General features: G+C 73.0%; 111 protein-coding genes, 1 tRNA gene, 1 other RNA gene and 1 pseudogene (1 of these 114 running past the window's edge). 54 read left to right on the forward strand and 60 right to left on the reverse strand.

Annotated features, from left to right (window positions below; all coding sequences use genetic code 11):
- From chvE to IE308_RS22255, 4 genes are all read right to left on the reverse strand, one after another.
- Positions 1 to 538 carry the beginning of a multiple monosaccharide ABC transporter substrate-binding protein gene (chvE, locus tag IE308_RS22240; protein ID WP_110627976.1) on the reverse strand. The gene continues 569 nt to the left of window position 1, outside the view, so the window shows 538 of its 1,107 coding nt (coding positions 1–538); its start codon is at positions 536 to 538; its stop codon lies beyond the left edge, outside the window.
- Between the two features lie 158 nt (positions 539 to 696).
- Positions 697 to 1,665, reverse strand: coding sequence for a glycosyltransferase family protein (locus tag IE308_RS22245; protein ID WP_190219275.1), 969 nt, complete (start codon positions 1,663 to 1,665; stop codon positions 697 to 699).
- Between the two features lie 135 nt (positions 1,666 to 1,800).
- Positions 1,801 to 2,805, reverse strand: coding sequence for a zinc-dependent alcohol dehydrogenase (locus tag IE308_RS22250; protein ID WP_190219276.1), 1,005 nt, complete (start codon positions 2,803 to 2,805; stop codon positions 1,801 to 1,803).
- Complete coding sequence (locus IE308_RS22255; protein WP_110627973.1) at positions 2,802 to 3,968, reverse strand: mandelate racemase/muconate lactonizing enzyme family protein; 1,167 nt, start codon at positions 3,966 to 3,968, stop codon at positions 2,802 to 2,804. Before IE308_RS22255 ends, IE308_RS22250 begins: the two co-directional genes overlap by 4 nt.
- Before the next feature lie 283 nt (positions 3,969 to 4,251).
- Here IE308_RS22255 and IE308_RS22260 point away from each other — a divergent pair, with 283 nt between their 5' ends.
- Entirely contained in the window at positions 4,252 to 5,226 is a 975-nt protein-coding gene (locus IE308_RS22260; protein ID WP_190219277.1) for an SCO2400 family protein, read from the forward strand.
- Positions 5,227 to 5,245: 19 nt separating this feature from the next.
- Here the strand turns inward: IE308_RS22260 and IE308_RS22265 are convergent, their stop codons facing one another.
- On the reverse strand, positions 5,246 to 5,656 hold the full coding sequence (locus IE308_RS22265) for a RidA family protein (protein WP_110627971.1): 411 nt from the start codon (positions 5,654 to 5,656) through the stop codon (positions 5,246 to 5,248).
- Between the two features lie 201 nt (positions 5,657 to 5,857).
- Here IE308_RS22265 and IE308_RS22270 point away from each other — a divergent pair, with 201 nt between their 5' ends.
- Complete coding sequence (locus IE308_RS22270; RefSeq protein WP_190219278.1) at positions 5,858 to 7,006, forward strand: serine hydrolase domain-containing protein; 1,149 nt, start codon at positions 5,858 to 5,860, stop codon at positions 7,004 to 7,006.
- Positions 7,007 to 7,036: 30 nt separating this feature from the next.
- On the opposite strand, the gene IE308_RS22275 is transcribed toward IE308_RS22270, so the two are convergent.
- Together IE308_RS22275 and IE308_RS22280 are read right to left on the reverse strand one after the other, a co-directional pair.
- Entirely contained in the window at positions 7,037 to 7,456 is a 420-nt protein-coding gene (locus tag IE308_RS22275) for an organic hydroperoxide resistance protein (protein ID WP_110627969.1), read from the reverse strand.
- 119 nt (positions 7,457 to 7,575) lie between these two features.
- Entirely contained in the window at positions 7,576 to 8,604 is a 1,029-nt protein-coding gene (locus IE308_RS22280) for an NADP-dependent oxidoreductase (protein ID WP_110627968.1), read from the reverse strand.
- Positions 8,605 to 8,693: 89 nt separating this feature from the next.
- Between IE308_RS22280 and IE308_RS22285 the strand changes: the two genes are divergently transcribed.
- Both IE308_RS22285 and IE308_RS22290 read left to right on the forward strand, forming a co-directional pair.
- Positions 8,694 to 9,173 carry a MarR family winged helix-turn-helix transcriptional regulator gene (locus tag IE308_RS22285; RefSeq protein ID WP_110627967.1) on the forward strand — a complete coding sequence of 160 codons (480 nt, stop codon included), beginning with the start codon at positions 8,694 to 8,696 and terminating at the stop codon, positions 9,171 to 9,173.
- A gap of 43 nt (positions 9,174 to 9,216) precedes the next feature.
- A complete protein-coding gene (locus IE308_RS22290; protein ID WP_190219279.1) occupies positions 9,217 to 10,083 on the forward strand; it encodes an EI24 domain-containing protein in 867 nt (288 codons plus the stop codon).
- Here the strand turns inward: IE308_RS22290 and IE308_RS22295 are convergent.
- Both IE308_RS22295 and IE308_RS22300 read right to left on the reverse strand, forming a co-directional pair.
- Complete coding sequence (locus tag IE308_RS22295; RefSeq protein ID WP_190219280.1) at positions 10,034 to 11,287, reverse strand: pyroglutamyl-peptidase I; 1,254 nt, start codon at positions 11,285 to 11,287, stop codon at positions 10,034 to 10,036. The genes IE308_RS22290 and IE308_RS22295 overlap by 50 nt on opposite strands.
- A 213-nt stretch (positions 11,288 to 11,500) precedes the next feature.
- Positions 11,501 to 12,400: a LysR family transcriptional regulator gene (locus IE308_RS22300; RefSeq protein ID WP_373314567.1), complete on the reverse strand. Its 900-nt coding sequence runs from the start codon at positions 12,398 to 12,400 to the stop codon at positions 11,501 to 11,503.
- A gap of 142 nt (positions 12,401 to 12,542) precedes the next feature.
- On the opposite strand from IE308_RS22300, the gene IE308_RS22305 reads away from it, so the two are divergent.
- From IE308_RS22305 to IE308_RS22320, 4 genes are all read left to right on the forward strand, one after another.
- Positions 12,543 to 13,376: an NAD(P)-dependent oxidoreductase gene (locus IE308_RS22305; protein WP_190219282.1), complete on the forward strand. Its 834-nt coding sequence runs from the start codon at positions 12,543 to 12,545 to the stop codon at positions 13,374 to 13,376.
- Positions 13,373 to 13,759, forward strand: coding sequence for a RidA family protein (locus IE308_RS22310; protein ID WP_110627962.1), 387 nt, complete (start codon positions 13,373 to 13,375; stop codon positions 13,757 to 13,759). The genes IE308_RS22305 and IE308_RS22310 overlap by 4 nt, the downstream gene beginning before the upstream one ends.
- A gap of 11 nt (positions 13,760 to 13,770) precedes the next feature.
- Positions 13,771 to 14,109 (forward strand): YrdB family protein, encoded by a 339-nt coding sequence (locus tag IE308_RS22315; RefSeq protein ID WP_190219283.1) that lies wholly within the window; start codon positions 13,771 to 13,773, stop codon positions 14,107 to 14,109.
- Between the two features lie 234 nt (positions 14,110 to 14,343).
- Positions 14,344 to 15,237, forward strand: coding sequence for a hypothetical protein (locus IE308_RS22320; RefSeq protein ID WP_190219284.1), 894 nt, complete (start codon positions 14,344 to 14,346; stop codon positions 15,235 to 15,237).
- A 19-nt stretch (positions 15,238 to 15,256) separates the two neighbouring features.
- Here the strand turns inward: IE308_RS22320 and IE308_RS22325 are convergent, their stop codons facing one another.
- Both IE308_RS22325 and IE308_RS22330 read right to left on the reverse strand, forming a co-directional pair.
- Positions 15,257 to 16,228 carry an aldose epimerase family protein gene (locus IE308_RS22325; protein ID WP_190219285.1) on the reverse strand — a complete coding sequence of 324 codons (972 nt, stop codon included), beginning with the start codon at positions 16,226 to 16,228 and terminating at the stop codon, positions 15,257 to 15,259.
- A 10-nt stretch (positions 16,229 to 16,238) separates the two neighbouring features.
- Positions 16,239 to 17,144, reverse strand: a complete 906-nt coding sequence (locus IE308_RS22330) for an SGNH/GDSL hydrolase family protein (RefSeq protein ID WP_110627959.1) — start codon at positions 17,142 to 17,144, stop codon at positions 16,239 to 16,241.
- Positions 17,145 to 17,400: 256 nt separating this feature from the next.
- Here IE308_RS22330 and IE308_RS22335 point away from each other — a divergent pair, with 256 nt between their 5' ends.
- Positions 17,401 to 17,895, forward strand: a complete 495-nt coding sequence (locus IE308_RS22335) for a DUF3145 domain-containing protein (RefSeq protein ID WP_110627958.1) — start codon at positions 17,401 to 17,403, stop codon at positions 17,893 to 17,895.
- A 73-nt stretch (positions 17,896 to 17,968) separates the two neighbouring features.
- Here the strand turns inward: IE308_RS22335 and fabF are convergent, their stop codons facing one another.
- The 5 genes from fabF to fasR form a co-directional block, all read right to left on the reverse strand.
- Positions 17,969 to 19,234, reverse strand: coding sequence for a beta-ketoacyl-ACP synthase II (gene fabF / locus IE308_RS22340; RefSeq protein WP_110627957.1), 1,266 nt, complete (start codon positions 19,232 to 19,234; stop codon positions 17,969 to 17,971).
- 80 nt (positions 19,235 to 19,314) lie between these two features.
- Positions 19,315 to 19,563 carry an acyl carrier protein gene (locus IE308_RS22345; RefSeq protein ID WP_004931691.1) on the reverse strand — a complete coding sequence of 83 codons (249 nt, stop codon included), beginning with the start codon at positions 19,561 to 19,563 and terminating at the stop codon, positions 19,315 to 19,317.
- A 79-nt stretch (positions 19,564 to 19,642) separates the two neighbouring features.
- Positions 19,643 to 20,644, reverse strand: coding sequence for a ketoacyl-ACP synthase III (locus IE308_RS22350; protein ID WP_190219286.1), 1,002 nt, complete (start codon positions 20,642 to 20,644; stop codon positions 19,643 to 19,645).
- A gap of 24 nt (positions 20,645 to 20,668) precedes the next feature.
- Positions 20,669 to 21,580, reverse strand: a complete 912-nt coding sequence (locus tag IE308_RS22355; RefSeq protein ID WP_110627955.1) for an ACP S-malonyltransferase — start codon at positions 21,578 to 21,580, stop codon at positions 20,669 to 20,671.
- Positions 21,581 to 21,668: 88 nt separating this feature from the next.
- Positions 21,669 to 22,874, reverse strand: a complete 1,206-nt coding sequence (fasR, locus tag IE308_RS22360; RefSeq protein ID WP_110627954.1) for a fatty acid biosynthesis transcriptional regulator FasR — start codon at positions 22,872 to 22,874, stop codon at positions 21,669 to 21,671.
- A 107-nt stretch (positions 22,875 to 22,981) separates the two neighbouring features.
- Between fasR and IE308_RS22365 the strand changes: the two genes are divergently transcribed.
- A complete protein-coding gene (locus IE308_RS22365) occupies positions 22,982 to 23,641 on the forward strand; it encodes a pirin family protein (protein WP_162655713.1) in 660 nt (219 codons plus the stop codon).
- On the opposite strand, the gene IE308_RS22370 is transcribed toward IE308_RS22365, so the two are convergent.
- Both IE308_RS22370 and IE308_RS22375 read right to left on the reverse strand, forming a co-directional pair.
- Positions 23,635 to 24,456: a serine hydrolase domain-containing protein gene (locus tag IE308_RS22370; protein ID WP_190219287.1), complete on the reverse strand. Its 822-nt coding sequence runs from the start codon at positions 24,454 to 24,456 to the stop codon at positions 23,635 to 23,637. The two genes, IE308_RS22365 and IE308_RS22370, sit on opposite strands and share 7 nt — an antisense overlap.
- Before the next feature lie 18 nt (positions 24,457 to 24,474).
- Positions 24,475 to 24,942: a GNAT family N-acetyltransferase gene (locus IE308_RS22375; protein ID WP_190219288.1), complete on the reverse strand. Its 468-nt coding sequence runs from the start codon at positions 24,940 to 24,942 to the stop codon at positions 24,475 to 24,477.
- A 96-nt stretch (positions 24,943 to 25,038) separates the two neighbouring features.
- On the opposite strand from IE308_RS22375, the gene IE308_RS22380 reads away from it, so the two are divergent.
- Together IE308_RS22380 and IE308_RS22385 are read left to right on the forward strand one after the other, a co-directional pair.
- Positions 25,039 to 25,533: a MerR family transcriptional regulator gene (locus tag IE308_RS22380; RefSeq protein WP_190219289.1), complete on the forward strand. Its 495-nt coding sequence runs from the start codon at positions 25,039 to 25,041 to the stop codon at positions 25,531 to 25,533.
- A complete protein-coding gene (locus IE308_RS22385) occupies positions 25,530 to 26,543 on the forward strand; it encodes an aldo/keto reductase (protein ID WP_190219290.1) in 1,014 nt (337 codons plus the stop codon). The genes IE308_RS22380 and IE308_RS22385 overlap by 4 nt, the downstream gene beginning before the upstream one ends.
- 35 nt (positions 26,544 to 26,578) lie before the next feature.
- Here IE308_RS22385 and IE308_RS22390 read toward each other — a convergent pair whose 3' ends face one another.
- The 3 genes from IE308_RS22390 to IE308_RS22400 form a co-directional block, all read right to left on the reverse strand.
- Positions 26,579 to 27,433, reverse strand: coding sequence for a DUF4429 domain-containing protein (locus tag IE308_RS22390; RefSeq protein WP_190219400.1), 855 nt, complete (start codon positions 27,431 to 27,433; stop codon positions 26,579 to 26,581).
- 58 nt (positions 27,434 to 27,491) lie between these two features.
- On the reverse strand, positions 27,492 to 28,709 hold the full coding sequence (locus tag IE308_RS22395) for an alpha/beta hydrolase (protein WP_190219291.1): 1,218 nt from the start codon (positions 28,707 to 28,709) through the stop codon (positions 27,492 to 27,494).
- A 116-nt stretch (positions 28,710 to 28,825) separates the two neighbouring features.
- Positions 28,826 to 29,452 (reverse strand): TetR family transcriptional regulator, encoded by a 627-nt coding sequence (locus IE308_RS22400; protein ID WP_190219292.1) that lies wholly within the window; start codon positions 29,450 to 29,452, stop codon positions 28,826 to 28,828.
- Between the two features lie 76 nt (positions 29,453 to 29,528).
- Here IE308_RS22400 and IE308_RS22405 point away from each other — a divergent pair, with 76 nt between their 5' ends.
- On the forward strand, positions 29,529 to 31,148 hold the full coding sequence (locus IE308_RS22405; RefSeq protein ID WP_190219293.1) for an MFS transporter: 1,620 nt from the start codon (positions 29,529 to 29,531) through the stop codon (positions 31,146 to 31,148).
- A gap of 252 nt (positions 31,149 to 31,400) precedes the next feature.
- Positions 31,401 to 31,706, forward strand: coding sequence for a small hydrophobic protein (locus tag IE308_RS22410; RefSeq protein WP_190219294.1), 306 nt, complete (start codon positions 31,401 to 31,403; stop codon positions 31,704 to 31,706).
- 124 nt (positions 31,707 to 31,830) lie between these two features.
- Here IE308_RS22410 and IE308_RS22415 read toward each other — a convergent pair whose 3' ends face one another.
- The gene (locus tag IE308_RS22415) at positions 31,831 to 32,604 is read right to left on the reverse strand and encodes a potassium channel family protein (protein ID WP_190219295.1); all 774 of its coding nucleotides are present in this window, start codon (positions 32,602 to 32,604) and stop codon (positions 31,831 to 31,833) included.
- Positions 32,605 to 32,691: 87 nt separating this feature from the next.
- Positions 32,692 to 35,439: a pyruvate dehydrogenase (acetyl-transferring), homodimeric type gene (gene aceE, locus IE308_RS22420; RefSeq protein ID WP_190219296.1), complete on the reverse strand. Its 2,748-nt coding sequence runs from the start codon at positions 35,437 to 35,439 to the stop codon at positions 32,692 to 32,694.
- A gap of 349 nt (positions 35,440 to 35,788) precedes the next feature.
- Here aceE and IE308_RS22425 point away from each other — a divergent pair, with 349 nt between their 5' ends.
- The 6 genes from IE308_RS22425 (at position 35,789) to IE308_RS22450 (ending at position 40,338) form a co-directional block, all read left to right on the forward strand.
- Entirely contained in the window at positions 35,789 to 36,226 is a 438-nt protein-coding gene (locus IE308_RS22425; protein ID WP_162655500.1) for a DUF3052 domain-containing protein, read from the forward strand.
- Positions 36,227 to 36,380: 154 nt separating this feature from the next.
- On the forward strand, positions 36,381 to 36,839 hold the full coding sequence (locus tag IE308_RS22430; protein ID WP_110627941.1) for a peroxiredoxin: 459 nt from the start codon (positions 36,381 to 36,383) through the stop codon (positions 36,837 to 36,839).
- Positions 36,840 to 36,951: 112 nt separating this feature from the next.
- On the forward strand, positions 36,952 to 37,527 hold the full coding sequence (locus IE308_RS22435) for a calcium homeostasis/redox stress adaptation protein (protein WP_110627940.1): 576 nt from the start codon (positions 36,952 to 36,954) through the stop codon (positions 37,525 to 37,527).
- 102 nt (positions 37,528 to 37,629) lie between these two features.
- The gene (locus IE308_RS22440; protein WP_110627939.1) at positions 37,630 to 38,208 is read left to right on the forward strand and encodes a TerD family protein; all 579 of its coding nucleotides are present in this window, start codon (positions 37,630 to 37,632) and stop codon (positions 38,206 to 38,208) included.
- 126 nt (positions 38,209 to 38,334) lie between these two features.
- Positions 38,335 to 39,477, forward strand: coding sequence for a DUF475 domain-containing protein (locus IE308_RS22445; protein ID WP_110627938.1), 1,143 nt, complete (start codon positions 38,335 to 38,337; stop codon positions 39,475 to 39,477).
- Positions 39,478 to 39,597: 120 nt separating this feature from the next.
- On the forward strand, positions 39,598 to 40,338 hold the full coding sequence (locus tag IE308_RS22450) for a TerD family protein (RefSeq protein ID WP_190219297.1): 741 nt from the start codon (positions 39,598 to 39,600) through the stop codon (positions 40,336 to 40,338).
- Positions 40,339 to 40,369: 31 nt separating this feature from the next.
- Here the strand turns inward: IE308_RS22450 and IE308_RS22455 are convergent, their stop codons facing one another.
- Entirely contained in the window at positions 40,370 to 41,296 is a 927-nt protein-coding gene (locus IE308_RS22455; RefSeq protein WP_190219298.1) for a TerD family protein, read from the reverse strand.
- A 199-nt stretch (positions 41,297 to 41,495) separates the two neighbouring features.
- Between IE308_RS22455 and IE308_RS22460 the strand changes: the two genes are divergently transcribed.
- Genes IE308_RS22460 through IE308_RS22470 form a run of 3 tightly spaced genes read left to right on the forward strand, consistent with a single transcriptional unit; the run spans position 41,496 to position 46,091 of the window.
- Complete coding sequence (locus IE308_RS22460; protein WP_110627935.1) at positions 41,496 to 42,662, forward strand: HpcH/HpaI aldolase/citrate lyase family protein; 1,167 nt, start codon at positions 41,496 to 41,498, stop codon at positions 42,660 to 42,662.
- Between the two features lie 25 nt (positions 42,663 to 42,687).
- Positions 42,688 to 45,279 (forward strand): phosphoribosyltransferase, encoded by a 2,592-nt coding sequence (locus tag IE308_RS22465; RefSeq protein WP_190219299.1) that lies wholly within the window; start codon positions 42,688 to 42,690, stop codon positions 45,277 to 45,279.
- Positions 45,279 to 46,091: an HAD family hydrolase gene (locus IE308_RS22470; RefSeq protein ID WP_190219300.1), complete on the forward strand. Its 813-nt coding sequence runs from the start codon at positions 45,279 to 45,281 to the stop codon at positions 46,089 to 46,091. The genes IE308_RS22465 and IE308_RS22470 overlap by 1 nt, the downstream gene beginning before the upstream one ends.
- Before the next feature lie 30 nt (positions 46,092 to 46,121).
- Here IE308_RS22470 and IE308_RS22475 read toward each other — a convergent pair whose 3' ends face one another.
- From IE308_RS22475 to IE308_RS22485, 3 genes are all read right to left on the reverse strand, one after another.
- Positions 46,122 to 46,340: an FmdB family zinc ribbon protein gene (locus IE308_RS22475; RefSeq protein ID WP_110627932.1), complete on the reverse strand. Its 219-nt coding sequence runs from the start codon at positions 46,338 to 46,340 to the stop codon at positions 46,122 to 46,124.
- Positions 46,341 to 46,369: 29 nt separating this feature from the next.
- Positions 46,370 to 47,749 carry a coiled-coil domain-containing protein gene (locus IE308_RS22480; protein WP_190219301.1) on the reverse strand — a complete coding sequence of 460 codons (1,380 nt, stop codon included), beginning with the start codon at positions 47,747 to 47,749 and terminating at the stop codon, positions 46,370 to 46,372.
- A gap of 74 nt (positions 47,750 to 47,823) precedes the next feature.
- Positions 47,824 to 48,591 carry a DUF4097 family beta strand repeat-containing protein gene (locus IE308_RS22485; RefSeq protein WP_190219302.1) on the reverse strand — a complete coding sequence of 256 codons (768 nt, stop codon included), beginning with the start codon at positions 48,589 to 48,591 and terminating at the stop codon, positions 47,824 to 47,826.
- Between the two features lie 213 nt (positions 48,592 to 48,804).
- Between IE308_RS22485 and IE308_RS22490 the strand changes: the two genes are divergently transcribed.
- Both IE308_RS22490 and IE308_RS22495 read left to right on the forward strand, forming a co-directional pair.
- Positions 48,805 to 50,349 carry a transposase gene (locus IE308_RS22490; RefSeq protein ID WP_229908994.1) on the forward strand — a complete coding sequence of 515 codons (1,545 nt, stop codon included), beginning with the start codon at positions 48,805 to 48,807 and terminating at the stop codon, positions 50,347 to 50,349.
- 167 nt (positions 50,350 to 50,516) lie between these two features.
- Positions 50,517 to 50,588 (forward strand) — tRNA-Val (locus IE308_RS22495).
- 58 nt (positions 50,589 to 50,646) lie between these two features.
- On the opposite strand, the gene IE308_RS22500 is transcribed toward IE308_RS22495, so the two are convergent.
- Both IE308_RS22500 and IE308_RS37020 read right to left on the reverse strand, forming a co-directional pair.
- On the reverse strand, positions 50,647 to 51,144 hold the full coding sequence (locus IE308_RS22500) for a hypothetical protein (RefSeq protein ID WP_229908995.1): 498 nt from the start codon (positions 51,142 to 51,144) through the stop codon (positions 50,647 to 50,649).
- 65 nt (positions 51,145 to 51,209) lie between these two features.
- Entirely contained in the window at positions 51,210 to 51,824 is a 615-nt protein-coding gene (locus IE308_RS37020; protein ID WP_229908996.1) for a hypothetical protein, read from the reverse strand.
- A 167-nt stretch (positions 51,825 to 51,991) separates the two neighbouring features.
- Between IE308_RS37020 and IE308_RS22510 the strand changes: the two genes are divergently transcribed.
- Positions 51,992 to 52,390 (forward strand): DUF6153 family protein, encoded by a 399-nt coding sequence (locus IE308_RS22510; protein WP_229908997.1) that lies wholly within the window; start codon positions 51,992 to 51,994, stop codon positions 52,388 to 52,390.
- An 87-nt stretch (positions 52,391 to 52,477) separates the two neighbouring features.
- Positions 52,478 to 53,122 carry a DUF305 domain-containing protein gene (locus tag IE308_RS22515; protein ID WP_190219303.1) on the forward strand — a complete coding sequence of 215 codons (645 nt, stop codon included), beginning with the start codon at positions 52,478 to 52,480 and terminating at the stop codon, positions 53,120 to 53,122.
- Between the two features lie 3 nt (positions 53,123 to 53,125).
- Here IE308_RS22515 and IE308_RS22520 read toward each other — a convergent pair whose 3' ends face one another.
- Together IE308_RS22520 and IE308_RS22525 are read right to left on the reverse strand one after the other, a co-directional pair.
- Complete coding sequence (locus IE308_RS22520; protein ID WP_110627928.1) at positions 53,126 to 53,473, reverse strand: DUF8825 domain-containing protein; 348 nt, start codon at positions 53,471 to 53,473, stop codon at positions 53,126 to 53,128.
- An 83-nt stretch (positions 53,474 to 53,556) separates the two neighbouring features.
- Positions 53,557 to 54,456, reverse strand: a complete 900-nt coding sequence (locus IE308_RS22525) for a ketopantoate reductase family protein (protein ID WP_190219304.1) — start codon at positions 54,454 to 54,456, stop codon at positions 53,557 to 53,559.
- 121 nt (positions 54,457 to 54,577) lie between these two features.
- On the opposite strand from IE308_RS22525, the gene IE308_RS22530 reads away from it, so the two are divergent.
- Positions 54,578 to 54,802, forward strand: a complete 225-nt coding sequence (locus tag IE308_RS22530) for a DUF2277 domain-containing protein (RefSeq protein ID WP_190219403.1) — start codon at positions 54,578 to 54,580, stop codon at positions 54,800 to 54,802.
- A 504-nt stretch (positions 54,803 to 55,306) separates the two neighbouring features.
- On the opposite strand, the gene IE308_RS22535 is transcribed toward IE308_RS22530, so the two are convergent.
- From IE308_RS22535 to IE308_RS22550, 4 genes are all read right to left on the reverse strand, one after another.
- Positions 55,307 to 55,933 (reverse strand): DedA family protein, encoded by a 627-nt coding sequence (locus IE308_RS22535; protein WP_190219305.1) that lies wholly within the window; start codon positions 55,931 to 55,933, stop codon positions 55,307 to 55,309.
- A 242-nt stretch (positions 55,934 to 56,175) separates the two neighbouring features.
- A complete protein-coding gene (locus IE308_RS22540) occupies positions 56,176 to 56,652 on the reverse strand; it encodes a DoxX family protein (protein WP_190219306.1) in 477 nt (158 codons plus the stop codon).
- 100 nt (positions 56,653 to 56,752) lie between these two features.
- A complete protein-coding gene (locus IE308_RS22545; protein WP_190219307.1) occupies positions 56,753 to 58,393 on the reverse strand; it encodes an alkaline phosphatase D family protein in 1,641 nt (546 codons plus the stop codon).
- Positions 58,394 to 58,457: 64 nt separating this feature from the next.
- Positions 58,458 to 59,102 carry an HNH endonuclease family protein gene (locus IE308_RS22550; RefSeq protein WP_110627923.1) on the reverse strand — a complete coding sequence of 215 codons (645 nt, stop codon included), beginning with the start codon at positions 59,100 to 59,102 and terminating at the stop codon, positions 58,458 to 58,460.
- 417 nt (positions 59,103 to 59,519) lie between these two features.
- Here IE308_RS22550 and IE308_RS22555 point away from each other — a divergent pair, with 417 nt between their 5' ends.
- The gene (locus IE308_RS22555) at positions 59,520 to 60,101 is read left to right on the forward strand and encodes a TMEM165/GDT1 family protein (protein WP_110627922.1); all 582 of its coding nucleotides are present in this window, start codon (positions 59,520 to 59,522) and stop codon (positions 60,099 to 60,101) included.
- 181 nt (positions 60,102 to 60,282) lie between these two features.
- Complete coding sequence (locus tag IE308_RS22560) at positions 60,283 to 60,957, forward strand: HAD family hydrolase (RefSeq protein ID WP_190219308.1); 675 nt, start codon at positions 60,283 to 60,285, stop codon at positions 60,955 to 60,957.
- 629 nt (positions 60,958 to 61,586) lie between these two features.
- Here IE308_RS22560 and IE308_RS22565 read toward each other — a convergent pair.
- Complete coding sequence (locus IE308_RS22565) at positions 61,587 to 62,711, reverse strand: peptidoglycan-binding domain-containing protein (protein WP_190219309.1); 1,125 nt, start codon at positions 62,709 to 62,711, stop codon at positions 61,587 to 61,589.
- A 178-nt stretch (positions 62,712 to 62,889) separates the two neighbouring features.
- Here IE308_RS22565 and IE308_RS22570 point away from each other — a divergent pair, with 178 nt between their 5' ends.
- Positions 62,890 to 64,935, forward strand: a complete 2,046-nt coding sequence (locus tag IE308_RS22570) for an MDR family MFS transporter (protein WP_110627921.1) — start codon at positions 62,890 to 62,892, stop codon at positions 64,933 to 64,935.
- A gap of 9 nt (positions 64,936 to 64,944) precedes the next feature.
- Here the strand turns inward: IE308_RS22570 and IE308_RS22575 are convergent, their stop codons facing one another.
- Positions 64,945 to 65,439: a GNAT family N-acetyltransferase gene (locus tag IE308_RS22575; protein ID WP_190219310.1), complete on the reverse strand. Its 495-nt coding sequence runs from the start codon at positions 65,437 to 65,439 to the stop codon at positions 64,945 to 64,947.
- 172 nt (positions 65,440 to 65,611) lie between these two features.
- On the opposite strand from IE308_RS22575, the gene IE308_RS22580 reads away from it, so the two are divergent.
- Together IE308_RS22580 and IE308_RS22585 are read left to right on the forward strand one after the other, a co-directional pair.
- Positions 65,612 to 66,298: a hypothetical protein gene (locus IE308_RS22580; protein ID WP_190219311.1), complete on the forward strand. Its 687-nt coding sequence runs from the start codon at positions 65,612 to 65,614 to the stop codon at positions 66,296 to 66,298.
- Between the two features lie 5 nt (positions 66,299 to 66,303).
- Positions 66,304 to 66,789 (forward strand): hypothetical protein, encoded by a 486-nt coding sequence (locus tag IE308_RS22585; RefSeq protein WP_190219312.1) that lies wholly within the window; start codon positions 66,304 to 66,306, stop codon positions 66,787 to 66,789.
- 15 nt (positions 66,790 to 66,804) lie between these two features.
- On the opposite strand, the gene IE308_RS22590 is transcribed toward IE308_RS22585, so the two are convergent.
- Entirely contained in the window at positions 66,805 to 67,209 is a 405-nt protein-coding gene (locus IE308_RS22590; RefSeq protein ID WP_110627917.1) for a DnaJ family domain-containing protein, read from the reverse strand.
- Positions 67,210 to 67,312: 103 nt separating this feature from the next.
- On the opposite strand from IE308_RS22590, the gene IE308_RS22595 reads away from it, so the two are divergent.
- The gene (locus IE308_RS22595; RefSeq protein WP_110627916.1) at positions 67,313 to 67,705 is read left to right on the forward strand and encodes an FHA domain-containing protein; all 393 of its coding nucleotides are present in this window, start codon (positions 67,313 to 67,315) and stop codon (positions 67,703 to 67,705) included.
- Here the strand turns inward: IE308_RS22595 and IE308_RS22600 are convergent, their stop codons facing one another.
- Positions 67,706 to 68,377 carry an O-methyltransferase gene (locus tag IE308_RS22600; protein WP_110636388.1) on the reverse strand — a complete coding sequence of 224 codons (672 nt, stop codon included), beginning with the start codon at positions 68,375 to 68,377 and terminating at the stop codon, positions 67,706 to 67,708. It abuts the gene before it with no gap.
- A 670-nt stretch (positions 68,378 to 69,047) separates the two neighbouring features.
- Entirely contained in the window at positions 69,048 to 70,436 is a 1,389-nt protein-coding gene (proP, locus tag IE308_RS22605; RefSeq protein ID WP_229908998.1) for a glycine betaine/L-proline transporter ProP, read from the reverse strand.
- Positions 70,437 to 70,781: 345 nt separating this feature from the next.
- Between proP and IE308_RS22610 the strand changes: the two genes are divergently transcribed.
- Entirely contained in the window at positions 70,782 to 72,899 is a 2,118-nt protein-coding gene (locus IE308_RS22610; protein ID WP_190219313.1) for a bifunctional glycosyltransferase 87/phosphatase PAP2 family protein, read from the forward strand.
- Here the strand turns inward: IE308_RS22610 and IE308_RS22615 are convergent.
- The 7 genes from IE308_RS22615 to IE308_RS22645 form a co-directional block, all read right to left on the reverse strand.
- Positions 72,853 to 74,502 (reverse strand): hypothetical protein, encoded by a 1,650-nt coding sequence (locus IE308_RS22615; protein WP_373314560.1) that lies wholly within the window; start codon positions 74,500 to 74,502, stop codon positions 72,853 to 72,855. The two genes, IE308_RS22610 and IE308_RS22615, sit on opposite strands and share 47 nt — an antisense overlap.
- A gap of 137 nt (positions 74,503 to 74,639) precedes the next feature.
- Positions 74,640 to 75,065 carry an aggregation-promoting factor C-terminal-like domain-containing protein gene (locus IE308_RS22620; RefSeq protein ID WP_110627914.1) on the reverse strand — a complete coding sequence of 142 codons (426 nt, stop codon included), beginning with the start codon at positions 75,063 to 75,065 and terminating at the stop codon, positions 74,640 to 74,642.
- A gap of 324 nt (positions 75,066 to 75,389) precedes the next feature.
- A complete protein-coding gene (locus IE308_RS22625) occupies positions 75,390 to 76,232 on the reverse strand; it encodes an ECF transporter S component (protein WP_190219314.1) in 843 nt (280 codons plus the stop codon).
- On the reverse strand, positions 76,229 to 77,935 hold the full coding sequence (locus IE308_RS22630) for an ABC transporter ATP-binding protein (protein WP_190219315.1): 1,707 nt from the start codon (positions 77,933 to 77,935) through the stop codon (positions 76,229 to 76,231). The genes IE308_RS22625 and IE308_RS22630 overlap by 4 nt, the downstream gene beginning before the upstream one ends.
- On the reverse strand, positions 77,932 to 79,245 hold the full coding sequence (locus IE308_RS22635; protein ID WP_190219316.1) for an energy-coupling factor transporter transmembrane component T: 1,314 nt from the start codon (positions 79,243 to 79,245) through the stop codon (positions 77,932 to 77,934). The genes IE308_RS22630 and IE308_RS22635 overlap by 4 nt, the downstream gene beginning before the upstream one ends.
- On the reverse strand, positions 79,238 to 79,876 hold the full coding sequence (locus IE308_RS22640) for an SCO2322 family protein (protein ID WP_190219317.1): 639 nt from the start codon (positions 79,874 to 79,876) through the stop codon (positions 79,238 to 79,240). The genes IE308_RS22635 and IE308_RS22640 overlap by 8 nt, the downstream gene beginning before the upstream one ends.
- Positions 79,873 to 81,090: an SCO2321 family membrane protein gene (locus IE308_RS22645; RefSeq protein WP_190219318.1), complete on the reverse strand. Its 1,218-nt coding sequence runs from the start codon at positions 81,088 to 81,090 to the stop codon at positions 79,873 to 79,875. The genes IE308_RS22640 and IE308_RS22645 overlap by 4 nt, the downstream gene beginning before the upstream one ends.
- 298 nt (positions 81,091 to 81,388) lie before the next feature.
- Between IE308_RS22645 and IE308_RS22650 the strand changes: the two genes are divergently transcribed.
- From IE308_RS22650 to IE308_RS22660, 3 genes are all read left to right on the forward strand, one after another.
- A complete protein-coding gene (locus tag IE308_RS22650) occupies positions 81,389 to 82,054 on the forward strand; it encodes a phosphotransferase (protein ID WP_110627908.1) in 666 nt (221 codons plus the stop codon).
- A gap of 108 nt (positions 82,055 to 82,162) precedes the next feature.
- Positions 82,163 to 82,681 carry a hypothetical protein gene (locus IE308_RS22655; RefSeq protein WP_190219319.1) on the forward strand — a complete coding sequence of 173 codons (519 nt, stop codon included), beginning with the start codon at positions 82,163 to 82,165 and terminating at the stop codon, positions 82,679 to 82,681.
- Positions 82,682 to 82,770: 89 nt separating this feature from the next.
- The gene (locus tag IE308_RS22660; protein ID WP_190219320.1) at positions 82,771 to 83,163 is read left to right on the forward strand and encodes a hypothetical protein; all 393 of its coding nucleotides are present in this window, start codon (positions 82,771 to 82,773) and stop codon (positions 83,161 to 83,163) included.
- Here the strand turns inward: IE308_RS22660 and IE308_RS22665 are convergent.
- Positions 83,160 to 83,807 (reverse strand): TetR family transcriptional regulator, encoded by a 648-nt coding sequence (locus IE308_RS22665; RefSeq protein WP_190219321.1) that lies wholly within the window; start codon positions 83,805 to 83,807, stop codon positions 83,160 to 83,162. The two genes, IE308_RS22660 and IE308_RS22665, sit on opposite strands and share 4 nt — an antisense overlap.
- A gap of 222 nt (positions 83,808 to 84,029) precedes the next feature.
- Here IE308_RS22665 and IE308_RS22670 point away from each other — a divergent pair, with 222 nt between their 5' ends.
- The 3 genes from IE308_RS22670 to IE308_RS22680 are packed head-to-tail and all read left to right on the forward strand — an operon-like array spanning position 84,030 to position 87,258.
- On the forward strand, positions 84,030 to 85,427 hold the full coding sequence (locus IE308_RS22670; RefSeq protein ID WP_190219322.1) for a glycosyltransferase family 4 protein: 1,398 nt from the start codon (positions 84,030 to 84,032) through the stop codon (positions 85,425 to 85,427).
- Positions 85,421 to 86,191 (forward strand): class I SAM-dependent methyltransferase, encoded by a 771-nt coding sequence (locus IE308_RS22675; protein WP_110627903.1) that lies wholly within the window; start codon positions 85,421 to 85,423, stop codon positions 86,189 to 86,191. The genes IE308_RS22670 and IE308_RS22675 overlap by 7 nt, the downstream gene beginning before the upstream one ends.
- Positions 86,188 to 87,258 (forward strand): prenyltransferase/squalene oxidase repeat-containing protein, encoded by a 1,071-nt coding sequence (locus tag IE308_RS22680; protein ID WP_190219323.1) that lies wholly within the window; start codon positions 86,188 to 86,190, stop codon positions 87,256 to 87,258. Before IE308_RS22675 ends, IE308_RS22680 begins: the two co-directional genes overlap by 4 nt.
- A gap of 16 nt (positions 87,259 to 87,274) precedes the next feature.
- Here IE308_RS22680 and IE308_RS22685 read toward each other — a convergent pair whose 3' ends face one another.
- The 3 genes from IE308_RS22685 to IE308_RS22695 all read right to left on the reverse strand — a co-directional run bounded on the left by IE308_RS22685 (position 87,275) and on the right by IE308_RS22695 (position 89,654).
- Positions 87,275 to 87,568, reverse strand: a complete 294-nt coding sequence (locus IE308_RS22685; protein ID WP_110627901.1) for a hypothetical protein — start codon at positions 87,566 to 87,568, stop codon at positions 87,275 to 87,277.
- 132 nt (positions 87,569 to 87,700) lie between these two features.
- Positions 87,701 to 88,510, reverse strand: coding sequence for a DUF5336 domain-containing protein (locus IE308_RS22690; protein ID WP_190219324.1), 810 nt, complete (start codon positions 88,508 to 88,510; stop codon positions 87,701 to 87,703).
- A 157-nt stretch (positions 88,511 to 88,667) separates the two neighbouring features.
- Positions 88,668 to 89,654, reverse strand: a complete 987-nt coding sequence (locus IE308_RS22695; protein ID WP_190219325.1) for an N-acetylmuramoyl-L-alanine amidase — start codon at positions 89,652 to 89,654, stop codon at positions 88,668 to 88,670.
- A gap of 179 nt (positions 89,655 to 89,833) precedes the next feature.
- Between IE308_RS22695 and IE308_RS22700 the strand changes: the two genes are divergently transcribed.
- On the forward strand, positions 89,834 to 90,121 hold the full coding sequence (locus IE308_RS22700; RefSeq protein ID WP_110627898.1) for a chaplin: 288 nt from the start codon (positions 89,834 to 89,836) through the stop codon (positions 90,119 to 90,121).
- Between the two features lie 19 nt (positions 90,122 to 90,140).
- On the opposite strand, the gene IE308_RS22705 is transcribed toward IE308_RS22700, so the two are convergent.
- Together IE308_RS22705 and IE308_RS22710 are read right to left on the reverse strand one after the other, a co-directional pair.
- Positions 90,141 to 90,791 carry a class I SAM-dependent methyltransferase gene (locus IE308_RS22705; protein WP_190219326.1) on the reverse strand — a complete coding sequence of 217 codons (651 nt, stop codon included), beginning with the start codon at positions 90,789 to 90,791 and terminating at the stop codon, positions 90,141 to 90,143.
- A 169-nt stretch (positions 90,792 to 90,960) separates the two neighbouring features.
- Positions 90,961 to 92,697, reverse strand: coding sequence for an MFS transporter (locus IE308_RS22710; protein ID WP_190219327.1), 1,737 nt, complete (start codon positions 92,695 to 92,697; stop codon positions 90,961 to 90,963).
- 189 nt (positions 92,698 to 92,886) lie between these two features.
- Between IE308_RS22710 and IE308_RS22715 the strand changes: the two genes are divergently transcribed.
- Genes IE308_RS22715 through IE308_RS22725 form a run of 3 tightly spaced genes read left to right on the forward strand, consistent with a single transcriptional unit; the run spans position 92,887 to position 95,780 of the window.
- A complete protein-coding gene (locus IE308_RS22715; protein WP_110627895.1) occupies positions 92,887 to 94,365 on the forward strand; it encodes an MFS transporter in 1,479 nt (492 codons plus the stop codon).
- 51 nt (positions 94,366 to 94,416) lie between these two features.
- Positions 94,417 to 94,956 (forward strand): SigE family RNA polymerase sigma factor, encoded by a 540-nt coding sequence (locus IE308_RS22720; RefSeq protein WP_110627894.1) that lies wholly within the window; start codon positions 94,417 to 94,419, stop codon positions 94,954 to 94,956.
- Positions 94,953 to 95,780, forward strand: a complete 828-nt coding sequence (locus IE308_RS22725) for a hypothetical protein (protein ID WP_229909000.1) — start codon at positions 94,953 to 94,955, stop codon at positions 95,778 to 95,780. Before IE308_RS22720 ends, IE308_RS22725 begins: the two co-directional genes overlap by 4 nt.
- Positions 95,781 to 95,852: 72 nt before the next feature.
- Here IE308_RS22725 and IE308_RS22730 read toward each other — a convergent pair whose 3' ends face one another.
- The 3 genes from IE308_RS22730 to IE308_RS22740 all read right to left on the reverse strand — a co-directional run bounded on the left by IE308_RS22730 (position 95,853) and on the right by IE308_RS22740 (position 98,274).
- Positions 95,853 to 96,485 (reverse strand): response regulator transcription factor, encoded by a 633-nt coding sequence (locus IE308_RS22730; protein WP_190219406.1) that lies wholly within the window; start codon positions 96,483 to 96,485, stop codon positions 95,853 to 95,855.
- Between the two features lie 71 nt (positions 96,486 to 96,556).
- On the reverse strand, positions 96,557 to 97,009 hold the full coding sequence (locus tag IE308_RS22735; RefSeq protein WP_190219328.1) for a pyridoxamine 5'-phosphate oxidase family protein: 453 nt from the start codon (positions 97,007 to 97,009) through the stop codon (positions 96,557 to 96,559).
- On the reverse strand, positions 97,006 to 98,274 hold the full coding sequence (locus IE308_RS22740) for a sensor histidine kinase (protein ID WP_190219329.1): 1,269 nt from the start codon (positions 98,272 to 98,274) through the stop codon (positions 97,006 to 97,008). Before IE308_RS22740 ends, IE308_RS22735 begins: the two co-directional genes overlap by 4 nt.
- 140 nt (positions 98,275 to 98,414) lie before the next feature.
- On the opposite strand from IE308_RS22740, the gene IE308_RS22745 reads away from it, so the two are divergent.
- Positions 98,415 to 99,278: a MaoC/PaaZ C-terminal domain-containing protein gene (locus tag IE308_RS22745; RefSeq protein ID WP_190219330.1), complete on the forward strand. Its 864-nt coding sequence runs from the start codon at positions 98,415 to 98,417 to the stop codon at positions 99,276 to 99,278.
- A 137-nt stretch (positions 99,279 to 99,415) separates the two neighbouring features.
- On the opposite strand, the gene IE308_RS22750 is transcribed toward IE308_RS22745, so the two are convergent.
- On the reverse strand, positions 99,416 to 99,574 hold the full coding sequence (locus IE308_RS22750; RefSeq protein WP_190219331.1) for a hypothetical protein: 159 nt from the start codon (positions 99,572 to 99,574) through the stop codon (positions 99,416 to 99,418).
- A gap of 96 nt (positions 99,575 to 99,670) precedes the next feature.
- Positions 99,671 to 100,897, reverse strand: a complete 1,227-nt coding sequence (locus IE308_RS22755; RefSeq protein WP_190219332.1) for a hypothetical protein — start codon at positions 100,895 to 100,897, stop codon at positions 99,671 to 99,673.
- A gap of 209 nt (positions 100,898 to 101,106) precedes the next feature.
- Here IE308_RS22755 and IE308_RS22760 point away from each other — a divergent pair, with 209 nt between their 5' ends.
- Genes IE308_RS22760 through IE308_RS22770 form a run of 3 tightly spaced genes read left to right on the forward strand, consistent with a single transcriptional unit; the run spans position 101,107 to position 104,126 of the window.
- Positions 101,107 to 101,946: a Nif3-like dinuclear metal center hexameric protein gene (locus IE308_RS22760; protein ID WP_190219333.1), complete on the forward strand. Its 840-nt coding sequence runs from the start codon at positions 101,107 to 101,109 to the stop codon at positions 101,944 to 101,946.
- On the forward strand, positions 101,943 to 102,686 hold the full coding sequence (locus IE308_RS22765) for a zinc ribbon domain-containing protein (RefSeq protein WP_190219407.1): 744 nt from the start codon (positions 101,943 to 101,945) through the stop codon (positions 102,684 to 102,686). Before IE308_RS22760 ends, IE308_RS22765 begins: the two co-directional genes overlap by 4 nt.
- A 12-nt stretch (positions 102,687 to 102,698) precedes the next feature.
- Entirely contained in the window at positions 102,699 to 104,126 is a 1,428-nt protein-coding gene (locus IE308_RS22770) for a bifunctional RNase H/acid phosphatase (protein ID WP_190219334.1), read from the forward strand.
- 50 nt (positions 104,127 to 104,176) lie between these two features.
- Here IE308_RS22770 and eda read toward each other — a convergent pair whose 3' ends face one another.
- Together eda and yaaA are read right to left on the reverse strand one after the other, a co-directional pair.
- Positions 104,177 to 104,818 carry a bifunctional 4-hydroxy-2-oxoglutarate aldolase/2-dehydro-3-deoxy-phosphogluconate aldolase gene (eda, locus tag IE308_RS22775; RefSeq protein ID WP_190219335.1) on the reverse strand — a complete coding sequence of 214 codons (642 nt, stop codon included), beginning with the start codon at positions 104,816 to 104,818 and terminating at the stop codon, positions 104,177 to 104,179.
- Between the two features lie 73 nt (positions 104,819 to 104,891).
- Positions 104,892 to 105,674 carry a peroxide stress protein YaaA gene (gene yaaA / locus IE308_RS22780; protein WP_190219336.1) on the reverse strand — a complete coding sequence of 261 codons (783 nt, stop codon included), beginning with the start codon at positions 105,672 to 105,674 and terminating at the stop codon, positions 104,892 to 104,894.
- 77 nt (positions 105,675 to 105,751) lie between these two features.
- On the opposite strand from yaaA, the gene IE308_RS22785 reads away from it, so the two are divergent.
- The 5 genes and pseudogenes from IE308_RS22785 (at position 105,752) to rnpB (ending at position 110,146) form a co-directional block, all read left to right on the forward strand.
- Positions 105,752 to 107,182 carry an RNB domain-containing ribonuclease gene (locus tag IE308_RS22785; protein WP_110627883.1) on the forward strand — a complete coding sequence of 477 codons (1,431 nt, stop codon included), beginning with the start codon at positions 105,752 to 105,754 and terminating at the stop codon, positions 107,180 to 107,182.
- 118 nt (positions 107,183 to 107,300) lie between these two features.
- Positions 107,301 to 107,879, forward strand: a complete 579-nt coding sequence (locus IE308_RS22790) for a Uma2 family endonuclease (RefSeq protein ID WP_190219337.1) — start codon at positions 107,301 to 107,303, stop codon at positions 107,877 to 107,879.
- A gap of 95 nt (positions 107,880 to 107,974) precedes the next feature.
- Positions 107,975 to 108,814: an AraC family transcriptional regulator gene (locus IE308_RS22795; RefSeq protein WP_190219338.1), complete on the forward strand. Its 840-nt coding sequence runs from the start codon at positions 107,975 to 107,977 to the stop codon at positions 108,812 to 108,814.
- Between the two features lie 85 nt (positions 108,815 to 108,899).
- Positions 108,900 to 109,616, forward strand: a pseudogene (locus IE308_RS37490) (DMT family transporter); the annotation flags it as partial.
- Between the two features lie 115 nt (positions 109,617 to 109,731).
- Positions 109,732 to 110,146, forward strand: an RNA gene (gene rnpB / locus IE308_RS22810) — RNase P RNA component class A.
- Positions 110,147 to 110,352: the final 206 nt, after the last annotated feature.

The raw sequence follows: 110,352 nt of genomic DNA on the forward strand, positions 1-110,352 counted from the left end.
CGTTGGAGCCGGCGAACAGCTCGATGTTGAACGGGCCCTTGCCGCTCTTCAGGCCGAGCTTGTCGACGATGTAGTTCGCCTGGAGCTGTCCGACCTTCTCGTTGTCGAAGGAGGCGTAGTAGTCGACGTTGGGCGTGCCGAGGATGAGCCGGTCGTAGGCGATGACCGGGATGTTCGCTTCCTTGGCCTGCTGCAGGACGTTGCCCAGGGACTTGTTGTCGATCGCGGCGACGATGATCGCCTTGACGCCCTGGGTGATCAGGTTCTCGATCTGGGAGACCTGCTGGTCGGGGTCGTCCTCGCCGTAGACCAGCTTGGTCTTGTAGCCCTTGGACTCCAGGTCCTTCTTGACGTTGTTGCCGTCGGCGATCCAGCGCTCGGAGGACTTGGTCGGCATCGCGATGCCGATGGTGCCGCCCTTGGCGGACCCCGTGTCCTCCTTGCTGCCGCCCTCGCCGCTCTGGCCGCAGGCGGTCAGGGAGAGGGCGAGGGAAGCGGCTCCGGCTATGGCGGCGAGGGCGGCTCTGCGGTTGCGCATGGTCATCTTCCTTGATGTAGGAGCACGGCTTGGTCGGGCGGTGCGGCAACGCTGGGGGTGCGGTCGGTCGGGTGGGTCCCCGGGGTAGGTCGGCCGAACAGATGTGTGGGATTCTGTTGGGCTACGTCTGCTTCTGTGAAGGGGGCGTGTCCGAAAATTTATGAACGTGTTTCGAAGCGCTGGAGGGTTCCGGGCAGCCGCGACCCGAGCGGCGCCATGTCCCCGTCGGCCCCGTGCCGCGCCAGCAGGTCCAGCGCCAGCCGGCCCCGCCGCACCCGCTCCTTGGCGGTGGCCAGGGTCACGTCCCGCAGGTGGTGGCCGTACGGGTAGATGCCGGGCGCCTTGGACAGGCCGAACTTCAGGTAGAGCGGCGCCCCGCGCCGGATCAGCTCGGCGACCTCGTACATCCGCACATAGCCGCCGAGGTCGTCCGGCGCCTCGATGTACATGTCCATCGGGGCGGCCGACACCCGCCGGATCTCGCTGAGGTGATCCAGCGTCAGATCGCTCGGCACATTGACGGAGTCGGCGCCGAGCCGCTCGTAGACCGCGTAACTCGCCGGGTTCACCGGCCCGATGAGCGCGGAGACCTTCAGCGTGGTGTCGGCCGGGATGATGCCCTCGGTGCGCGCCCGGTGCAGCGTCCACAGCACACCCTCGTCGGCGACGAGCAGGCACTTCACACCCAGTTCCGTGGCCCGTACGGCGTCCTCGACGCACCCGGCGACGGCGTCGTGGCCGCGGGCACGCAGTCCGGCCCCGCGCGAGTCGGTACGGGTGGAGCCGCCGATGTCCCAGGTGCCGCGCGGCCCGGTGAACAGGCACAGCTCGATGTCACGCTCGGCGGTGGCCTCGATCATCTCGGTGATCTCGGCGTCGGTCAGCATCCACACGCCGCTGCCCTGGCTGATCCGGTGGATCGGCACATCGAGCCGCGAGGCCTCCTTCAGGACCACCGCGAGCGCCTCCGGACCCTCGCACGAGGGGATCTCGGTGCGCCAGCGGCCGCCGCCGGGGAAGGAGTGCGGCGAGGCGTCGGCGGGGTCCGGCGCGGGCGCGCCGAGACCGAGCGCGGCGAGCGCCTGCTCGCCGGGACGTCGGGCTGCCGTGGCGGAAGGGTCGGTCACAAGGTGTCCTTAGAGTCCTGGTGTTCGGTATGTCGGACGAGGTTCGTCACTTACGGCGTGCGGGGCTGGTGGTACGCCGGTACGGGGACCGTCAGGTCGTCCCCGTACCGGCGTACGTCTCGACGGACGTGCTGCCTACGGGTGCAGCAGAACCTTGCCCACCTTCGGGTCGCCGGACCCCACCAGCTCGATGGCCCGGGCGAACTCGGCGAGCGGCAGCTCGTGCGTGACCAGCGGACGCGGGTCCAGCAGCCCGGCGGCGAACACCCGGCAGGTGTGGGCCCAGGCTTCCGGCGGCGCCCCGAAGACGGTGTGCACCTCCAGCTGCCGTACGACGAGATCGGTCGGGTCGAGCCCGTCCGCGCCGGGCGCCGGGATACCCGTCAGCACCAGCCGGCCGCCGCGCCGCAGCAGGGCCGCGGCCGTGCGGGCCGCGTCGGCGGACCCGGCCGTCTCGACGACGACGTCGAAACCGCCGCCCGGCTCCTCGTCCTTGGTGCGGAAGTCCGTGGCGCCGAACTGCCGGGACAGCTCCTCGCGGTCCCGCCGCGTGCCGACCACCAGCAGCTCGCCCGGCGACGCGGCCCGCAGGAACTGCACGGCGAACATGCCGAGCGTCCCGGTGCCGACGACCGCGACCCGCTCACCGGGCCGGACGTTCGCCTTGAGCGCGGCGGCCGCGATACAGGCCGCCGGTTCCAGCAGCGCCGCCGCCGTCAGGTCGGCGTCGTCGGGCAGCACGTGCAGCAGCCGGGCCGGCAGGGTCAGCGTGGCGGCCATGGCCCCCGGCTGGGTGAACCCCGTCTCCTCGTACCCCGCGGTGCACAGCGTGGTGTCCCCGGCATGGCAGCGGTCGCAGACCTGGCAGTTGCGAAAACCCTCGCCGACCACCTTGCGCCCGACGAGCGACGCGGGCACCCCCGCGCCGACGGCCTCCACCGTGCCCGACCACTCGTGGCCGGGCGTGAGCGGGTAACGGACGTACCCCTCGGGCCGGTTGCCCTGGTACACCTCGCGGTCGCTGCCGCAGATCCCCGAGGCGTGCACCCGCACCAGCGCCTCGCCGGCCTCCGGCGGCCGGGGCTCGTGCGGCACCAGCCGGTGCTCGCCCGGCGCCTCGATGACGACGGCGGTGCTCACTTCTCGGTCGCCTTCGGCTGGCGCTTCTCCCAGCCCTCGGCCCACAGGTCGAAGTGGGCGCGCTGCTGCGGGAACTCGGCGGCGGCGTCGACGTCCAGCTCGACACCGAGGCCGGGCGCGTCGGACAGGTGGAAGCAGCCGTCCTCCGGGTTCACCTGGGGAGCGCCCTTGACGACCTTCTTGATCTCCGCGTCGGCGAAGTCGTTGAAGTGCTCCAGGATCTTGAAGTTCGGGGAGGTGAACCCGACCTGGAGGGAGGCCGCGGTGAGCACCGAGCCGCCCACGTTGTGCGGCGCGACCAGCATGTAGTGGGTCTCGGCGGTGGCGGCGAGCTTGCGGGTCTCCCAGATGCCGCCGATGTGGCCGACGTCCGGCTGGATGATGTCGACGGACTGGCTGTCGAACAGCTCGCGGAACTCGATCCGGTCGTGGATGCGCTCACCGGTGGCGACCGGGATGTCGACCTTGGCGGCGACCTTCTCCAGCGCCTTGAGGTTCTCCGGCGGCACCGGCTCCTCCAGCCACGCGGGCTTGAACGGCGCGAGCTCCTTGGCCAGGCGCACCGCGGTCGCGGGCGAGAACCGGCCGTGCATCTCCAGCATCAGCTCGGCGTCCGGGCCGATCGCGTCGCGCACGGCCTCGATGAGGGAGACGGCGTACAGGGTCTGCTGGTGGTCCAGCTCGAAGTGCCCGGTGCCGAAGGGGTCGATCTTCAGCGCCCGGTAGCCGCGCTCGATGACCCCGCGTGCGGCCTTGTGGTAGGCCTCGGGCGTCCGCTCGGTGGTGTACCAGCCGTTGGCGTAGGCCTTGACCTTGTCGGTCACCTTGCCGCCGAGCAGCTGCCACACCGGCACGCCGAGGGCCTTGCCCTTGATGTCCCAGCAGGCCATCTCGACGACGGCGATACCCGACATGACGATCTCGCCGGCCCGCCCGTAGTCGCCGTACTTCATCCGGCGGACCAGGTCCTCGACAGCGAACGGGTCCGAGCCGAGAATGTGGTTGACCTCGGCTTCCTTCAGGTAGCCGAGCAGAGCGTCGGTGTGGCCCAGCATCCGGGTCTCGCCGACTCCTGTGATCCCTTCGTCGGTGTGCACCTGGACGTACGTCAGGTTGCGCCAGGGCGTCCCGACCACGTGTGTGCTGATTCCGGTGATGCGCACGCTGTTGACCCCTCGTGAACGTCGGCTCGTGTTCGAAATTTCGTCACACGTTCGAAATGCTGGCGTGACAGTAAGGAGGGGGCGGCGGGCGTGTCAATGGGTGGCACACAGAACGCTTTCGACAGTTTTCGGCGTCCGTTTTTTCGAACGCCGCTTTCGCGCCGGTGCGGACGGGATGGGCGCGGATGGACCGGCTTGGCGCGCCCCGGCGCGCGCTCCCCCACACAACCTTCACAGGGGTGCCTAGGAACGGCACCGTTCGGGAACTTAGTCTTCCCGCGTCATGGACTTCTGCCACTCCTGCCACCGCCACCTCAACGGAGCCCTGGCCTGCCCGGGCTGCGGCATTCCCGTCGAACAGCTCCGTACGACCGGGTCGGGGGGATATGGCGGCGGATACGGCACGGAGAGCGGATACGCCGGATACGGCACCGGCCATGCGTACCCCGCGTACGACCAGCAGCCCGCCGAGCCGTACAGCGAGCCGTACGACTCCTACGACGCCGGCGCGGGCGGGGCCGACGGAGCCGCCGGGACCGCCGCGACGGCCGACGAGGACGCCACCGGCGGCCGTACCCCCGAAGAGGCCGCAGCGGGCGCGCAGGAGCCCTGGGAGGGCCGGGCGGCCGCGCGCCGCCGAGGGGGCAGGGGCGGCCGCCGGGGACGCGTACCGGACGCCCCGGAGGACGTGGACGACATCGAGGACGACGAGCCGGACTCCGCCGCCGCGGCCGCCAGCCGCCGTGACCGCAAGGCGGCGGCACACCGCCGGCGCCGCCGCCGCACGATCCTCGTCGCCGCCGGATTCGTCCTGGCGGCGGGCGGCCTGAGCCTCGCCGAACTCGGCATCGACGCGCCGGGCTTCTCGTCCCCGGAACCGGCGGCGGCCGACGGCGACACGACGGACGGCGGCGCCTCGGAGGCGCCGGAGCCGGGCGGCACGGACCCGGCCCGCCCCATCGACGACGTCCTCGGCACGAACGCCCCCGCGTCGGCCTCTGTGAAGGCCTCGGCCTCCGCGTCACCGTCGGTCTCGGCGTCCGCCACCGGCTCGGCGTCCCCGTCCCCGGACGGCACGGCGTCGTCGGCACCGCCCGCCACGGCCGAGGCGCCCGCGCCGACCACCACGTCCGACTCCTCCGGCGGCCGGCCCGACGAGACCCCGACCCCGACGGCCGAGCCGCCCACGACGACGCCCCCGGCCCCGGACCCGGAGCCGACGCAGACCTGCGACCGGTTCCTGTGGTGGTGCACCTAGAGGAACCCGTACCCGTACCTCAGCGGACCAGGCCGATCGCCTCGATCTCGATCATCCACTCCGGGTCGGCGAGCGAGGAGACCTCGACGAACGACTCCGCCAGGTGCGGCTCGTCCGGGAAGTGCTCGGCGCGCAGCCGGGCGTAGACGTCCTGCCGCGTGATGTCGGTGACGAACACGGTCGCCTTCACCGTGTCGGCGAGGCTGGAGCCCGCGTTCGTCAGCACCGTGGACAGGTTCGCGAGGGCCTGGCGGGCCTGCGCCTCGAAGTCCCCCACACCGACCGTGGCCCCCCGGTCGTCGATCGGGGCCTGGCCCGAGGTGAAGACCAGGTTCCCGACCCGGATGCCGAGCGAGATGCCGGCCGACTCGTACCAGTCGGGCTTCGCGGACACACGCACACGGTCGACGGCGGGCTGCGTTGCGGACATGACGATGACACTCCCTCAGATCGGTGTAATCCACGTCCGACAGCCACGGCGGGCCCTGATCCATTCCTGCGGGTCCGCGGCGGGCACTGACTCCGCCCGGTTGAGTCCGGCCGGTATCTCTCGCCGTACCGATCTCCAAGACCTCAGAATTGCGGAGGGGGTCACGGCACGCGCGAGCAGCGCACTCGGTGAGGAGAGCGGATGACGCAGGAGATCCACGGCACGGTCGCGGACGGGTTCGAGACGGCGCGGGAGGAGTTCGCCGCGTTCGTCGGCCGGGAACGCCCGGACTACGAGGGCCAGTTGTGCGCCTACGTGCACGGGCGCAAGGTCGTCGACCTGTGGGCGGGCGGGGACGCCCGTTCCCTCTACGGCGTGTACTCCTCGACAAAGGGCGCCGCGCACCTCGTGGTCGCCCTGCTGGTGCAGGACGGCACGCTGGAGCTGGACCGCAAGGTGACCTACTACTGGCCGGAGTTCGCCGCCGAGGGCAAGGGCGCGCTGACCCTGCGGGACCTGCTCGCGCACCGGGCCGGGCTGGTCGGGCTGGACGCCGGGTTCACCCGGGAGGAGCTGGCCGACGACCGGGCCATCGCCGAACGCCTCGCCGACCAGAAGCCGTTCTGGCGCCCCGGCACCGCCTTCGGCTACCACGCGCTGGTCATCGGCGCGCTGGCCGGTGAGGTGGTGCGCCGGGCCACCGGCCGCACGCTGCAGGAGATCTACGAGGACCGGGTCCGGGCGCCGTACGGGCTGGACTTCTACCTGGGGCTGCCCGAGGACGAGGAGCCGCGCTTCCGGTCCGTGCAGCCGATGCTGCCGACGCCGGAGCAGCAGGCCGCCATCGACGCCCGGCCGGACGGGCCGCACACGCTCGCCTCGATCGCCTTCAACACGCATGTGCCGGACCCGGGGAAGCTGGAGGACCACGCCAACTCCCGTGCCGTGCGCGCCAAGGGACCGGCCTCGGCGGGCGGGGTGGCGTCGGCGCGCGGTCTGGCCGGGATGTACGCGGCGATGATCAGCGAGGTGGACGGGCGTCCGCCGCTGCTGAAGCCGGACACGCTCGCCGAGTTCGGGCAGATCCACTCCACGGGTCACGACCTGGTGGGCCGCACCCACAAGTCCTTCGGGGTCGGCTTCCAGGCGACCGCCGACACCTGGTACCCGTTCCTGGGCGCCGGCGCGATCGGCCACAGCGGTGCCGTCGGCTCCCAGGGCTTCGCCGACCCGCGCAGCGGACTGGCCTACGGCTACACGCGGCGCCGGATGGCCTTTCCCGGGGGAGCGGCGCCGGAGAACACCGCACTGGTGAGGGCCGTGCACCGGGCGGCGCTCAGGCACGGCTGACCGCACCGCCCGGCGGACGGGAGCCGGGACTCAGACGAGCGTCACGGTGATGTTGCCGCGGGTCGCCTTGGAGTAGGGGCACACCTCGTGCGCCTTCTTGACCAGGCTCGCGGCCGTCTCCGCGTCCACGTTCGGGATGGTCGCGGAGATCTCCACGATGATCCCGAAGCCCTCGTCGTTCTTGCCGATGCCGACCTTGGCGGTCACCGTCGAGCCGGAGACGTCGGCGCCCTCCTGGCGGGCGACGACGCCCAGCGCGCCCTGGAAGCAGGCGCTGTAACCGGCGGCGAACAGCTGCTCCGGGTTGGTGCCGGCGCCGCTGCCGCCCATCTCGGCCGGCGGGTTCACGACGACGTCGAGCCGGCCGTCGTCGGTGGCGACCCGGCCGTCGCGGCCGTTCTCGGCGGTGGCGACGGCGGTGTACAGGACGTCGGACTGCGAAATGGGCATGCGGTTGTCTTCCTCCTCGGTCCGCCGCGACTCGCGCCCACGATCGACGGCGGATTTCGGAAAGAAGTTACCGCATGCCGGAAGCTCCCGGAAAGGTCCGGGCGGGCCGGACCCGGGACTCAGAGCTTGACGACCATCTTCCCGATGTTGTCGCCGCGCAGGACCCCGAGGAACGCCTCCAGGGTGTTCTCGACGCCCTCGACGACCGTCTCGCGGTACTTCAGCGCGCCCGAGGCGACCCACGGGGCGACCTCCTGCACGAACTGCGGCTGCAGGTCGTAGTGGTCCCCGACGAGGAAGCCCTCGATGCGGCCGCGGGTCTGGATCAGCCGGGCGAGGTTGCGCGGGCCGGGGGCGGGCTCGGTGTTGTTGTAGACGGAGATCATGCCGCAGACGGCGATCCGGCCGCCCTGGTTCAGCGACCCGATCGCCGCCTCCAGGTGGTCCCCGCCCACGTTGTCGAAGTAGACGTCGATGCCGTCCGGGGCGGCGGCCCGCAGCTGCTCGCTCACCGGCCCGTTCTTGTAGTTGAACGCGGCGTCGAAGCCGTACTCGTCCACCAGCAGCTTGACCTTCTCGTCCGAGCCGGCCGAGCCGATCACCCGCGAGGCGCCCTTGAGCTTGGCGATCTGGCCGACCTGGCTGCCCACGGCACCGGCGGCGCCGGAGACGAACACGGCGTCGCCCTCCTTGAAGGAGGCGGTGCGCAGCAGGCCCGCGTAGGCGGTCAGGCCGGTCATGCCGAGGACGCCGAGGTAGGCGGACAGGGGCACGTCACCGGACTCGACCTTGAGGGCGGGGACGGCGGTCGGGCCGACCTTGACGGCGTTCTTCGCGTCCACGACCGCGTACTCGCGCCAGCCGAGGAAGTGCAGGACGTGGTCGCCGGCGGCGATGCCCTCGGCGCGCGACTCGACGACCTCGCCGACCGCGCCGCCCTGCATGACCTTGCCCAGCTCGAACGGGGCGACGTACGACTTCGCGGCCGACATCCGGCCACGCATGTACGGGTCGACGGAGAGGTACTTGTTCCGGACCAGGACCTGTCCCTCGCCGGGCGTCGGCACCTCGGCCTCCACCAGGGCGAAGTCCTCCGGCTTGGGCCAGCCGACCGGGCGGGAGAGCAGGTGCCATTCGCGGTTGATCATGCCAGAGGCCTTTCCGATTTACTTCAGTACCTGAAACAACCATGCGCCTGAAAATTTCAGTTTGTCAAGTAACGGGGTATCCTGGATCCATGGCCACCCCGCACACCACCCGCCGCCCCGACGCCCTGACCCTGGAGGTCGTGGACCTCATCGGCTCGGTCGTGGCCCGCTACCACGAGGAGTACGAGGAGGCCGCCGCCGAGCACGCGCTGACCGGCGCCCAGGCCAAGCTCCTCGGCCTGCTCACGCTGGAGCCGCTGCCGATGCGCAAGCTGGCCCACAAGCTCAAGTGCGAGCCGTCCAACGTCACCGGCATAGTGGACCGCCTCGAAGCGCGCGGCCTGGTCGAGCGCCGCCCCGACCCCGCCGACCGCCGCGTCAAGGTCGCCGTCGCCACCGACGAGGGCCGCCGCATCGCCCGCACCCTGCGCGACTCCCTCCGCTTCGCCCGCGAGCCGCTCGCGGCCCTGACCGAGGAGGAGCGGCTGGCGCTGCGCGACCTGCTGCGCCGGATGCTGGGGGAGGACGCCGCGGACGCCGCCGTGGACCTGGGCGCTTCCGGCCGCTGAGCGGGGACGAGGCCCCCGCCGGCCGGCCGATAGAGTTTCCGCCATGCGTGATCTCGGGGCGGGTTTCGGTCATCTTCTCAAGGGGCAGCGCTGGGTGGCCCGGCACGGCAGGCAGTACGGATTCGGACTCCTGCCCGGGCTGATCACGCTCGTGCTCTACGCGGCGGCACTCGTCGCCCTCGCCCTGTGGGGCGAGGACGCCGTCGCCTGGGCGACGCCCTTCGCCGACGACTGGGACGGCCCCTGGCAGGGCCTCTTCCGCGGCTTCCTCACCGCCGTGCTGTTCGCGCTCGGGCTGCTCCTCGCCGTCCTCACCTTCACCGCCGTCACGCTGCTCATCGGCCAGCCCTTCTACGAGAGCCTGTCGGAGTCCGTCGACCGGGACGTGTCCCGGGACGGCACGGCACCCGTGTCGGCGCTGCCGCTCTGGCGTGAACTGTGGATCTCCGCGCGGGACAGCCTGCGCATCCTGGTCCGCGCCGGGATCTGGGGCGTGCTGCTGTTCGTGCTCGGCTTCGTGCCCGTCGCCGGGCAGACCGTCGTACCGGTGGTCGGCTTCTTCGTCACCGGCTTCTTCCTCACCGAGGAACTCACCGCCGTCGCCCTCCAGCGCCGCGGCGTCGAGCTGCGGGAACGGCTCGCCCTGCTCCGCTCCCGCAAGATGCTCGTCTGGGGCTTCGGCACGCCGCTCGGCCTCGCCTTCCTCGTCCCGTTCGTCGCCGTGTTCCTCATGCCGGGCGCGGTCGCCGGCGCCACGCTGCTCGCCCGCGAACTGCTCGGCGAGGAGACCGGGGGCGAGGGGACCGACGGCGACGAGGAGGACGGCGAGGACAACGGCGGCGAGGGGAACGGCGGAAGCGCTACGACCCTTCCGCGGCCGCCCGCAGGATCGCCCGCACCTGGGCGATGATGTCCAGCCGGTTGCGGACGAACTCCGGGTCCGTGACCGCGCCCGTCGCCGGATCGGTGTTGCCCGCCCCGAACTGCAGGACCGGCGTGTGCACATGGCCGCCGGGCAGGCGGTCGTGCAGGCCGAGCCGGTCGCGCAGCAGGGTCGCCCGGTAGGCGATCTCGTTGGACAGGTAGTCGCCCCCGCCGCCCGCCCGGGCCGTCGAGCCCGGCGTCGGGCCGTCCGGGCGGACCACCGGCGCGGTGCCGCCCGCCGGGATCTCCGTCACCGACGTGTTGTCGTACACCGGGAAACGGCCCGTGTCCGCCGCGACGATCCGCGCGTACGGCAGGGTCGTCGTCGTCCACTGCGGCTGCGAGGCCGGATCCGGCACCGGGATCGTCTCCGTCCGGCCGACGTTGTCGTTGTCGGGGAAGCCGCCCCGCCACGCCCCGTTGGTCCGCTCGATGTCGAAGCGGCCCACCCGGCCCTGGCTGACCGTGGTGAACAGGTCCACCCGGGGGAGCACCGGGCGCAGCGTCCGCTCCACCGCGCCGTCCGTGAAGTCCTGCCAGCGCACCGGGAACACCACCGTCTCCACCCGCGCCGGGCCGTCCGCCGTCTCGATCACCGTGCCGTCCAGGGCCAGGGCGCTCGCCCCGGACGGGTTGGAGATCCGCACGTCCCGGTCGAGGGTGAAGGGGTCGAACCCGGTCAGCAGGACACGTCGGACGCCGTCGGACGCCCTCCGGAGGCGGATGTCCGTCCGGCCCCGGGACGTGTCCTCCAACGCGTCGACGAGGGCCGCACGCTGACGGGCGTCGACCGCGAACCCGGGCTGCCGCAGCCGCAGTTCGCGCGTCAGCGCCAGCCGTGCCCAGTACAGCGGGCGGTCGTCGTCCCGGCTCAGGTCCCCGCCCGCCGGACCCCGGCCCTGCGCCCGGTCCACGGCCCGCCGCCACAACCGCGAGCCCTCCCGTACGACGACCCGGCGGGCCTGCGCGAAGGAGCGGGCCCGGTCCAGCGCGCGGGCGAACTCCGGTGCCACGGCGTCGAATCCGGACCGGCGCAGGATCTCCCGGGGCGCCGCCCGGTCCAGGCGCTGCTCCTCGACCGTGGGGGCGGGTGGCGCCTCGGCAGCCGCCGCGGTGGCCGGGGCCGGGGCGGTGAGCCCGGCGAGCAGGGCGAGAAGGAGCAGGCGGGTGCGAAGGCGGGGGGAACGCACGGGAGTCGGGGTCCTTCCGTCGCGGTGGGGCGCGTGGTGCGGGACGCGCGCAGTATCGCGTGACGGACGGGACGTGCGCCATGGGGCCTCACGTCGCCCAAGCGGCCCCGGGGGCGGGCGGGTTCGGGAGACGCTGCTTAGGGGCAGGCGGGTCAGGCGCGGGCGGGTTCAGGAGACGCGGCCCAGGGGCAGGCGGGTCAGGCGCAGGCGGGTTCAGGCCGGGATCCGCGCCGCCGCCTCCCGCAGCGCCTCGACGAACGCCCGCGCCGCCGCCGTCAGCGACCGGCCCCGGGCCGTCGCCGCGTACACCGCCCGGGCCGGCGCGCCCTCGTCCCGCACCCGCACCAGCGCCACGTCCGGGCGGACCGACGCGGCGGCCAGCGCCGGCACCAGCGTCACGCCGAGCCCGGCGGCGACATAGCCCTGCTTGGCGGTCCACTCGGCGACGACGTGCGCGATGCGCGGGCGGAACCCGGCCCGCAGCGCCGCGTCCAGCAGGGTGCCCTCGGGGCGCGGACCGCCGGAGATCCAGTCGGCGTCGGCGAGCCGGGACAGCGGCACGGGGGTCGTCGTACCGGCGAGGGGGTGATCGGCGGGGACGGCGACGTACAGGGACTCGTCGAGGAGGTGGTGCAGGGCGTGGCCGTCCAGCGGGGCACGGCCGGTCGTGGAGACGACCGCCAGGTCCAGGTGGCCCGCGGTCAGCCGGTCCAGCAGGGCGGGGGACAGGCCTTCCTCGCGGGAGACGCGGACACGGGGGTGCCGGGCGCGGAAGGCGGCCAGCGCGTGCGGGACCAGGGAGGCGTCGGCGGTGGCGAACGCGCCGAAGCGGAGCCGTCCGCCGGCCGCGTCGCGCAGGTCGGCCAGCTCGCGGGCGGCGGTGTGCAGCGCGCCGGTGACGGCCTCTGCGTGCGGGACGAGGACACGGCCGGCCTCGGTGAGCCGTACGCCCCGGGGCAGCCGGTCGAAGAGGGGGCCGCCGCCCAGGGCCGCTTCGAGGGAGGAGATCTGCCGGGACACCGCCGACTGGGTCCAGCCCAGCGAGCGGGCGGCCACCGTGAACGAGCCGTGCCGGGCCACCTCCAGAAAGACCCTCAGCCAGGCCGTGGACAGGTCGGGTCCGCCGCCCGGGGGAGGCGGAGAGGGCTGCGGGGAGGGCTGCGGGGACGACTGCCGGGAGGCATGCTGATCGTGCATGGCTGCCATGCTGGACATTCGCTTGTCGCATCGCAAGCCCGGGCCTAGCGTCGAGGACATGGAGAAGATCGCCTTCCTCGGGCTCGGTCACATGGGCGCGCCCATGGCCCGCCGGCTGCTCGCCGCCGGCCATCCGCTGACCGTCTGGAACCGCACCGCCGCCAAGGCCGGACCGCTCGTCGCCGAGGGTGCCGTGGCCGCCGGGTCGCCGGCCGAGGCGGTGCGCGGCGCCGACGTGGTGATCACGATGCTCGCCGACCCGGCGGCGCTCGGCGCGGTCGCCGACGCCGTCGCACCCGAACTGCCGCCCGGTGTGCGGTGGGTGGAGATGTCCACCGTCGGGCCCGACGCGGTGCGCGCGCTCGCCGCGCGGCTGCCGGACGGGGTGATGCTGGTCGACGCGCCGGTCATGGGCAGCACCGACCGGGCCGCCGACGGCACCCTCGGCATCCTCGCGGGCGGGGACGCGGGCCCCGTCGAGCACGTCCTGCGGCACCTCGGCACGGTCACCCGCACCGGGCCGCCCGGCTCGGGCGCCGCCCTCAAGCTCGTCCTCAACACGGCCGTCCTCGGCGGGGTCGCCGTCGTCGCGGAGGCGCTGCGGCTGGCCGACGCCCTCGGCGTGGTCGCCGGCACCGCCCGCACCGCCCTCGCCGGCAGCCCGCTCGGCGGCGCCACCGCCCGCGCCTTCGCCGAGGGCGTCCACTTCGAGACCGCGCTCGCCGCGAAGGACCTGGGCATCGCGGTCGAGGTCACCGAACTCCCCGTGGTCGAAGCGGTGTTGGCGCACCTGCGGCACGCCGCCCAGGACCCGGCCCTGGCCCGCGCGGACATCGCCCAGGCCGCCGCCCGCATCCGTACCCCCGACAGCCCGAGCAGGAGCGCCGCATGAAGGTCACCCTCGACAACCCAGCCTCCGCGCCCCAGCCGCTCAGCCCCTACTACTCCCAGGTCGCCCGGGTCGAACAGGCCGACGGCAGCGCCCTGTTGTTCGTTTCCGGGCAGATCGCCGAGGGCGCCACGCTCGCCGAGCAGAGCCGCGGCGTCTTCGAGACCCTCGACGCGCTGCTCCGCGCGCACGGCGGCAGCCTCGCCGACGTCGTCAACATCCGCACGTACCTCACGGACATCTCCCGGCTCGGCGAATACGGCGCCGTACGCCGCGAGTTCCTCACCGGCACCCCGCCGACCAGCATGACATTCGAGGTGCCGCGGCTGTTCCGGCCCGAGGCGCAGATCGAGGTCGAAGTGGTGGCCGCGCTGCCCGCCGGGTGATACTGCCGCGCATGAAGACAGCCAAGGCAGCCAATCTGGGGATACTCCTCCTCATCGAGCTCGGTGCCGTCGGGGCCGCCGCCTACTGGGGCGTCACCCTCGACGTGCCGGCCGCGCTCGCCTGGCTCCTCGGCCTCGCCGCGCCCGCCGTGCTGGTCGTGCTGTGGGGACTGTTCGGCTCGCCCAAGGCGCGCTACCGCACGCACGGGTCGGCCCGCGTCGGCTTCGAGCTGCTCTGGTTCGGCGCCGGGGTGGCCGCGCTGCTCGCCGCCGGGGCCACCGGCTGGGCGGTCGCCTTCGCGCTGCTGTGCGTCGCGAGCAAGACGCTCGCCGTGCGCTGGGGGCAGTGACCCGAGGCCTCGGTACGGCGGACGCGTGGACCTTTGTGAAGGGTTCGTACGAGATCCAGGTGGGCCGCTCTCTCACCGACCGCAGGCTCACCGCAGCCGTTAACGTCTGACCGGGACGACTTCCCCCCAAGACAGCCCCGGCCCGGGACCTGACCCCGGGCCGGGGCTCGTGACGTCCGCGGCGCATGTGGCAGACTCCCGGGCCGACGCGCAGCCGGTGACGGGGGACAGGACATGTATCCGCAGGGACAGCAAGGGCCGTATCAGCAGCCGCAGCAGCAGCCGTACGGGTACGGACAGCAGCCGTACCAGCCGTACCCGCCGCAGCCGCAGCCCTACGGACAGCAGCCGTACCAGCCCTACCCGCCGCAACAGCCGTACGGGCAGCAGCCGTACGCCCCGCAGCCCCAGGCCCCGCAGATGAGCCTCGGCGAAGGGCGGATGCAGATCGACCCGACGCTCAACGCCGGGCAGCGCGAGCTGGTCGTCAGGATCCAGCAGCAGTCGAAGATGTTCGCGATCGGCCTCGTCCTCGGCGTCCCGCTCACCTTCGGCGGCGCGCACTACGGCATCACCGAGAAGCCGGCCGGTTTCGCCGGCGCGGGCGTCGGGCTGCTCCTGATGGCCCTCGGCACCCTCGCCATGACGCGGATGCGCACCCTCCGGCAGCAGCTGCGGGTCATCACCCCGGACGCCTGGCGCTCCCCGGCCGCCCATCTGCCCGGCGCCCGCCAGGCCGCCACCCTCGCCGCCTACGTCAACGGCGTCCTGGCGCTGCTCTCCCTCGGCGCCGCGGTCTGGCTGCTGGTGAAGGGCGCCGGCTGGGGCGCGTACGGCAACTCCTTCGGCTTCGGCGCCCTCGTGCTCGGCGCGTCGATCCCGCTCGGCATGGGCCTGGCCGCCGCAAGCACGATCCCGCAGCTCCTGCAGGTCATCCCGGCCGGAGCCAAGGTGGGCCGCAGCCTGTACTCCATCCTCATGGTGCTCGGCGCGACCATGCTCATCAACGGGGTCAAGGGCGCCGACCCGGCCGGCCTGGCCGTCGGCGGCGCCGTCACCGCCGTCTGCCTGGGCGCCATGGCCCTGCTGGGCAGGGCCGCCAAGCGCATGCGGGGCGAGCAGGGCTGACCGGCGGCACGCCCACCGGCTAGCGCGCGCCGAAGCCGTACACCGTCTCCGAGCGGTACACCTCGCCCGGCCGCAGCACCGTGCCGGGGAACTCCGGCCGGTTCGGGGAGTCGGGGAAGTGCTGGGTCTCCAGTGCGACGCCCTCGTTCGGGGCGAACGGCTCGCCCAGGTGGTCGGCGGTGTACAGCTGCAGGCCCGGCTCGGTCGTCGCCACGGTCAGCACACGCCCGGACGCCGGGTCGAACAGCTCCGCCACCTCCACCGGCCGGTCGGTGACGCCCTTGTCCAGGACGAAGTTGTGGTCGTAGCCGGAGCCCGTCTTGCGGGGCGTACGGAAGTCGAAGCGGGTGCCGGTGACGTCCGCCAGCTCGCCCGTGGGGATGGCGGCGGCGTCGACGGGGGTGTAGCGGGAGGCGGCCAGCCGCAGCTCGTGCCCGCCCGCGTGACCGCCGCCCGACAGGTTGAAGTAGCTGTGGTTGGTGAGGTTCACCGGGGTCGGCGCGTCCGTGACGGCCTCGTAGGCCAGGTGCAGCGCGCCGGAGGCGTCCAGGGTGTACGTCGCCGTGACCTCCAGACGGCCCGGGAAGCCCTCCTCGCCGTGCGGGGAGACACGGCTGAGGCGCACCCCGTGCTCGACCGGTTCGACGTCCCACACGCGCTTGTCGAAGCCGCGCGCGCCGCCGTGCAGCAGGTTGGGCCCCTCGTTCGGCGCGAGCGCGTACGTCCGCCCGTCCAGGGTGAAGCGGGCGCCCGCGATCCGGTTGGCGTACCGCCCGACCAGCGCGCCGAGATACGGCTCCGGATGGGCGAGGTAGCCGTCCAGGTCCGGGAACCCCAGCACGACGTGCCCGGTCACGCCCTCCCGGTCCGGGGCCTCCACCGACTGCACGGTCCCGCCGTACGACAGCACCCGCACGCGCACGCCCGCGCGCTCCAGCGTCCACCGGTGGACCGGAGTGCGATCGGAAAGTGTGCCGAAAAGTTCGCTCATGGAGCAGACATTAGGACACGGGAGCCTCCGCGGTGACGGTGCGGTACGCGATCTCCGCCAGTCGGGCCTGCCCGTCGGTGCTCGGGTGGAACCAGTCCCAGTGGCTCAACTGGTCGGTGCCGAACCGGTAGGCGTACACCGCGCCGCCGTCGAAGCGGCAGTACCGGTCCTTGGCGCACACCTCCTCCAGCACCCCGTTGTAGGCCTCCACCCGCTGCTGCACCGTGTCCCGGCGCAGGTTCGCCGCCGCGTCCAGCGCGTCCGCGTCGCCCAGCATGGACGGGCAGATGCCCAGCTTCCAGATCTGCTTGCCCAGCGGGTTGGTACGGCCCTGTGACCACAGACGCTTCAGGTTCGGCACGCTCGCCACGTACACCTGCGTCCTCGGCGCGCCGGCGCGCAGTGTGCGCAGCGCCCGCTCGAACTGGGCGCGGAAGTCCGCCACCGGCGTCATCTGCGAGGTGGCGTCCCGGCAGGCGTCGTTGGCGCCCGCCATCACCGTCACCAACTGCGGCCTGCGCGCCGCCGCCCGCGCCATCTGGCCCGCCAGGTCGGCCATCCGGGCACCCGTCACCGCGTAGTTCCAGCTGTGCGTGGCCGCCCGCGCCTGACCCAGCAGACGCACCGCGAGGGAGTCGACGGCCGTGCTGGTGCCCGTCGCCCAGGACACCTCCGGGCAGTCCGACAGCACCGAGCAGGCGTCGAAACCGCGCGTGATCGAGTCCCCGACGGCCGCGATCGAGTCCGGGCTGCGGTTCCACGACGGCGTCGGACTCGCCGAAGGACGCGACGCCCGGTCCGGCCCGCCGGAGGACCCGGGGGAGTGGTCACCGGCCGCGTCGCACCCCGCGGCCCCCAGCACCACGGCCACCACGACGGCCAGCCCCGCCCGCGCCCGGCGGCTTGGTTTCCGCATCCCTGCTGACCCCCTCGGCCCCGACGACAGAACGCTCCCCTCCATGACAACGCGCGAGGGTTCCCCGGTCGTGCCGTGCAACGGCTCACACCCCCACAAGCGTCCCCCTGGGTGAATGGCGGAGGTTTCGGGGCACCGGGACCGACGGTACGTCACACTCCTCGCGCCGCCGCACGGTAGCCTCGCCATCAACGTGGCAGCCCTGCCGCCGCCGCTGTGCCAGCCTGCAAGACGACCCGCCTGCCCGGAGGTCCCGGTGACGACACGTGGAGTTCTGTACGTGCACTCCGCGCCGCGCGCGCTGTGCCCGCACGTCGAGTGGGCCGTCGCCGGGGTGCTCGGCACGCGCGTCAACCTCGACTGGATCCGGCAGCCCGCCGCGCCCGGCACCTGGCGCTCGGAGTTCTCCTGGCAGGGCGAGGCCGGCACCGCCTCCAAACTCGCCTCCGCGCTGCGCGGCTGGCACCTGCTGCGCTTCGAGGTCACCGCCGAGCCCTGCGCCACCGCCGAGGGCGAGCGCTACTCCTGCACCCCCGACCTCGGCATCTTCCACGCCGTCACCGGCATCCACGGCGACATCCTCATCCCCGAGGACCGCCTGCGCGCCGCCCTGCTGCGCAGCCAGCGCGGCGAGACCGACCTGGAGGCCGAGCTGTCCAAGCTGCTCGGCAAGCCCTGGGACGACGAACTGGAGCCCTTCCGCTACGCGGGCGAGGGCGCCCCGGTCCGCTGGCTGCACCAGGTGGTCTGACACACCGTCGCCGGAGTACGGAAGGGGCCCCACCTCGAAAGGTGGGGCCCCTTCACGCACGTACGAAGGTCGCTCAGATCGTGCGGAACGCCAGCACCACGTTGTGCCCACCGAACCCGAACGAGTCGTTCAGGGCCGCGATGCGGCCGTCGACGGGCAGTTTCCGCGCCTCGTCGCGCACGATGTCCGCGTCGACCTCGGGGTCGAGGGTGACCACATTGATGGTCGGCGGAGCCAGCCGGTGGTACAGGGCCAGCACCGACGCCACCGACTCGATGCCGCCCGCGCCGCCCAGCAGGTGACCGGTCATCGACTTGGTCGCCGAGATCGCCATGTGGTCGACATCCGAGCCGAAGGCCTTCCGCAGCGCCTTGATCTCACCGATGTCGCCCTGCGGCGTCGACGTCGCGTGCGCGTTGACGTGCACGATCTCCGCCGGGTCCAGGTCGGTGTTCTCCATCAGGTGCTGCAGCGCGGCCGCGATACCGGTGCCCGACGGCTCCGGCTGCGTGATGTGGTGCGCGTCGGCGGAGATGCCCTGGCCGACCGCCTCCACGTAGATCCGGGCCCCGCGCGCCCTGGCGTGCTCCTCCGACTCCAGCACGATCACTCCGGCGCCCTCACCGAGGACGAAGCCGTTGCGGTCGACGTCGAAGGGGCGCGAGGCGCCCTGCGGGTCGTCGTTGTTCTTCGACATCGCCATCATGTTGCCGAACGCGGCGATGGGCAGCGGGTGGATCGCCGCCTCCGTACCGCCGGCGACGACGACGTCGGCGCGGCCGGTGCGGATCATCTCGATGGCGTAGCCGATGGCCTCGGCGCCGGACGCGCACGCCGAGACGGGGGTGTGCACACCGGCCTGCGCACCCAGCTCGATGCCGACGTTGGCGGCCGGCGAGTTGGGCATCAGCATCGGCACGGTGTGCGGGGAGACCCGCCGCACACCCTTCTCGCGCAGGATGTCGTACTGGTCCAGCAGCGTGGTCACGCCGCCGATGCCGGAGGCGACGACCGCGCCCAGCCGGTGCGGGTCGACCGAGGCGTCCTCGCCGGCCCGGCCGGTGAACCCGGCGTCCTTCCACGCCTCCTGGGCCGCGATCAGCGCGAACTGCGCCGAGCGGTCCAGCTTGCGCGCCTGCGGGCGAGGGATGACCTCACCCGGGTCGACGGCGATCTGCGCGGCGATACGGACCGGCAGTTCCGCCGCCCATTCCTGCTCCAGCGGGCTGACGCCGGAACGACCGGCGATCAGACCCTCCCAGGTAGAGGCTGCGTCGCCACCCAGCGGTGTGGTTGCGCCGATACCGGTGACGACCACGGTGCGATTGGTCGGGCTCACGGGAAATCTTTCTCCAACGGATCAGAGGATCGAGCGGCGCCACCGCCGGGTGGCGGGGCCGGGGCTACCCGGCCCGTGACTCAGGCCTGGTGCTTGAGGATGTAGTCGGTCGCGTCGCCGACGGTCTTGAGGTTCTTGACGTCGTCGTCCGGGATCTTGACGTCGAAGCGCTCTTCGGCGGCGACGACGACCTCGACCATGGACAGCGAGTCGACGTCCAGGTCGTCGGTGAAGGACTTGTCCAGCTGGACGTCCTCAACCGGGATCCCGGCGATCTCGTTCACGATCTCGGCGAGACCGGCGACGATCTCTTCCTGAGTGGCGGCCATGTTGGCGCTCCTTCGTTGATATTCCTGAGGGTGTAGCGGTACCCACCGTGTCCGGACCGTGTGATCCGGCACGGAGTGCCTAGGGGAGAGTAACGACCGTCGCGGCGTACACGAGACCCGCCCCGAATCCGATGACGAGTGCGGTGTCGCCGCTCTTCGCCTCTCCGGTCGCCAGGAGCCGCTCCATCGCGAGCGGGATCGAGGCGGCCGAGGTGTTGCCGGTGGTGCGGATGTCACGGGCGACCGTGACCGACTCCGGCAGCTTGAGCGTCTTCGCCAGCGAGTCGATGATCCGCTCGTTGGCCTGGTGCGGAATGAAAACGTCCAGCTCGTCCGAGGTGATCCCGGCCGCGTCCAGCGCCTGCTGGGCGACCTTCGCCATCTCGAACACGGCCCAGCGGAAGACCGCCTGGCCCTCCTGGGTGATCGCCGGGAACCGCTCGACCACGCCCTCGCGGTAGTCGGTCCACGGCACGGTCTGCTTGATGGTCTCCGACTTGTCGCCCTCGGAGCCCCACACGGTCGGGCCGATCGCCGGCTCCTGCGAGGGGCCGACGACGACCGCGCCGGCGCCGTCACCGAACAGGAAGGCCGTCGCGCGGTCCTCCAGGTCGGTCAGGTCGCTCAGCCGCTCCACGCCGATGACCAGCACGTACTCCGCCGAACCCTCGACGATCATGCCCTTGGCGAGGGTGAGGCCGTAGCCGAAGCCGGCGCAGCCCGCCGAGATGTCGAAGGCCGCGGCCTTGTCCGTGCCCAGCTTGTCGGCGATCTCCGTCGCCACGGCGGGGGTCTGCTTGAAGTGCGTGACCGTCGAGACGATCACCGCGCCGACCTGCTCGGCGGAGATCCCGGCGTCGGCGATCGCCTTGCCGGACGCCTCGATCGACATCGCGGCGACGGTCTCCTCGTCGTTCGCCCAGTGCCGGGTCTGGATGCCCGAGCGCGAACGGATCCACTCGTCGGACGAGTCGATCTTCTCCAGGATCACCTCGTTGGGCACGACCCGGGTCGGGCGGTAGCCGCCGACACCGAGGATGCGCGCGTACGGGGCGCCCTTGCCGGCCTTGATCTTCGCCATGTTCGAATCGGCTCCTTGGGCGTCTCAGGCGTGCTCTGCGATGAGGTCGCGGGCCGCGTCGAGGTCGTCGGGGGTCTTCAGGGCCAGCGTCGCCACGCCCGGCAGGGCGCGCTTGGCGATCCCGGTGAGGGTGCCGCCCGGGCACACCTCGATGAGGGCGGTGACGCCCAGCTCCTGGAAGGTCTCCATGCACAGGTCCCAGCGGACCGGGTTGGCGACCTGGCCGACCAGGCGCGAGACGACCTCGTCGCCGGTCGCGACGGTCCGGCCGTCCTTGTTCGAGACGTACGTGACCTTCGGGTCGGCCGGCGTCAGGGCCTGCGCGGCCTCCGCCAGCTTGTCGACCGCGGGGGCCATGTGGTGCGTGTGGAAGGCGCCGGCGACCTTCAGTGCCACGACGCGGCGGACGCCCTCGGGCTTGTCCGTCTCCAGCGCGGCGAGCTGCTCCAGGGTGCCCGCGGCCACGATCTGACCGGCGCCGTTGACGTTGGCCGCGGTCAGGCCGAGCTTCTCCAGGTGCGGCAGCGTGGTCTCCGGGTCGCCGCCGAGCAGCGCCGACATGCCGGTCGGGGTGATCGCGGCGGCCTCCGCCATCGCCAGGCCGCGCTTGCGGACGAGGGTCAGCGCGGCGGTGTCGTCGAGGACGCCCGCGAACGCGGCCGCGGTGATCTCACCGACGCTGTGCCCGGCGACGGCACCGGGTGCCACCTCGCCGAGCGCGGCGGCGGACAGCAGCCCGGCGGCCACCAGCAGCGGCTGGGCCACCGCGGTGTCCCGGATCTCGTCCGCGTCGGCCTTCGTGCCGTAGTGGGCGAGGTCCAGTCCGATGGCGTCCGACCACGCGGCGACGCGGTCGGCGGCGCCGGGCAGGTCGAGCCAGGGAGTCAGGAAGCCGGGCGTCTGAGCGCCCTGGCCGGGAGCGACGAGTACGAACACTCTCACACTCTCTCTTGCAGACGGGCACGGCCGCCCGTGGGGACAAGGACGAAGAACACGAAGGGGTTTTGTGGACCCCCGACAAAGACTAGGTCTGGGGATCCCCGTCCACCAGACGCCCCAGGATCAGCGCGATGCGCAACGTGAACGCGGAGCGTACATCAGAAGGCGACCAGCCGGTGACATCTGTCACACGTCGGAGCCGGTAGCGCACGGTATTGGGGTGGACGAACAGCATCCGCGCCGCCCCCTCCAGGCTGCTCGCCTGCTCCAGGTAGACGCTCAGCGTCTCCAGCAGCGCCGAGCCCGCCTCCTCCAGCGGTCTGTAGATCTCCTCCACCAGCTGTTCGCGCGCGGTCGGATCACCGGCGATCGCGCGCTCCGGCAGCAGATCGTCCGCGAGAACCGGCCGCGGCGCGTCCTGCCAGGCCGAACACGCCTTCAGGCCCGCCGCCGCGGCCTGCGCGGACCGGGTCGCGGCCTGCAGGTCCGGTACGACCGGACCCGCCACCACCGGTCCCGCCGCGAACGGCCCGATCAGCGACTTCGCCACGGCGAGCGGATTGTCGCTGCCGCCCGCGATCACCACCAGACGGCTGCCGAGGACCCCGGTCAGCACCTGGAGCTTGGCGTGCCGGGCGGCACGGCGGATCGCCTCGACGGTCAGCTCGCTGTCCCCGTCGGGGGCCGTGCCCAGCACCACGCACACATGCTCCGGCGCGTTCCAGCCGAGCGCCGCGGCCCGGCTGACTGCGCCCTCGTCGGCCTCCCCGCTCAGCACGGCGTTGACGACCAGCGACTCAAGACGCGCGTCCCAGGCACCGCGTGCCTCGGCGGCCTGGGCGTACACCTGCGCGGTGGCGAAGGCGATCTCCCGGGCGTACACCAGCAGCGCCTCGCGCAGCACGCTCTCGTCGCCCGGCGCGGCCACCTCGTCGATGGCCGACTCCATCACCTCGATCGTGGTGCGCACCATCTCCACGGTCTGCCGCAGGGTGATCGCCCGGGTCAGCTCGCGCGGCGCCGTGCCGAAGACGTCCGTGGAGATCGCCTGCGGGGCGTCCGGGTGCCGGAACCACTCGGTGAACGCGGCGATGCCGGCCTGCGCGACCAGCCCGATCCAGGAACGGTTCTCCGGTGGCATGGCCCGGTACCACGGCAGCGTCTCGTCCATCCGCGCGATGGCCTGCGCGGCGAGGGACCCGGAGGACTTCTCCAGCCGCTTCAGGGTCGCGGAGTGCGGGTGGACGACATGCGCGGCGGCGCCGGGGTGGCGAGTTTCGGGTTCGGGCACGGGACAAGGGTGCCTTATCGGGACGGGGGCGTGTATGGCCGGGTGGCGGTCGCCCGCCCGCGGGGCGCCACGATCCACGGCCCGGCCCGGCTACCGTGGGGCCCGTGATGGTGGACGTGCAGCGAGCCGGTGAGCGGTATCCGGGGGGCGATCCGGCCGCCGGGATCGAGTCCCGGCACGCCTTTTCCTTCGGGCCGCACTACGACCCGGACAATCTCCGCTTCGGCGCGCTCATCGCCTGCAACGAGGAACGGCTGGCCCCCGGTGCCGGGTTCGACGAGCACCCGCACAGCCACACCGAGATCGTCACCTGGGTGGTGGAGGGCGAGCTGACCCACCGTGACTCGACGGGGCGGGAGAGCCTGGTGCGCGCCGGGGACCTGCAGCGGCTCAGCTCGGCGGCGGGCGTGCGGCACGTGGAGCGCAACGACGGCGACCGGCCCCTGACCTTCGTGCAGATGTGGCTGGCCCCGCTGACCCCGGGCGGCGACCCCTTCCACGAGGTCGTCCACGGCATCGCCGACTCCACCCCCTACGCCGTCCCGGAGGCCGGCGCGCTGCTCCACGTCCGCCGCCTCGGCGCGGGCGAGCGGACCGCCGTACCCGACGCGGCCCGGGTGTACGTCCATGTGGTGCGCGGCCGGGTCCTGGTGGGCGGCGAGGTGCTGGGCGCCGGGGACGCCGCGCGGGTCACCGGCGCCGAAGGGCTCGAACTGGCGGCCGAGACCGCCGCCGAGGCACTGGTGTGGGAGATGGCGGACTACTGACGGATCTCCGCCAGCACCGCCTCCGTGAACGCCGGCCAGGCCTCGATCGCCCACGGGCCGAACGCCCGGTCCGTCAGGGCCACGCAGGCCGCGCCCGCGTCCGGGTCGATCCACAGGAACGTACCGGACTGGCCGAAGTGCCCGAAGGTGCGCGGGGAGGACGACGCGCCCGTCCAGTGCGGGGACTTGCCGTCGCGGATCTCGAAGCCGAGGCCCCAGTCGTTGGGGTTCTGGTGGCCGTAGCCCGGCAGCACGCCCTTGGTGCCCGGGTACTGGACCGTCATCGCCTCGGCGACCGTGCGCGGGTCCAGCAGGCGCGGCGCCTGCACCTCCGCCGCGAACCGCAGCAGGTCCTCGACCGTCGACACGCCGTCCTTGGCGGGCGAGCCGTCCAGGGTGGTGTCCGCCATGCCGAGCGGCTCCAGCACCGCCTGCCGCAGGTACTCGGCGAACGGGATGTCCGTCGCCTTGGCCACGTGGTCGCCGAGCTGCTCGAAACCGGCGTTGGAGTACAGCCGCCGCTCGCCGGGCGCCGACATCACCCGGTGCTCGTCGAAGGCGAGGCCGGAGGTGTGGGCGAGGAGATGGCGGACCGTGGCGCCGGGCGGGCCGGCCGGCTCGTCCAGCTCGACCGCGCCCTCCTCGTACGCGACGAGCACGGCGTAGGCCGCGAGCGGCTTGGTGACCGAGGCCAGCGGGAAGCGCCGGCCGACGGGACCGTGCACCCCGAGCACACTGCCGTCGGCCCGTACGACACCCGCCGCGGCGGAGGGGACCGGCCAGTTCTCGATCGACGCGAGGCTGTTCAGCGACATGCCGTCGAGCCTAAGCGCTCACAGGCTCAGTTCCATCAAGGGGTCGGGTTTGCGCCCGAAGCCCAGCGACGCGTACAGCGGCTCCGCCTCGGCCGACGTGGTCAGCTGCACGTAGCCGGCGCCGCGGGCGCGGAACCAGTCCAGCAGTTCGCGCATGCACGCGCGCGCGTAGCCGCGGCGCCGCGCGTCCGGGTCGGTCGCCACGCTGAAGACGAAACCGGCCGTGCCCGTGGGGTGGCCCGCCCGTCCGATGCGGTACTCCAGCGTCCCCGCCACCAGCGCGGCCAGCGCCCCCGGCCGCTCGGGGTGGTCCACGACGAACGCCGCGAAGTCGCCCTCCGGGTCCGCCAGCCGCGCCCGCAGCACCGGCAGCGAGGCGGCGTGCCAGTCGGCGGGCCCCTCCGAGCGGACCGCCTCGATCATCACCTGACGCAGACGGAGCACTTCCGCGGCGTCCTCCGGCACAGCACGACGTACTAGGCTCATGCCGCCTACGGTACTTACATGTGGGGGTGTGAGTCTGCCGAATTCTCACCCGATCCGCTTGCTTGGAGTGCACTCCAAGGTCATAGCGTGGGGGACATGACGGTGATGCAGACCACGGCCACGGGCCTCACGCAGGCCGAGGAGACAGCCACCCGAACCGACATCTGCGCCGCCCCGCCGCCGCGCCACCCCCGGCCCGATGGCCAGGACCGCTACACCATCAGCGAGGTCGTCGCCTTCACCGGCCTGACCGCCCACACCCTGCGCTGGTACGAGCGGATCGGCCTGATGGACCACATCGACCGCTCGCACACCGGCCAGCGCCGCTACGCCAACCGCGACCTCGACTGGCTCGACCTCGTCGGCAAACTGCGCCTCACCGGCATGCCGGTCGCCGACATGGTGCGCTACGCCCAGCTGGTGCGCGAGGGCGACACCACCTACCAGGAGCGCCACGAGCTGCTGGAGGCGACCCGGCGGGACGTCCTGGCCCGGATCGCCGAACTCCACGACACGCTCGCGGTCCTCGACCGCAAGATCAGCTTCTACGCGGACGCCCAGCACGCCCGCGGTACCGAGAGGACACGATGACGCACGCCCCCCTCCCCACCGCCCGGCTCGGCTCCCACGGCCCCGAGGTCGGTGTCCAGGGACTCGGCTGCATGGGCATGAGCTTCGGCTACGGCCCCTCCGACGCACGGGAGTCCAGGGCCACCCTGGAGCGCGCCCTCGAACTGGGCGTCACCCTCTACGACACCGCCGACGCCTACGGGGCCGGCGACAACGAGCGCTTCCTGGCCCCGTTCCTCGCCGCGCACCGCGACGAGCTGGTCATCGCCACCAAGTTCGCCCTGTCGATCCCGCCGGACCGGCCCACCGAGCGCGTCATCCGCAACGACCCGCCCTACATCCGCCAGGCCGTCGAGGCCAGCCTGAAGCGCCTGGAGGTCGACGTGATCGACCTCTACTACATGCACCGGCGCGATGTGAACGTGCCGATCGAGGAGACCGTCGGCGTCATGGCCGAGCTGGTCCGCGAGGGCAAGGTCAAGCACCTCGGCCTCAGCGAGGTCACCGCCGCAGAGCTGCGCGCCGCGCACGCCGTGCACCCGATCGCCGCCGTGCAGTCGGAGTGGTCGCTGTTCAGCCGGGACATCGAGGCGAAGGTCGTGCCGGCCGCCGCCGAGCTGGGCGTCGCCCTCGTCCCTTACTCCCCGCTCGGCCGGGGCTTCCTCACCGGCTCCTTCGCCCGCGCCGAGGAGCTGACCGAGGGCGACTTCCGCCGCCAGCAGCCCCGCTTCACCGGCGAGAACGCGGCCGCCAACGCCGCCCTGCTGGAGCCCGTCCGCGCCGTCGCCGCCGCCCACGGCGCCTCCCTGGCGCAGATCGCCCTCGCCTGGGTCCAGCAGCGGGCCGAGGTGCACGGCCTGCCGGTGATCCCGATCCCGGGCACCCGCAGGCCGGGCCGGGTGGAGGAGAACGTGACGGCGGCGACGATCAGGCTGACGGAGGAGGAGCTGGGCCTGCTCGACCCGATCGCCGAGCAGGTGGCGGGCGGCCGGTACGCCGACATGGCGTTCACGTCCGCCGGGCGCGAGTAGCGGGGCCCGTCCCACGTGAGGGGCGGGATCGCCCCTCACAGCTCCGCCAGCAGCTCCGCCTTCTTCACGGAGAACTCCTCGTCGGTGACCAGCCCCGCCTGGTGCAGTTCCCCGAGATGCCGGATCCGCTCGGCGATGTCCGCGGGGTCCCGGCGCGCCACGGCCACCGCCGGGACCACCGCCGCCGCCCCGCGCGAGCGCACCGCGGCCAGCACCGCCGCGGCGAACGGCAGCGACTGGTGGACCGGCCCGTAGCCCAGCCCGAACACCACGGTCGACGGGTCCTGGTCGGGCTGCTGCGGCGCCGCCTCCCCGCGCAGCAGCCGCAGATGCCCCTCGAAGACCTCCGGGGAGCGCCACTCCACACCGCTCAGCTCGGTGACGGCGAAACTCTGGTCCCCGGCCTTCCACTTGGCCGACGACGCGCCCGTCCAGAACCAGCGGAAGCGGACGGTCGTCCCGTCGAAGGACGCCTTCCCGTCGTACGCCTTGAACGACAGCGGCACCTCAGGCGCGTCCACCAGGAACCGCTCCGCCGGCCCGGGCTCGCTCAGCCGGGCGCGCAGCTCGTCGGCGTAGTACTCGGCGAGGGTCTCCCGCTCGGCGGGCAGCACCAGCCGGTACGGATCGCAGGTCTCCTTCAGCTGCCCGTCGGCCGCCTCCATCAGCGGATCGGCGCCGGGCCGCGGACGGGCGTGCAGCACGACGGTGCCGCGCTTGCCCGGAGTGAGGGTCACCGCCTCGAACGCGGTGAGCGGCACCCGCCGCTCACCGAGGGCCTGGAAGAGCTTAGGTGTTCGAATCCCCCGTTCGTAGCGGATGAGCACGGAGTCGGACTCGAACTCCCAGGCGGCATGAAATCCGGCCAGTACGTCACCCATGCGGCTCATCGTATGCGGCACGTGCTCCTCCGTCGCCACCCTGCGCAGACCGCAGTTCCTGCTGTCTCTACGCGCGTTCGGCCATCGAGCTGCCGGGCAGACCGGCCCGGCACCTGTCATCGTTGTGGGCGCACTCCACCGCGTCGTATGCGCCGACCCCGATCTCCGCGAGGTTGCGCAGACTGTCCGTGCCCGGTTCGAAGTAGCCCGCGTGACCCCGGGCGTCCCGCGCCGATAGCACCCGGGCGCCGAACGCCGCCGACACCGGGTCCTCGCCGTGCCCCAGCCCGCCCAGCTCCAGATACGGCACGTCCTGCACCCAGTCGGTGGCGTCCCGCATCGCCCACACCCGCGCGGTGGTGCCCAGCCGGGCGGCCCGGGCGACCCGCATGCCGGGGCTCGCCGCCACGGCTATGTCGACGACCCGGCCGGGCATGCCTCGGGCCGCGACCCCGCACACCACCGAGCCGTAGCTGTGGCAGAACATCGACACCGGCGCCCGGCCCGGCAGCGCCCGCAGCAGGGCGTTCAGCCGTACGGCGCCGTCCTCCGCGCGCATCGCGGTCGCCGAGTCGATGCCGAGCCCGGCGGGGGAGGTGTAGTCGGCCCAGGCGATCACCGCCGTACGCGTCGCCGGGCTCGCCGCCCGCTCGGCCGCGTACAGCGACTGGGCCATGCCCACCGGGGCCGCGTACCGGCGGGTGGTGCGCTGGAAGGTCAGCAGATCGGTGTCGACACCGGGGACGATCACCGAGACCCGCTCCGCCGCGCCCAGGTCGCCGAAGACCTCCGCGGCCCGGCCCGAGCCCTCCGGATCGAAGGCGAGGATCTGGCGGCCGGCGGACATCATCGACTCGTAGCGGTGCATACGGCGGCCCGCCTCGCGCTGCCCGGCCGGGGAGAGCCGGGCGTCGTGCGTCCGCGCCCGCTCCACGTCCCGGGCCCGCCCGAGCGCGACCCGGTTGGCGCGGTAGCGCAGCTCGACCGGGGCGCCGTTCATGTTGCCGACCGCGAGCGGAAAGCGGCGGGCGAGTCCGGCGCGCTCCTCGGCGGTGAGCGAGGCGAAGAACCTGGCCAGGCGGCCGGGGGCCTCCTGCGGGTCCGGCAGTGGCCGCCCGTGGACGCTGCCGTGCTCCCACGCGGTGAGCGAGGCCTTCAGCGCGGGGGTCTCGCGGTGGTGGCGCAGCGCCGTCCACCCGGTGGTCGCCAGCATCACGAACACCACGGCCAGCGCCAGCAGTGCGCGCCAGACGTTGAGACTCGGGGAGGTGTCGAAGGAAGTCACTGGAAGGACACACTAGGAGAACGAGAGGGTCTCGCGTTAACCGAGTGACGGGGATCACGTTTCGATCAGGGAAGAGTCCCCGCGGAGGTTCGTGCGGGGGCGGTACGGCGATGATCTCAGCGGGTCCGCCAGTCCTCCGCAAGGGCCGGTCCCACCTGATCGAGGTACCGGGCGGTCAGCTCGCGGATCGCCGCCACGCCCATGTCCTCACCCGTGCTCCACTGCCGTTCCGTCACCCGGATCACGCCCGCGAACACGGCCACCACCAGCCGGGGCCGCGGGTCGGTGCGCACGTCCACGCCCTCGCGCTCGGCGAGGATCCGCGCGATGCGCTCCTCCACCTCCATCGACCGCCGCAGATGCGCGGCGAGCAGCACCGGCGTCGACTCGATCAGCCGGTACATGCGCAGGTACAGCTCCACCGGCACGACCGCCGAGACCGCCTCGCTCAGCCCGTCCCAGCCCTCGATCACCGCCTGCCGCAGCGCCTGCATCGGCGCCTCGTGCGGCGGGCGCGCCCGCACCGCCTCCACGAAGTGCGCCTCCGTCATCTCCTGGACGGCGAACGCGGCCTCCTCCTTGCTCGCGAAGTAGCGGAAGAACGTGCGCTGCGAGACGTCGACGGCCGCCGCGATGTCGTCCACGGTCGTCGCCTCGTACCCGCGGGTGGTGAACAGCTCCAGGGCCGCGCGCAGCAGCGCGTCCCGGGTGCGCTGCTTCTTGCGTTCACGCAGTGTTTCCATATGCGTCAGTATGCGTCAGTTACTGACTTGTGAATCTGTTTGTCAATTGTCAGTGGCTGTCACTAGCCTCGAACACATGACTAGTCAGACCACCGTCGACACCACGGGGCCGGGGGACAAGGCGTCATCAGCCCCGTCGGCTCCGCCGCAGGCCGCCGGGCTGCGCGGGCATCCCTGGTTCACCCTGATAACCGTGGCCGTCGGCGTCATGATGGTGGCCCTCGACGGCACCATCGTGGCGATCGCCAACCCGGCCATCCAGAAGGACCTCGGCGCCACCTTCGCGCAGGTCCAGTGGATCACCAACGGCTACTTCCTCGCCCTCGCCGTCTCCCTGATCACCGCGGGCAAGCTCGGCGACCGCTTCGGCCACCGCCAGACCTTCCTGATCGGCGTCGTCGGCTTCGCCGCCTCCTCCGGCGCGATCGGCCTGTCCGACAGCATCGCCCTGGTCGTCACCTTCCGCGTCTTCCAGGGCCTGTTCGGCGCGCTGCTCATGCCGGCCGCGCTCGGCCTGCTGCGGGCCACCTTCCCGGCCGACAAGCTCAACATGGCCATCGGCATCTGGGGCATGGTCATCGGCGCCTCCACCGCGGGCGGCCCGATCCTCGGCGGTGTGCTCGTCGAGCGCGTCAGCTGGCAGTCGGTGTTCTTCATCAACGTGCCCGTCGGCGTCCTCGCCCTCGTCCTCGGCGTGTGGATCCTGCTGGACCACCGGGCCGAGAACGCGCCGCGCTCCTTCGACCTGCTCGGCATCGCGCTGCTCTCCGCCGCGATGTTCTGCCTGGTCTGGGCGCTCATCAAGGCCCCCGACTGGGGCTGGGGCGCGGGCCGCACCTGGCTGTTCGTCGTGGCGTCCGTGGTCGGCTTCGCCCTCTTCGCGTTCTGGGAGACGCGGGTCAAGGAACCGCTGATCCCGCTCGGCCTGTTCCGCTCGGTGCCGTTGTCCGCCGGTGTCGTGCTGATGGTGCTCATGGCGATCGCCTTCATGGGCGGCCTGTTCTTCGTCACCTTCTACCTGCAGAACGTGCACGGCATGGGTCCCATCGACGCCGGCCTGCACCTGCTCCCGCTCACCGGCATGATGATCGTCGGCTCGCCGCTCGCGGGCGCGATGATCACCAAGCTCGGCCCGCGGGTGCCGTTGGCGGGCGGCATGGCCGCCACCGCGATCGCCATGTACGGCATGTCCACCCTCGACACGGACACCGGCAGCGGTGTCATGTCGCTGTGGTTCGCGCTCCTCGGCCTCGGGCTCGCGCCCGTCATGGTCGGCGCGACCGAGGTCATCGTCGGCAACGCGCCCATGGAGCTGTCCGGTGTGGCCGGCGGCCTCCAGCAGGCCGCGATGCAGATCGGCGGCAGCCTCGGTACGGCCGTGCTGGGCGCCGTGATGGCCTCCAAGGTCGACAGCGACCTGCCCGGCAACTGGAAGGACGCAGGCCTGCCGGCGCTCACCCCGGACCAGCTCGACAAGGCCTCCGAGGCGGTCCAGGTCGGCGTGCCACCGGTCGCGCCGGGGACACCGGCCGAGGTCGCGGCGAAGATCGCGGGCGTCGCGCACGACACGTTCATTTCCGGCATGAGCCTCGCGTCGCTCGTCGCGGCGGGGGTCGCCGTGGTGGCGGTGCTGGTCGCCTTCCTGACGAAGCGTGGGGAGAACGCGGAGGCGGGCGCGGGAGCGGCGCACATCTGACGCGCCGTCAAGGCAATTCCCCTATCAGGGTGAGAACGCTCAAGATTCCTCCCCTTCGGTGGGGCGGGCACGTCACAGTGGGTCAAGTCCTCCGGTACGGAATGTTCCTCGGGCACATTCCGTACGGCGGGGAGGACGGCCCGGGCTGCGGCGCGCTGCCGGAGGGGGACAGCGCGCCGAGGTCCGTGGCATACCTCGCGTGAGCCGGGTACCCGACTCCTTGAATCGACCCCGGGATTCAGGGAGTTGACGATGGCGAGCTTTGGACACGGCACGCGCAGGAACCCCCGCTCACGTGGCCGGACGTGGTCACGGACCGGGCCGGATCGCGCGACGCTCGGCATCGTCGGTGTCATCTGCGCCGTCGCCGGCTTCTTCGCGCTGGGGATCATCCTCGGGCCCGCGGCGATGGTCTGCGGCTGGCTCGCGATGAACCGCACCTGGTCGGGTTCACGGCCCTGGCAGGCCGTGGTCGCGCTGGTCCTGGGGGGCATCGACACGCTCCTGGCGGTCATCTGGCTGGCAGGGGCGGCGACGCCGGGCAACGGGTTGCTCTGACCCGGGCGCGCGGCGCCTCTGCGGGCGCGCGGGAGCTGGTCGCGCAGTTCCCCGCGCCCCTGCTGCCTGTGTGCAGTGCGGCGCCTGTGTTCATCGGCTGCCTGTGTTCAGTGGCTGCCTGTGTTCAGTGAGGCCCGTCCTCCACCGCCGCCGTCGGCACCGGCATCGTGCGGGACAGGGCCGCCACCTCCGCCCGCAGCGCCCGTACTTCCTCCGTCAGCGCGGCGATCGCCTCCGTCTGGCGCCGTTCCTCCACGTCGTCCTTCTCGAACCGCGCGATGAACCACGCCGCGATGTTCGCCGTGACGACACCCAGCAGCGCGATCCCCGCCAGCATCAGCCCCACCGCGAGCATCCGCCCCAGCCCGGTCGTCGGCGCGTGGTCCCCGTAGCCGACCGTGGTCATCGTCGTGAAGGACCACCACACGGCGTCACCCAGCGTCCGGATGTTCCCGTTCGGCGAGTCCCGCTCCACCGACAGCACCGCGAGCGAGCCGAACATCAGCAAACCGACGACCGCGCCGGCGACGTACGTCGTCAGGCGGATCTGCGACGCCATCCGGGCCCGCCGGCCCACCAGCATCAGCGTCGCCACCAGCCGCAGCAGCCGCAGCGGCTGGAGCAGGGGCAGGACGACCGCCGGCAGGTCCAGCCAGTGAGTGCGGACGAACTCCCAGCGGCGGCGCGCCAGCGTCAGCCGGACGATGTAGTCCACGGCGAACGCCCCCCACACCACCCACTCCACCACCGTGCAGGCGAGCGTCACCCGCCGCGACGCCGTGCTGTTCACGATCGGTACGGCGTACGCCACGGCGAACAGCACGGCCAGCACCAGCAGCGGCCGCTGGGTGCGCAACTCCCACCTGGCCTGCGCGGAAAGCTCCATGCCCTTACCCATGCCCAAAGCGTAAAGAAGGGGTAAGGGCGGTGGGTCCGAGACCACCGCCCTCACCCCGGCGCACTGCGGCTCAGGCCGCGCGCGGCGCTACGCGTCGCCCCCCGCCGCGCCCGGGTCCGCCGCCGTCACGTCCAGCAGCTGGTAGCGGTCGATCGCCTGCTTCAGCACCGAGCGGTCCACCTTGCCCTCGCGGGCCAGCTCGGTGAGCACCGCCACCACGATCGACTGCGCGTCGATGTGGAAGAAGCGGCGCGCCGCACCCCGCGTGTCGGCGAAGCCGAAGCCGTCCGCGCCCAGCGACTGGTACGTCCCCGGCACCCAGCGCGCGATCTGGTCCGGCACCGACCGCATCCAGTCGGACACCGCCACGAACGGTCCCTGCGCGCCCGACAGCTTCTGCGTCACGTACGGCACGCGCTGCTCCTCCTCCGGGTGCAGGAGGTTGTGCCGCTCCACCTCGACGGCGTCACGGCGCAGCTCGTTCCAGGACGTCGCCGACCAGACGGCGGCCCGGACGTTCCAGTCCTCGGCGAGGATCCGCTGCGCCTCCACGGCCCAGGGGACCGCCACGCCCGAGGCCATGATCTGGGCCGGGATCTCGCCCGCCGTGCCCTCGGAGAGGCGGTGGATGCCCTTCACGATGCCCTCGGCGTCCACGTTCTCCGGTTCGGCCGGGTGCTGGATCGGCTCGTTGTAGACCGTGAGGTAGTAGAAGACGTCCTCGCCGTGCGGATGCTCGGGCGAGCTGCCGTACATCCGGCGCAGGCCGTCCTGGACGATGTGCGCGATCTCGTACCCGTACGCCGGGTCGTAGGCCACGCACCCCGGGTTGGTCGAGGCCAGCAGCTGGGAGTGGCCGTCGGCGTGCTGCAGGCCCTCGCCGGTCAGGGTCGTGCGGCCAGCGGTCGCGCCCAGGACGAAACCGCGCGCCAGCTGGTCGGCCATCTGCCAGAACTGGTCGCCGGTCCGCTGGAAACCGAACATCGAGTAGAAGACGTAGACCGGGATCAGCGGCTCGCCGTGCGTCGCGTAGGCCGAGCCCGCCGCGATCAGGGACGCCGTGCAGCCCGCCTCCGAGATGCCGTCGTGCAGCATCTGGCCCGTCGGCGACTCCTTGTAGGCGAGGAGCAGGTCGCGGTCGACCGCCTCGTACTGCTGGCCCAGCGGGTTGTAGATCTTCGCACTCGGGAAGAAGGAGTCCATGCCGAACGTGCGGTACTCGTCCGGCGCGATCAGCACGAAGCGGTGGCCCAGTTCCTTGTCCCGCATCAGGTCCTTGAGCAGGCGCACGAAGGCCATGGTCGTGGCGATGGACTGCTGGCCCGAGCCCTTCTTCACCGTCGCGTACGTCTTGTCGTCGGGCAGCGGGAGCGGCTTGGAGCGGACCACACGGGTGGGCACGTAACCGCCGAGGCCGAGGCGGCGGTCGTGCATGTACTGGATCTCCTCCGAGTCCCGGCCCGGGTGGTAGTACGGCGGCAGGCCGCTCTCCAGCTCCTTGTCCGAGATCGGCAGGTGCAGCCGGTCGCGGAAGTGCTTCAGGTCGTCGACCGTCAGCTTCTTCATCTGGTGCGTGGCGTTGCGGCCCTCGAAGTTCGGGCCCAGCGTCCAGCCCTTGATCGTCTTGGCCAGGATGACCGTCGGCTGGCCCTTGTGCTCGACCGCCGCCTTGAACGCCGCGTAGATCTTGCGGTGGTCGTGACCGCCCCGGCCGAGGTGGAGGATCTGGTCGTCGGTCATGCCCTCGACCATCGCGCGCAGCCGGTGGTCGCCGCCGAAGAAGTGCTCGCGGATGTACGCGCCGGACTCGGTGGCGTACGTCTGGAACTGGCCGTCCGGCGTCGTGTTCATCTTGTTGACCAGGATCCCGTCGCGGTCCTGGGCGAGCAGCGGGTCCCAGGTGCGGTCCCAGATCAGCTTGATCACGTTCCAGCCGGCGCCGCGGAAGACCGACTCCAGCTCCTGGATGATCTTCCCGTTGCCGCGCACCGGACCGTCCAGGCGCTGCAGGTTGCAGTTGACGACGAAGGTCAGGTTGTCCAGGCCCTCGCGGGCCGCGATGGACAGCTGGCCCAGCGACTCCGGCTCGTCCATCTCACCGTCGCCGAGGAACGCCCAGACCTGGGAGCGCGAGGTGTCCGCGATACCGCGCGCGTGCATGTACCGGTTCATCCGCGCCTGGTAGATCGCACCGATCGGGCCGAGCCCCATCGACACCGTCGGGAACTCCCAGAAGTCCGGCATCGACCGGGGGTGCGGGTACGACGACAGCGCGTACGGCGCCTTCGACTTCTCCTGCCGGAAGCCGTCCAGGTGCTGCTCGCTGAGCCGGTCGAGCAGGTACGCGCGCGCGTAGATGCCCGGGGAGGCGTGCCCCTGGAAGAAGACCTGGTCGCCGCCGTCGCCCTCGTCCTTGCCGCGGAAGAAGTGGTTGAAGCCCACGTCGTACAGGGAGGCGGAGGAGGCGAAGGTGGCGATGTGACCGCCGACGCCGATGCCCGGGCGCTGGGCGCGGGAGACCATCACCGCGGCGTTCCAGCGGGTCGCGTTGAGGATCCTGCGCTCGATCTCCTCGTTGCCCGGGAAGAACGGCTCGTCCTTGGTGGCGATCGTGTTGACGTAGTCCGTGCTGCGCATCTCCGGCACGGCCACGCGCTTCGCACGGGCGCGTTCGATCAGCCGGAGCATCAGGTAGCGCGCCCGCTCCCGGCCGCGCTCGTCGATCGCGGCGTCGAGCGAGTCGAGCCACTCCTGGGTTTCCTCGGGGTCGAAGTCAGGAACCTGACTCGGAAGGCCGCCAATGATGATCGGGGTGCGATCTGATCCGGAAGCCACGCTGGTCCTTACCTGTCGGAGGGCGGGTGTGCAAGGCGGGTGTCATGGTTGCGGAGCGGTTGGCCGCTGTTCCCCATCGTGTACCTCGGGGCGGCAAACGTCATCTCTACCGCCAGGTATCCACGGAAGGTTCCCTATCCCGCAAACGGGGCAGAAAGGTGTGGTGTATGTCACTTTGTCCCGGGGCGGCGTTGCTGGAGTTGCGGCGACACGGCCGGGATCGTCACCGTTTCGGCGGTCTGAACCGCCGGGTACTTGCGCGATCCGCCCCGCCCGTGTGGACTACGCCCAATGCTTCGCGCACGCGCGTGGCTGAGTTATTCCCAAAGACATGATCAGGAGGCAACCCGTGAGCGCGACCGCGGACCACGCGGAGGAGCGGACGAACCCTGCCGCCAGGCTGGGGTTCCAGCCCGGGCAGGTGGTCCAGGAGATCGGCTACGACGACGACGTCGATCAGGAGCTCCGCGAGGCCATCGAGGAAGCCATCGAGGGCGACCTCATGGACGAGGACTACGACGACGTGGCCGACGCCGTTGTGCTGTGGTTCCGTGACGACGACGGCGACCTGACGGATGCGCTGGTGGATGCCACCACGTACATCGAAGAGGGCGGCGCGATCCTGCTCCTCACGCCGAAGACCGGCCGTGCGGGGTACGTGGAGCCGAGCGACATCTCGGAAGCCGCGACGACGGCGGGCCTGACGGCCTCCAAGAGCGTCAGCGTCGGCAAGGACTGGAGCGGCAGCCGCCTGGCGACGCCGAAGGCCGCCAAGGCCAAGCGGTGACACCCCGCTAGCGGGACGTCACCACGGGGCACCGCCCCCGCACCCCCTGCGGACGGGCCGGCCACTGCCCGGCCCGTCCGCAGGGCCTCGTCGCCCGCTGCGTAGGCTGTTCCCGGTTCTCACCCGAACAGCCCACGAAGGGACATCGACCCTCATGGCCATCCAGGTCGGCGACAAGGCCCCCGACTTCGAACTCAAGGACAACCACGGCGCCACCGTGAAGCTGTCCGACTTCCGCGGCAGCAAGAACGTCGTCCTGCTCTTCTACCCCTTCGCCTTCACCGGCGTGTGCACCGGCGAGCTGTGCGAGGTCCGCGACAACCTCCCGAAGTTCTCCGACCGCGACACCCAGGTGCTCGCCGTCTCCAACGACTCCATCCACACCCTGCGCGTCTTCGCCGAGCAGGAGGGCCTGGAGTACCCGCTGCTCAGCGACTTCTGGCCGCACGGCGAGGTCTCCCGCGCCTACGGCGTCTTCGCCGAGGACAAGGGCTGCGCGGTCCGCGGCACCTTCGTCATCGACAAGGAGGGCGTCGTCCGCTGGACCGTCGTCAACGCGCTGCCCGACGCCCGCGACCTGAACGAGTACGTCAAGGCGCTCGACACCCTGTGATTGTCCGGCCCCAGGGCCTGCGGAGGGCGGGAACCCGTCACTAGGATCGATGCGTTGATCCGATGACACAGCACGACGGGGCTCCCCGCCCCCGGACACCAATGGAGGACTCGTGGGAGTCAGCCTCAGCAAGGGCGGCAACGTATCGCTGACGAAGGAGGCCCCGGGCCTGACCGCGGTCATCGTGGGTCTGGGCTGGGACGTGCGGACCACCACCGGCACCGACTTCGACCTCGACGCCAGCGCACTGCTGCTGAACAACTCCGGCAAGGTCGCCAGCGACCAGCACTTCGTCTTCTTCAACAACCTCAAGAGCCCCGACGGCTCCGTCGAGCACACCGGTGACAACCTCACCGGTGAGGGCGAGGGCGACGACGAGCAGATCAAGGTCAACCTGGCGGGCGTCCCGGCCGACGTGGAGAAGATCGTCTTCCCGGTCTCGATCTACGACGCCGAGAACCGCCAGCAGTCCTTCGGCCAGGTGCGCAACGCGTTCATCCGCGTCGTCAACCAGGCCGGCGGCGCCGAGATCGCCCGTTACGACCTCAGCGAGGACGCCTCCACCGAGACCGCCATGGTCTTCGGCGAGCTGTACCGGCACGGCGCGGAGTGGAAGTTCCGCGCCATCGGCCAGGGCTACGCCTCGGGCCTGCGCGGCATCGCGCAGGACTTCGGCGTGAACGTCTGAGCCGTCCCGAAAGGGCCTCACCGTCCGGCGCCGCACGGTTTGCGTGCGGCGCCGGACGTGCAGGACAAGCACAGGAACACCGTCTCGGGGAGGGACAGCAACATGGGCGTCACGCTCGCCAAGGGAGGCAACGTCTCCCTGTCCAAGGCCGCGCCGAACCTCACTCAGGTGATGGTCGGCCTCGGCTGGGACGCACGCTCCACCACCGGAGCCCCCTTCGACCTCGACGCCAGCGCGCTGCTCCTCGGGGGCGACAACCGGGTCCTGGGCGACGAGTGGTTCGTCTTCTACAACCAGCTCAAGAGCCCCGACGGCTCCGTCGAGCACACCGGTGACAACCTCACCGGCGAGGGGGAGGGCGACGACGAGTCGATCCTGGTCGACCTGTCCAAGGTGCCCGCCCACTGCCAGAAGATCGTCTTCCCGGTCTCCATCCATATGGCCGATGAGCGCGGCCAGACTTTCGGCCAGGTCAGCAACGCCTTCATCCGGGTCGTCAACCAGGCCGACGGCCAGGAACTCGCGCGCTACGACCTGAGCGAGGACGCCTCCACCGAGACCGCCATGATCTTCGGCGAGGTCTACCGCTACCAGGGCGAGTGGAAGTTCCGCGCGGTCGGTCAGGGGTACGCGTCCGGTCTGCGCGGCATCGCCCTGGACTTCGGGGTGAACGTCTCGTAGCGCGATATGAGCAAAATCCCGGGGCCGGGTGGGGTGCGAACAGGGTCCGGCTAGACTCCGGCTTCAAAAGTTCGTAAAGCCGAGTGCGGCGCGGGGGAGACCCGTACTTACACGATTGGGTAGCCAGTGCTTCTGAAAACCTTCGGCTGGTCGTTCGCGGTCACCGCGCTCGGCCTGGTCGCAGCGGTCTTCTACGGGGGGTGGGAGGCCTTCGGCATCGTGGCGATCCTCTCCATCCTCGAGATCTCGCTGTCCTTCGACAACGCGGTCGTCAACGCCGGAATCCTGAAGAAGATGAACGCCTTCTGGCAGAAGATCTTCCTCACCGTCGGCGTCCTCATCGCGGTCTTCGGCATGCGGCTGGTCTTCCCCGTCGTGATCGTGGCGATCAGCGCCAAGATGGGCCCCATCGAGGCCGTCGACCTCGCGCTCAACAACAAGGACCGCTACCAGGAACTGGTCACCGACGCCCACCCGGCGATCGCCGCCTTCGGCGGCATGTTCCTGCTGATGATCTTCCTCGACTTCATCTTCGAGGACCGGGACATCCAGTGGCTGCGCTGGATCGAGCGGCCCCTGGCCAAGCTCGGCAAGGTCGACATGCTGTCGGTCTGCATCTCGCTGATCGTCCTGCTCATCACCTCCTTCACCTTCGCCACCCACGCCCACCAGCACGGCGGCGCCCACGTCGACAAGGCGCAGACGGTCCTCATCGCCGGCATCGCCGGCCTGATCACCTACATGGTCGTCGGCGGCCTGTCCGGCTACTTCGAGGACAAGCTGGAGGAAGAGGAGGAACGCGAGCACGAGCAGGAGGAGGAGGCCGAGCGCTCCGGCAAGCCACGCTCGGCGGTCAAGCTGGCCGGCCAGGCCGCGTTCTTCATGTTCCTCTACCTGGAGGTCCTGGACGCGTCGTTCTCCTTCGACGGCGTCATCGGCGCCTTCGCCATCACCAACGACATCGTCCTGATGGCCCTCGGCCTGGGCATCGGCGCCATGTACGTCCGGTCGCTCACCGTCTACCTGGTCCGCCAGGGCACCCTCGACGAGTACGTCTACCTGGAGCACGGCGCCCACTACGCCATCGGCGCCCTGGCCGTCCTGCTCCTGGTCACCATCCAGCACGAGATCAACGAGGTCATCACCGGCCTGATCGGCGTCGTCCTGATCGCCGCCTCCTTCTGGTCCTCCGTCCGCCGCAACCGCGCCCTGGCGGCCGCGGAGGGCGCGGGCACGGACGAGAAGACCGAGGTCTCGTCCGGGGTGTGACCGGCACCCGCGCGCGGGAACGCTTCGTGACGGGGCGGCCGCAGGAGGACGCATCCTCCTGCGGCCCCCCCGCCGGTCTTTTGACCGGCCTTACGCAGACAACTGAACCTGGGGGCGGGAATGGGCATCTTCGACGGACTGCGCGGCGGACGCTCCGCCGACTTCGACTCCGGCAGCGCGGCCACCAACGCCATCGAGCTGACCGCACGGCACCGGCAGGTCTCCCTCACCAAACAGGGCGCCGCCACCGGCAACCTCCGCATCAACCTGACCTGGCGGATGCGGACCTCCGACATCGGCGGAAACCGGCGCGAGAGCCTGCTGCGGCACCCGCTGAAGGCACTCAAGCCGCCGGAGGTCGTCGGACACAGCCAGAGCATGGTCAACGTCGACCTCGACCTGGGCTGCCTGTACGAACTCGCCGACGGCACCAAGGGCGTCGTCCAGCCCCTCGGCGGCCTCCTCGGCGACGTCAACGCACCGCCGTACGTCAAACTCAGCGGCGACGACCGGTTCGGCTCGGCCTCCGGCGAGACGATCTACGTCAACCTCGACCACCGCGAGAAGATCAAACGGCTCCTGGTCTTCGTCTACATCTACGACCAGACGCCCGCCTTCGACCGCACGCACGCCATCGTCACCCTCTACCCGAGCAACGGCCCCCGCATCGAGATCGGCCTGGACGAACGCCACCCCCAGGCCCGCTCCTGCGCCGTCGTCCTCATCGAGAACGTCAAGGACGAACTGATGGTCCGCCGCGAGGTGAAGTTCGTCTACGGCTTCCAGGCCGAACTGGACCGCCTCTACGGCTGGGGCCTGCAGTGGGGCCGCGGCTTCAAGAACCAGCCGGCCAGCGCCTGACCCGGCCGCCCGCCGCGGCGGCGGCACCGGGTCAGCGGCCGACGAACTGAGGCCCCTGCGGAGGCAGGTGGAACTCCGCGTCCGGGCCGGCCGCCGCCGGCGGGAAACCGTACGCCGGGGGCGCGCCCGCCGTCGCCGGCTGCGGATAGCCGTACGCGGACTGGGCGGCGGCCGGCTCCGGATAGCCGTAGGCGGGCTGCACCGGGGCCGTCGCCGCCGAGCTCGCGGCCTGCGCCGGAGCCGACGCCGCGGCCGTGGGCGCCGGCTGCGGGTAGCCGTAGCCCGGCTGGGCGGGCACCCCGGCCGGCTGGGCCGGGGACGTCGCCGGCAGCCGGGACGCGGACGCGGCGGGCGGCTGCTCCGGCGGCAGCGGCTGCGCGGGCTCCGGCGCGGACGGCTCCGCCGCCTCCGGCTCCGACTCGTCCACCGAGATGCCGAAGTCCGTCGCCAGCCCCTTCAGGCCGTTGGAGTAGCCCTCGCCCAGCGCCCGGAACTTCCAGCCCTCCCCGCGCCGGTACAGCTCACCGCAGATCAGCGCCGTCTCCTGCCCCGTCTCCGGCTTGATGTCGAACCACGCCAGCGGCTCACCCTCGGCGACCGACGCGTCGTACAGCACGATGCGCAGATCCCGTACCCGGTCGAACGTCACCCCGTCCGCCGACGCGACCAGCAGGATCTGCCCGACCTCGGCCTCCACCCCGGCCAGGTCCGTCTGGATCGTGTCGGTCAGGCCCTCGGCGACCCGCTTCTTGCCCAGCCGCCACACCTTCCCCGACGGATGCCGGGGCTGGTTGTAGAACACGAAGTCCTCGTCCGAGCGCACACGGCCCTGCGGGCCCAGCAGCAGCGCCGAGGCGTCGACGTCCGGCACACCCTGCCCCGGCGACCAGCGCAGCACGGCACGCACCGTGGCCGCCTCCAGCGGGACGTTCGACCCCTTCAGCATCGCGTGCGTCATGCCGTCATCCTGCCCTCTCGGTCCTGGTCACGACAACGCGGGGGGTGCACCGCCGACACAGCCCATCCCACGCTCCGTTACCGGAAATTCATGCCCGAAGGGAACTTCGGCCACGGGTCCCTACGTACTATTACCGGCCACCCATTCGCACATCGTCGGCCAACCCACAGGTCGGGCCCACATCCACCGGGGGAGTTCCATGCGTCATTTCGGGCACGTCGCCCCTGAGGTGCGCCGCCGCCTCTTCCACCAGGAGCCGTGCGCCTTCACCGCCGACTCCCCGGCCCGGCTGCTCGCCGCCGCCCTCGGCGCCACCCTGTACAGCCCCGCCACCCGGCCGCGCCTCGCCGACGACATCGTCAAGCAGGCCGCGGGCGGCGTCGTGTCGATGGTGCTGTGCCTGGAGGACTCCATCGGCGACGAGGACGTCGCCGAGGGCGAGGAGAACCTGGTCCGCCAGTTCGCCGACCTCGACACGCGCACGGGCACCGAGCTGCCCCTGCTGTTCATCCGCGTGCGCGCCCCCGCCCAGATCCCCGACCTCGTCGCCCGCCTCGGCCCCGCCGTGCGCCTGCTGTCCGGCTTCGTCCTGCCGAAGTTCACCGAGGAACGCGGCATCCCCTTCCTGGAGGCCCTCGCCACCGCCGAGGCCGCCTGCGGCCACCGCCTGTTCGCCATGCCGGTCCTCGAATCGCCCGAGCTGCTCTACCGCGAATCCCGGGTGGAGACCCTGGAGGGCATCTTCCGCGCCGTCGACAAGTACCGCGACCGCGTCCTCGCCCTCCGCCTCGGCGTCACCGACTTCTGCTCCTCCTACGGCCTGCGCAGAGCCCCCGACATGACGGCCTACGACGTCCAGATCGTCGCCTCCGTCATCTCCGACGTCGTCAACATGCTCGGCCGCGCCGACGGCACCGGCTTCACCGTGACCGGCCCCGTCTGGGAGTACTTCCGCGTCCCCGAGCGCCTTTTCAAGCCGATGTTGCGCACCAGCCCCTTCCTGGAGGGGCAGGCCGTCGAACTCCGCGAGAAACTGATCGAGCACGCCATGGACGGACTGCTGCGGGAGATCTCCCTGGACCACGCCAACGGCCTGCTCGGCAAGACCTGCATCCACCCCTCGCACGTCCCCGCGGTGCACGCGCTGTCGGTCGTCAGCCACGAGGAGTACAGCGACGCAGCCGACATCCTGCGCCCCGAGCGCGGCGGCGGGGGAGTGCTCAGGTCGCAGTACACGAACAAGATGAACGAGGTGAAGCCGCACCGCGCCTGGGCGGAGCGGACCATGCTGCGCGCGGAGGTGTTCGGCGTCGCGCACGAGGACGTGAGCTTCGTGGACCTGCTCGCCGCCGGCATCCCCCGCTGACCCCCACCTCACCACCTAGGGACTCATGAACAAGGCAGTGAACAACGGACCGTGGTCCGGCACCTGGGTCGCCGAGCGACTCGGGGTCGAACTCGTGGGCGACGACAACCTGACCGACCTGCTGGGGCTTGCCCTGCGCCGCAACCCCAAGCGGGCCCACCTGCTCGTGTCGAACGTCCTCGGCAAGCACGTCCCGCAGTCCCCGTCCGTCGTCTACGGCCACGGATTCACCCTCGGCCGCCGCGTCCGCGACCTCCTCGGCCCCGCCGAGGCCGCCCACGCCGTCGTCCTCGGCTACGCGGAGACCGCCACCGGCCTCGGCCACGCGGTCGCCGACGGCCTCGGCACCGCCCCCTGCCTGCACTCCACCCGCCGCCCCGTCCCCGGCCTCACCCCCGCCGGAGGCTTCGAGGAGTCCCACTCCCACGCCACCTCCCACCTGCTGCTCCCCGAGGACCCGGCCCTCCTCGCCGGCGACGGCCCGCTCGTCCTCGTCGACGACGAGTTCTCCACCGGCAACACGGTGCTCAACACCGTCCGCGACCTGCACGCCCGCTACCCGCGCACGCGGTACGTCGTCGTCGCCCTGGTCGACATGCGCTCGGCGGCCGACGCGGGCCGCCTGGAGGACTTCGCGCGGGAGATAGGCGCCCGGGTCGACCTGGTCACCGCCGCCTCCGGGACCGTCCGGCTGCCGGAGGGGGTGCTGGAGAAGGGACAGGAACTGGTGGCCCGGCACGAGCGGGGCCAGTCGAAGGCCCCGCGCCCGGCCTCCACGGACGCCCTCACGGCGGCCTCCCGCCCGGCCTCCGCCGACGCCGGCGCGGCGGCCTCCCGCCCGGCCTCCACGGACGCCCTCACGGCGACCCCCCGCCCGGCCTCCGCCGACGCCCTCACGGCGGCCCCGCACGGCCACCGCGTCACCCGTGTCGACCTCCACTGGCCCCGCGGCCTCCCCGACGGCGGACGCCACGGCTTCACCCCCGCGCACCGCGCCCGCCTGGAGCGCGCCCTGCCCGACATGGCCGCCCGCCTCGCCGAGGCCCTGCCGCCCGGCGCCCGCCGCGTCCACGTCCTCGGCTTCGAGGAACTGATGTACGCCCCGCTGCGCCTCGCCCGCGAACTGGAGCAGATAGCCGCCGGCACCGAGGTCCGCTTCTCCACCACCACCCGCTCACCCGTCCTCGCCGTCGACGACCCCGGCTACGCCATCCGCACCCGCCTGGTCTTCCCCGCCCACGACGACCCCGCCGACGGCCCCGGCGAGCGCTACGCCTACAACGTGGCCGGCGCCGGCTTCGACGCCGTCGTCGCCGTCGTCGACTCCGCCGCCGACACCCCCGCGCTGCACGCCCCCGACGGCCTCCTCGCCCAGCTCGCCGCCCACATCCCGCACGTCGTCCTCGCGGTCGTACCGTCGTACGTCCCCCACCCCGCGCACCAGCCCGAAAGGCCCGCCATGCTGCCCGAGCCCCTCCGCGGCCCCGCCTTCTCCAGTTACGCGCCCGAGGAGGTCGGCTGGCTGCTCCAGGACCTCTCGGACGTCACGCTGGAGGCGCCGACCGAGGAGCGCGAGGAGGCCATCCAGAGCGGCGGCGCCCACTACGCCGAGTCGCTGCCCGTCGAGTACCAGCCCAGCGAGCAGTACCAGGAGCTGTTCCACGCCGCCCTGCGCGAGTCCGCCACCCGCATCGCCCAGGCCGTCGGCGTCGTCACCGAGACCGTCATCACGGAGCGCTCCCCGCGCCCCGTGCTGGTCTCCCTCGCCCGCGCCGGCACCCCCGTCGGCATCCTCATGCGCCGCTGGGCCCGGCACCGGCACGGCCTCGACCTGCCGCACTACGCCGTCTCCATCGTCCGCGGCCGCGGCATCGACGCCAACGCCCTGCGCTGGCTCGCCGCCCACCACGACCCCGCCGACGTCGTCTTCGTCGACGGCTGGACCGGCAAGGGCGCCATCACCCGCGAACTCGCCGACGCCCTCGCCGAGTTCGAGGCCTCCGACGGCATCACCGGCTTCGATGCGGAGATCGCCGTCCTCGCCGACCCCGGCTCCTGCGTCCGCACCTACGGCACCCGCGAGGACTTCCTCATCCCCTCCGCCTGCCTCAACTCCACCGTCTCCGGCCTGATCTCCCGCACGGTCCTGCGCGCCGACCTGGTCGGCCCGCACGACTACCACGGCGCCAAGTTCTACCGCGAACTCGCGGGCGCCGACGTGTCGGTGGCCTTCCTCGACGCCGTCTCCGCCCGCTTCCCCGAGGTCGACGACGCCGTCGACGCCGCCGTCAAGGAACTCCAGGCCGGCGACCGCACCCCCACCTGGGAAGGATGGGCCGCCGTCGAACGCATCAGCGAGGAGTACGGCATCCACGACGTCAACCTCGTCAAGCCCGGCGTCGGCGAGACCACCCGCGTCCTGCTGCGCCGCGTCCCCTGGAAGATCCTCGCCCGCGCCGGGGCCGGCCCCGACCTCGACCACGTCCGCCTGCTCGCCGAACAGCGAGGCGTCCCCGTCGAGGAGGTCCCCGGCCTGCCCTACACCTGCGTCGGACTCATCCACCCCCAGTACACGCGCGGCGCGACCGGCGCCGACGGCAAGGCGGTGAACGTCTGATGCCGGTACTGGTGGCGAGCGACCTCGACCGGACGCTGATCTACTCCTCGGCCGCCCTGGCCCTGACCATGCCCGACGCCCGGGCACCCCGCCTGCTCTGCGTCGAGGTGCACGAGAGCAAGCCGCTGTCCTTCATGACCGAGACCGCGGCCCAGCTGCTGACCGACCTCGCCGACACGGCGGTCTTCGTGCCGACCACCACCCGCACCCGCAAGCAGTACCTGCGCATCAACCTGCCGGGCCCCGCACCGACGTACGCGATCTGCGCCAACGGCGGCCACCTCCTCGTCGACGGCGTCACCGACGCCGACTGGCACGCGGCCGTCACCGCCCGCCTCGCCGACGAGTGCGCACCGCTCACCGAGGTGCAGGACCACCTGCTGCGCACCGCCGACCCCGTGTGGGTCCGCAAGCACCGCGTCGCCGAGGACCTGTTCGCCTACCTCGTCGTCGAGCGGGAACTGCTGCCCGAGGAGTGGGTGAAGGAGCTGGCCGCCTGGGCGGAGACCCGCGGCTGGACGGTGTCGCTGCAGGGCCGCAAGATCTACGCCGTACCCAAGCCGCTCACCAAGAGCGCTGCCGTCCGCGAGGTGGCCCGCCGCACGGGCGCCGACCTCACCCTGGCGGCCGGCGACTCCCTCCTCGACGCCGACCTGCTGCTGGCGGCCGACCGGGGCTGGCGCCCCGGCCACGGCGAACTGGCCGACGTGGCCTGGACGGCACCCCAGATCAACGCACTGCCGGAGCGGGGAGTGCTGGCGGGGGAGAGGATCGTACGGGAGTTCCTGCGGGCGACGAGGAAGCCGGCCTAGCCGGGGCCCACACCTGGGCCCTGTCCGGCCTCAGGAACAGCAGCCACCACCACAGCAACCGCCTCCGCCCCCGGCCCGCGGCGCCGCGGCGGGGGCGGACGCCGTACCGCCGACCGCCACGGTCGACAGCAGCTTCACGGTGTCCTCGTGCCCGGAAGGGCACTGCGCGGGGGCGGACGACTCCGCCATGGGCCGGTTCAGTTCGAACGTGTCGCCGCAGGTACGGCAGCGGTAGTCATAGCGAGGCATGCGCACAGGTTAGACGAGCGCACCGGACCTCAGTGAGCCCCGTGGCCCCGCTCCTCCCGGATCAGCGCGACGACCCCCGCCACCGACTGCCGCACCGCCTCCGTCTCCGTCAGGAAGTGCCAGTAGTCGGGATGCCGCCCGCCCTCCAGCGACGCGACGGCCCGCTCCAGCCGGGCCACCGCGTCGTCCAGCGGCCGCGCGTGCCGGGGATCCGGCGTCGTACGCCCCGCCATCGCCAGCCGCTGCGCGTCCCGGATCGCGAACCGGGTCCGCTCGATCTCCTGCTGCGGGTCCTTCTGCACGGCGTTGAGCCGGGCGAGCCGGTCCCCGGCGGCCGACACGGCCTCGTCGGTGGCGTTCAGCAGCGCCCGCACGGTGGACAGCAGCGCCGTCGCGTCCGCCCAGCGCTGCCCGTCCCGGGCGGCCCGCGCCTCCGCCAGCTTCGCCTCGGCCTGCCGTACGTTCTCCGCGGCCAGCTCCGGCACCCCCTGCAGGTCCTGCCAGCAGGCCACCGTGAACCGCCGCCGCAGCTCGCTGAGGATCGGCTGCACCTGCTCGGCACGGGTGGTCAGCGCCTGCGCGCGCGTACGCAGCGACACCAGCCGGTGGTCGATCTCGGCGGCCCGCTCCGGCAGCCGCTCGGCCTCGGCGCGGATCGTCTCGGCCTCACGCGCGACCCGCTCCGCCCGCTCCAGCGTCGGCGCGACACCGTGCTGCCCGGCGCCCTGGTTCAACCGGGTCAGCTCGGGCGACAGCGCCGCCAGCCGGGCGGCGAGGTCGTCGGCCCTCAGCCCCGACTCCCGTACGGCGTCCAGGGCCCGGGTGGCCGCGAGCAGCGCCTGCCGGGCCCGCTCCACGGCCGGGGCCAGCCGCGCCAGCTGGGTCTCGGCCTTGCCGAGCAGCGGGCCGAGCCCCTCCCCGAACCGGTCCAGCTCCCGCTTGACCCGCTCCAACTCGTCCTGGGCGCCGGTCAGCTCGGTGCGCGCCCGCACGGCGGCGGAGGCCTCCAGGTCGTCCCGGTCCAGGTCGTGCGCGTCGACGGCCGCGATGTACCGCCGGCTGACCTCGTCGATGCGCCGCCCCAGCGCCTCGAAGTCGTCGACCGCGCGCCGCGCGGCGGGCGAGTCGTCGACCGCGTGGATCGTCTCGACGGAGATCCGCAGGTCGCGCTGGGCGGTGTCCAGCTCGTAGAAGGCAGCGGCGGCGGCGTCCTTGGCGGCCTGCGCCTCGGCACGCTGGCTGTCGGCCCGCCCGCCGAACCACCGCCGGGTGCCACCGCCGGCGAACGCGGCGGGCAGCGCGAGGGCGACGACGAGCGGCAGACCCATCAGGGCGAACGTGTCCCGCACGGCACGCGCGTACGAAACCGACGGCGACGAGTACGGCTGGTGCGCTGGTGTCGCCGTCACATCCCTCTCCCGTGCTGTGATCCGGCCCTGCCGGTGCCATTCTCCCACCGGTAAGGGACGAAAACACAGGCGGTTCAGTTCGCCGTGCGCACCGTGATCCCTCCGTCGCCGGTACGGACGTCGACGACATGCGCGCTGCTGTCGTCCCGCGGCACGGACACGTGCACCCCGCCGTCCCCGCTGTGCGTCGACACGCGGTAGGTGGCACGCGGCAGCGTGACGCTGACGGACCCGTCCCCGCTGACCGACTCCACCCGGTCCGGTACGACACTCAGCCGCACCCGCACCGAACCGTCACCGGTGCGCGTGCTGACGTCGCGCGAGGCGACCTCGGCCCGCACGGACCCGTCGCCGGTGCGCAGCGTCAGCGGCCCGCTGGTGTCGGTGACGTGCACGGACCCGTCCCCGGTACGGATGCTCAACGGATCCCGGAACCCCCGCGCCCGCACACTGCCGTCCCCGTCCTCGACCTTGACGGTGACACCGCGCGGCACCTCGATACGGTGCTTGGCCCCGCAGTCGGCGATGAATCCGGAGCAGTGCATCCGCAGCACCAACCGGTCGTCGTCCTTCATCGCCCAGGTCACCTCGGGCTCGTCCCCGATCACCACGGACCCCTCGAACCACCGGGTGACCCGGATCTTCCCCGAGGGGTTGCCGTCCGCGGCGACGATCTCCAGCGCGGAGTCGTCGGAGTCGACGGTGAGAGTCCCGCCGTGCAGCGCGAAACTCCGCTGCTCGGGCTCGTCGTCGTCACTCGCCGAGGCCCCGCACCCCACCACTCCGGCGGCCAGCACACCGACGACCCCCACAACGACCCCGCCCCGCCCGAAACGCCCCATGCCCCACTCCCCCTGACCGCCGAACCCACTGTCCGACTGCACCTTCGACGGTAGGGGCGGGGGGCGGACGGGGGGATCCGGTGGGCTCCCGGATCGGAGGTGGGGTTAGCCCCAGGTGGGGTGAGACATGGGGACGGGTGTTCCTCTTTCGAAAAGACGCGTGACCTTTCCCGTGAAGGGTCGTTGAGGTGTCCGAGGGGAGGGGGTGACGGGGTGAGCGGCTTGCGGGACCTGAGGGCGCCCTTCGTGGTGCCCGGGCCCACGGGCGTGGCGATCCGGGCGCGGCTGCGTGTCTCCCCCGCGGACGCGGCCGTACTGACCGCGGTGGGCACTTTTCTCGGTTCCCTGGCATCGAGGGACCTGGCCGCGAGGTGCCGTCAGGGGGCTGAGTCCGACGCGGCCTGCTGGGCGGCCCGCAAGCGGGAGCTGACCGGTCTCTCGTCGGCGCGCTGGGCGGGAAGCGTCACCAAAGCCGTCGACGACCAGTGGGCGCTCGCCAGGCGGGGGCAGGCCGCCGAGACGGGCCGGCTGCGAGGGCAGATCGACCGGATCGCGGCCAGGCTGGCACGGCCCCTGGGAGCCAAGGCCGACAAGGGAGCCGGACTGCCGCGTGGCTACGCCACCCGTGCGGAGTGGCACGCCAAGTCCCGCCGCCTCCACGCCCTGCGGACCCGGTTGGCCGTCGTGGAGGCCGAGTGGGCCGCGGGACGCGTGTCCGTCGTGCGCGGCGGCCGGAAGCTCGCCCGGCTGCGTCACCATGTGGACGAGGCGGGGCTGAGCCGGGAGACCTGGCGGGCGCGGTGGCGGTCCGCGCGGATGTTCCTCACCGCGGACGGGGAGACCGGCAAGCGCTGGGGCAACGAGACGATCCGCGTCACGGAGGAGGGACAGCTCTCGCTGAGACTTCCCGGGGCTCTGGCGCATCTGGCCAACGCTCCGCACGGACGCTACGTGCTGGACGCCGAGGTCACCTTCACGCACCGGGCGGGGGAGTGGAACGACCGGATCGCCGCCAACCGCTCGGTCGCGTACCGCATCCACCACGACGTCCAGCGCGGCCGCTGGTACCTGACGGCCTCATGGAAGCGCCCACTCGTGGCCGTGCTCCCGCTGCGGGCCGCCCTGACCCGTGGGGTGGTCGCGGTGGACATGAACGACGATCACCTGGCCGCCTGGTACCTGGACGTCCACGGCAATCCGGTGGGCGCGCCCCGCCGCTGGTTCTACGACCTGTCGGGCAGCGCCGAACACCGTGATGCCCAGATCCGGCACGCGCTGACGCGTCTGCTGCACTACGCCGGACGGTGCGGCGCCGCGGCCATCGCCATCGAGGACCTCGCCTTCACCGAGGGAGCAAGCCGCGAGCGGTACGGCCGCAACAAGCGGCTCCGCCGCCTGCTCTCCCGTTTCCCCACGGACAGGCTCAGGCGCCGACTGGTGGCCATGGCCGCGGAGCGCCAGGTGACGATCGTTGCCGTGGACCCGGCCTACACCCCGCGTTGGGGTGCCCAGCACTGGCAGCGGCCGCTGTCGACGGGCACCCGCAGGATCACTCGCCACGACGCCGCAGCCGTGGCGATCGGACGGCGCGCCCTCGGGCAGCCGATCCGGCGACGGACGGCACCGCCCCCGCACGACCGGAGAGATCGTGCGGGGCATCGGACCGTCCAGGCCGGGCCGGAGACCCGAGGGCGTGAGGGACCCCGCCCTCGCCCACCGGACCGCGGACGCGATCCGTGCCGCCCGGAGGCGACGTGAAAGCGGGCGACCGGCGTGCCCCGGACCGCTGGGGGTACGCGGTTGAGCATGCCGCCCTGGGAGCAGGGCGGATTGCCGCTCAACCTTCGGGAGCAGCCGCTCCTGCCCGCGAACCGTATGGGTTTGCGGGACAGCGCCCGGGACAATGTAGGCTGTCGGCTTGTCCCGGGTGCGTAGCTCAGTGGTAGAGCGCCTGCCTTACAAGCAGGATGTCGGCGGTTCGAAACCGTCCGCGCCCACCGTCCGTTGCGGCCCCCCGGAGATCTTTCCGGGGGGCCGTCGGCTTGGTGGGAGGGGCTAGCCGAGGGTGGCGGCGAGTTCTCCGTTCTCTGCTTCCTCGGCGGTCAGCTGGATGGTGCCGCGGTGGCTCACCTCCACCTTGTAGAACTTCTCGCCCTTCGGGACGTCGGGCACCGCGATGTCGAACTCGCAGGTGAAGTCGGTGTACCGGGACGTGCCGAGCTGTCCGGTGGCGATGACGTCGCCGGCCGCGCCGTACACCGTCACGCTGGTTCCCTCGGCGATGTCGTCGTAGCCGCTGTCCGAGGCGGCCGAGCATCCGTCGTCGGCGTCGGGGACGGCCCGCTCGGTGAGGGTGAAGGTGCCTTCGAGGGTGAACGTGGGCGGCTCACCGGGGCCGCTGTTCGCGCTGATGGCCCAGACGGCGCCCATGAGGCCGGCGCCGAGCGCGAGGCCGAGCACTCCGGCGGCGAGGGGGCTGAGCGGCTTTCGGGCGGTCGGCGGGGCCGGGGGCGGTGGCGGGATGGCGGGTGCGGGCGGAAACGGGTCGGTCATGGTCCCCCCAGGGCGTTCGGTGCGGGAGGCCCCGCCGTGTGCACGGCGGGGCGGTGCGGGAGTGTCTAGTTCCAGCCGCCGAGCAGACCCGAGCTCAGCTGGGCGTCGCAGATGTTGTAGCCGCCGGCCGCGTGGCCCTTCTTCGTCTCGCCGTCGACGGTGACCGAGCAGTTGATGTCTCCGGAGCCCTGGAGCTGCGCCATCACGTTGTAGTACATCGCCTTGTCGTCGAGGGGCAGCGTGGCCTCGAACTTGCCGTTCTTGAAGCTGCCCTGGCGGGTGTCGGAGTCGGAGCCGTAGGTGATGTCCAGCGGGCCGAGGGCACCGGCGGGGGCGGTGCCCCACACCTTGAAGACGACGACCTTCTTCTTGGCGTCGTCCTTCTTGGTGTCGTCGCTCTTCTTGCCGCTGTCGCTCTTCCCGGCGTCGCCGCCGCCGGCCGCCGGCTTCTTGGACTCGCCGGTCTTGGCCTGGCCCTCGGCCACGGCGGCCTTGTCCTTGCCGCCCTTGTCGTCCGAGTCGGAGCTGCCGCCCGCCACCCCGGCGATCACGGCGATCGCGATGACGCCGAGACAGCCGAGACCGGCGATCTTGCCCGCCTTGCGCTTCTTCGGCGGCACAGGAGCCTGGCCGGGAGCGCCGTAGGGCTGCTGCGGCTGCTGCGGGTACTGCTGAGTCACGTGTCCCCCAAGAGGTGTTTGTACATTGCATGTGTGCGACTGGTGAAGATCGAGTGAGGTTGCCTCGAACCGGGGAAAGTGACCGAACCGTGATCATGGGATCGTCGGCGTCCACTGACGGAGGCCTCCGCGAAGCGGTTGGCCGGCGGGCCCCCTAGCATGGCGGCGTGAACCGAGCCGAGCCGAGAGATCTGCAGCCGCGTGTGCGGTGGTGGCGGGTCGTCGGTGTGCTCGGGCTGCTGGCGGGGCTGTTCGCGATGCACGGGCTGGCGCCCGGCGGAGGGCTCGCCGGCGGGCATCCGCAGGGGCATGCCCGCCATGGGGTCGTCGCGGTGTCCATGGACGACGAGTGCGGCCATGACGGGCACGGCGGCGGGCATGCGCGGCATGCCGACGCGACCTGTGCCTCCGGGGCCGTGAGCGGCGGGCCGGTGCTGCCCGCGCTCGCCGTCGATCCGCTGGCCGCGCGCCAGGCCGTCGAGGCCCCGCGCTCCTACGCCGGCGACGCGCCCGAAGGGGGACGCGCCCCGCCTTCGCTGTCCGAACTCCAGCTGCTGCGGATATAGGCCGCCCGACCCGCACCGCGCCCTTCGAACGGTGCGGTGCCTCGCGTGCCGTCCATCCGTAGCAGCAACAGCAGGAGTTCGATCCCTATGAGCAACACCCGTACGCGTGTCCGCCGTGTCGGCCTGGCCGCCCTCGCCGTGAGCGCCGCGCTCACCCTCGCCGCCTGCGGTGGCGGGAGCGGGGGCCATGAAGAGCACGCCGCCCCGGCCCCGACCGCGAGCGCGGCGACCACGGCCGGGGCGCACAACGCCCAGGACGTCGCCTTCGCGCAGGGCATGATCCCGCACCACCGGCAGGCGCTCGACATGGCCGCCCTGGCCGCCGGCAAGGCGTCCTCGGCGCAGGTCAAGGACCTGGCGTCACGCATCCAGAAGGCGCAGGACCCCGAGATCAGGACCATGAGCGGCTGGCTGGAGGCCTGGGGCGAGGACGTCCCGCAGGCCGAAGGCTCCTCCATGCCGGGCATGGACCACTCCGCGCACACCGGCGGGCACTCCGCGATGCCCGGGATGATGGGCGACGAGGACATGGAGAAGCTGGAGAAGGCCTCCGGGAAGGCCTTCGACGCCATGTTCCTGACGATGATGATCGAGCATCACCAGGGCGCCGTGCAGATGGCCACGACCGAGAAGGCCAAGGGCCAGTACGGCCCCGCCAAGGCCATGGCCGGCGACATCGTCACCGCGCAGAACGCCGAGATCCAGGAGATGAGGAAGCTGCTCGGCCAGTAGGCCTCAGCCCTTCTCGTCCTCGGGTGGAGTCTCGTGCGCGTGCTTGAGCTGCGTACGGGCCTCCACCCGGTGCTCGACGGCCACCTCCGACCAGAAGCGGTGCGTGCTGACGAAGACGGCCAGTTCGTGCTCGCGCCGCCGCAGCTTCTCGACCTCGGCCTGCTCGTCCGCCGTCCAGCCGGGGGAGGCGGGCCGTTCGATCTTGCGCCAGCCGGCGTCGTCGCTGAAGCCGTCCAGGGGCTCGACCGACCAGGGGAGCCGCTTCAGCAGGGCCGACAGCTCGGCCCGGACCTGATGCAGCTCCTCCTGGCCGGCGCGGAGGTCACTGGGGAAGTCATAGGTCGTAGCCACGTGGCAATGCTACGCCTGTTCGATTTCCCGAGACGAGCTTCCCCGCCTGCTTCATCCGAACGTGTGTATGGGAACCCTTGTTCCTATGACGACGCGCCCAGCTCCGCGACCAACCGCGAGGTCACCGGTACGGCCACCCCGTGCCGCTCCGCCGCGCGGAGCAACGCCCCGCCGATCGCGTCGAGTTCCAGCGGGCGGCCCGCCTCCGCGTCCCGCAGCATGGACGACTTCGACTGCGCCGGGAAGGCGTCGTACCGGGCCAGCGCCCCCGCCGGATCCGCAGGCCCGCCGCAGGCCCCGCTCACCGCGGCGGCCTCCGCCACCAACGCCGTCAGCTCGTCGCGATACACGGTCCGCGCCTCGCCGATCGGGACGCTGTACCGCGTGGTCAGCAGCGCGAACGGCGCGAGGAACGCCATCTTCGCCCACAGCGCCGCCGCCTCGTCGTCCAGCACGCGGGTCACGGGACCGGCGTCCGACAGAGCCTCCGCCAGCGCCTCCAGCCGTCCCCTGGGCACGGTGTCCCCGGCCAGGTCGATCTCGGCGAACGGGCTGCCGTGTTCGATGACGCCGGGGGCGACGCGGGTGGACTCGACGCGGATCACGGCCGGGGCGACCTGATCGGCGGGGTAGCGGTCACGCAGGTACGCAGGATGCTCGACGCCGTTCAGGAACGGTACGACGAGAGCGTCACCGAGCGCCTTCGGCGGGACGCGGGTGAGGGCGGCGTCCAGGGTCGTGTGCTTGACGGCGACCAGGACGGCGTCGACGGGTTCGCGCAGCTCGCCGTCCGCCTCGACCGGGACGGTGAAATCGCCGAACCGGCCACTGCGGACGCGGATCCCCTGCGTGCGCAGGGTCTCGGCGGTGGCCTCGCCGGCCAGGCAGATCACGCGGTGTCCGGCCCGGGAGAGCAGGGCGGCGAGCAGGCCGCCGATGCCGCCGGGGCCGAGGACTGCGACGGTGAGGTTCTTCTTGCCCATGATGGCTCCTTCTTCTCGGTCGGCCCCGTACGTGGTGGCCGCCTCGTCGAAGATCATCGCGCACGGGGCGGGCGGTGCGGAAGACGGCGCGATTGTCAGTGGCGGGGTGGACACTGGGGGCATGTGCCGGAGCATCAAGACTCTTCGTCCGCCTGCGTTGCCCGAGGAGGCGACGGAGGAGGAGATTCGGGCCGCTGCGCTGCAGTACGTCAGGAAGGTGTCCGGCTTCCGGGCACCGGCCGCGCACAACCAGGAGGTGTTCGAACAGGCGGTGGAAGCCATCGCAGAGGCCACGGCGGAGCTGCTGGGTGGCCTGGAGATCCGGGGCGCTGTGGCGCGACGCTGACTACGCGGGCGGTGCGGAGCGGCTGGCCGGGGGCAAGGTGCCGTTGGCTTGAGGCGCACCCGGCACTGGTGCGGGCCGGGGGTGGGTCGCGCAGCCCGGCGCCAACGGGGTGCCGCTGCGCCCACCCGTGCCGCCCCAGCGGCACGACTGCCCGCAGCTAGGCGGATAGACGTCCCGCTGCTGGGTGGGCGCCGGCCCAGCGGTGCGGCTGCCCGCTACCCCAGCGGGGCGGTCCTGCCGCGGTCACGGCGGCCGGTAGACGCGTACGGCGAGCAGGGGACGTGTCGGGGGTGTCCGCCCGCAGCGGGCGGCGGAAACAGACGGTGCGAATTTGACCGTACCCAGCGGCGCACCGAGGACGGATACCCCCCGGCGCGGCCCCGACCCATCCACCGGCCGCAGGCGCTACATCAACCACCCACCCACCGAAACGGGCCGCCGCAGGCATATAGGGGCGCGGGGAACTGCGCGACCAGCCCCCACCCACCCGCAGACGCAGAGCCGCTACGCCTCCGCGGGACGCCTCCGCATCCAGTACCCCGCCCCCGCCCCCGCCGCGAACAGCGCCGCGAGCGACACCAGCGTCGCCAGCCACCGCGTCCCCAGCCAGTGCGCGCCGAAGTAACCGAGCGCCGTGCTGTACGCGGCCCAGGACAGGCCCGCCAGCGCCGACCAGGGAAGGAAGTCGCGGGCCCGCCGGTGCAGGACGCCCGCCGTGAAGGAGACCACCGACCGCCCGGCGGGAGCGAACCGCGCCAGGACGACCAGCGCCCCGCCACCCCGGGCCAGCGCCGCGCCGAGACGTTCCTGCGCGCTGCGCAGCCGGCGGGACCGGGCCAGCGCCCGGTCGAGGCGGGGGCCGCCGCGCCAGGCGAGCCGGTAGGCGACCAGGTCACCCACCACGGACGCCGTCGCCGCGGACAGGATCAGGAACAGCACGTCGGGGACATCACCCCGCGCCGCTCCCGATCCCGCGGCCGACCCCGCGGCCGCCGCCGTCGCCGCCGCGATGACGAGGACGCCGCTCGGCAGGATCGGCAGGAACACGTCCAGCAGCACCGAGACGGCGATCACCGCGTAGATCCATGGACTGGCGGTCAGTGCTCCGACCTGCCCCAGACTCTCCAGCACCGCTTACTCCCCGTTGGTCCCCCGTGGGCCGTACCGAGCCGCGGTGTCGCGGGGAGCGGCAGGAAGCGGCCTGTGACAGCCATACAGCGTACGCCCGAGCGGTGACGGATGGTTCACAGGGGCCTGCAGTGAGCAGTGTGGCGTGACGAGAGCAGTGTGGCGTGACGAGAGCAGTGTGCCGTTACGCCGAGCAGTGTCGCGTTACGACAGTGAGCAGTGTGGCGTCACGCCAGTCGCACCAGTCACGCAACCGCAGACGCCCGCGCGTCCGCATCCGCACCCGCGCCCGCGTCCCCGCCCCGCGAGGCGCCCAGCCGCCCCGCCACCACCCGGTCCAGCCCGAACGCCCCGGACCCGGTGAATATCAGCAGGAAGAACGCCCAGCAGAACATCGCCGACGCCTCACCGCCGTTCTGCAGGGGCCACAGCGCCATGGACTGGTGGACGTCGAAGTAGGCGTACGCCATCGACCCGGAGGCGAGGAGCGCCGCCGCGCGCGTGCCGAGGCCGAGCAGGACGAGGCCGCCGCAGACGAGCTGGATGACGGCGGCGTACCAGCCGGGCCACGTCCCGGCGGGGATCGTGCCGCCGTTGCCGCCCGCCGCGCCGCCGAGGACGCCGAAGAGCGAGGCGGCGCCGTGGCAGGCGAAGAGCAGGCCGGTGACGATGCGGAAGAGACCGAGGACATACGGCTGGGCGCTGTCGAGGCGTCCGGTCATGTGGGGGGCACTCCTTCGGTGCTGATGCGGACCGGTCCATGGGGAGGACGGCCCGGACGGTGGGGACGTCGGTACCGAGCGAGCGCCAGATTAGGCGTACCTAATTAATGCTTGCAAGTTCAACATTCAGCCATACCGGCCGCAACGTCCCGTCACTCCCGGCCTGTTCCAGCCCGAGCGTCGCCGCGCGCCCCCGCAGCGTCAGCGTCATCAACTGGTTCCCGAACCACGGCCCGCCGGTCCGCCGCCACGTCACCGCCGTCGGCGGGCACCCGGCGTGCCGGGCGAACCGGCGCCCCAGCGCCCGCGCCACCGCGCTCCAGCCGAAGCGGAAGCCCAGTCGGATCGACAGCGGGACGGAGTTGTGGACGGGGGAGCAGGTCAGCTGCAGGACGCGGGCGGCCGGGGCGAGGCCGTCGGCGGGCCAGGACGGCTCGGCGGCGTAGGCGTGGTGGACGTCGCCCGACAGCACGCACACCGTCGCCGGCCCGTCCGGCACCGACCCCGCCTCCGCGATCACCCCCGCCAGTGCGGCGAAGGACTCCGGGAACGCCGCCCAGTGCTCCAGATCGGCCCGCCGCCGCAGGCGCTCCCCGAAGCGGGCCCAGCGGGTGCCCTTGCGGCCCCGGCACAGCACCGCGTTCCACGCCTCCACGTCGTGCACGAGGTGGGGCAGCAGCCACGGCAGAGACGTACCGATCAGCAGGTGGTCGCAGGTGCCGGGCGCGTCCAGGGCCTGCGCGCGCAGCCAGGCCGCCTCCTCGGGGTGGAGCATCGCCCGCCGCTGCTCGTCCAGTACGCGCGCGGCCCGCGAGTCCACCATGAGCAGCCGTACGCGGCCGAAGTCGCGCCGGTAGCTCCAGCGCACGGAGGTGGGGTCGGCGTCGGCGCGGGTGGCGAAGGCGCGCAGCAGGTCGGTGGCGTCGGGGGTGTCGCGTACGGCGGCGTAGAGCGGGTCGGCGTCCAGTTCGGCGGGGGAGAGGTTGCCGAGGTGCTGGTGCACCCAGTACGACATCAGGCCGCTGACGATCCGCTCCTGCCACCAGTCGGTGGCGCGCATGTCGGCGAGCCAGGCGGCGGAGGTGTTCCAGTCGTCGACGACGTCGTGGTCGTCGAAGATCATGCAGCTCGGCACGGTGGACAGCAGCCAGCGCACCTCGGGGTCGAGCCAGGACTCGTAGTAGAGCCAGGTGTACTCCTCGTAGTCCGCGACCTCGCCGCCCGGCGGGTCGGACAGGCCGCGGCGGGCGTCGATGCGGCGCCGGACGGCCTCGGAGGTCTCGTCGGCGTACACCTGGTCCCCGAGGAGCACCAGCACGTCGGGGCGCTCGCCCCCGGGGTCGGCGGCGATCCGGGTCGCCAGCGCGTCCAGCGCGTCGGGTCCGACCGGGTCCGTCCCGCCGGCCGGAGGGGCGGCCCAGCGGCAGGAGCCGAAGGCGACGCGCACCACGTCGTCCGTGCCGGGGGCGTGGATCACGGAGGGTGGCAGCGGGGAGTCGGGCAGCGGCCAGACGCGGGTGCCGTCCAGCAGCACCTCGTACGCCGTCGCCGTACCGGCCGTCAGGCCGCTCACCGGCACCAGCGCGTAGTGGTGGCCCGCGACCTGGAAGGTGCGGGCCGTGCCGCCGGCGCCGTCGGCGCAGCGCACCTCGGCGGTGCACGGACGGCTCGTCTCGACCCAGACGGTCGCCGACGAGCCGTCGGTGTACCTCAGCAGCGGTCCCAGCCGCAGTCCGGCCATGCGTCCCTCCTCCGTCGCCCCGTACCGTACGGAACGACGGAGGCGGGCGGGGAGATGCCGCGCGTCAGCAGTTCGCCAGGTAGTTGGTGAGGGCGGTCTTCTCGGCGGAGTCGACGGAGAGGTCGTAGTAGTACTTCACCTGCACCCAGGCGCGGACGTAGGTGCAGCGGTAGGTGGTGCGCGACGGCATCCACGTGGCCGGGTCCTGGTCGCCCTTGGCCTGGTTGACGTCGTCGGTCACGGCGATCAGCTGCGGGCGGGTGAGGTCGTTGGCGAAGGCCTGCCGCTGCGCGGTGGTCCACTTGCTCGCGCCGGAGTCCCAGGCCTCGGCGAGCGGGACCAGGTGGTCGATGTCGAGGTCGGAGGCGGCGGTCCAGGTGGCGCCGTCGTAGGGGGAGTACCAGCTGCCGCTGGTGGCGGCGCAGGAGGAGTCGGTGACGACGTTCGTGCCGTCGCGCTTGAGGACGGTCTCGCGGGTGTTGCAGGTGCCGGAGATGGTGATCCAGTGCGGGAACAGGTCGCGGCTGTAGCCGGTGCGGTTCTCGGTGGCGACGGTGAGCTGGGAAAGGTAGCTGCGGGCGGTCGTGGCGCTGACCGGGGTGGGCAGCGCGGCGGAGGCGCCGGGGGCGTTGAAGAAGGCGGCGGAGGCTATGAGGCCGGTGACCGCGGCGGCTATGCTCAGCCGTCGACGCGCGTAGAACCTGGGCATGCGGAACTCCCTTGGGAAGTGGGGGTGTTGGAGCGCGAGCGCCTGAATGCTCGCCGCGCCGCGTTGCGGGGAGGTGTGCGTTCGGTGAGAAGTTAATGACGCGTACATGACACGGCAAGGCTCGTGACAAGACTCACACCACATCCCCGGCAAAACCTTTCATCCCGTACGATGGACGGCGTTGAAGGGGAGTAGCTCTTCGCCGGACCGTCGACATACTGCTCAGCCCAGGCTGGGCCGGCGCCCGGAGGTGGACCTTCGCGACCCGGTCGCGGACCCGCCAGCGAGACCTTCGGCAAGCAGTGCACGCCCGCGCCCCACGGCACGGGCGCCCATGTGTGCTGCCCTGCCGAGGTGTCTCCAGCGATGGTGATCGACAGCGCTCTCGGCGGGGTGGCCCCGACCGATTGAGGAACCTTGATCAGCCTGACCGTGACGGCGCTCGTCTTCGGCGTCGTCTTCCTCGCCGAACTGCCCGACAAGACCGCCCTCGCCGGCCTCGTCCTCGGCACCCGCTACCGCGCCTCCTACGTCTTCGCCGGCGTCGCCGCCGCGTTCGCGCTGCACGTCGCGCTGGCGGTGGCGGCGGGCAGCGTGCTGACGCTGCTGCCGCAGCAGCTCGTGCACGCGCTCACCGGTGTGCTCTTCCTCGGCGGCGCGGCGATGCTGCTGATGAAGAAGGACGAGGACGAGGAGGAGGTCCGCCGCCCGGAGAACCAGTCCTTCCTCAAGGTGGCCGGGGCCGGCTTCATGCTCATCCTGGTCGCGGAGTTCGGCGACCTGACGCAGATCATGACGGCCAACCTCGCGGCGCGCTACGACGATCCGCTCTCCGTCGGACTCGGCGCGGTGCTGGCGCTGTGGGCGGTGGCGGGCCTCGGCATCGTCGGCGGAAAGGCCCTGATGAAGCGGGTGCCCCTCGCGCTCATCACCAAGGTCGCGGCCCTGCTGATGCTCGCGCTCGGCGTGTGGAGCCTGTGGGAGGCGGTGACGGGCTGAGCACCGGCGGCCGAACGTCCGGTGAACAGTCCCGCGGGACGGTGGCGGATGCCCGCCCGATTTTGTACCGTGGAGAAACAAAGTGGCTCCCGCCCGTTTTCCCTGACCGGCGGGCGGGGCCGCCTTGTCCCCGCGGGAGGCGTCACGCGCCGTTCCCGCCCCCTCGCCCCTGGAGCTGCCGATGACGGCCACCGCCCCGTCCACCGTCCTGACCGCCCGCGCCCTGCTGCTCGACATGGACGGCACGCTCGTCAACTCCGACGCCGTCGTCGAACGCGTCTGGCGGCGCTGGGCCGAGCGGCACGGGCTGGACGGCGACGAGGTGCTGAAGGTCGTCCACGGGCGACAGGGGTACGCGTCGATGGCCGTCCTGCTGCCCGACCGGCCCATGGCGCAGAACCACGCCGAGAACGCGCGCCTGCTGGCGGAGGAGACGGCGGACATGGACGGCGTCGTGCCGGTGCCCGGGGCGCCGGAGTTCCTCTCCTTCCTGCGCACCGGCGGTGTGCCGCACGCCCTGGTCACCTCCGCCGACGTGGCCCTGTCCACGGCCCGGATGACCGCGGCGGGCCTGCCGCTGCCGGCGGTCCGCGTGACGGCCGAGTCCGTGGGCGCGAGCAAGCCGGACCCCGAGGGGTTCCTGAAGGGCGCGGCGGAACTGGGGGTCGCCCCCGCGGACTGCGTCGTCTTCGAGGACTCGGGGGCCGGGATCGCGGCGGGACGCTCCGCGGGCATGCGGGTCGTCGGCGTCGGCGACCGGGCCCGTGCGTACGGCCCGGACGCGTGGGTCCCCGACCTGACGGAACTCCGCCTGGAGACTGTCGGCCAGGGAGAGGTCCGACTGCACGTCGGCTGAAATTCCCTCTGAGGGGCGGTGCGCTTGCCCGGCGCGGGTGCGGGCCGGGGGCGAGACCAGTGGACCCCGCTGACGTGCCACCCGGCACTGAGGCGGGCCGGGGGTGGGTCGCGCAGCCCGGCGCTACGGGGGTGCCGCTGCGCCCACCCGTGCCGCCCCAGCGGCACGACTGCCCGCAGCTACGCAGGCATACGGCCCGCCGCTGCCGGGTGGGCGCCGGCCCAGCGGTGCGGCTGCCCGCAGCTAGGCCGGCGTGCGGCCCGCCGCTGCTGGGTGGGCGCCGGCTCAGCGGTGCGGCTGCCCGCTACCTCAGCGGGCTGGCCTCGCTGCCGCGGTCACGGCGGCGGGTAGACGCGTACGGCGGGAAGGGGACGTGTCGGGGGGTGTCCGCCCGCAGCGGGCGGCGGAAATTGGCGGTGCGGATTTGACCGACGTAGCGGCGCACCGAGGACGGATACCCCCCGGCGCGGCCCCGACTCACCCACCGGCCGGAGGCGCTACAGCAACCACCCACGGGCAGAAACGGGCCGCCGCAGGCATTCAGGGGCGCGGGGAACTGCGCGAGCAACCACCCACCCACCCGCACAGGCCGCCGCAGGCACACCGCGAGCAACCACCCACCCCCAGACTCACGGCTCCCGCGTCTCCGACTCCAGCATCCGGCGGGTCTCCGGCCCGTACACCCCCAGCTCGTCCGACCGCACCCCCCGCGCCCACTGATAGTTCCGCAACGCGTCCTCGACCTGACCGTTGAAGTTGCCGTTGGCGTCGCCGTTGTACAGGTACAACTGGCGCAGACGCAGCTGGAGTTCCACCACCTCCGGCCCCCGGTCCCCGCGCCGCAGCACCGGCCCGTCGGCGTACCGGCCGTCGTCAGGCGACCCCGTCTCCGTCGCCGTCAGGGTCGCCGCCGACACGGTGGGCTCCGCCGACCGCGACGGACTCCGGGACGCACTCGACGCCGAGGGCGAAGCACTGGAGGCCGACGGCGACGGCGAGGCGGGATCGGCGCTTGCCGAGGCCGAGGCCGACGGCGACGCGGACTCCGACGCGGCGGCCGACGCCGACCGCCCGGCCGTCGGCGAGGCCGTCCGCTCCTCCGCAGCACTCGTCGAAGACTCCGGCACGGCCGCCCGCACATCCTCCCCCGCCGCGGCCCCCCGCGACGGCGTGTCGTACGAGAACAGCCCACTGGCCAGCCCCGCCGCAGCCACGACCCCCACGACCGCCCCGGACACCCCGAGCAGCACGGTACGCCGCCGCCGCCGACCGCGCCGGCGCTGCTCGGCCCGCCCCCCGCCGTCGTACGAGTCCCGGTCCGTACCCTCCGCCTCGAACAACCGCAGGTCCGTCGCGCTCGGCGGCGCCACAGGAGGCGCCAGCGGCGTGGGAAGCGGGGACGCCGCGCCATCGGCCTCCACGGCACGCAGAGGCATGGTCTCCTCCACAGCCCCGACCGAACCCCCGGCCGAACCCCCGGCGGCACCCTCCCCCGAGCCCCCAGAGCCCCCAGAGCCGCCCGAGGCCCCCGAGCCCCCCGAGCCCCCCGAACCCCCCGCCCCCTCCAGCTCCACATACGGCCGTATCCGCAGCGGATCGAAGTCCTCCGCCGCCGCCTGCTCCACCGTCCGGGCGTCCCGCAGCGCGTCGGACGCGCGCTGGGTGCAGGCGCACGACGGGGTGCGGTCGGCCCCCCTCGGCGCCCCGCATTCCGGGCACTGGTGCGTATGCGACCCGGTCCCGCGTTCGTCCATGTGTTCGTCCCTCCCCATGCGAACTCCAGGGATTATGCCGACCCTCGACACACCGGGCCGCCGTGCACCCCGGAATACCGGCCTCCAACAGGACTCAAGAGGCCATAACGGGTCACACCGATGACGATGGAAGTCGACAGTGAAGGTCGGCAGAGGGAAGAGGGAACGGAGGTCACCCATGGCCGTGGAGGCAGACACCGGCCCGGCGGCAGCGGCATCGCAGCAGGAGCACGTTCCCGGGAACGTACTGGTCTCGATCGGCGCGCTGCTGCTCGGCATGCTGCTGGCCGCGCTCGACCAGACCATCGTCTCGACCGCGCTGCCCACCATCGTCAGCGACCTCGGCGGCCTGGAGCACCTGTCCTGGGTGGTCACGGCGTACATGCTCGCGTCGACGGCGGCGACGCCGCTGTGGGGCAAGCTCGGTGACCAGTACGGACGCAAGAGGCTGTTCCAGACGGCGATCGTGATCTTCCTGATCGGGTCCGCGCTGTGCGGCATGGCCCAGAACATGCCGCAGCTCATCGCCTTCCGCGCGCTGCAGGGCCTGGGCGGCGGCGGCCTGATGGTGCTGTCGATGGCGATCGTCGGCGACCTCGTACCGCCCCGCGAACGCGGCCGCTACCAGGGCCTGTTCGGCGCGGTCTTCGGCGCGACCAGCGTCCTAGGACCGCTGCTCGGCGGGCTGTTCACCGAGCATCTGAGCTGGCGCTGGGTGTTCTACGTCAACCTGCCCGTCGGCGTCGTCGCGCTCGCCGTCATCGCCGCCGTGCTGCACATCCCCCGCAAGACGACCCACCACGTCATCGACTACCTCGGCACCCTCCTCATCGCCTCGGTCGCCACCTGCCTGGTCCTCGTGGCGTCCCTCGGCGGCACGACCTGGGCCTGGGACTCGCCGCAGATCATCGGGCTCGCGGTGCTGGGCGTCGTCCTCGCCGTGGTGTTCACGGTGGTCGAACGACGCGCGGCCGAACCGGTCCTGCCGCTCAAGCTCTTCCGCATCCGCACCTTCACGCTCTCCGCGGTCATCAGCTTCATCGTCGGTTTCGCGATGTTCGGCGCGATGACCTACCTGCCGACGTTCCTCCAGGTCGTACGCGGCGTGACGCCGACGATGTCGGGCGTGCACATGCTGCCGATGGTGTTCGGGCTCCTCCTCAGCTCCACCCTCTCCGGGCAGATCGTCAGCCGCACCGGCCGCTGGAAGGTCTTCCCCATCGCGGGCACCGCCGTGACGGCCATCGGTCTGCTCCTCCTCCACCAACTGGACGAGAACAGCTCGACCGCCGAGATGAGTTCGTACTTCTTCGTCTTCGGACTCGGCCTCGGCCTGGTGATGCAGGTCCTCGTCCTCATCGTGCAGAACGCCGTCTCCTACGAGGATCTCGGCGTCGCCACCTCCGGCGCGACCTTCTTCCGCTCCATCGGCGCCTCCTTCGGCGTCGCCATCTTCGGCACGGTCTTCGCCAGTCGCCTCGGCGACAAGCTCACCGACGCCTTCCGCGGCGTGCGGCTGCCGCCCGGCATGTCGGCGGACGCGCTGGAGTCCGACCCGCGCGGCATCTCCTCCCTGCCGCCCGCGCTGCGCCCGGCGGCCCTGCACGCCTACGCCTCCTCCATCACCGACGTCTTCCTGTACGCCGCACCCGTCGCCGCCCTCGGCTTCGTCCTCGCCTGGTTCCTGAAGGAGGACCGGCTGCGCGCCTCGGTCACCGCGCCGGACGTCACCGAGACGCTGGCCAGCAACCCGGTGGAGCGGTCCTCGTACGACGAGGTGTGCCGCGCGCTGTCCGTGCTCGGCACCCGGGAGGGCCGCCGCGAGGTCTACCGGAAGATCACCGAACGGGCCGGCTACGACCTGCTGCCCGCGGCGAGCTGGCTGCTGCTGCGGATCAAGAAGTACGGCCAGGTGGAGCCGGCCCGTCTCGCCGAGGGCGGCCCGGTCCCGCTGCAGGTGGTCCTGGAGGCCGCCCGGCAGATCGAGGAGCGGCGCCTGGCCCGCCGCGACGGCGTGGACCTGGTCCTCACCGACGCCGGCCGCGCCACGGCGGCCCGGCTGGCGCAGGCCCGCGAGGAGTCGCTGGCCGAGCTGCTCGGCGACTGGTGGGGCACGGACCGGCCGACCGACCTGACGCAGCTGGTGCGGCTCCTCAACGACGAGCTGTGCGGCTCCCGGCAGGAGCGCCCGCAGGAGGCGAGGCCCCCGGCGAGGCTGTCCTGACCGCCCGGCTCAGGTCAGCCGCTTGCCGAACCAGTGCTCGGCGTACGGGTCGTCGTTGTGCGGCTCGGTCTCGGTGTAGCCGAGCCGCGCGTACAGGGCGCGGGCCTCGACGAGGTCGCTGCGGGTGTCCAGGACGATCCGCTCGGCGCCCAGCTCCCGCGCGGCCCGCTCGGCGGCGTCCACCAGCAGCGCCGCCCCGCCCCTGCCGCGCAGGGCGGGCAGCAGGAAGACCCGCTTCAGCTCGGCCGTCGCCGCGTCGAGCAGCCGTACGCCCGCGGTGCCGGCCGGCTCGCCGCCGTACCGCGCGACGAGCAGCCGCCCGTGCGGCGGGGCGAGGATGTCGCCGGACTCGGCGGCGATCTCCCGCTCCAGCTCGCCGGGGTCGGTACGGCGCCCCTCGTGCAGCAGGTACCAGCGGTCGCTGACCTCGGTGTAGTACGCCCGCCAGAGCGCGAGGGCGGCGGGCGAGCCGGGGGCTTCGGGGGCGATGGTCCAGGTGGGCATGGCGCCCATTGTCCGGAGCGGCGCGGCACCCGACGCAACCGAATATGGCCGCCCGCCGCCTGCCCGTCGTTTGCGGGCCGTGGTTCGGGCAACCCGTCCGGCTAACCGGCCCGCGGGGGGCCGGCCCCACTCCGGAAGGACGGTCCCATCCGGAGACGACCGGAAGGTATCCATGTCCACAGGCGTGATCATCGCTCTGATCGTGATCGTGGCGGCCGTCGTCCTGGTCGCCGCGGCCCTGATGCTGCTGCGGGCGCGCCGGCCGCATGCCGGCGGGAACCTGAAGCGGCGCTTCGGACCCGAGTACGACCGGACCGTGGCCCGGCACGACGGGGACGTCAAGGCCGCCGAACGGGAGCTGACCGAGCGGGTGCAGCGGCACGGCGCACTGCGCGAGCGTCCGCTGGAGCCCGCGGAGCGCGAACGGTACGAGGCCCGCTGGGCGGCCGCCCAGGAACGCTTCGTCGACGCGCCGCGCGAGGCGGTCGCCGAGGCGGACCGGCTGCTGGCCGAGGTGGCCGGCGCACGCGGCTTCCCGGACGGCGGGCAGTACGAGGAGCAGCTCGCCGCGCTCTCCGTGCACCACGCCGGTCATGTCGACGGCTACCGCCGGGTGCACCGGGTCGCCCGCCTGGGCGCCGGCGCCGACGGTGGCGCGCCGGGCACGGAGGAGATGCGCGAGGCGATGCTGGAGGCCCGGGCCCTCTTCGAGGACCTGCTCAAGCCGTCCGCGCAGGACACCGGCCGGCACCGCGCCGACCGGGACGAGGTACGGCAGACCCGGGACCGTGAGGCCGTCCCCGGCCGCCGGGGCCATCTGCCCTGGGGGCTGACGCACCGGCACGCGAAGGGGAGTTGATCGGCATGTCGGACGCTACCCGCCCGATCCGCGACCCGCTGGCCCCGCCCGCCGAGGGCACACCCGACGCCCGCGGCGAGACCGCGGTCGGCACGACGGCCCACGGCACGGCCACTGGCAGCCGGCCGACCACCGCCACCACCCCGGGCACGGGCACAGGCACAGGCACCGGCACGGACGCGGGCCGGGCCCGCCCCCACGGCTCGGAGACCCCGCTGCTCGCCCACGAGGAGTCGGAGGAGCTGGAGCAGCGACTGACGCAGGCGGTCACCCGCTTCGTCGACGGCCCGCGGGACGCCGTGGCGGAGGCCGACCGGGTGCTGGAGGAGATAGCCGACCGCTTCACCGAGGCGGTCACGAGGCGGCGCCGTACGCTCCGGACGACCTGGCAGAACACCGACGACGACGCCGGGGGCACCGCCGACACCGAACAGCTCAGGCTCGCCCTGCGCGACTACCGGGAACTGGCCCAGCGCCTGCTCGACGGCTGAGGACCACCCCGAGGATCACCGCGCCCGGCGCTCCCGCCACTGCCGTACGACCTCCTCGACGTCGTACGGCTTCATACCCAGCGGGGGCCCGGGCGGCGGTTTGAACATCATGTCGCGGATCTTGACGTTGACATCCGTGATGATCTTCCGCGCGATGCGCTCCGAGGGGGCGGCGATCGCCGCGACGAGGGCGTCCTCCGCCTCCTTGCGCAGGGCCAGTGTCGGCGGCAGCACGGAGATGCCCTCGCGGGCCAGCTTCCGCTTGATCCACCACTGCTCGTCGTAGTCGGCCTCGACGTCACTCGGGAGGGGCTTGCCCGCGCCCGGCAGGCGGTCGAACTCCCCACGCGCCGCCGCGTCCCTGATCTGCTTGTCGGTCCAGGAGTCGAAGCTCACCCCCGGTGGCTTTCGCTCGCTCATGCGGCCATTGTGCCGGACGGGGCGGGCCGGGGCGTCCTATCATGCGGCGGCGGAGATCCGATCCGGCCGCCGCACCGGACGCCACGTCACTTAGGGAGCGCACGTGCTCGAACTCACCATGGCCACCGTCTCCGGGACGGACGCGGGGGCCACGGCCGGCATGCTCATGGCCGACGCGCCGAGCGAGCCCGGCGCCGTGCTGCGGGTGGGCCGGGACAAGGCCGTGTGCCGGCTGGTGGCGCCGGAGGACTGGCTGTTCGTCTCGCGCGCGCACCTGGAGTTCGTGTGCGGACCGGACGGCACCTGGCAGCTGACGTGGCTGCGGGGCTCTCAGCCCGACCCGTCCTCCGAGGTCCGCCTGGTCATGGGCGAGTACGCGCAGCCGCTGGTGTACGGCGGGACGGTGCCGTTGCCGCGGGGCGGCGCGGGCGAGGTCGTGATCCAGGACCGCACGGGCCCGCGCAGCGTGAACGTCGGCTTCTACCACGAGGTCTGATCAGGCGAGCACCCGGGCGAGAGCGAACCCGTCGTACCCCTTGCTGCCCACGGTCTGGATCGCCGTACCGCTGAGCCGCGGGTGCGCGGCGATCAGCTCGATCGCGGCGCGGGTGCCCTGGATGTCGGGCTCGGTGCTGTCGCTGTCGGCGACGCGGCCGCCGCGGACCACGTTGTCGACGACGATCACGCTGCCCGCGCGGGTCAGGCGCAGCGCCCACTCGACGTAGTGGGCGTTGTTGGCCTTGTCCGCGTCGATGAAGACCAGGTCGAACGGAGGCGGGTTCTCGTCGGCGAGCTTGGGCAGCGACTCAAGGGCCGGGCCGACGCGCACCTCGACGACCTTGTCCAGGCCGGCGCGGGCGATGTTACGGGTGGCGATCTCGGCGTGCTTGGCGCTGTACTCCAGTGAGATCAGCCGGCCGTCGGCGGGAAGGGCACGGGCCAGCCAGATGGTGCTGTAGCCGCCGAGTGTGCCGATCTCCAGGATGGTGCGGGCGCCCTGCATCTCGGCGAGCAGCCGGAGCAGCTTGCCCTGCGGGGCGGTGACGTTGACGTGCGGCAACTGGGCGGCCTCGCTGTCGCGGAGGGCGGCCTGGAGGACGTCGTCGTCGGGTGCGAGGTGGCTGGAGAAGTAGAAGTCCACGTCGTCCCAGCGCTGCGAACTGCTCATGCCCACGGCCGCCCTTCGGTGCCTTGTCCCGTTTGCCGCGTCCAGGATTTCAGAGAAACGGGGGGATGGCGGGGTTCGGTCGTGAGTTGGTGCGCCGCTGCCGGGGGCGAGCACGATCGCCGTCGGCAGCTCGGCGCCCGGCGCTGGTGCGGGCCGGGGGTGGGTGGCGCAGCCCGGCGCTTGCGGGGTGCCGCTGCGCCCACCCGTGCCGCCCCAGCGGCACGACTGCCCGCAGCTAGGCGGATAGACGGCCCGCTGCTGGGTGGGCGCCGGCCCAGCGGGTCGGCTGCCCCGCAGCTAGGCGGACTGGCGGCCGCTGCTGGGTGGGCGCCGGCCCAGCGGTGCGGGTGCCCGCAGCTAAGTCGCGAGGCGGCGTCGGCTGCCCGCTACCCCAGCGGGGCGGCCTCGCTCCCGCAGCCACGGCGGCCGGTAGACGCGTACGGCGGGAAGGGGACGTGTCGGGGGGTGTCCGCCCGCAGCGGGCGCCGGAAAGAGAGGGTGCGGATTTGACCGTACCCAGCGGCGCACCGAGGACGGATACCCCCCGGCGCGGCCCCGACCCACCCACCGGGCAGATGGCGCTACACCAGCCACCCACCCACAGAAACGGGCCGCCGCAGGCATTCAGGGGCGCGGGGAACTGCGCGCCAAGCCCCCACCGGCCCGCACCTCATGCCGCCGGCGCAGACCCCGGCAGCGGCCGTCCCGCCGACTCCGCCATGTACCAGACCGCCACGCCACCGATCACAGCCGCGGCCATCATGTAGTACGCGGGCATCATCATGTTCCCCGTCGCCCCGATCAGCGCCGTCACCACCAGCGGCGTCGTCCCGCCGAACAGCGACACGGACACGTTGAACCCGATCGACAGCGACCCGTACCGCACCCGCGTCGGGAACAGCGCCGGCAGCGCCGACGGCATCGCCGCGGTGAAGCACACCAGCAGCAGCCCCAGCGCCCCCATGCCCAGCGCGACAGCGGCCAGGCTGCCCTCACGGATCAGCAGCAGCGCCGGCACGGACAGCACCAGGAAACCGGCGCACCCGGCCGCGATGACGGGACGCCGCCCGACCCGGTCGGTCAGGGCCCCGGCGAACGGCTGCACGATCATCATCAGCGCCATCACACCCAGCACGACCAGCAGCCCGTGCGTCTCGTCGTACTTCAGCTCGCTCGTCAGGTAGCTCGGCATGTACGACAGCAGCATGTAGTCGGTGACGTTGAAGACCAGCACCAGCCCGACACACAGCAGCAGCGCCTTCCACTGCCCGGCCACCATCTCCCGCAGCGGCACCTTCCGCCGAGCGGCCTGCGCGGCCTCCGCCTTCTCGACTTCCGCGGCGAACGCCGGCGTCTCCTCCAGCCGCATCCGCAGGTACAGCCCGATGATGCCCATCGGCCCGGCGATCAGGAACGGAACCCGCCACCCCCACGACAGCAGCGCGTCGTCGGACAGCAGCGCGGTCATCAGGGTGACCAGCCCCGCACCGCCGATGTACCCGGCGAGCGTGCCGAACTCCAGCCAGCTGCCGAGGAAGCCCCGCCGCTTGTCGGGGGCGTACTCGGCGATGAAGGTGGACGCGCCCGCGTACTCACCGCCCGTCGAGAACCCCTGCACCAGCCGCGCGGCGAGCAGCAGCAGCGGCGCGCCGACGCCGATCGCCCCGTACGACGGGATCAGGCCGATCGCGAAGGTGCCCGCGGCCATCATGATCATGGTCAGGGCGAGGACCTTCTGCCGGCCGACGCGGTCGCCCAGCGGGCCGAAGACCATGCCGCCGAGGGGACGGACGAGGAAGGCCGCGGCGAAGGCACCGAACGTGGACAGCAGCTGTGCGGTCGGGTTCCCGGACGGGAAGAAGACCTTGCCCAGGGTGACCGCGATGTAGCTGTAGACACCGAAGTCGAACCATTCCATCGCGTTGCCCAGCGCGGCGGCCTTCACGGCCCGCCTGACGAGCGCGGGGTCGGTGACGGTGGGCTCGGGTGCGGAGTGGACGGGTCGGACGGGTCGGACCGGTCCGACGGGTCGGACGGAGCGGACCTGCTGATCGGCCATTGCGGTACTCGGACTCGGCAAGACTTCGCTCGCCTGCCTTTCATCGGGAACAGGGACAAACAGCGACCATAGGAGCATCGGCGCCGGTAACGGGCCGTACCCGCATAGCTGCATACCGCACGGAAATGCGCCGCAAGCAGGGCCGGGCCGCTCCGCGCACCCCCGCGCTTCCCGCGCCGCCTGTGAGCCATCTCGCCCTCCGCAGGGGCGTCGCAAACCGTCGCGGACTATTGTCTTCCGGACAAAAGGAGAACCCGCGTCAGGTGTACAGGGGGTCGCCTGCGTCTCTGTCCGGGGGGCCCAGGCACGCCCTCACACTCCGCAGGGACGGGAGGCCGACGAGGCGTGGTGAATGCGCGGCACAGCGGGCAACCGGGGCAGGCGTTCGGAGCGACGGCCGTCGGTGCGGCCGGGGCGCGCCTGCGGGCGCTGCGGCTGGCCCTGTGGCTGGTGGCCGCCCTCCTCGCCGCCCGGCAGGTCGACGCCGTCCTCGGCAGCCCGCGCGGCGAGCGGCTGACCGACCTGGAGACCTGGGTCGGCCCGGAGGGCGTCCTGCACGTCAAGGGCTCGCTGTACGACTCCACCCGCTTCACCGGCACGCCCTTCGGCGGCCTCGTCCTCAAGCCCCTCACCCGGGCGGCCGAACAGGCCCTCGGCTGGGGCTGGACCTTCGGCACCCTGCTGCTGGTGGTCGCGCTCGGCCTGATCGCCGCCCGCGCGCTGCCGCAGCCGGTCAGCAGGCGCACCTCGCTGCTCGCCGCGCCTGTCGCGGTCAGCCTGCTGATGCTGTCGCTGCCGGTGCGCAACACGCTGTACCTGGGCCAGACCAGCATCATGCCGGTGCTGCTGGTGCTGGCCGGCTGCTTCGTCGTACGCGGCGAGCGGGCCGTCGGCCTGTGCGTGGGCGTCGCCGCCGCGCTGCAGCCGACGGTGCTGCTGTTCACGCCGCTGCTGTGGTTCACCGGCCGCCGTACCGCCGCCCTGTCGACCGGCGTGACGTTCGCCGCGTGCACGCTGGCCGCCTGGGTGGCGATGCCGCACGACTCCGCCGCCTACTGGGTGCACCACCTGGCGGGCGCGGGCCTCGGCGGTCCCGCCGACGACCTCGCCAACCAGTCCCTGCACGGCGCCCTGCTCCGGCTCGGTCTGGCCGGCCCGGCGGAGATCGCGCTGTTCCTGCTGCTGGGCGCCGCCGTGGCGGTGCTCGGCGTGCGCCGCGCCGTGCGCTTCGCCCGCGACGGGCAACTGCTCCTCGCGGTGGCGATCACCGGCTGCGCCGCCGTCGCGGTCTCGCCCACGGCCTGGCAGCACCAGCTGCTGTGGCTGCTGCTCGCGGTCGTCGGCCGGGTCGGCGGGCGGGCCTCCGACCGGTATGTGTGGCCGGTCGCGGTGATCCTGGTGATGACCCTGCCGGCGACGATGATGCTGCCGAACAAGCCGTTGTTCCAGCCGCTCATCGAGAACCTGGCGCTGCTCGCCGCGGTCGCCGCCGCCACGGCCGTGCCCTTCCTGTCCCGCACGTCCCCCTACTTCCGGGACCCCGTCCCCACCGAGTACGCCGCCCCGGTGCCCGCGCGGTGGCGGCACGTCCCTCTCGTACCGGCGCTGCGCCGCGTCCTGACCCGCCCCAACCTCCTCTTCGAGCTGCTGCTGATCCGCATCACGTACTCCGCGTACGCGCGGATCCGCCTCGCCGCCGCCGGCGACTCCAACAGCGCGGGCCGGCTCCGCGCGGAGCACCACGGGCAGCAGATCCTCGACCTCGAACGCTTCCTGCACCTGGACGTCGAGCACTGGGCGAACCACGCCGTCGTACGCACCCCGTGGCTGGAGGACTTCCTCAGCTTCTACTACGAGTCCTTCCACTTCGGCGTCCCGCTCGCCATCCTCGCCGTCCTGTACTGGCGGCGCCCCGTCGACTACCGCTGGGCCCGCTCGGCCATCGGCATCGCCACCGTGCTCGCCCTGGCCGGTTTCTGGCTGTACCCGCTCGCCCCGCCCCGCCTGATGCCCGGCCTCGGCATCGTCGACACGGTCAACGGCCCGCAGGACTTCACGCAGCCCGACTACGGCACCCTGACCGAGCTGACGAACCAGTACGCGGCGATGCCGTCGCTGCACTTCGGCTGGTCGCTGTGGTGCGGTCTGGTGATCCTGGTCCTCGCGCCCAAGTGGTGGATGAAGGCCCTCGGCCTGCTGCACCCCTTCTTCACGGTCTGCGCGATCGTCGGCACCGGCAACCACTGGGTGCTGGACGCGGTGGGCGGCGCGGCGGTGGTCGGGCTCGGCTTCGGGCTCACGTACCTCGTCCAGGGACCGCGGGCGAGTACGGCGGCCCGCCCGGCAAGGCCCAAGCCCGTTGCCGATACCGATGCCGATGCCGTCACCGATACCCATGCCGACGCCGGCGCCGAGGTCAGCAGCCCGCGCCCCGGCCGGGCAGGGAACCGTACTCCGAGCTGATCCGGTACGCGCCGGGCGCGTCCACGGTGAGCCGGGTGAACTCGCCGTCCCGGCTCAGGCAGCCCCCGTCCGCCCGCAACCACGGCGACCAGGCGATCCGTATCGTCACCGCGCCCGGCCGAGACACCCGCAGCCGCAGGTCGGCGCCGCTCGTGCGGACGACGCTGCCGGGCGCGGAGACCAGGGGGACGGCGTCCCGGACCCGGAAGACCCGCCAGTGGGCGTCCTGCCACACCGGCTCCAGCCAGTCGGGCCGCTCCTCGCGCACCAGCCGGGCCTCCTCCTCCGCGTATCCGTCGGGGCGGCCGAGCGGCAGGACGACGAACCCGACCGCCCACCGGTCCAGCCAGGCGCGGTAGGTGGCAGCGGAGAAGGTGCCGTCGTAGAAGAGGCGGGCGCGTTCCATGTCCAGCTGCCGGTTCCAGCCGCGGGCCAGGTTGACGTGCGGGGCGAGGGCGGCGGCCTCGCGGTGGTCGCGGGCCGGGACGGCCTCCACCCGGGTGCGGTCGGCGCCGAGGCCTTCCAGCGCGCGGACGACGGGCCGGGTGTCGGCCGCCCACGCCGGTACGGCGGTGTAGACGCGCAGGTCGTCGGCGGTCTTCTTGCCGACCCAGCCGACGGAGAAGACCAGCGCGACGACGAGCAGGGTCCGGGCGGCGCGCCGCGTCCGTTCCACGGTGAGCAGCGCGGCCAGCAGCACGGCGGGCGCGAACAGCTCGGCGAAACGCTCCACGTTCGTGCCGATGGGGGAGGGGAGGAGGTAGACGAGGACGGTTCCGGCCGCGTAGACCGCCCCGCCGATCCTGGCCACCCGCCAGCCGTGCGGCGCGAGCACGGTGACCGCCAGCCCCAGCACGACCGGCGGCCAGACCCGGGCGAGGGGCATCAGCTGCTCGCCGGTGAAGGGGAACAGCAGGGTCGTCGCCCCGACCACGGCAGTGGGCGGCACGAGCAGGGCGAGCGCCCGGCCCCGGTCCCGCACCAGCAGGAAGCCGCCGCCGACCACGGCCAGGAACAGCCCGGCGACCGGTGAGGCCATGGTGGCCAGGGCCGCGTACCCGGCGGCGAGGACCGTGCGCCGCTGTCCCGTGAGCAGGACGCAGCCCGCCAGCCCGAAGGCGACGCCCAGGGCGAAGGTGGTGCGGCCGGAGGCCACGTCGCACCACAGGGCGAGCGAGGCGAGCAGCGCGGGCCCCAGCGGCCGGCGGACCCCGGCCCGCCCGATCAGCACGGCCGCCGCCCAGGTGGCGGCCAGACCGGACAGGGCGGTGACGGTGCGCACGCCGAGGGCGGCCATCAGGTACGGCGAGACCAGGCTGTAGTTGGCGGTGTGCATGCCGCCGTACCAGAACAGGTTGTACGCCGATCCCCCGTGCCGCGCCGCGAACCCGGCCCACGCCTGCTGTGCCGCGAGGTCCCCGCCGCCGGTGGCGAGGACCGTCCACCACAGGACGTACAGGGGAAGCACGGGCAGGGTCGCGAGGAGGGGCACGCGGTGCCGGCCGCGGGGGAGGCGCAGGACCCGAAGGATACGGAGGCGCGGATTCCGGACGGAGGACGGGCCGGTGGCCCTCTCGGCGGGGGTGACGTCGGTCGGGGCCACGGTTGTCTAGACGCGCGCGCGGCGCCCGGCGTTCATCGCTCGGGCGCCTGCGCACACTCCGCGGGGAGTGCGGGGACGACGAAGGCGGCGGCCCGGGGGGAGGGGGCCGCCGCCGGTCAGGGGGCGTGCGGTGCGGCTCAGTACCAGCCGTTGGCCTGCCAGAAGTTCCAGGCGGCGACGGGGCTGCCGTAGCGGGAGTTCATGTAGTCCAGACCCCACTTGATCTGGGTGGCGGCGTTGGTCTTCCAGTCGGCGCCGGCCGAGGCCATCTTGGTGCCGGGCAGCGCCTGGACCAGGCCGTACGCGCCGGAGGAGGAGTTGGTGGCGTCGACGTCCCAGCCGCTCTCGTGCTCGACGATGTGGGAGAAGGCCTGGTACTGCGCGGCGTCCGGGATCATCTTGTGCGCGATCGCCTGGGCCTGGGCGGCCGAGTCCGCGGAGGCCGCCGCGGCGTGGGCGGGGGCCGCGGTCAGGGCCATGCCGGCGGTGGCGGCGGCCACGGCGGCGGTGGTGAGGACCTTCTTCGGGGCGGCGAGGCGGCGAACGATGCGGGAGACGGACACGGAGAACCTTTTCTTCGGGGACAGGGGCGTCCTGGCCGCGCGGGCGGCCCGGACATGCCGCGGCGCCGAGACCCTGGGGGGCACGTCGGCGCCGTGCGACGTCATCCAGAGAAACAGGCTCGGGAATCATCCGCAATGACCCCATTTACTAGTGGAGGCCGCATCCGTCACTTCTGTCGCCTGTGTGAGCCGGCTCTCAAACCGCAGGTCAGAGGCAGAAATGGCGAGGGCATGACAGCAGCTGTGGGGTACGGCCCCGCGTCGTAGGTGACGTGGGTCATGTGGGCCGGTTCACCGCCGGACCCCCGTCGGACCCCCTCCGGCTCACCCTTGGGACGCCTCGAATGTGACCGCCGTCTCGAACGCCGCCCGCCGCGTGGCCCGGCGTAGCGCCCGCAGCACCGCCGGGCCCAGCACCAGGGTGAGGACGACGGTGACGACCGCGCGGCCCAGGTCCCAGCCCATGGAGGTGGCCAGGCAGTACGCGACGAAACGGGCCAGGTTCGCGGTGACCGGCGCGTCCGCGGCGAAGGCGATCCCCGAGGCCAGGCCGCCCATGAAGGGCCAGCCCGCCATGTTCATCACCGTGCCGTAGGCGAAGGCGGCGAGGAAGCCGTAGCCGGCCAGCATCACCAGCTCCGCACGGCCCCGCAGCCGGTCCGGGCCGGGCAGCAGGCCCGCGCCCATCGTGAACCACCCCATCGCCAGCATCTGGAACGGCATCCACGGGCCCACCCCGCCGGTGAGCAGCGCCGACGCGAACATCGTCACCGAGCCCAGGACGAACCCGAAGCCGGGTCCGAGCACCCGGCCGCTGAGCACCATCAGGAAGAACATCGGCTCCAGGCCCGCCGTGCCCGCGCCGATCGGCCGCAGCGCCGCACCCGTCGCCGCCAGCACGCCGAGCATCGCCACCGCCTTCGGACCCAGGCCCGACTCGGAGATCGTCGCCGCGACCACCCCGACCAGCAGCACCAGCAGCCCCGCGAACAGCCACGGCGCGTCCTGCGCGTGCGCGGTCAGCCGCGAGCCGGGCGGCGCGAGGAACGGCCAGCCGAACGCCACCACGCCCACCGCACTCACCAGCACCAGCGCCGCCACCGAACGCGGCCCCAGCCGGATCGCCCGCGCCTGCCGGTCCGCCGGCCGATCGTCCCTCCGGCTCATCGCAGCGCCTCCCGCACCTGGGCCACGGTCAGCCACCGCTGCGGCGCCAGGATCTTCGTCACCTGCGGGGCGTAGGACGGCGACGACACCACGACGTCCGCGGTCGGACCGTCGGCGATCACCTCACCCTCGGCGAGCAGCACCACCCGGTCGGCCAGCTCGGCCGCCAGCTCCACGTCGTGCGTGGCCAGCACGATCGTGTGGCCGTCACGGGCGAGCCCGCGCAGGTGGGTGATCAGGCGGGCCTTGGCCGCGTAGTCCAGGCCGCGGGTCGGCTCGTCGAGCAGGACCAGCGGCGGGCGGGCCGTCAGGACCACCGCCAGGGCCAGGGCCAGCCGCTGTCCCTCGGAGAGGTCCCGCGGGTGCGTGCCGTCGGCCACGCCCGGCAGCAGCTCGGCGACCAGCGCGCGGCAGGTGCCGGGGGCGGCCTCCGCGTCCCGGTCGGCGGCGGCGCACTCGGCGGCCACGGTGTCGGCGTACAGCAGGTCCCGCGGCTCCTGCGGCACCAGGCCCACCCGGCGCACCAGCTCCCGCGGCGGCGTCCGGTACGGCTCCGCGCCGCCGACCCGCACCACGCCCGACGCGGGCTGCACCAGCCCGACCAGCGAGCCGAGCAGCGTCGACTTCCCGGCGCCGTTGCGTCCCATCAGGGCGACGGTCTCACCGGGGGCGAGGGCGAGATCCACCCGCCGCAGCGCCCGCACCCGGCCGCGCCGCACGGCGAGCCCGCGCACCTCGGCGACGGGGGAGGAGGCGGGGTCGGGCGCGGTGAGACGGGGCCGCCCGAGGAGACGGCGGGCCCGGCGGACGGACGGCGGAGGTGACGTGGGGGTGGGCAGGCGCACCGGTGCGGCGGCGGGGTCGGCGGAAGGCCCAGGGTCCTGGCGCTCCGCCAGGCGCTCCCGCAGGGCGCCCGCGCGCCGCCGGGCGTCCCGGACCGTCAGGGGCAGCGGCGACCAGCCGGCCAGCCGGCCCAGGCCGACGACCGGCGGGTACACCGGCGACACGGCCATCATCTCCGCCGGGGTGCCGAGGACCAGGGGTGCGCCGGGCGCGGGCAGGAGGGCGACCCGGTCGGCGTACTGCACGACCCGTTCCAGGCGGTGCTCGGCCATCAGGACGGTCGTGCCGAGGTCGTGCACCAGCCGCTGGACGACCGCGAGGACCTCCTCGGCCGCCGCCGGGTCCAGCGCGGAGGTCGGTTCGTCGAGCACGAGCACCCGGGGGTGCGGGGTGAGGACGGAACCGATGGCGACCCGCTGCTGCTGTCCGCCGGAGAGCGTGGCCAGCGGGCGGTCGCGCAGGCCCGCCAGCCCCAGCAGGTCCAGGGTCTCCTCGACGCGGCGCCGCATCACCTCCGGGGGCAGGCCGAGCGACTCCATGCCGTAGGCGAGTTCGTCCTCGACGGTGTCGGTGACGAAGTGCGACAGCGGGTCCTGGCCCACCGTGCCGACCACGTCGGCGAGTTCGCGTGGCTTGTGGGTACGGGTGTCGCGGCCGGCGACGGTGACGCGGCCGGCCAGGGTGCCGCCGGTGAAGTGCGGCACGAGACCGCTCACCGCGCCGAGCACGGTCGACTTGCCGACACCCGAGGGGCCGGCGAGGAGGACGAGTTCACCCTCCGGGACCTCGAAGTCGACGCCGCGGACGGTGGGTTCGGCGGCACCGTCGTACGTCACCGACACGTTCTCGAAACGGATCACGACGGGGGCTCCTCGGACGGGGAGGACTTGTAGGACTTGGAGGACTTGGAGGACTCGCGGGGGTCGGGGGACTCGGCGGGCTCGGCGCCGACCGCGGCCTGGATGCGGGCGGCGGGCCGGGCACGGGCGGCGGCGGGCGCGGCCGACTCCGCGCGGCCCGCGGACCGGGGTGACCGGCGGGGCTCGGCGTGGTCGGCGGCCTCGGACCGGACGGCGGGCTCGGCGGACCGGGAGGCCGCCGTCGGCTCCGCGCGGCCGGCCGGCGCGGCGAACGCCGGGAGCAGGCCCAGCAGGACCGCCGCCGCGGGCCACAGCGGCAGTGCGGGCGCGGTCAGCGGGACGACACCCGGGTGCAGTGCCGCCGGGTCGGCGGACGCGGCCAGGGTCAGCAGGGCGGCGACCGCGGCGCCCGACCCGGCGACCAGGCAGGCGCGCACGGTCCAGCGGTCGGGGCGGTAGCGGGTGCGGGGGGTGCGCCGGCCGCCGAGCCGCAGTCCCGCCAGCGCCGCCGCCAGCCCGGCCAGCAGGACCGGCAGGCCGTAGCCGCCGCCCGCCGCGGTGAGCAGCCCGTACGTGCCCGCGCACACGCCGAGCAGCCCGCCCAGGGTGAGCGCGGCCGTCGTACGGCGGACGGAGGCGGGGACGTCGGCGGTACGGCCGTACCCGCGCGAGTCCATCGCGGCGGCCAGCGCGACCGACCGCTCCAACGCCCCCTCCAGCACGGGCAGTCCGACCTGGAGCAGGCCCCGCACCCCGCGGTCCGGGCGCCCCCGCAGCCGGCGGGCGGCCCGCAGCCGCTGCACGTCCGCGACGAGGTTCGGGGCGAAGGTGAGGGCGACGACCACCGCGACGCCCGTCTCGTACAGCGCGCCGGGCAGCGTCTTCAGCAGCCGGGTCGGGGAGGCGAGGGCGTTCGCCGCGCCGACGCAGACCAGCAGCGTGGCGAGGCGCAGCGCGTCGTACGCGGCGAACAGCAGGCCCTCGGCGGTGACCCGGCCGCCCAGCCGGATGCCCTGCGCCCAGTGCGGCAGCGGCACCTCGGGGAGCGTGACGAGGACGTGGGTGCCCGGGATCGGGGAGCCGAGGACCACCGCGAACAGCAGGCGGACCAGCAGCACGGCGAGGCCCAGCTTGAGGAAGGCGCCGTAGGAGCGGGACCAGGGGGTGTCGGGCCGGCACGTCGTCACGACGTACGCCGAGACCGCGAGGAGCAGGGCGAGCAGCAGCGGGTTGGTGGTGCGGGTCGCGGCCGTGCCGAGCCCGAGCGCCCACAGCCACCAGGCGCCCGGGTGCACCCCGGCGTCACGCATCCCGGCGACGCCGCCCGGCCTGCCACACCGCGGCGCCCGCGAGGACGACGACGACCGCGCCGCCGGCGAGCAGCCCGACCGAGGGGCCGCCCTCCGACTTCTTCTCCGGTTTCGTCATACGGGACCCGCTGTCCGATGACACCTGCTCCCCGCACCCCCGCTGCGGATAGCCGGAGATGGCGCACAGCAGGGCGTTGGTGTCGTAGCGCAGCGGCTTGGCGACGGCGGCCAGTGCCTCGGCCGTCGTCGCGTCGGGGGCGACACGGGCGCAGGCCGTGCGCGGCGCGGGCGGGGTCTCCCCGGAGGGGGCGTCCGCGGCGGTGCCGAAGTCGAGGACGAGGGCGACGCGCTTGCTGCCCTCGCGGGCCGGCGTGCGCGCGCAGATCGCGTCGAAGTCCGCCGTACCGCGCGGCTGCGCGGCGTCGGCGGAGTCCTGGCTGACGGCGAAGCGGAAGCCCTGCACGGCGCCGTCGGCGGGGCGGGCGGTGGAGGGGCCCTCGGTGGCGTACGCCCACCGGCCGCCGTCGCGCTCCCAGAACGACCAGTACCGGTAACCGGTGGCGTGTGCCTGCGCCGCGCCTGCCAGCAGCAGGAACGCGGTCACCAGGAGAGCGGCGGCGCGGCGGGTCACAGCTGCGGGCCCTTGCGGCGGCCGCTCACCAGGAAGCCGATGCCGATACCGGCGACGAGGCACACGCCGACGAACCACCAGACGCCGAAGGGCGAGCCGTCGTCCTTCTTGTCCTTCTTGCCGGTGTCCTCCTGCGCGGTCGCCTTGGTCTGCGGGGCCGGGCCGGTCGCGGTCAGCTGGGCCACCAGGTCCTGCCCGCCGAAGCGGCGCGGGTCGGTGCCGGTGGCGTGCGCGGCGAAGATCAGCTGGGCGTAGGCGGCGGGGCCGCTCTGCCGCGCCCATCCGGCGGCGTTCTTCTCCAGCCAGGCCAGCGGCTGCCGGGCCTGGTCGGCGCCGCCCTGCGCGGCGAGCGCGACGACGGCGTCGGCGGTGTTGCCGTAGTCGGGCTGGTCGGTGGCGCCGGGCAGCGCGGAGACGAGGTGGCCGTCCTTCTTGACGGCCTGGGCGAGGTAGGCGGCACCGTTGGCGGCGGCCTGCGCGGGCGTGCGGGCGCCGTCGGAGCAGGCGGGCGCCGCCGTCTTCGCGGCGGGCCCGGCGACCAGGCCCTCGCCGAGGGTACCGAGCACGGCCGCGGCGGTCGCGTCGGCGTTGGCGGCGAGCTTGCCCGCCTTGTCCGGCTGGAAGGCGAACGCGCCGCCGTCCGCGCAGGGCAGGGCGAGCTTCAGCAGGGCGTCGGAGGGCGACTTGCCGTCCTTCCGCACGGTGTCGGGCTTCTCTCCTACGGCGGTGAGCGCGCCGACGACCACGGACGTGGAGTTGGCGTCACTGGCGCCGCCGGGGGTGTAGCCCCAGCCGCCGTCCTTGTTCTGCACCGACTTCAGCCAGGTGACCGCCTTGCCGGTCTGCGCGTCGTGCCCGCCGAGCGCGGCGAGGGCCTGCACGGCGGCGGCGGTGCTGTTGGTGTCGACCATCACCTTGGCGTCGCAGGCCTTGGCCGGGTCGGCGCGGAAGGCGGCGAACGCGCCGTTCGCGCACTGCTGTCCGGTCAGCCAGTCCACGGCCTTGGCGGCCGGCTCGACGCCCACGGTGTGCTGCGCGAGCAGGGCGAGGGACTGCCGCCACACACCGTCGTACGTCGGGTCGCCGCTGCCGAAGAGCCCGGACGGCTTGGCGACGGACGGGGACGGAGACGGGGACGCGGCGACGGCGGGCGCGGCGGCGGCGCCGACGACGGCGATGGCGGCCAGGGCCGCGGCACTGCGGCGGACGTTCATGATCGGCGGCTGCCTCTCCCTGTTGACGCGGGCAGGGCAGCACGGGAGGACGACCCCGGGCGGCTCTGCTCCGCAGACCTCGACGGTGCCGCGCGGCGGCGGACTGCCGACGCACGTGAGCCGGTCACGACCGCACGGGGCAATCCGGCTCGCCCCTTGTCTCCGGGGCTCACGGTTGCGGGTCAGCGCCGGAATTGCACCGGCTTTCCCCCGTACGGGTGTGATGACGACGCGGCCACTTTACCGGCCCGTAGGACAGGGGCTGCGGGGTGCCCGAGCGGGTGGATAGCTTCCTGCCATGCCGATACCGACGGGGAGACTGCTGGGCTCCGGCCGCAGCGCGGACGTGTACGCGATCGACGAGGCGTGGGTGGTGCGCCGCGACCGGGAGGGCTGGGGCGATGCCCTGGCCGAGGGGGCGGTGATGGAGTACGTGCGCGGGCACGGCTACCCGGTGCCGGAGGTGCGCCTCGCCGACTCCACCCGTACCGAGCTGGTGATGCGGCGCTTGACCGGCCCGACGATGCTCCAGGCGCTGGCGGCCGGCACGCTCACCGCCGAGGAGGCGGGCAGGCTCCTCGCCGGCCTGCTGCGCGCCCTGCACGCGATCCCGGGCCGCCGCCCCGGCACCCGCGTCCTCCACCTCGACCTCCACCCGGACAACGTGATCCTCACCGCCGAGGGCCCGCGGGTCATCGACTGGACGAACGCGGAGGACGGGGACCCGGGGCTGGACTGGGGCCTGTCCGCGGTGATCCTCGCCCAGGTCGCCGTCGGCGGTGCCGCGTTGGCCGCCCCGGCCCGCGCCATCCTGGCCGCCCTGTTGGCCGGCCCCTCCGCGCTCACGGGGGAGGGCCTGACGGCCGCCCGCGCCCGGCGGGCGGCCAACCCGACGATGAGCGCGGACGAAGTGGCGCTGCTCGCCGAGGCGGAGACCCTGATCCGCTCACTGACCGGCGCCTAGGGTTTTGCCTGTGCGTCCCCGGCGGCGCACGTGTGAGACTGCGGCCTTGCGAGGGTGATCGGTGGGGAGTGGGGGGGAAGCATGCGCAGGGTGGGGACGACGGCTGCCGTGACGGGCGCGGTGGTACTGATGCTGGCCGGTTGCGGTGGGGATGGTGGGGCGAAGGACGGGGGTGAGCCGACGGCGTCGGCGTCTCGCACGGCGGCCTCGCTGACGGTGGATGAGGTACGGCGGGACATCCGGGCGGCTGTGGCGACCGGGGGGTTCGAGCGGCTCACCTTCCCGGCGATCGACCCCGAGGTGTCGCACCGCACTCCCTGCATGGTGCTGGCCCGCGTCGACACCGCGGCTCCGCCGGAGCAGGCACCGCTCGACAAGCTCGTGGGCGAACTGAGGCTGCGCGGCTGGAAGGTGGTCGGCCCCGTCCCGACCGGGCAGGTACACGGCTTCGACTACGCCGGAGACAAGCGGCCCTGGATCCTGGACGTGTCGGCCGGTTCCCTGTCGAAGGAGCAGATGGCCGCCCGGATGCCGCCCGGGAAGAAGGACAAGGCCCAGTCCTTCACCGGCGTGATGATCGATGCGGTGGCGCGCGAATGTGGCGCATCAGCTCGGCCTCGGCCGTAGCGCTTGGCCGGGCCTCCCGCATGGCCGCCGCCGTGGCAGCCCTGGCGCTCGCGGGATGCGGCGGCGCTCAGGCGCCGTCGGAAGCAGCAGTGGACCGCGTCACCGTCCGCGCCGACACACTGGCCGCCCTCAAGGCCACCGGCGCCGGGCACCCCCACGTGGTGCCCGTACCGGAACCGGCCGCCCGACCCTGCACCGTCGTGGCCCTCCTGGCGACCCAAGAGGCACCCTGGGCCCAAGCCACCGCCCGGATCGCCGCCGTACTCACCGGGCGAGGGTGGCGGCGGCAGGGCGGTCCGCTGCGCGGCGACGAAGGCGTCTACACCCGCGCCGGCTGGCGGCTGGACGTCGGCACGGGTACCTGGCCGTACGCCCGCCTGCTGGATCTCGTGGCCGAGGAGCAACGCCCGGAGGGCGACACCTTCACCGGTGTGATCGCCTTCGCCCGGCGCGACGGCTGCCCGGCCGCCGCCCCCGGCTAAGACTCGTCGTCCGTCAGCTCGATCAGCCGGCACGCCGTCTCGATGTCCACCTTCACCTGGGCGATCGACGCCCGCCCGGACAGCCAGGTGATCAGGGCCGAGTGCCAGGTGTGCTCGATGACGCGGACCGCGGACAGCTGCTCGGGCGTAGGGCGCTCGCGGCCCATCGCGTCCAGGATGATCGCGGTGGTCTGCCGGGACACCTGGTCGACCTCGGGGGAGACGCTGCGGTCGGCGAAGGTCAGGGCGCGGACCATCGCGTCGGCGAGCTGCGGCTCCCGCTGGAGCGCGCGGAAGGCCCGCATCAGCGTCTCGGCGACCCGCTCGGCGGCCGAGTCGCCCGACGGCGGCCGTCTGCGCAGTGTGGCGTGCAGGTGCTCCAACTGGTCCTGCATGGTGGCGACCAGGAGGTGGATCTTGGAGGGGAAGTAGCGGTACAGCGTGCCCAGCGCCACCTGCGAGGCCTCCGCGACCTCCCGCATCTGCACCGCGTCGAAGCCACCCCGCCCGGCCAGCTGCGCGGTCGCCGCGAGGATGCGGCGGCGGCGTGCCTCCTGCCGCTCCGTCAGGGGTGCGGAGGCGGGCCGCGCGGCGGTGTCCGGCCTGGCTCTCGCGGGCGTGTCCGGCTTGGCTTCCGCAGGCATGGCGTCCCGTTCCGTGACAGTCGGTGAGGGGGGTGGCTGGGGCGGGTGATCGGTCCGATGATGACAGGCCGCGGCCGTGGCGTGAATCACCTGATCCACTGCTCACACGGAGGCTACCTGCCGGTAGATTCAGAGCCTCCTCGACGATCAAGTCTGAAACTTGTTCTAGATTAGCGTCCCGGCGTAATCTCGCGGGACAGAGCAGGCAGAGAGGGGCCCGGAGTGACCGCTGAGGCCAGTCGGACGGGGTCCCTTACGGACCTCGCCGCGGACGGCGAGCGACCGCTCGACATCGCGCTCCTGACCTACAAGGGAAACCCGTTCTGCGGCGGACAGGGCGTCTACGTGCGCCACCTCTCCCGCGAACTGGCCCGCCTCGGTCACCGCGTGGAGGTCATCGGCTCCCAGCCGTACCCCGTCCTCGACGACGGCGAGGACTACGCCGGCCGGCTCGCCCTCACCGAGCTGCCCAGCCTCGACCTCTACCGCCAGCCCGACCCCTTCCGCACCCCCAAGCGGGAGGAGTACCGGGACTGGATCGACTGCCTGGAGGTCGGCACCATGTGGACCGGCGGCTTCCCGGAGCCGCTGACGTTCTCGCTGCGCGCCCGCCGCCATCTCCGCGCCCGCCGCGGCGCGTTCGACGTCGTCCACGACAACCAGACCCTCGGGTACGGCCTGCTGGGTGACGTCGGCGCCCCGCTGGTGACGACGATCCACCACCCCATCACCGTGGACCGGCAGTTGGAGCTGGACGCCGCCGAGACCTGGCAGCGCCGCTACTCGGTGCGCCGCTGGTACGCCTTCACCCGCATGCAGAAGCGCGTCGCCCGCCGCCTCCCCTCGGTCCTGACCGTCTCCGGCACCTCCCGCCAGGAGATCGTCGACCACCTCGGCGTGCGCCCCGACCGCATCCACGTCGTCCACATCGGCGCCGACACCGACCTCTTCCGGCCGGACGCGTCGGTCCCGGTCGTGCCGGGCCGGATCGTCACCACCTCCAGCGCGGACGTGCCGCTGAAGGGCCTGGTCTTCCTCGTCGAGGCGCTGGCGAAGGTACGCACCGAGCAGCCCGACGCCCACCTCGTCGTCGTCGGCAAACGCCCCACCGAGGGCCCCGTCGCCCAGGCGATCGAGCGGTACGGCCTGGAAGGCGCCGTCGACTTCGTCAAGGGCATCTCCGACGCCGAACTCGTCGACCTGGTGCGCTCCGCCGAGGTCGCCTGCGTGCCCTCGCTGTACGAGGGGTTCTCGCTGCCCGCCGCCGAGGCCATGGCCACCGGCACGCCCCTGGTCGCCACCACCGGCGGCGCCATCCCCGAGGTGGCCGGACGCGACGGCGAGACCTGCCTCGCCGTACCGCCGGGCGACGCGGGCGCGCTGGCCGCCGCGCTCGGGAGACTGCTCGGCGACGCCGACCTGCGGGCCCGCCTCGGCGCCGCCGGACGCGAACGGGTGCTCAGTCACTTCACCTGGGCCCGGGCCGCCGAGGGCACCGTCGCCCGCTACCGCGAGGCCATCGCCCGCGCCGGGGGCACCCCGCGCACCCAGGCCCCGGCCGCTCCCGAAGCCACCTCCAGTGACACCGGTGTCTACTCCGAAAGCAGGGCCACGTGCTGACCGTCGACTTCTCCCGGTTCCCGCTCGCCCCGGGCGACCGCGTCCTGGACCTCGGCTGCGGGGCCGGCCGGCACGCCTTCGAGTGCTACCGGCGCGGCGCCCAGGTCGTGGCCCTCGACCGCAACGCCGAGGAGATCCGCGAGGTCGCCAAGTGGTTCGCCGCGATGAAGGAGGCCGGCGAGGCACCGGCGGGCGCCACCGCCACCGCGATGGAGGGCGACGCGCTCGCGCTGCCCTTCCCCGACGAGTCCTTCGACGTCGTCATCATCTCCGAAGTGATGGAGCACATCCCCGACGACAAGGGCGTCCTCGCCGAGATGGTCCGCGTGCTCAAGCCGGGCGGCCGCATCGCCGTCACCGTCCCGCGCTACGGCCCCGAGAAGGTCTGCTGGGCGCTGTCCGACGCCTACCACGAGGTCGAGGGCGGCCACATCCGCATCTACAAGGCCGACGAACTCCTCGCCAAGATGCGCGAGGCGGGCCTGAAGCCGTACGGCACCCACCACGCGCACGCCCTGCACTCGCCGTACTGGTGGCTGAAGTGCGCGTTCGGCGTCGACAACGACAAGGCGCTGCCGGTGCGGGCGTACCACAAGCTGCTGGTCTGGGACATCATGAAGAAGCCGCTGGCCACCCGGGTCGCCGAGCAGGCGCTCAACCCGCTCATCGGCAAGAGCTTCGTCGCCTACGCGACCAAGCCGCACCTGCCCGCGGTGGGCTCCCCCGCCGACGTCCCGACCGACGCCCCGGCGGGCGCCCGGTGACGACACCCCGCACGGAGCACCTGGTCCTGCCCGGGGTCCTCACCGCCGAGCAGGCCGCCGCGACCGTCGCCGGCATCCTGCGCGTGCAGCGCGAGGACGGCGCCATCCCCTGGTTCCGCGGGCACCACCTCGACCCGTGGGACCACGTCGAGGCCGCCATGGCCCTGGACACCGCGGGCGAACACACCGCGGCCGAGCGGGCGTACGACTGGCTGGCCCGGCACCAGAACGGCGACGGCTCCTGGTACGCGGCCTACGCCGACGGCGCCCACGACGACGTCACCGACCGGGGCCGCGAGACCAACTTCGTCGCCTACATCGCCGTAGGGGCGTGGCACCACTACCTGTCCACCGGCGACGACACCTTCCTCGACCGCATGTGGCCGACGGTGTACGCGGCGATCGAGTTCGTGCTGGGTCTGGAGCAGCCCGGCGGGCAGATCGGCTGGCGCCGCGACGACGACGGCACGCCCACCGCGGACGCCCTGCTGACCGGCTCGTCCTCCGTGTACCACGCGCTGCGCTGCGCGCTCGCGATCGCCGAGCAGCGCGAGGAGCCGCAGCCGGACTGGGAGCTGGCGGCCGGCGCGCTGCGGCACGCCATCCGCCGGCACCCCGAGCGGTTCCTGGACAAGGACCGCTACTCCATGGACTGGTACTACCCGGTCCTCGGCGGCGCGCTGACCGGTACGGAGGCCAAGTCCCGCATCGAGGAGAGCTGGGACCGCTTCGTCGTGCCCGGCCTCGGTGTGCGCTGCGTCGTCCCCAACCCGTGGGTGACGGGCGGCGAGTCCGCCGAACTCGCCCTCGCGCTGTGGGCGATGGGCGAGTCCGACCGCGCGCTGGACATCCTGCAGTCCATCCAGCACCTGCGGGACGAGGAGTCCGGCCTGTACTGGACGGGCTACGTCTTCGACGACGACGCCATATGGCCCCGCGAACTGACCACGTGGACGGCCGGTTCCCTCCTCCTCGCGGTCGCCGCGCTCGGCGGCCACGAGGCGACCTGCGCGGTCTTCGGAGGGGAGCGCCTGCCGCGGGGCCTGGACCCCGACTGCTGCCCGTGAGGCGTCGCCGGCCGGGTCAGTGCCGGGCCACCCGGTTGGCGATGGCGTGGCCGACGAACAGGTACACCACCGCGGCGAGGCCGTAGCCGGCGACCACGCGGGCCCACGCCTCGTCGAAGGTGAACAGGTCGTAGGACCAGCCGGCCAGCCAGCGGGCGGCGTCGTGAATGAACTGCACGAAGTCGTTCGCCCGGTTGGCGTCCAGCAGGTACATCAGGATCCACAGACCCAGGATGCCGGCCATCACGTCGGCGACGACCGCGATGACCGTCCCGGCCTGGTTCGCTCCGTTGCGATATCGAGGGGACATACCCGTCGGGTTGCCCCTCGTCCGCTCGTGAAACCTGAACGGGCGCGGCTCGGCGGCCGGTTGGCGCCCTCCCGTGCGACACGACGACGGCCCCCCGCCCGTGAGGGCGAGGGGCCGTGCAGCGGGGGCGGGTCAGCCGCGCTGGATGCCGGAGGTGTCCTGGAGGACGCCGCGGCGGCCGTCCTGGGTCTGCGCGATCAGGTTCGGGCCGCGCTGCTCGACCGCCAGGTACCAGGTGCCGGGCGCCAGTTCGGCGATCGGCGTGGGCGAGCCGTCCTCCGCGAACAGCGGACGGGGCACCGGCACGGCGAACCAGAACGGCGAGAAGTCCGCGGCCGGCTGCTGCGGCTGGGCGCCGTAGGGCTGCTGCGGGGCGGCGGGACCGGCCTGCGGCTGGCCGCCGTACGGCTGCTGCGGGGCACCCGGGTAGCCGTAACCACCGGGCGGCTGGGCGCCGTAGGGCTGCGGGGCCGGCGGGCGGGCCGCCGGGATCAGCGGGGCCTGCAGGGCGGCGACCAGCGGGGTCGCCACGGCCACGGCGGCCATGACCAGCGTGGCGATGAGGGCGAGGATCAGGCCGACGCCGGCGTCGGTCTTGTCCCGGACGCCGTCGAAGTTGTCGCCGCCGCCCGCCGGGTCGAAGATGTTGCCCAGCGCGCTCCACGCCGCGAACACCGCGAACGCCACACCGAACTGGGCCAGGTCGAGCCCCGCGACCTTCGGCGTCTGGGGCAGGCCGCGGGCGAGGACGATGAGCGCGGCGGCGATCAGACCCGCGAGGACGACCGAGAGGACCACCGGGCCGCTGCTCCACAGGCTGGGCAGGTCCACGCTGTCCGGGACGCCGTCGAACGAGTACAAATCGAGGAACGACGCGATGAACAGCAACACCGCTGCTCCGATCACCACGCCGTCGCCTCGAGTGAGGGAGCGGATATTCACTTCAGGTCCTTCGTAGGTCGTCTCGTCGTCGGAAGAGGCGTCGCCGTCACCATGTCGCCGTGAGGCCCGGTGTGAAGCGCGGGGGTGGCCCCTCATCGTAGGGACGACCTTATCGTCCGTCCGACGAGGCTGTCCGCCTGGATCAGCGCGTCGACCGCTACCCGCGCAGGAAACTCACGATTCCCTCAGAGATCCCTTGCGCCGCTTTCTGCCGCCAGGCGCCGCTGGTCAGCAGCGCCGCGTCCTTGCTATCGCGCATGTTGCCGCACTCGATGAACACCTTGGGAACCGTTGACAGATTGAGACCGCCCAGGTCCTTACGCGTGACGAGTCCGGTGCCGTCGCCGACGTAGTTGGAGGGTGCCGAGCCGGTGACGCGCACGAAGTTCCCGGCGATGCGGGCGCCCAGGTCCTGGGAGGGCCCGACGATGGGCCGGGTGTCGGCGGCGCCCGCGTGCACGGCCTCGGGCAGGATGACGTGGAAGCCGCGGTTGCCGGCGGCCGAGCCGTCGGCGTGGATCGACACGACGGCGTCCGCGTGCGCGGTGTTCCCGATGCGGGCCCGCTCGTCCACGCACGGCCCGTACGGTCGGTCCCCGTCCTGCGTCAGTTTCACCGTGGCGCCCTGCCGTTGCAGCAGGTCACGGAGGCGGTGGGCGACGTCGAGGGTGAAACGGGCCTCGGTGTAGCCGGAGTTGGTGGACGTGCCGGTGGTGTCGCACTCCTTGCGGTTGGTGCCGATGTCCACCTGGCGGTTGATGGCGGCCGTGTGCCGGAAGTTGCCCGGGTTGTGGCCGGGGTCGATGACGACGACCTTGCCCGCGAGCGGACCCCGGGCGGCGGCCCGGGACCGGCTGGGCGACGGACTCGCCGCGGGCGCCGTACCGGCCGTGGGCGGCGTACCGGCCGTAGGCGACGTGCCGGCCGTCGGCTTCTTGCCGTCGTCCCGGGCGGACGCGGAAGCGGACGGCGAGCCGGGCGCGCTGACGGCGGCCCCGCCCGCGTCACCGGGGGCGCCCACCGCCGCGTACACCGCCCAGCCCAGCAGGGCGCCCGGCACGAGCGCGGCGAGCGCCACGACGAGGGGGCGGCGGCGGGGACGGCGGGGCTGCGGGGGATCGAAGTCCGGGCCTACGTACGACACGGCAGCCACCCTAGCCGCCGGTCAGCGGTGTGGCAGGCCACCGGTCGGGGGCGGGTGCCCGCGGCCCCGGTTTCATCCGAACGGCACGCCGGCGTCGCCCGAAGCCGGGCGATGTGCCCAAAATCGCGGTGGTTCACCGCTTTTGTCCTCCGCTTGATCACCAGCAAAGGAGAACACTCATGCGCGTCATCACCAGAGTCCTCGCCGCCACCGCCATCGCCGGACTGACGGTCCTGGGCACGTCCGCGGCGGCGCAGGCCGCCCCGGCCGGCACCGACGGTGCCCTGTCCCATCCGTGCGACGACAGCGGCGCGTGCGCCGTGGGCACCGCGATCGGCTCGCCCGGCGTCCTGTCCGGCAACGTCATCCAGATCCCGATCGACCTCGACGTCAACGCCTGCGGCAACTCGATCAACGTGGTCGGCCTGCTCAACCCGGCGTTCGGCAACACCTGCGTCAACGACTGAGCGGGAGCCGTCCCGTACGTCAGATCCCGGCCCCGGTCCGCCTCAGCACCCGCAGCGACCCGGTCGCCGACACCTCCGTGAACGCGCCGGACTCCAGCGCCCGCAGGTAGACGCGGTAGGGCGCCTGGCCGGTGAACTCGTCGACGGGGTCGGGGAAGACGTCGTGGATGACGAGCACGCCACCCTCGGCGACATGCGGGGCCCAGCCCTCGTAGTCGGCGGTGGCGTGCTCGTCGGTGTGCCCGCCGTCGACGAACACCAGCCCGACCGGCGCCGCCCACACCTTCGCCACCTGCGGCGACCGCCCGACGACCGCGACGACGTGCTGCTCAAGGCCCGCCTTGTGCAGGGTCCGGCGGAAGGTGGGCAGCGTGTCCATCAGCCCGACCTCCGGGTCGACGGTCTCCGGGTCGTGGTACTCCCACCCCGGCTGCTGCTCCTCGCTGCCGCGGTGGTGGTCGACGGTCACCGCGACGACGCCGGCCGCCCGCGCGGCATCTGCGAGCAGGATCGTCGACCGCCCGCAGTACGTCCCCACCTCCAGCAACGGCAGCCCGAGCCGCCCGGCGGCCACAGCGGCGTCGTAGAGCGCGAGCCCCTCGTCCACGGGCATGAACCCCTTGGCGGCCTCGAACGCGGCCAGAATCTCGGGCTTGGGGGCGGCGGGCATAGCAGGGGCGCCTTCCGGTCGTACGGCACTGCGGACGCCCCACATGCTGCCGCACCCCCGGCCGAACTTGTCGGCAGGGGGTGCGGTGATGTCCCTGAAGGGGCGCGGGGAACTGCGCGACCAGCCCGAACGGCCGGGAAGCCGCCGAACCGCATCGGCGACCGGCCCCTCAGGCGCGCACAGCCTCCCCAGGCAACGAAAGATCCAGCTCGACAGCGCGCTCGTCCCCGGCATGCGTGGCGGAAGAAGCGTGCGGACCATGGCCGGAGGCCTTCGCCGCGACGACATACGGCCCCCCGGACGGCACCGCCAGCACGTACCGCCCCTCCTCGTCGGAGAGGGCGGAGCCGGCCCGCCGTCCCCGCCGGTCGATCAGCGTGACCTTGGCCCGGGCGACGGGCGCCCCGCCGGCGTCCAGCACGCGCCCGCGGAAGCCCCGCAGGACCTCCTCGGCGCGCTCCAGGTTGGCCTCCTCCTCGCTGCTGGCCCGCAGCCGCGGGGCCCGGTCCGGCTTCGGCAGGAACAGCGCCATGAGCAGGCCGACGGCGACCGCGGCCGTGGCGATGAGGAAGGAGACACGGAAGCCGTGCATGGTCGGCACGGCCACCCCGCCCACGTGGTCCGCGGTGTTCGCCAGCACCATGCCGATGACGGCGCTGGAGACGGACGTACCGATGGACCGCATCAGCGTGTTCAGGCCGTTCGCCGCGCCCGTCTCCGAGGCCGGGACCGCGCCGACGATCAGCGCGGGCAGCGAGGAGTAGGCGAGGCCGATGCCCACGCCGAGGACGACGGAGGTGAGCACCGTCTGCCAGGCGGCGTCCATCAGGCCGAGGCCGCCGCCGTAGCCGACGGCGATGACCAGCAGGCCGATGATGAGGGTGGCCTTGGGGCCGTACCTGGCGGACAGACGGGCGTACACCGGCGCGGTGAACATCATGGTCAGGCCCAGCGGGGCCACGCACAGACCGGCGACGACCATCGACTGCCCGAGGCCGTAGCCGGTGGCGGTGGGCAGCTGGAGCAGCTGGGGCAGGACCAGGGAGACGACGTAGAAGCTGACGCCGACCATGATCGAGGCCAGGTTGGTGAGCAGCACCTCGCGGCGGGCGGTGGTGCGCAGGTCGACGAGCGGGGCCTTGGTGCGCAGCTCGACGACGCCCCACCCGAGCAGCACCACGACCGCCGCGGCGAACAGGGCGAGCGTGGTGCCGGAGGACCAGCCCCAGTCGCTGCCCTTGGTGATCGGCAGCAGCAGGAGCACCAGGCCGGCCGAGAGGCCGAGCGCGCCGGGCAGGTCGAAGGAGCCCTCGGCGCGCATCGGGGACTCCGGTACGACGAGGAGGGTGAGGACGATGGAGAGCACGCCGAGACCGGCGGCGCCGTAGAAGAGGGCGTGCCAGTCGGTGTGCTGGGCGACCAGGGCCGCGGCGGGGAGCGCGAGGCCGCCGCCGACGCCGATGGACGAACTCATCAGTGCCATCGCCGAGCCGAGCTTCTCGCGCGGCAGCATGTCGCGCATCAGGCCGATGCCGAGCGGGATCGCGCCCATCGCGAAGCCCTGGAGGGTACGGCCGCCGATCATCAGCAGCAGGTTGCTGGTGACCGCGCTGACCAGGGCGCCGGCCACCATCACCGCGAGACTGAGGATCAGCATCCGCCGCTTGCCGTACAGGTCACCGAGGCGGCCCATGATCGGGGTCGCGACGGCGCCGGAGAGGAGGGTCGAGGTGAGGACCCAGGTGGCGTTGCTGGGCGAGGTGCCCAGCAGCTGCGGCAGGTCCTTGATGACCGGTACGAGCAGGGTCTGCATCACCGCGACCACGATGCCCGCGAAGGCGAGCACGGGGACGACGGCGGCCCCGCCCTCTCTGGGGGCGGGCCGGTCGGTCGACGTGAGCGTCATGGAGTGGGGCCTCCAGGCCAGGATCTTTTCGGTATGTGCAGCCTGAACCTCGTATGCACGGGCAACTATTCCGTTGCTTCGAGCCCCTAACGAATCCTTGACCGTCTCTTGACGAAAAGACCTAGGACCGCGGACCGGCACCCGCGTCGGACGAAAACCCGATGCAAGGGTCACAGAGCCACTGAGACCATGACTCGCATGCTCGACGCCGCAGACGCCGCCGCCCGCGCCCCCCGCCGCCCGGCCCCGCCCGCCTGGCTGGTGGTCACCCTGGCCTGCGCCGGACAGTTCCTCGTCGTCCTCGACGTGTCGGTCGTCAACACGGCCCTGCCGTCGATGCGCGCCGACCTCGGACTGAGCGACTCCGGGCTCCAGTGGGTGGTCAACGCCTACGCCATCGCCTTCGCCGGTTTCATGCTGCTCGGCGGCCGGGCCGGAGACCTCTACGGCCGCAAGCGCATGTTCCTGGTCGGCCTCGCCCTGTTCACCCTCGCTTCCCTCGGCGGCGGCCTCGCCCAGGACGGCTGGCAACTGCTGCTCGCCCGGGCCGTGCAGGGGCTCGGCGCGGCCGTACTGGCGCCCTCCACCCTGACGCTCCTCACCGCCGCCGTGCCCGAGGGCCCCGCCCGCGCCCGGGCCATCGCGACCTGGACAGCGGTCGGCGGAGGCGGCGGCGCCGCGGGCGGCCTCGTCGGCGGCGTCCTGGTCGACGCGCTGTCCTGGCGCTGGGTGCTGCTGATCAACGTGCCCATCGGCGCGGTCGTCCTGCTCGGCGCCCTGCGCTGGCTGCCGGAGAGCCGCGCCGGGGACCGCCGCCGCCTCGACCTGCCGGGCGCGGTCCTGGTGACGGCCGGGCTCGCCACCGTCGCCTACGGCATCTCGCAGACCGAGTCCGAGGGCTGGACCGCGCAGGCGACCCTGCTGCCGCTCGCGGCCGGGGCCGCGCTGATCGCGCTGTTCCTCGCCGTCGAGGCGCGCACGGCCGCCCCGCTCATGCCGCTGCGGCTGCTGCGGCTGCGGTCGGTGGCCTCCGCCAACACCGCGATGTTCCTCAGCGGCGCCGCCATGTTCTGCATGTGGTTCTTCATGACGCTCTACGCCCAGAACGTCCTCGGCTACAGCCCGCTGGAGGCCGGCGTCGCCCTCGTCCCCAGCTCCCTCGCCGTCGTCCTCGGCTCCAAACTGGCCCCACGCTTCATGCCGGTGGCCGGACCGCGAGTCGTCGCCGTCCTGGGAACGCTCGTCGCGGCGGCCGGCTTCGGCTGGCAGTCGACGATGAGCGCGCACGGCGACTACGTCACCGGGATCCTCGTGCCCGGCGTCCTGATGATGCTCGGCGCGGGCCTGGCGGCCACCCCGCTCGCCTCCCTCGCCACCTCGGGCGCGGCCCCCGAGGAGGCCGGACTGGTCTCCGGCCTCGTCAACACCTCCCGCACGATGGGCGGCTCGCTCGGCCTCGCCGTGATGTCCACCATCGCGGCGGCCCGCACGGCGGGCAGCACCACACCGCAGGCCCTGACCGACGGCTACGCCCTGGCCTTCCGCGCCTCCACGGCCGTCCTGCTGACCGGCGCCGTGCTGATGCTGCTGTGGCTGCCGCGTCCGCCGCGCACCGCGCCCGCCGGGGCGGCCGTCCCGCAGAAGGCGGGAAATTCGTCCGCGAGATGAGGCAACGGTCCGGGCCGCCCATGGACTCCTCTTGATATCCAGGAGGTGCCCATGGGGGATCGGAAACAGGCCGGGGACGAGGAGTTCCGGGCCTTTGTAGCAGGCCGCTGGCCGCGGCTGATGCGTACGGCATTTCTCCTCACGGGGGAGCAGCACGCCGCAGAGGACTTGGTCCAGTCGACCCTGGAAAAGGCCTACGTGGCCTGGCGCAGGGTCGGCTCGGCCGACGACCCGGAGGCGTATGTACGACGCGTCATGATCAACACGCACGCGCGCAGACACCGCCGGAAACTACGGGAGTTCCTCGCACCCCGCGACGACTCGGGGATCGCCCGCGAGGTGCCCGACAGCGGTGACCACATCTCCCGCGCCGAGGACCGCGGCCTGCTGCTGCAGGCCCTCGCCCAACTGCCCCCGCGGCAGCGGCAGGCGGTCGTCCTGCGCTACTGGGAGGACCTCACCGAGACCCAGGCCGCGGAGGCCATGGGCTGCTCGGTCGGCGCGGTGAAGAGCAATACGGCCAAGGGGATCGCGAAACTGCGCGCCATACCGGAACTGGCGGACACGGTGATGTACGGAGGGCGGAAGTGACCAACGCGAACCGGGAGTTCGACCACGGCATGACGGACCGGGACATCGCCTTCCTGCTCGCCGACGCGGCGAGCGCCGTCGAGATCGGTACGGCCCCGACCCAGGCGGTGATCCGCGGCGGCCGCCGCCGCAGAGCCCGCCGCTGGGCGGTCACCGCCGCCACCGCCGCCCTGGTGGCGGGCTCCACCGGCGCCCTCGCGGTGACCGCGCTGCCCGGCGACGGCGGCCACCGGGTGGCCCCGGCGACCCCGCCCGCGACGAGCGCCACGCCGGGCCCGGTGCTGCAACCCGACCCCACCACCCTGGCCACCGGCACCGACCAGGGCACGCCCTGGAAGGTCACCCTCGACGTGTGGCCCGCCCCGCGCGACGAGACCGAGGCCCAGACCCTGCTGGGCGCGATGACGACGTACGGCGAGTTCCCGGCCGACGTCCACAAGGCGTCCGACCTGGTCGGCAGAAGCGCCTACACCGTCCGCCAGAGCCACGGCGACGGCGACACGCTCGGCACGCCCGTCAGCGAGGGCCTGACCGCACCGGCCGACCGCATGGCCGGCACCGACCTCGACTCCGTCGCGGTCCCCCTGGACCCGGACACCCCCGGCCGCCCCCAGCGCCTGGTCGTCGGCCACGTCGCCCGCACCGCCCAGGAGGTGACCTGCACCTGGAAGAACGGCACCACCACCAAGGTCCACCGGGCCACGAGCACCGACATCAACTCCGACGACCAGACCATCCGCACACCCGCCACCTCCCCCTACGCCTGGTTCGTGTGCCTGGCCCCCGACGGGACGGCCTTCGAGTCGGTGGCGGTGACGCGGTAGGGGAGGCGACGGAGGGGGGAGGCGCAGCGCGGCCCGCCCTCCGGACGGACGACGCGACGTTGCGGGCGCGGCCTAGAGCCACCCCTGGCGGCGGGCCTCGCGCATGGCCTCCATGCGGTTGCGGGTGCCGGTCTTGCCGATGGCGGAGGAGAGGTAGTTGCGGACCGTGGACTCGGACAGGTGCAGCCGGGCGGCGATGTCGGCGACGGTCGCGCCGTCGGCGGAGGCCCGCAGGGCGTCGCACTCGCGGGCGGTGAGCGGGTTCGGACCGGCGCTGAGCGCGGCGGCGGCCAGGGCCGGGTCGATCACCGTCTCCCCGGTCAGCACCCGGCGGATCGCCACGGCCAGCTCCTCCACGGGCCCGTCCTTGACCAGGAAGCCTGCCGCACCGGCCTCCATGGCCCGCCGGAGATAGCCGGGCCGGCCGAACGTGGTCAGGATCAGCACCCGGCAGTCGGGCGCCTGGTCGCGCAGGTCGGCGGCCGCGTCCAGACCGCTGCGGCCCGGCAGTTCGATGTCGAGGAGGGCGACGTCGGGCCGGTGGGTCAGCGCGGCGTCCACGATCGCGTCACCCGCGCCCACCTGAGCCACCACCTCGATGTCCGGCTCCAAGCCGAGCAGCAGCGCCAGGGCCCCGCGCATCATGCCCTGGTCCTCGGCGAGCAGCACCCGGATGGACTTGCCGGGCCGGTGGTCTCGGGGCATCTCGTCGCTCACGGGCCAAGGGTAGGCCGCGAGGAGCGCGCGGGCGCCTGCCGTACGGCCCCGCCGTGTCCTCAGAAGTCGATCGCCGTCCCGTACAGCCGCTCCGCCTTCAGCCGCACGACCACCCGCCGCTCCTCCACCTGCCGGGCCAGCCACGCCTCCTCGTCCTGCGGCCGGGCGGACTCCGGCAGCATGGAGAGGAGTTCACGGCCCACGGCGTCCCCCGGGGCGGCGGTCACGTCGGAGACCTCGGCCGTGCCCTCGGCGACGGCGAAGGACCAGACGTCCGGACCCTGCACGTGGAGCGCCGCGCGCGGGTCGCGGCGCAGGTGGGCGACCTTGATGCGGTCGGCGGTGGTGGAGAAGCGCACGAGGCGGGCTTCCGGGTCCCAGCTGTAGACCATGGTCGTCAGGTGCGGGTGTCCGCTGCGTTTGGTGGTGGCGAGGGTGCCGAACTGCTGCCGGGAGAGCAGGTCCGACAGCGCCTCGTCGGAGAGGGCGCGGGCTGTGGGTTCCTGAGTCATGGCAGCGTCAACTCCGGGGCGGGCGTGGGCATTCCGGGGGCCTGGGGAGGGAGGGGAGGGGGAGGGGTGGGGCCCCCGGAGGACAGCTCGGCCTCTGAGCGGGGCCCCGCCTCCGCACCCGCCGTGTCCTGCGGCAGTTCCGCCGTCACCGTGAAGCCGCCGTGCGGTCCCGGGCCCGCGGTCAGGGTGCCGCCCGCTGCCGTGAGGCGTTCCCTCAGGCCCTTCAGGCCCGTGCCGCCGACCGCGGAGGGCGGGGCGCCGGCCGGGCCGTGTCCGTCGTCCGTCACCGTCAGGCGGACCCGGTCGGCGGCGCCGTGGACGGCGATCTCGCAGTGCCGGGCGCCGCTGTGCCGTACGGCGTTGGTGACCGCCTCGCGGACCACCCAGCCCAGCAGGGCCTCGGTGCGGGCGGACAGCGGCGCTCCCGAGCGGCGTACCGTCGGCTCGACACCGGCCGCGGTCAGCACGGAGCGGGCCCGGTCCACTTCGGTGGCCAGGCTGTTCTCGCGGTAGCCGGTGACCGCCTCGCGGATCTCGGTGAGCGCCTGCCGGCCCACCGACTCGATGTCGTTGATCTGGGCCAGGGAGGCGTCCAGGTCGCGCGGGGCGAGGCGGCGGGCCGCCTCCGACTTCACCACGATCACCGACAGGGTGTGGCCGAGCAGGTCGTGCAGATCGCGCGAGAAGCGCAGCCGCTCCTCCTCCACCGCGCGCCGGGCGAGTTCCTCGCGGGCGGCGCGCAGTTCGCGTACGGCCTCGGACAGGGAGAGGATCGCGGACGTCACCATCGTCGACAGGAACGTGCCGTAGAGGATGCCGATGCCGTCCCAGCCCTCCTTCACCCCGGCCACGGCCCCGGCGAGGACGGCGAGGCTCCAGCCCCACCGGCCGAGCCCCGGTCCGCGCAGCACGGCGCCCACCGCGAGGCCCAGCAGCGGGAAGAACAGCAGCCAGTTGCCGCCGTACCCGATGGCCAGGGCGCAGGTCAGCAGGGCCAGCAGGAGCAGTGCCACCCGGGTCGCCGGCGCGTCGCGCTTGCGCCGGTCGAAGGCGCGGAAGGCGAGGAAGACGTAGAGGGAGTTGAAGGTGAGGAGGCCCAGACCGCCGATCAAGGGGTTCGGGGTCTCGCCCTGGAAGAGGTTGGACAGCGAGCCCATCCCCATCAGCAGCCAGGGCAGCAGGGTGAAGCCGGTGGGCGGCGGGCCCGCATGCCGTTCCCGTTCACCGTGCGCCCGGCACGTCTTCCTCGACCGCAGCCCTCGCATACCCTCGCCCCCGTTCGGATGGACCTGTCGGAACCGTCGGCCACGAGCATCGCACCGCCCGCGCGCCGGGCGGCAGACACGGGCGTACGGACTCCGGCAGGACAAATGTCACGGCCGGCCTTCGAGACTCCAGGAGCCAGATGCCCATCGACGCAGCCCAGGCCCTCGCCGCCGGGCCCCGGACCAGCCGCATCTCCTGGACCGCCAAGGACGTCCAGCTCTACCACCTCGGCATCCGCGCCGGCGCCGACCCGGACGACCTGCGCTACACCCTGGAGGACCGGCTCCACGTCCTGCCCGCCTTCGCCACCGTCGCGGGCGGCGGGGCGCCGGGCGTGATCCGCGCGCTGTCGATGCCGGGCGTGGACGTCGACCTCGCGCGGGCGCTGCACGCCGGCCAGTCGCTCACCGTCCACCGGCCGTTGCCGGTACGGGCCACCGCGACGGCCACCTCACGGGTCACCGGCGTGTACGACAAGGGCACGGCGGCCGTGCTCGTGCTGCGTACCGAGGTCGCCGACGCCGACGGGCCGCTGTGGACGGAGGAGGCACGGACCTATGTGCGGGGCGAGGGCGGCTGGGGCGGCGAGCGCGGGCCGTCCGTGCGGGCGGACGTCCCCGCCGGGCCACCGGAGCAGACGGTGCGGCGCGCGGTGCGCGCGGACCAGGCCCTGCTCTACCGGCTCTCCGGCGACCTCAACCCCCTGCACGCCGACCCGGAGTTCGCGGCGCGCGCCGGGTTCGAGCGGCCCGTGCTGCACGGGCTGTGCACGTACGGCATGACGCTGAAGGCGGTCGTGGACACGCTGCTCGGCGGGGACGTGGCCCGGGTGCGGTCGTACGAGGCGCGGTTCACGGGGGTGGTGTATCCGGGGGAGACCCTGCGCATCCGCCTCTGGCGAGAGGGCGGCACCGGCGTCGTCCCGGCCGTGCGGGTCGCCGTGGGGGTGGTGGAGCGGGGGGACGCGCTCGTCCTGGACGGCACGGTTCTCCCGCACGGCTGACCGGCGAAGGGTGACGGCGGCGTGCTCCCGCAGGGCTGACGGCAAGGTTCTCCCGCAGGGCTGACATGCGGGACAGCGAGGGGCCCCGACCGTCGGGCGACGATCGGGGCCCCTGTGTTCGCTGCTCTGACCCGCCGTCAGGCCGCGGTGGTCTCGGCCTGCTCCGCCGGCTTGCGGTGTCGGCCGCGCGGGGCCGTCTCGGTCTCCTGCGTGGAGACCGGACCCCGGTGCCTGCCGTGCCCTGCGGACCCCTGGACCTCCATGTCCTGCGGCTGGGTCGTGGTGGCGTTGCTCATCGGAAGAACTCACCCCGTCAACATGATCATTCCTACAGCCGGGCGAGTTTAACCGGCGCACCTCGGCCCGAATCCAGCCGCACACGCCAACCGGCACTACTTCGTTACAAGTCGTCCCAACGGGGCCTCGCACAGCGGCACCGGACGCGGCGTCACCGGCTCGGACGGACCCTCGGACTCCGCCTCCGGGGAGAGGGGATCGACCTGCGCGCGCGGATCCGCCGGTACGGCCGGGTCCACCGGCAGAGCCGGGGATTCCCCCGGGACCGGCACCGCTTCCGGCACCGGCACCGGTACCACCGCCGGCGCCTCCACCCGGGCCAGCCCGCACGGCTCCTCCCCGGTCGCGTACGGCAGCAGCAGCACCCCCTCCGCGGTCCAGCGCCCCGCGCCCGGCAGCCAGCCGGGCGGGGCCACGAAGGCGTGCACCTGCCGTTCGGCCGGCCGCCACACGCCCACCCAGCGGCCGAACGGCCCGTCGACGCGCAGCGCCACCCCGCAGCCCTCCGGCGTCAGCACCTGCCCGGGCTGGATCGCGAACGGCGTCACCGTGCACCCGGGCATGCGCAGGCACTCCGCGAACCGCACCGGCAGCGTGCTGCCCAGCACCCCCCAGCCGAGCCGCGGCGCACCGGGGGAGGGGGCGTCGGAGGCGACGATCAGCAGGCCGCTGTCGGGGTCGGCGAGCAGCAGTCGGTCGTCGCTGTCCTCGGCGATCTGCAGCAGCGGCGACACCTCGCCGCCGCGCTCCAGGTCCACCACGACCGTCTTGGTCCGGCCGCCCGTCTCCCGGTCCAGCGCCAGCATCCGGCCGGTGTGGTCCAGCCACACGCCGCCCGAGCAGCGCCCGGGCAGCTCGGCGACCCGCTCGGGCCCGAAGGCGCCGCCCGCCACCAGCCACACCGTGCTGGAGCGCCGGCCCACGGCGAGGGCGTAGGCGCGTTCGCCGCCCGGCGCCGGGGGCAGCAGCCGCAGCAGGGTGCCGTCGTCGGGGCGTTCGACCGCGCCGAGCGGCAGCTCGCCGGTGCCCGGGCCGGTCGGGTAGAGGAGGGAGAAGGCGTGCCGGCCGGCGGCCAGCCGGTGGATCAGCACCCGGCCGTCGCCCATCGGCTGCACCTCGGTGCCGGGTTCCTCGGGCTGGTTGCCGGGCAGCGGCACGGCGTAGGGTTCGGGGCCGTCGAGCGTCCAGCGCTCGGGGAAGAGGGCGTCGCCCTCGCCGGCGAGGCGGGCCGCGTAGGCGCCGTCCACGGTGATCACCAGCCCCGGGGGTGGAGGGAAGCTCTCCTCTTGTGCCGCGGCGGGTTCGATCGCACAGGCCGTCATCGTTCGGTCACCTCCGGCGACGAAGCTAGTTTTCGCACGCACAGGCGTGGCATCGCTGGGCGCCGCCTTCACACATAAGGGTGGTGCAGAAGCGATTCACCTGAGGAAACCGGGGCGAATGTGCTGACCGGTACATCCCCCCGCACAGGCCCGCACACCGGTGGTCACGGCTGTACAGAGGGGCAGATCAGCCAGGTAGCCTTGCACCCGTGCCCCGTCTGTCTGAAGTCATCGCCGCGCTGGAGAACCTGTGGCCCGCCGAGCGGGCCGAGTCCTGGGACGCGGTCGGCACCGTCGCGGGCGACCCCGACCAGGAGGTCACGCGGGTCCTGTTCGCCGTCGATCCCGTGCAGGAGATCGTCGACGAGGCGGTGAAGCTGGGCGCCGACCTGCTCGTCACCCACCACCCGCTCTATCTGCGCGGTACGACGACCGTGGCGGCCTCCACCTTCAAGGGCCGGGTCGTGCACACCCTGATCAAGCACGACATCGCGCTGCACGTCGCCCACACCAACGCCGACACCGCCGACCCCGGCGTCTCCGACGCCCTGGCCGGCGCCCTCGACCTGCGCGTCGTACGGCCCCTGGTGCCGGACCCGGGCGACCCGGAGGGCCGCCGCGGCCTCGGCCGGATCTGCGAACTGGACCACCCGCTGCCGCTGCGCGAGTTCGCCGCCCGCGCCGCCGCCCGGCTGCCCGCCACCGCGCAGGGCATCCGCGTCGCCGGCGACCCGGAGGCGACGATCCGCACGGTCGCGGTGAGCGGCGGTTCCGGCGACAGCCTCTTCGACCAGGTCCGCGAGGCCGGCGTCGACGCCTTCCTCACCGCGGACCTGCGCCACCACCCGGCCTCCGAGGCCCGCGCCCACAGTCCCCTCGCGCTGCTCGACGCGGCGCACTGGGCCACCGAGTGGCCCTGGTGCGAGCTGGCCGCGAGCCAGCTCGACGAGATCTCCGACCGCCACGGCTGGGACCTGCGCGTCCACGTCTCGAAGACGGTCACCGACCCCTGGACCAGTCACTCCCCTTCACCTGGAGCCCCCAACTGAACGCCGCGCCCGCCGACCAGATCCGACTCCTCGACGTCCAGGCCCTCGACGTCCGCCTGCAGCAGCTCGCCCACAAGCGGAAGTCCCTGCCCGAGCACGCCGAGATCGAGTCGCTGACCAAGGACCTGACCCAGCTGCGCGACCTGCTCGTGGCCGCGCAGACCGAGGAGAGCGACACCGCCCGCGAGCAGACCAAGGCCGAGCAGGACGTGGACCAGGTGCGCCAGCGCGCCGCCCGCGACCAGCAGCGCCTGGACTCCGGCGCGGTCACCTCCCCCAAGGACCTGTCCAACCTGCAGCACGAGATCGCCTCCCTCGCCAAGCGGCAGGCCGATCTGGAGGACGTCGTCCTGGAGGTCATGGAGCGCCGCGAGTCCGCGCAGGCGCGGGTGGCCGAGCTGACCGAGCGCGTCGCCTCCGTCCAGGCGAAGATCGACGACGCGACCGGCCGCCGGGACGCCGCGTTCGAGGAGATCGACGGCGAGGCCGCCTCCGTCACCAAGGAGCGCGAGGTCGTCGCCGCCTCCGTCCCCGCGGACCTGCTGAAGCTGTACGACAAGCTGCGCGAGCAGCAGGGCGGCATCGGCGCGGCCAAGCTGTACGCGCGCACCTGCCAGGGCTGCCGGCAGGAGCTGGCCATCACCGAGCTGAACGAGATCCGCAAGGCCGCGCCGGACACGGTGGTGCGTTGCGAGAACTGCCGCCGCATCCTGGTCCGTACGGCCGAGTCGGGCCTGTAGGGAGCCGGTGGCGTGCGGGAGTTCATCGTCGAGGCCGACGGCGGGTCGCGGGGCAACCCGGGGCCCGCGGGCTACGGGTCCGTGGTGAAGGACGCGGCGACCGGCCAGACCCTCGCCGAGCGGGCCGAGTACATCGGTGTCGCCACGAACAACGTCGCCGAGTACCGCGGCCTGCTCGCCGGCCTGCGCGCCGCGCACGAGCTGGACCCGGCGGCCCCGGTGCACGTGCGAATGGACTCCAAGCTCGTCATCGAGCAGATGTCGGGCCGCTGGAAGATCAAGCACCCCGACATGAAGCCGCTCGCGGCGGAGGCGGCCCGGGTCTACCCGCCGGGGCAGGTCACCTACGAGTGGATCCCGCGCGAGCAGAACAAGCACGCCGACCGCCTCGCCAACGAGGCGATGGACGCCGGCAAGCGCGGCGAGCAGTGGGACCCGTCGGCGTCCCGCGCCGAGCTGGACGCCGTACGGGCGGCGGCACCGGCAGCACCGGCAGCACCGGCCGTACCGGAGCCGTCGGGTCCGCCCGGCGACGCCACCGCGGGCGCGGCCCGGGCGCGGGCGGCGCTGGCGGAGGGCCGGGCGCCGAAGGCGCAGGAGGAGAAGGCTCAGGAGCGGCAGCAGGCGGACGCGGGCGACAAGGCCGAGGCCGACGTACGCGCAGCCCGCACCACGGCCGCCACCACGGGGACGACCGCCACCACGGGGACGACCGCCCCCACGGGAACGGCCGCCAGCACGGGGACGACCGCCCCCACGGGGACGACCGCCACCCCCTCCGTCTCCGCCCCCGGCTGGAGCTCGGCCCCCGACCTCGGCGCCCCCGCCACCTTCGTGCTGCTCCGGCACGGCGAGACCCCGCTGACCCCCCAGAAGCGTTTCTCCGGTAGCGGCGGCACCGATCCCTCCCTCTCCGACATCGGCCGGGAGCAGGCCGAGCGGGTCGCCGCGGCGCTCGCCCGGCGCGGCACGATCCAGCACATCGTCACCTCGCCCCTCGCCCGCACCCGCGAGACCGCCGGGATCGTCGCCGCCCGCCTCGGCCTGGAGGTCACGGTCGAGGACGGGCTGCGCGAGACGGACTTCGGCGCCTGGGAGGGCCTGACCTTCGGCGAGGTCCGCGAGCGCCATCCGGACGACCTGAACGCCTGGCTCGCCTCCCCGGAGGCCGCGCCCACCGGTGGCGGGGAGAGCTTCGCGGAGACGGCGACGCGGATCGCCGCCGCACGCGACAAGCTGGTCGCGGCGTACGCCGGCCGCACGGTCCTGCTGGTCACCCACGTCACCCCGATCAAGACCCTGGTGCGGCTCGCCCTGGGCGCGCCGCCGGAGTCGCTGTTCCGGATGGAGCTGTCGGCGGCGTCGCTGTCGGTGGTGGCGTACTACGCCGACGGCAACGCCAGCCTCCGCCTGCTCAACGACACGGCACACCTGCGCTGACGCTCACCGCACACCCGCGCTGACCGCTCACCGCACACCTGGACCGACGCTCACCGCACCCCCGCCGTGAGCGTCGCCGCCTCCCGCGCCAGCCGCTCCACGCGCCCCCAGTCCCGTGCGGCGACCGCGTCCGCCGGGAGCATCCAACTGCCGCCGACACAGCCGACGTTGGGCAGGGCGAGGTAGTCGGGCGCGGTGTCCGGGCCGATGCCGCCCGTCGGGCAGAAGCGGGCCTGCGGCAGCGGCCCGGCCAGCGACCGCAGATACGCCGTACCGCCCGCCGCCTGCGCCGGGAAGAACTTCATCTCCCGTACCCCGCGCTCCAGCAGCGCCACGACCTCCGTCGCCGTGGACACCCCCGGCAGGAAGGGCACTCCGGCCCCGCGCATCGCCTCCAGCAGTACGTCCGTCCAGCCCGGGCTGACCAGGAACCGCGCCCCGGCCGCGACCGACTCGGCCACCTGCCCCGGCGTGAGGACCGTGCCCGCGCCGACCACGGCGTCCGGTACCGCGCCGGCGATCGCGCGGATCGACTCCAGCGCGGCCGGGGTCCGCAGGGTCACCTCGATCGCGGGCAGCCCTCCGGCGACGAGCGCCCGCGCGAGCGGTACGGCGTCGGCGGCGTCGTCCACGACGACCACGGGCAGGACGGGCGCGAGGTCCAGCACGGAGGCAGGCAGAGCAGCGGGCATGGCCTCATCCTGCCCGCGCTGTGCACAGTGCGCAAAGGTCATTGCATATGCTGCAACGCCCTGCGTGGGACGCTCAGTGGATCTCCTCCACGAGCACGTCCAGCGCCCATGGCTTCCCCGCCTTCCCGGGCGCCTCCGCCTCGACGGCGTACCCGAGATCCCGCAGCGCCGTCACCAGCTCGGCCGGCCCCTGCGGCGCGGCCCCGGCGGTCAGCAGGCTGCGCACGATCCGCCCCTTGGTCGCCTTGTTGAAGTGGCTGACGACCTTCCGGGTCGGCGCGTGCAGCACCCGTACGGTCGCCGTCCGCCCCGCCACCTCGCCCTTCGGCTTCCACGCCGCCGCGTACGCCGACGAGCGCAGGTCGAGGACCAGCCCCTCCCCGGCCGCCTCGGGCAGCACCTCGGCCATCGGTGCCCGCCAGTGCGCGGCCAGCGCGCCGAGCCCGGGCAGCTTCACGCCCATGGAGCAGCGGTAGGAGGGGATGCGGTCCGTCACCCGGACGGCACCCCACAGCCCCGAGAAGACAAGCAGCCACGCACCGGCCCGCCGCCGCGCCTCCTCGTCCAGGGCGGCGAGGCCGAGGGCGTCGTACAGCACCCCGGTGTAGATCTCGCCGGCGGGCCGGGCCCCGGCCTCGCGCAGCCCGGCGTTCTTGCCGACCTCCCCGCGCAGCCCCTCGCTGAGCCCCAGCACCTCCCGGGCCTTCTCCTCGTCCCCGGCGCACAGCTCGACCAGCTCCTCCAGCACGGCCGCGCGGGCGGCTGTGAGCCCCGGCAGCGACAGGGACTCCAGCGTCAGCGGGGCGCCGGTACCGGACGGGGCCTTGCCCTCGGAAGGCGGCAGAAGGACGAGCACGGGACTTCTCCTTGGTGAACGGGGACCGGGACAGCGTACGGCGTGCCGCCCCGCGTCCCCCGCCCTACGGTGGCGGTATGCCCCGACGCCCCCTCCATGTGACCGGCGCCCCCGAGGGCCCGCTGCTGACGGCGCTCGCCGCCCTGCGGGACAAGCTGCACGTCCCCGCCGGCTTCCCGCCCGACGTGCTCGCCGCGGCCGACGAGGCCGCCGCGCACCCCGTCCTCCCCGCGGAGGACGCCACCGACATCCCGTTCTTCACCATCGACCCGCCCGGCTCGCTCGACCTCGACCAGGCGATGCACCTGTCCCGGCAGGGCACCGGCTACCGCGTCCGGTACGCCATCGCCGACGTCGCCGCCTTCGTCGTACCCGACGGCCCGCTCGACCGGGAGGCCCACCACCGGGCGGTCACCCTCTACTTTCCCGACCTGCGGATCCCCCTGCACCCGCCGGTGCTCAGCGAGGGCGCCGCGAGCCTGCTGCCGGGGCAGACCCGGCCGGCCGCGGTGTGGACGATCGACCTGGACGCGAGCGGCGGCACGCTCGCCGTCGACGTGCGCCGCGCCCTGATCCGCAGCAAGCAGCGGCTCGACTACGACAGCGTGCAGAAGAAGATCGACGACGGGACGGCCGAGGAACCCCTGCTCCTGCTGAAGACGATCGGCCTGCTGCGCGAGCAGGTGGAGATCGCCCGCGGCGGCATCTCCCTGCGCGTCCCCGACCAGGAGATCGTCGAACACGACCACACCTACGAGCTGACCTACCGCGCCCCGCTCGCCGCCGACGGCTGGAACGCCCAGCTCTCCCTGCTCACCGGCATGGCCGCCGCCGAGCTGATGCTGGCGCACGGCACGGGCGTGCTGCGCACCCAGGTGCCCAAGCCCGGCAAGCTGGAGGAGCTGCACCACACCGCCGACGCGCTGCACATCGACTGGCCGCCGCACATGTCGTACGCGGAACGGGTGCGCACCCTCGACCCGTCCGTGCCCCGCGAGGCGGCGTTCCTCCAGGCCTGCACGGGCCTGATGAGACGCGCCGACTACACCGTCTTCCGGGACGGCCACCTGCCGCCGAACCCCGTGCACGCCTCCGTCGCCGCGCCCTACGCGCACTGCACGGCCCCGCTGCGCCGCCTGGTCGACCGCTACGCCACCGAGATCTGCCTCGCCGCCGTCGCCGGCCGGGAGCCACCCGAGTGGGTGCTCGCGGCTCTCGACGCCGTACCGGCCCGCATGAAGGAGGGCGGCGAGCGCGCGGGCGACATCGACGGCAAGTGCGTCGACCTGGTCGAGGCGGCCGTCCTGAAGGACCGGGTGGGCGAGATCTTCGAGGGCGTGGTCGTCAAACAGGGCAACCCCCCGGGCACGGGCACCGTCCAACTGGAGTCCCCCGCGGTCGTCGGCCCCGTCACCGGCATCACCGAGACGGACGTCGGCCGCCGCCTCCAGGTCCGCCTGACCCGCGCCGACATGGAAGTCCCGACGGTGAGCTTCGCGCTTGCGTGAACGCTTCAGTGCCCTCGTGTGCCGTCGTGTGCCACGATCGAGGGAACGGTTCCCGATCTCTCGGACAGGTGATCAGCCCATGTCCCAGTCTGGCGAGCGACCGAAGGAGGGGCGTGACATGACTGCCATGGCCCACGAGCCGCTCACGCAGGAGGAGGTCCTGCTGGAGGGCTTCCTCGCCCTGGACACGCCGGAGGGTTTCCGGGCGGAGCTGATCGAGGGGGAGATCGTTGTGACACCGCCGCCGGACGGGGAGCACGAGAAGTACATCAGCCGCATCGTGCGGCAGGTGATCAAGCTGTCCCGGACGGACATGGACTTCTCCGGCAACAAGGGACTGAGGCTGAGGAGCGGAGGGGGCTGCCCGAAGAGTCACGTGATCCCGGACGTCACGTTCGCGCCCTTCGACCTCGACCTCTTCGGGGGCGCGGAGTCCTGGATGCCGTGCGACGGCGTCGCCATGGTGCTGGAAGTGACGTCGGCCAGGCCGCAGGCCGACCGTGAGGCCAAGCGCCGTTGCTACGCACGAGGCGGAATCCCTCTGTACCTGCTGGCCGACCGCGACACGTCCCAGGTCACCCTCTTCAGCGACCCGGACAAGGACGACTACCGAGCGCTCACCACACGCCCCTTCGGGAAGCCGATCACCCTCCCCGAGCCCTTCGCCTTCGACCTGGACACCGCCGACCTCCTCTGAGACGCGCGGGAGTCAGCGCGCTGGAGCGGGCGCTCGCGGGCATGGAACGGCACGGGTAGGCGTTGCACCCTCCAGGACGACAGGGGGTGTACGGCATGGCGGACCAGGGACGCGAAGAGGCGCTGTGGACGCGGGCGCGGCTGGGGCGTTGCGGGCCCGCGCTCGACCTGCTGACCGCCCGCTTCGACCAGCACGTCTACGCGCCGCACGCGCACGACGAGTACACGGTCGGCGTCTGCGTCGGCGGCTCGGAGGTGATCGCGTACCGCGGCGGCCGGGTCCACGCGGGCCCCGGCTCGATCGTCGTCCTGGCCCCCGGCGAGATCCACACGGGCGGCCCGGCGACGACGACGGACGGCTACGCGTACCGCGCGCTGTACGCCGCACCGGACCTCCTCGCGGACGGCGTGCTGGGCGGCGGTGGCCTGCCGCACTTCCGTGAGGCGCTGATCGACGACCCGGAACTGGCCACGGCGCTGCGCCGGGCCCACTCGGAGACCGCCGCCTGCCCCGACCCCCTGGAGGCGGAGTCCCGGCTGCCCTGGCTGCTGACGGCCCTGGCCCGCCGCCACTCCACGGCACGCGCCACGAGCGACGCGGTCGCCGGCGCGGACGGCATAGCCAGGCAGGTCAGGGACCGTCTGGCCGACGAGCTGACCGACCCGCCGTCGCTGTCCGCCCTGGCCACCGAACTCGGCCTGTCCCGCTACCAGCTCCTGCGTGCCTTCCGTACGTCCGTGGGCGTCCCGCCGTACGCCTGGCTGGCGCAGCACCGGGTCACGCGGGCCCGGGCCCTGCTGGAGTCGGGACTGCGCCCGGCGGAGGTCGCGGGCCTGGTGGGCTTCGCCGACCAGGCGCATCTGACGCGGTGGTTCCGCCGGGTGCTGGGAGTGACCCCGGCGGCGTACCGCAACAGCGTTCAAGACGCGCGATGAACAGGTGGCCGAAACTCGGCCCATGACTGCACGCGGCTGGTTCCTCTTCTCCCTCATGGGAGTGATCTGGGGCATCCCCTATCTGATGATCAAGGTGGCGGTGGACGAGCTGTCCCCGTCGATGGTGGTGTTCGTCCGCTGCGCGGTGGGCGCGGCGCTCCTCCTCCCCTTCGCGCTCCGCCAGCCCGGCCTGGCACGGACCGTGGTGAGCCACTGGCGTCCGATGCTGGCCTTCGCGTGTATCGAGATCATCGGCCCGTGGTTCACGCTGACGGACGCCGAACGCCACCTGTCCAGCTCGACGGCGGGCCTGCTGATCGCCGGCGTGCCGATCGTCGGCGTGGCCCTGGCCCGCTACTTCGGCGCGACGGAACGCCTGGGGATACGGCGGCTGACGGGCCTGGCCCTGGGCCTGACCGGCGTCGTGGTCCTGACCCTCCCGCACCTGACCGGCGGCGACGCCCGCTCCCTCGCCGAGGTCCTGCTCACGGTGATCGGCTACGCGACGGCCCCCCTGATCGCCGCGCGCCACCTGAAGGACGTGCCGTCCCTGCACCTCACGGCCCCCTGCCTGGCCCTGGCGGCCCTGGTGTACGCCCCTGCCGCGGCGGCGACCTGGCCGTCGCAGACCCCGTCGGCGTCGGTCCTGGCGTCCCTGGCCGGCCTGGGCGTGATCTGCACGGCGGTGGCCTTCGTCGCCTTCCTGGAACTGATCAAGGAGGCGGGCCCGACGCGGGCGACGGTGATCACGTACGTCAACCCGGCGGTGGCGGTCGCGGCCGGCGCGCTTTTCCTGAACGAGGCCCTGACCGCGACGATCATCGCGGCGTTCGCCCTGATCCTGACGGGTTCGGTGCTGGCGACGGCCGCCGCCCCGACCGGGGTGTCCCGCCGGGTACGATGGTCCACACGGCAGACGAGCCGGGCGGACGGCCGCGTGGAGTCCCCTTGACGGGGGGCTTCCCGAGGAACGTCCGGGCTCCACAGGGCAGGGTGGTGGCTAACGGCCACCCGGGGTGACCCGCGGGACAGTGCCACAGAAAGCAGACCGCCCGGCGCTTCGGCGCAGGGTAAGGGTGAAACGGTGGTGTAAGAGACCACCAGTGCCCAGGGTGACCTGGGCAGCTAGGTAAACCCCACCCGGAGCAAGGTCAAAAGGAGCGCCTGGAAGGACACGAGGCGCTCTGCGCGGACGTTCGAGGGCTGCCCGCCCGAGTCCGCGGGTAGACCGCACGAGGCCGGCGGCAACGCCGGCCCTAGATGGATGGCCGTCGCCCGGCGCTCCGCGAGGAGCACCGGGAACAGAACCCGGCGTACAGCCCGACTCGTCTGCCGCTTCCCCCTTCTCTGCCGCCTCTCCCGTCTCCGCGGCCCCTCCGCCCAGCCTCTTCCCGCCACCAATGCAAACAGAACTGTCTGTTGATAAGACAAGCGGTGTGCGGTGAGAGCGGCGGCTTCGCAGGTCACTCGGCGGGGACCTGTGGTTTCTTCTCAGCCGTTGTTCGCGCGGTTGCCTGCTGATCTCTTCAAAACAGGCA

It is taken from the genome of Streptomyces griseosporeus, assembly GCF_014656055.1.
Taxonomy (GTDB): Bacteria; Actinomycetota; Actinomycetes; order Streptomycetales; family Streptomycetaceae; genus Streptomyces; species Streptomyces griseosporeus.

What these genes read in the sequence shown, in the direction of transcription:
- IE308_RS22260 (WP_190219277.1), top strand. Translation starts at nt 4,252, where the DNA reads ATGGACTTCTGCCACTCCTGCCACCGCCACCTCAACGGAGCCCTGGCC.
- IE308_RS22265 (WP_110627971.1), bottom strand. Translation starts at nt 5,656, where the DNA reads ATGTCCGCAACGCAGCCCGCCGTCGACCGTGTGCGTGTGTCCGCGAAG.
- IE308_RS22270 (WP_190219278.1), top strand. Translation starts at nt 5,858, where the DNA reads ATGACGCAGGAGATCCACGGCACGGTCGCGGACGGGTTCGAGACGGCG.
- IE308_RS22275 (WP_110627969.1), bottom strand. Translation starts at nt 7,456, where the DNA reads ATGCCCATTTCGCAGTCCGACGTCCTGTACACCGCCGTCGCCACCGCC.
- IE308_RS22280 (WP_110627968.1), bottom strand. Translation starts at nt 8,604, where the DNA reads ATGATCAACCGCGAATGGCACCTGCTCTCCCGCCCGGTCGGCTGGCCC.
- IE308_RS22285 (WP_110627967.1), top strand. Translation starts at nt 8,694, where the DNA reads ATGGCCACCCCGCACACCACCCGCCGCCCCGACGCCCTGACCCTGGAG.
- IE308_RS22290 (WP_190219279.1), top strand. Translation starts at nt 9,217, where the DNA reads ATGCGTGATCTCGGGGCGGGTTTCGGTCATCTTCTCAAGGGGCAGCGC.
- IE308_RS22305 (WP_190219282.1), top strand. Translation starts at nt 12,543, where the DNA reads ATGGAGAAGATCGCCTTCCTCGGGCTCGGTCACATGGGCGCGCCCATG.
- IE308_RS22310 (WP_110627962.1), top strand. Translation starts at nt 13,373, where the DNA reads ATGAAGGTCACCCTCGACAACCCAGCCTCCGCGCCCCAGCCGCTCAGC.
- IE308_RS22315 (WP_190219283.1), top strand. Translation starts at nt 13,771, where the DNA reads ATGAAGACAGCCAAGGCAGCCAATCTGGGGATACTCCTCCTCATCGAG.
- IE308_RS22320 (WP_190219284.1), top strand. Translation starts at nt 14,344, where the DNA reads ATGTATCCGCAGGGACAGCAAGGGCCGTATCAGCAGCCGCAGCAGCAG.
- IE308_RS22325 (WP_190219285.1), bottom strand. Translation starts at nt 16,228, where the DNA reads ATGAGCGAACTTTTCGGCACACTTTCCGATCGCACTCCGGTCCACCGG.
- IE308_RS22330 (WP_110627959.1), bottom strand. Translation starts at nt 17,144, where the DNA reads ATGCGGAAACCAAGCCGCCGGGCGCGGGCGGGGCTGGCCGTCGTGGTG.
- IE308_RS22345 (WP_004931691.1), bottom strand. Translation starts at nt 19,563, where the DNA reads ATGGCCGCCACTCAGGAAGAGATCGTCGCCGGTCTCGCCGAGATCGTG.
- IE308_RS22350 (WP_190219286.1), bottom strand. Translation starts at nt 20,644, where the DNA reads ATGGCGAAGATCAAGGCCGGCAAGGGCGCCCCGTACGCGCGCATCCTC.
- IE308_RS22365 (WP_162655713.1), top strand. Translation starts at nt 22,982, where the DNA reads ATGGTGGACGTGCAGCGAGCCGGTGAGCGGTATCCGGGGGGCGATCCG.
- IE308_RS22370 (WP_190219287.1), bottom strand. Translation starts at nt 24,456, where the DNA reads ATGTCGCTGAACAGCCTCGCGTCGATCGAGAACTGGCCGGTCCCCTCC.
- IE308_RS22375 (WP_190219288.1), bottom strand. Translation starts at nt 24,942, where the DNA reads ATGAGCCTAGTACGTCGTGCTGTGCCGGAGGACGCCGCGGAAGTGCTC.
- IE308_RS22380 (WP_190219289.1), top strand. Translation starts at nt 25,039, where the DNA reads ATGACGGTGATGCAGACCACGGCCACGGGCCTCACGCAGGCCGAGGAG.
- IE308_RS22385 (WP_190219290.1), top strand. Translation starts at nt 25,530, where the DNA reads ATGACGCACGCCCCCCTCCCCACCGCCCGGCTCGGCTCCCACGGCCCC.
- IE308_RS22390 (WP_190219400.1), bottom strand. Translation starts at nt 27,433, where the DNA reads ATGAGCCGCATGGGTGACGTACTGGCCGGATTTCATGCCGCCTGGGAG.
- IE308_RS22400 (WP_190219292.1), bottom strand. Translation starts at nt 29,452, where the DNA reads ATGGAAACACTGCGTGAACGCAAGAAGCAGCGCACCCGGGACGCGCTG.
- IE308_RS22405 (WP_190219293.1), top strand. Translation starts at nt 29,529, where the DNA reads ATGACTAGTCAGACCACCGTCGACACCACGGGGCCGGGGGACAAGGCG.
- IE308_RS22410 (WP_190219294.1), top strand. Translation starts at nt 31,401, where the DNA reads ATGGCGAGCTTTGGACACGGCACGCGCAGGAACCCCCGCTCACGTGGC.
- IE308_RS22415 (WP_190219295.1), bottom strand. Translation starts at nt 32,604, where the DNA reads ATGGGTAAGGGCATGGAGCTTTCCGCGCAGGCCAGGTGGGAGTTGCGC.
- IE308_RS22430 (WP_110627941.1), top strand. Translation starts at nt 36,381, where the DNA reads ATGGCCATCCAGGTCGGCGACAAGGCCCCCGACTTCGAACTCAAGGAC.
- IE308_RS22440 (WP_110627939.1), top strand. Translation starts at nt 37,630, where the DNA reads ATGGGCGTCACGCTCGCCAAGGGAGGCAACGTCTCCCTGTCCAAGGCC.
- IE308_RS22450 (WP_190219297.1), top strand. Translation starts at nt 39,598, where the DNA reads ATGGGCATCTTCGACGGACTGCGCGGCGGACGCTCCGCCGACTTCGAC.
- IE308_RS22455 (WP_190219298.1), bottom strand. Translation starts at nt 41,296, where the DNA reads ATGACGCACGCGATGCTGAAGGGGTCGAACGTCCCGCTGGAGGCGGCC.
- IE308_RS22460 (WP_110627935.1), top strand. Translation starts at nt 41,496, where the DNA reads ATGCGTCATTTCGGGCACGTCGCCCCTGAGGTGCGCCGCCGCCTCTTC.
- IE308_RS22465 (WP_190219299.1), top strand. Translation starts at nt 42,688, where the DNA reads ATGAACAAGGCAGTGAACAACGGACCGTGGTCCGGCACCTGGGTCGCC.
- IE308_RS22470 (WP_190219300.1), top strand. Translation starts at nt 45,279, where the DNA reads ATGCCGGTACTGGTGGCGAGCGACCTCGACCGGACGCTGATCTACTCC.
- IE308_RS22475 (WP_110627932.1), bottom strand. Translation starts at nt 46,340, where the DNA reads ATGCCTCGCTATGACTACCGCTGCCGTACCTGCGGCGACACGTTCGAA.
- IE308_RS22485 (WP_190219302.1), bottom strand. Translation starts at nt 48,591, where the DNA reads ATGGGGCGTTTCGGGCGGGGCGGGGTCGTTGTGGGGGTCGTCGGTGTG.
- IE308_RS22500 (WP_229908995.1), bottom strand. Translation starts at nt 51,144, where the DNA reads ATGACCGACCCGTTTCCGCCCGCACCCGCCATCCCGCCACCGCCCCCG.
- IE308_RS22515 (WP_190219303.1), top strand. Translation starts at nt 52,478, where the DNA reads ATGAGCAACACCCGTACGCGTGTCCGCCGTGTCGGCCTGGCCGCCCTC.
- IE308_RS22525 (WP_190219304.1), bottom strand. Translation starts at nt 54,456, where the DNA reads ATGGGCAAGAAGAACCTCACCGTCGCAGTCCTCGGCCCCGGCGGCATC.
- IE308_RS22530 (WP_190219403.1), top strand. Translation starts at nt 54,578, where the DNA reads ATGTGCCGGAGCATCAAGACTCTTCGTCCGCCTGCGTTGCCCGAGGAG.
- IE308_RS22540 (WP_190219306.1), bottom strand. Translation starts at nt 56,652, where the DNA reads ATGACCGGACGCCTCGACAGCGCCCAGCCGTATGTCCTCGGTCTCTTC.
- IE308_RS22545 (WP_190219307.1), bottom strand. Translation starts at nt 58,393, where the DNA reads ATGGCCGGACTGCGGCTGGGACCGCTGCTGAGGTACACCGACGGCTCG.
- IE308_RS22550 (WP_110627923.1), bottom strand. Translation starts at nt 59,102, where the DNA reads ATGCCCAGGTTCTACGCGCGTCGACGGCTGAGCATAGCCGCCGCGGTC.
- IE308_RS22560 (WP_190219308.1), top strand. Translation starts at nt 60,283, where the DNA reads ATGACGGCCACCGCCCCGTCCACCGTCCTGACCGCCCGCGCCCTGCTG.
- IE308_RS22565 (WP_190219309.1), bottom strand. Translation starts at nt 62,711, where the DNA reads ATGGACGAACGCGGGACCGGGTCGCATACGCACCAGTGCCCGGAATGC.
- IE308_RS22570 (WP_110627921.1), top strand. Translation starts at nt 62,890, where the DNA reads ATGGCCGTGGAGGCAGACACCGGCCCGGCGGCAGCGGCATCGCAGCAG.
- IE308_RS22575 (WP_190219310.1), bottom strand. Translation starts at nt 65,439, where the DNA reads ATGCCCACCTGGACCATCGCCCCCGAAGCCCCCGGCTCGCCCGCCGCC.
- IE308_RS22580 (WP_190219311.1), top strand. Translation starts at nt 65,612, where the DNA reads ATGTCCACAGGCGTGATCATCGCTCTGATCGTGATCGTGGCGGCCGTC.
- IE308_RS22585 (WP_190219312.1), top strand. Translation starts at nt 66,304, where the DNA reads ATGTCGGACGCTACCCGCCCGATCCGCGACCCGCTGGCCCCGCCCGCC.
- IE308_RS22590 (WP_110627917.1), bottom strand. Translation starts at nt 67,209, where the DNA reads ATGAGCGAGCGAAAGCCACCGGGGGTGAGCTTCGACTCCTGGACCGAC.
- IE308_RS22600 (WP_110636388.1), bottom strand. Translation starts at nt 68,377, where the DNA reads ATGAGCAGTTCGCAGCGCTGGGACGACGTGGACTTCTACTTCTCCAGC.
- proP (WP_229908998.1), bottom strand. Translation starts at nt 70,436, where the DNA reads ATGGCCGATCAGCAGGTCCGCTCCGTCCGACCCGTCGGACCGGTCCGA.
- IE308_RS22625 (WP_190219314.1), bottom strand. Translation starts at nt 76,232, where the DNA reads ATGAGCCGGAGGGACGATCGGCCGGCGGACCGGCAGGCGCGGGCGATC.
- IE308_RS22635 (WP_190219316.1), bottom strand. Translation starts at nt 79,245, where the DNA reads ATGCGTGACGCCGGGGTGCACCCGGGCGCCTGGTGGCTGTGGGCGCTC.
- IE308_RS22645 (WP_190219318.1), bottom strand. Translation starts at nt 81,090, where the DNA reads ATGAACGTCCGCCGCAGTGCCGCGGCCCTGGCCGCCATCGCCGTCGTC.
- IE308_RS22650 (WP_110627908.1), top strand. Translation starts at nt 81,389, where the DNA reads ATGCCGATACCGACGGGGAGACTGCTGGGCTCCGGCCGCAGCGCGGAC.
- IE308_RS22665 (WP_190219321.1), bottom strand. Translation starts at nt 83,807, where the DNA reads ATGCCTGCGGAAGCCAAGCCGGACACGCCCGCGAGAGCCAGGCCGGAC.
- IE308_RS22685 (WP_110627901.1), bottom strand. Translation starts at nt 87,568, where the DNA reads ATGTCCCCTCGATATCGCAACGGAGCGAACCAGGCCGGGACGGTCATC.
- IE308_RS22700 (WP_110627898.1), top strand. Translation starts at nt 89,834, where the DNA reads ATGCGCGTCATCACCAGAGTCCTCGCCGCCACCGCCATCGCCGGACTG.
- IE308_RS22705 (WP_190219326.1), bottom strand. Translation starts at nt 90,791, where the DNA reads ATGCCCGCCGCCCCCAAGCCCGAGATTCTGGCCGCGTTCGAGGCCGCC.
- IE308_RS22710 (WP_190219327.1), bottom strand. Translation starts at nt 92,697, where the DNA reads ATGACGCTCACGTCGACCGACCGGCCCGCCCCCAGAGAGGGCGGGGCC.
- IE308_RS22715 (WP_110627895.1), top strand. Translation starts at nt 92,887, where the DNA reads ATGACTCGCATGCTCGACGCCGCAGACGCCGCCGCCCGCGCCCCCCGC.
- IE308_RS22720 (WP_110627894.1), top strand. Translation starts at nt 94,417, where the DNA reads ATGGGGGATCGGAAACAGGCCGGGGACGAGGAGTTCCGGGCCTTTGTA.
- IE308_RS22730 (WP_190219406.1), bottom strand. Translation starts at nt 96,485, where the DNA reads ATGCCCCGAGACCACCGGCCCGGCAAGTCCATCCGGGTGCTGCTCGCC.
- IE308_RS22735 (WP_190219328.1), bottom strand. Translation starts at nt 97,009, where the DNA reads ATGACTCAGGAACCCACAGCCCGCGCCCTCTCCGACGAGGCGCTGTCG.
- IE308_RS22740 (WP_190219329.1), bottom strand. Translation starts at nt 98,274, where the DNA reads ATGCGAGGGCTGCGGTCGAGGAAGACGTGCCGGGCGCACGGTGAACGG.
- IE308_RS22745 (WP_190219330.1), top strand. Translation starts at nt 98,415, where the DNA reads ATGCCCATCGACGCAGCCCAGGCCCTCGCCGCCGGGCCCCGGACCAGC.
- IE308_RS22750 (WP_190219331.1), bottom strand. Translation starts at nt 99,574, where the DNA reads ATGAGCAACGCCACCACGACCCAGCCGCAGGACATGGAGGTCCAGGGG.
- IE308_RS22755 (WP_190219332.1), bottom strand. Translation starts at nt 100,897, where the DNA reads ATGACGGCCTGTGCGATCGAACCCGCCGCGGCACAAGAGGAGAGCTTC.
- eda (WP_190219335.1), bottom strand. Translation starts at nt 104,818, where the DNA reads ATGCCCGCTGCTCTGCCTGCCTCCGTGCTGGACCTCGCGCCCGTCCTG.
- IE308_RS22785 (WP_110627883.1), top strand. Translation starts at nt 105,752, where the DNA reads ATGCCCCGACGCCCCCTCCATGTGACCGGCGCCCCCGAGGGCCCGCTG.
- IE308_RS22790 (WP_190219337.1), top strand. Translation starts at nt 107,301, where the DNA reads ATGACTGCCATGGCCCACGAGCCGCTCACGCAGGAGGAGGTCCTGCTG.
- IE308_RS22795 (WP_190219338.1), top strand. Translation starts at nt 107,975, where the DNA reads ATGGCGGACCAGGGACGCGAAGAGGCGCTGTGGACGCGGGCGCGGCTG.